Annotated in this window: 86 protein-coding genes, 1 tRNA gene and 1 other RNA gene; 26 read left to right on the top strand and 62 right to left on the bottom strand. The window is 70.8% G+C overall.

Annotated elements, in window-relative coordinates; genetic code table 11:
• Positions 1-221: 221 nt before the first annotated feature.
• Positions 222-1217: a glycine betaine ABC transporter substrate-binding protein gene (locus ACIREI_RS07110; RefSeq protein ID WP_403329423.1), complete on the top strand. Its 996-nt coding sequence runs from the start codon at positions 222-224 to the stop codon at positions 1215-1217.
• 72 nt (positions 1218-1289) lie between these two features.
• On the opposite strand, the gene ACIREI_RS07105 is transcribed toward ACIREI_RS07110, so the two are convergent.
• The 8 genes from ACIREI_RS07105 to ACIREI_RS07070 all read right to left on the bottom strand — a co-directional run bounded on the left by ACIREI_RS07105 (position 1290) and on the right by ACIREI_RS07070 (position 9269).
• Positions 1290-2075, bottom strand: a complete 786-nt coding sequence (locus ACIREI_RS07105; protein WP_403328258.1) for a PDZ domain-containing protein — start codon at positions 2073-2075, stop codon at positions 1290-1292.
• A 158-nt stretch (positions 2076-2233) separates the two neighbouring features.
• On the bottom strand, positions 2234-3343 hold the full coding sequence (menC, locus tag ACIREI_RS07100) for an o-succinylbenzoate synthase (RefSeq protein WP_403328255.1): 1110 nt from the start codon (positions 3341-3343) through the stop codon (positions 2234-2236).
• Positions 3340-4137, bottom strand: a complete 798-nt coding sequence (locus ACIREI_RS07095) for a chorismate synthase (RefSeq protein ID WP_403328252.1) — start codon at positions 4135-4137, stop codon at positions 3340-3342. The genes menC and ACIREI_RS07095 overlap by 4 nt, the downstream gene beginning before the upstream one ends.
• A 99-nt stretch (positions 4138-4236) precedes the next feature.
• Positions 4237-4878 (bottom strand): IclR family transcriptional regulator, encoded by a 642-nt coding sequence (locus tag ACIREI_RS07090; protein WP_062703418.1) that lies wholly within the window; start codon positions 4876-4878, stop codon positions 4237-4239.
• Between the two features lie 414 nt (positions 4879-5292).
• Positions 5293-7086, bottom strand: coding sequence for a DEAD/DEAH box helicase (locus tag ACIREI_RS07085; RefSeq protein WP_274239303.1), 1794 nt, complete (start codon positions 7084-7086; stop codon positions 5293-5295).
• Between the two features lie 124 nt (positions 7087-7210).
• Positions 7211-7579 carry a type II toxin-antitoxin system death-on-curing family toxin gene (locus tag ACIREI_RS07080; protein WP_403328247.1) on the bottom strand — a complete coding sequence of 123 codons (369 nt, stop codon included), beginning with the start codon at positions 7577-7579 and terminating at the stop codon, positions 7211-7213.
• Positions 7579-7776 carry a hypothetical protein gene (locus ACIREI_RS07075; RefSeq protein ID WP_048583275.1) on the bottom strand — a complete coding sequence of 66 codons (198 nt, stop codon included), beginning with the start codon at positions 7774-7776 and terminating at the stop codon, positions 7579-7581. The genes ACIREI_RS07080 and ACIREI_RS07075 overlap by 1 nt, the downstream gene beginning before the upstream one ends.
• 32 nt (positions 7777-7808) lie before the next feature.
• Positions 7809-9269: an MFS transporter gene (locus ACIREI_RS07070; RefSeq protein WP_403328244.1), complete on the bottom strand. Its 1461-nt coding sequence runs from the start codon at positions 9267-9269 to the stop codon at positions 7809-7811.
• Between the two features lie 210 nt (positions 9270-9479).
• On the opposite strand from ACIREI_RS07070, the gene ACIREI_RS07065 reads away from it, so the two are divergent.
• Together ACIREI_RS07065 and ACIREI_RS07060 are read left to right on the top strand one after the other, a co-directional pair.
• Positions 9480-9554: transfer RNA gene (locus tag ACIREI_RS07065), tRNA-Cys, on the top strand.
• Between the two features lie 143 nt (positions 9555-9697).
• On the top strand, positions 9698-10957 hold the full coding sequence (locus tag ACIREI_RS07060; RefSeq protein WP_403328241.1) for an LPXTG cell wall anchor domain-containing protein: 1260 nt from the start codon (positions 9698-9700) through the stop codon (positions 10955-10957).
• A gap of 47 nt (positions 10958-11004) precedes the next feature.
• Here ACIREI_RS07060 and ACIREI_RS07055 read toward each other — a convergent pair whose 3' ends face one another.
• The 13 genes from ACIREI_RS07055 to ACIREI_RS06995 form a co-directional block, all read right to left on the bottom strand.
• Positions 11005-11499 (bottom strand): GNAT family N-acetyltransferase, encoded by a 495-nt coding sequence (locus ACIREI_RS07055; RefSeq protein ID WP_403328238.1) that lies wholly within the window; start codon positions 11497-11499, stop codon positions 11005-11007.
• A gap of 47 nt (positions 11500-11546) precedes the next feature.
• A complete protein-coding gene (locus ACIREI_RS07050; protein ID WP_403328235.1) occupies positions 11547-12785 on the bottom strand; it encodes an SUKH-4 family immunity protein in 1239 nt (412 codons plus the stop codon).
• Positions 12786-12977: 192 nt separating this feature from the next.
• Positions 12978-13517 (bottom strand): AAA family ATPase, encoded by a 540-nt coding sequence (locus ACIREI_RS07045; RefSeq protein ID WP_403328232.1) that lies wholly within the window; start codon positions 13515-13517, stop codon positions 12978-12980.
• A complete protein-coding gene (locus ACIREI_RS07040; protein WP_279616769.1) occupies positions 13517-13639 on the bottom strand; it encodes a hypothetical protein in 123 nt (40 codons plus the stop codon). The genes ACIREI_RS07045 and ACIREI_RS07040 overlap by 1 nt, the downstream gene beginning before the upstream one ends.
• Positions 13636-15945 (bottom strand): xanthine dehydrogenase family protein molybdopterin-binding subunit, encoded by a 2310-nt coding sequence (locus ACIREI_RS07035; RefSeq protein ID WP_403328229.1) that lies wholly within the window; start codon positions 15943-15945, stop codon positions 13636-13638. Before ACIREI_RS07035 ends, ACIREI_RS07040 begins: the two co-directional genes overlap by 4 nt.
• A complete protein-coding gene (locus ACIREI_RS07030) occupies positions 15942-17579 on the bottom strand; it encodes a 2Fe-2S iron-sulfur cluster-binding protein (RefSeq protein ID WP_403328227.1) in 1638 nt (545 codons plus the stop codon). The genes ACIREI_RS07035 and ACIREI_RS07030 overlap by 4 nt, the downstream gene beginning before the upstream one ends.
• Positions 17576-18469 (bottom strand): FAD binding domain-containing protein, encoded by an 894-nt coding sequence (locus ACIREI_RS07025; RefSeq protein WP_403328224.1) that lies wholly within the window; start codon positions 18467-18469, stop codon positions 17576-17578. Before ACIREI_RS07025 ends, ACIREI_RS07030 begins: the two co-directional genes overlap by 4 nt.
• Positions 18470-18694: 225 nt before the next feature.
• Positions 18695-20335: a beta-N-acetylhexosaminidase gene (locus ACIREI_RS07020; RefSeq protein ID WP_403328221.1), complete on the bottom strand. Its 1641-nt coding sequence runs from the start codon at positions 20333-20335 to the stop codon at positions 18695-18697.
• 4 nt (positions 20336-20339) lie between these two features.
• Complete coding sequence (locus ACIREI_RS07015; RefSeq protein ID WP_403328218.1) at positions 20340-21173, bottom strand: carbohydrate ABC transporter permease; 834 nt, start codon at positions 21171-21173, stop codon at positions 20340-20342.
• A 5-nt stretch (positions 21174-21178) separates the two neighbouring features.
• A complete protein-coding gene (locus ACIREI_RS07010; RefSeq protein WP_403328215.1) occupies positions 21179-22147 on the bottom strand; it encodes a carbohydrate ABC transporter permease in 969 nt (322 codons plus the stop codon).
• An 8-nt stretch (positions 22148-22155) separates the two neighbouring features.
• Positions 22156-23448, bottom strand: a complete 1293-nt coding sequence (locus ACIREI_RS07005) for an extracellular solute-binding protein (RefSeq protein ID WP_403328212.1) — start codon at positions 23446-23448, stop codon at positions 22156-22158.
• 187 nt (positions 23449-23635) lie between these two features.
• Positions 23636-23923, bottom strand: a complete 288-nt coding sequence (locus ACIREI_RS07000; protein WP_031478284.1) for a DUF3039 domain-containing protein — start codon at positions 23921-23923, stop codon at positions 23636-23638.
• 29 nt (positions 23924-23952) lie between these two features.
• The gene (locus tag ACIREI_RS06995) at positions 23953-24525 is read right to left on the bottom strand and encodes a YqgE/AlgH family protein (protein ID WP_062156127.1); all 573 of its coding nucleotides are present in this window, start codon (positions 24523-24525) and stop codon (positions 23953-23955) included.
• 309 nt (positions 24526-24834) lie between these two features.
• Here ACIREI_RS06995 and murA point away from each other — a divergent pair, with 309 nt between their 5' ends.
• Positions 24835-26175, top strand: a complete 1341-nt coding sequence (gene murA, locus ACIREI_RS06990; RefSeq protein WP_403328208.1) for a UDP-N-acetylglucosamine 1-carboxyvinyltransferase — start codon at positions 24835-24837, stop codon at positions 26173-26175.
• A gap of 155 nt (positions 26176-26330) precedes the next feature.
• On the opposite strand, the gene ACIREI_RS06985 is transcribed toward murA, so the two are convergent.
• From ACIREI_RS06985 to ACIREI_RS06920, 14 genes are all read right to left on the bottom strand, one after another.
• Complete coding sequence (locus tag ACIREI_RS06985; protein WP_007498188.1) at positions 26331-26612, bottom strand: HU family DNA-binding protein; 282 nt, start codon at positions 26610-26612, stop codon at positions 26331-26333.
• Positions 26613-27006: 394 nt separating this feature from the next.
• Positions 27007-28431 carry an NAD-dependent malic enzyme gene (locus ACIREI_RS06980; RefSeq protein WP_403328205.1) on the bottom strand — a complete coding sequence of 475 codons (1425 nt, stop codon included), beginning with the start codon at positions 28429-28431 and terminating at the stop codon, positions 27007-27009.
• Positions 28432-28775: 344 nt separating this feature from the next.
• Positions 28776-31064 (bottom strand): HelD family protein, encoded by a 2289-nt coding sequence (locus ACIREI_RS06975; RefSeq protein WP_403328202.1) that lies wholly within the window; start codon positions 31062-31064, stop codon positions 28776-28778.
• Positions 31065-31133: 69 nt separating this feature from the next.
• A complete protein-coding gene (locus ACIREI_RS06970; protein ID WP_403328199.1) occupies positions 31134-31910 on the bottom strand; it encodes a zf-HC2 domain-containing protein in 777 nt (258 codons plus the stop codon).
• Positions 31911-31969: 59 nt separating this feature from the next.
• The gene (locus ACIREI_RS06965; RefSeq protein WP_010039908.1) at positions 31970-32491 is read right to left on the bottom strand and encodes a sigma-70 family RNA polymerase sigma factor; all 522 of its coding nucleotides are present in this window, start codon (positions 32489-32491) and stop codon (positions 31970-31972) included.
• Between the two features lie 319 nt (positions 32492-32810).
• Positions 32811-33407 (bottom strand): CGNR zinc finger domain-containing protein, encoded by a 597-nt coding sequence (locus ACIREI_RS06960; protein WP_403328196.1) that lies wholly within the window; start codon positions 33405-33407, stop codon positions 32811-32813.
• A gap of 383 nt (positions 33408-33790) precedes the next feature.
• Complete coding sequence (locus ACIREI_RS06955) at positions 33791-34942, bottom strand: uroporphyrinogen-III synthase (RefSeq protein WP_403328193.1); 1152 nt, start codon at positions 34940-34942, stop codon at positions 33791-33793.
• 164 nt (positions 34943-35106) lie between these two features.
• Positions 35107-36489: a nitrate/nitrite transporter gene (locus ACIREI_RS06950; RefSeq protein ID WP_403328190.1), complete on the bottom strand. Its 1383-nt coding sequence runs from the start codon at positions 36487-36489 to the stop codon at positions 35107-35109.
• 235 nt (positions 36490-36724) lie between these two features.
• Entirely contained in the window at positions 36725-37666 is a 942-nt protein-coding gene (locus tag ACIREI_RS06945; RefSeq protein WP_403328187.1) for a hypothetical protein, read from the bottom strand.
• Between the two features lie 197 nt (positions 37667-37863).
• Positions 37864-38586 carry a dienelactone hydrolase family protein gene (locus ACIREI_RS06940; RefSeq protein ID WP_403328184.1) on the bottom strand — a complete coding sequence of 241 codons (723 nt, stop codon included), beginning with the start codon at positions 38584-38586 and terminating at the stop codon, positions 37864-37866.
• 630 nt (positions 38587-39216) lie between these two features.
• Positions 39217-40428 carry an acyltransferase gene (locus tag ACIREI_RS06935; RefSeq protein WP_403328181.1) on the bottom strand — a complete coding sequence of 404 codons (1212 nt, stop codon included), beginning with the start codon at positions 40426-40428 and terminating at the stop codon, positions 39217-39219.
• Positions 40425-42623: a bifunctional polysaccharide deacetylase/glycosyltransferase family 2 protein gene (locus tag ACIREI_RS06930; protein WP_403328179.1), complete on the bottom strand. Its 2199-nt coding sequence runs from the start codon at positions 42621-42623 to the stop codon at positions 40425-40427. The genes ACIREI_RS06935 and ACIREI_RS06930 overlap by 4 nt, the downstream gene beginning before the upstream one ends.
• Complete coding sequence (locus tag ACIREI_RS06925) at positions 42623-43927, bottom strand: hypothetical protein (RefSeq protein WP_403328176.1); 1305 nt, start codon at positions 43925-43927, stop codon at positions 42623-42625. The genes ACIREI_RS06930 and ACIREI_RS06925 overlap by 1 nt, the downstream gene beginning before the upstream one ends.
• A 157-nt stretch (positions 43928-44084) precedes the next feature.
• Positions 44085-45068, bottom strand: coding sequence for a LysR family transcriptional regulator (locus ACIREI_RS06920; RefSeq protein WP_403328173.1), 984 nt, complete (start codon positions 45066-45068; stop codon positions 44085-44087).
• Positions 45069-45169: 101 nt separating this feature from the next.
• Here ACIREI_RS06920 and ACIREI_RS06915 point away from each other — a divergent pair, with 101 nt between their 5' ends.
• Positions 45170-46513, top strand: a complete 1344-nt coding sequence (locus tag ACIREI_RS06915; RefSeq protein ID WP_403328170.1) for an MFS transporter — start codon at positions 45170-45172, stop codon at positions 46511-46513.
• Positions 46514-46599: 86 nt separating this feature from the next.
• On the opposite strand, the gene ACIREI_RS06910 is transcribed toward ACIREI_RS06915, so the two are convergent.
• Positions 46600-47976 carry a cytochrome P450 gene (locus ACIREI_RS06910; protein WP_403328167.1) on the bottom strand — a complete coding sequence of 459 codons (1377 nt, stop codon included), beginning with the start codon at positions 47974-47976 and terminating at the stop codon, positions 46600-46602.
• A gap of 172 nt (positions 47977-48148) precedes the next feature.
• Here ACIREI_RS06910 and yicI point away from each other — a divergent pair, with 172 nt between their 5' ends.
• Positions 48149-50401 (top strand): alpha-xylosidase, encoded by a 2253-nt coding sequence (gene yicI / locus ACIREI_RS06905; protein ID WP_403328165.1) that lies wholly within the window; start codon positions 48149-48151, stop codon positions 50399-50401.
• Positions 50401-51411, top strand: coding sequence for a LacI family DNA-binding transcriptional regulator (locus tag ACIREI_RS06900; protein WP_403328162.1), 1011 nt, complete (start codon positions 50401-50403; stop codon positions 51409-51411). Before yicI ends, ACIREI_RS06900 begins: the two co-directional genes overlap by 1 nt.
• A 426-nt stretch (positions 51412-51837) precedes the next feature.
• Here the strand turns inward: ACIREI_RS06900 and dacB are convergent, their stop codons facing one another.
• The 10 genes from dacB to ftsE form a co-directional block, all read right to left on the bottom strand.
• The gene (gene dacB / locus ACIREI_RS06895; protein WP_403328159.1) at positions 51838-53430 is read right to left on the bottom strand and encodes a D-alanyl-D-alanine carboxypeptidase/D-alanyl-D-alanine-endopeptidase; all 1593 of its coding nucleotides are present in this window, start codon (positions 53428-53430) and stop codon (positions 51838-51840) included.
• Positions 53431-53477: 47 nt separating this feature from the next.
• The gene (locus ACIREI_RS06890) at positions 53478-54473 is read right to left on the bottom strand and encodes an alpha/beta hydrolase family esterase (RefSeq protein WP_403328157.1); all 996 of its coding nucleotides are present in this window, start codon (positions 54471-54473) and stop codon (positions 53478-53480) included.
• A 76-nt stretch (positions 54474-54549) separates the two neighbouring features.
• Complete coding sequence (locus ACIREI_RS06885) at positions 54550-55113, bottom strand: hypothetical protein (RefSeq protein WP_403328154.1); 564 nt, start codon at positions 55111-55113, stop codon at positions 54550-54552.
• Positions 55110-56132: a DUF4232 domain-containing protein gene (locus tag ACIREI_RS06880; protein ID WP_403328151.1), complete on the bottom strand. Its 1023-nt coding sequence runs from the start codon at positions 56130-56132 to the stop codon at positions 55110-55112. Before ACIREI_RS06880 ends, ACIREI_RS06885 begins: the two co-directional genes overlap by 4 nt.
• A gap of 67 nt (positions 56133-56199) precedes the next feature.
• Positions 56200-57492 (bottom strand): hypothetical protein, encoded by a 1293-nt coding sequence (locus ACIREI_RS06875; protein ID WP_403328148.1) that lies wholly within the window; start codon positions 57490-57492, stop codon positions 56200-56202.
• A 102-nt stretch (positions 57493-57594) separates the two neighbouring features.
• Positions 57595-57963: a transfer-messenger RNA gene (gene ssrA / locus ACIREI_RS06870) on the bottom strand.
• Between the two features lie 129 nt (positions 57964-58092).
• On the bottom strand, positions 58093-58635 hold the full coding sequence (smpB, locus tag ACIREI_RS06865; protein WP_403329420.1) for an SsrA-binding protein SmpB: 543 nt from the start codon (positions 58633-58635) through the stop codon (positions 58093-58095).
• Between the two features lie 71 nt (positions 58636-58706).
• Positions 58707-59873 (bottom strand): S41 family peptidase, encoded by a 1167-nt coding sequence (locus ACIREI_RS06860; RefSeq protein ID WP_403328145.1) that lies wholly within the window; start codon positions 59871-59873, stop codon positions 58707-58709.
• Positions 59874-59941: 68 nt separating this feature from the next.
• Positions 59942-60859 carry a permease-like cell division protein FtsX gene (gene ftsX, locus ACIREI_RS06855; protein ID WP_403328143.1) on the bottom strand — a complete coding sequence of 306 codons (918 nt, stop codon included), beginning with the start codon at positions 60857-60859 and terminating at the stop codon, positions 59942-59944.
• 36 nt (positions 60860-60895) lie between these two features.
• Positions 60896-61585 carry a cell division ATP-binding protein FtsE gene (gene ftsE / locus ACIREI_RS06850; RefSeq protein WP_062721007.1) on the bottom strand — a complete coding sequence of 230 codons (690 nt, stop codon included), beginning with the start codon at positions 61583-61585 and terminating at the stop codon, positions 60896-60898.
• A 322-nt stretch (positions 61586-61907) separates the two neighbouring features.
• Here ftsE and ACIREI_RS06845 point away from each other — a divergent pair, with 322 nt between their 5' ends.
• A complete protein-coding gene (locus ACIREI_RS06845) occupies positions 61908-62099 on the top strand; it encodes a hypothetical protein (RefSeq protein ID WP_030952754.1) in 192 nt (63 codons plus the stop codon).
• Positions 62100-62204: 105 nt separating this feature from the next.
• Here ACIREI_RS06845 and ACIREI_RS06840 read toward each other — a convergent pair whose 3' ends face one another.
• From ACIREI_RS06840 to ACIREI_RS06825, 4 genes are all read right to left on the bottom strand, one after another.
• Positions 62205-62834 carry an LPXTG cell wall anchor domain-containing protein gene (locus tag ACIREI_RS06840; protein WP_403328138.1) on the bottom strand — a complete coding sequence of 210 codons (630 nt, stop codon included), beginning with the start codon at positions 62832-62834 and terminating at the stop codon, positions 62205-62207.
• Between the two features lie 293 nt (positions 62835-63127).
• Positions 63128-64234: a peptide chain release factor 2 gene (prfB, locus tag ACIREI_RS06835; RefSeq protein WP_403328136.1), complete on the bottom strand. Its 1107-nt coding sequence runs from the start codon at positions 64232-64234 to the stop codon at positions 63128-63130.
• Positions 64235-64593: 359 nt separating this feature from the next.
• The gene (locus ACIREI_RS06830; protein ID WP_403328133.1) at positions 64594-65835 is read right to left on the bottom strand and encodes a serine/threonine-protein kinase; all 1242 of its coding nucleotides are present in this window, start codon (positions 65833-65835) and stop codon (positions 64594-64596) included.
• A gap of 236 nt (positions 65836-66071) precedes the next feature.
• Positions 66072-67778, bottom strand: a complete 1707-nt coding sequence (locus ACIREI_RS06825) for a protein kinase (protein WP_403328131.1) — start codon at positions 67776-67778, stop codon at positions 66072-66074.
• Between the two features lie 364 nt (positions 67779-68142).
• Here ACIREI_RS06825 and ACIREI_RS06820 point away from each other — a divergent pair, with 364 nt between their 5' ends.
• The 8 genes from ACIREI_RS06820 to ACIREI_RS06785 all read left to right on the top strand — a co-directional run bounded on the left by ACIREI_RS06820 (position 68143) and on the right by ACIREI_RS06785 (position 84343).
• Positions 68143-71694: an FHA domain-containing protein gene (locus ACIREI_RS06820; RefSeq protein WP_403329418.1), complete on the top strand. Its 3552-nt coding sequence runs from the start codon at positions 68143-68145 to the stop codon at positions 71692-71694.
• A 267-nt stretch (positions 71695-71961) separates the two neighbouring features.
• Positions 71962-73335: an ABC transporter substrate-binding protein gene (locus ACIREI_RS06815; protein WP_403328128.1), complete on the top strand. Its 1374-nt coding sequence runs from the start codon at positions 71962-71964 to the stop codon at positions 73333-73335.
• Positions 73336-73339: 4 nt separating this feature from the next.
• Positions 73340-74686, top strand: a complete 1347-nt coding sequence (locus ACIREI_RS06810; RefSeq protein WP_403328125.1) for a carbohydrate ABC transporter permease — start codon at positions 73340-73342, stop codon at positions 74684-74686.
• Complete coding sequence (locus ACIREI_RS06805) at positions 74683-75594, top strand: carbohydrate ABC transporter permease (RefSeq protein WP_403328122.1); 912 nt, start codon at positions 74683-74685, stop codon at positions 75592-75594. The genes ACIREI_RS06810 and ACIREI_RS06805 overlap by 4 nt, the downstream gene beginning before the upstream one ends.
• A 171-nt stretch (positions 75595-75765) precedes the next feature.
• Entirely contained in the window at positions 75766-78024 is a 2259-nt protein-coding gene (locus tag ACIREI_RS06800) for a CDP-glycerol glycerophosphotransferase family protein (RefSeq protein WP_403328119.1), read from the top strand.
• A gap of 189 nt (positions 78025-78213) precedes the next feature.
• Positions 78214-80415, top strand: a complete 2202-nt coding sequence (locus tag ACIREI_RS06795; protein ID WP_403328117.1) for a CDP-glycerol glycerophosphotransferase family protein — start codon at positions 78214-78216, stop codon at positions 80413-80415.
• 1 nt (position 80416) lies between these two features.
• A complete protein-coding gene (locus tag ACIREI_RS06790) occupies positions 80417-82654 on the top strand; it encodes a CDP-glycerol glycerophosphotransferase family protein (RefSeq protein WP_403328114.1) in 2238 nt (745 codons plus the stop codon).
• A gap of 87 nt (positions 82655-82741) precedes the next feature.
• A complete protein-coding gene (locus ACIREI_RS06785) occupies positions 82742-84343 on the top strand; it encodes a hypothetical protein (RefSeq protein ID WP_403328111.1) in 1602 nt (533 codons plus the stop codon).
• A 298-nt stretch (positions 84344-84641) separates the two neighbouring features.
• Here the strand turns inward: ACIREI_RS06785 and ACIREI_RS06780 are convergent, their stop codons facing one another.
• Positions 84642-85055 (bottom strand): organic hydroperoxide resistance protein, encoded by a 414-nt coding sequence (locus ACIREI_RS06780; protein ID WP_302000289.1) that lies wholly within the window; start codon positions 85053-85055, stop codon positions 84642-84644.
• Positions 85056-85180: 125 nt separating this feature from the next.
• On the opposite strand from ACIREI_RS06780, the gene ACIREI_RS06775 reads away from it, so the two are divergent.
• The 3 genes from ACIREI_RS06775 (at position 85181) to galE (ending at position 88719) form a co-directional block, all read left to right on the top strand.
• Positions 85181-85678 (top strand): MarR family winged helix-turn-helix transcriptional regulator, encoded by a 498-nt coding sequence (locus tag ACIREI_RS06775; protein WP_403328108.1) that lies wholly within the window; start codon positions 85181-85183, stop codon positions 85676-85678.
• Between the two features lie 314 nt (positions 85679-85992).
• Positions 85993-87690: a glycosyltransferase family 2 protein gene (locus ACIREI_RS06770; protein WP_403328105.1), complete on the top strand. Its 1698-nt coding sequence runs from the start codon at positions 85993-85995 to the stop codon at positions 87688-87690.
• A gap of 48 nt (positions 87691-87738) precedes the next feature.
• On the top strand, positions 87739-88719 hold the full coding sequence (gene galE, locus ACIREI_RS06765; RefSeq protein WP_403328103.1) for a UDP-glucose 4-epimerase GalE: 981 nt from the start codon (positions 87739-87741) through the stop codon (positions 88717-88719).
• Between the two features lie 110 nt (positions 88720-88829).
• On the opposite strand, the gene ACIREI_RS06760 is transcribed toward galE, so the two are convergent.
• The 6 genes from ACIREI_RS06760 to ACIREI_RS06735 form a co-directional block, all read right to left on the bottom strand.
• Positions 88830-89375 (bottom strand): hypothetical protein, encoded by a 546-nt coding sequence (locus ACIREI_RS06760; protein WP_403328101.1) that lies wholly within the window; start codon positions 89373-89375, stop codon positions 88830-88832.
• 94 nt (positions 89376-89469) lie between these two features.
• On the bottom strand, positions 89470-91701 hold the full coding sequence (locus ACIREI_RS06755) for an ABC transporter permease (protein WP_403328099.1): 2232 nt from the start codon (positions 91699-91701) through the stop codon (positions 89470-89472).
• Positions 91698-92399, bottom strand: a complete 702-nt coding sequence (locus tag ACIREI_RS06750; protein WP_403328098.1) for an ABC transporter ATP-binding protein — start codon at positions 92397-92399, stop codon at positions 91698-91700. The genes ACIREI_RS06755 and ACIREI_RS06750 overlap by 4 nt, the downstream gene beginning before the upstream one ends.
• A gap of 96 nt (positions 92400-92495) precedes the next feature.
• On the bottom strand, positions 92496-92909 hold the full coding sequence (locus tag ACIREI_RS06745; protein WP_403328096.1) for a hypothetical protein: 414 nt from the start codon (positions 92907-92909) through the stop codon (positions 92496-92498).
• Between the two features lie 88 nt (positions 92910-92997).
• Positions 92998-93312, bottom strand: coding sequence for a hypothetical protein (locus ACIREI_RS06740; RefSeq protein ID WP_403328094.1), 315 nt, complete (start codon positions 93310-93312; stop codon positions 92998-93000).
• A gap of 884 nt (positions 93313-94196) precedes the next feature.
• Positions 94197-94823, bottom strand: coding sequence for a TetR/AcrR family transcriptional regulator (locus ACIREI_RS06735; RefSeq protein ID WP_403328092.1), 627 nt, complete (start codon positions 94821-94823; stop codon positions 94197-94199).
• A gap of 264 nt (positions 94824-95087) precedes the next feature.
• Here ACIREI_RS06735 and ACIREI_RS06730 point away from each other — a divergent pair, with 264 nt between their 5' ends.
• The 4 genes from ACIREI_RS06730 (at position 95088) to ACIREI_RS06715 (ending at position 101042) form a co-directional block, all read left to right on the top strand.
• A complete protein-coding gene (locus tag ACIREI_RS06730; protein ID WP_403328091.1) occupies positions 95088-96008 on the top strand; it encodes an ABC transporter permease in 921 nt (306 codons plus the stop codon).
• Between the two features lie 52 nt (positions 96009-96060).
• Positions 96061-96915, top strand: coding sequence for an ABC transporter ATP-binding protein (locus tag ACIREI_RS06725; RefSeq protein ID WP_403329415.1), 855 nt, complete (start codon positions 96061-96063; stop codon positions 96913-96915).
• 219 nt (positions 96916-97134) lie between these two features.
• Positions 97135-99354 (top strand): CDP-glycerol glycerophosphotransferase family protein, encoded by a 2220-nt coding sequence (locus ACIREI_RS06720; RefSeq protein ID WP_403328089.1) that lies wholly within the window; start codon positions 97135-97137, stop codon positions 99352-99354.
• Positions 99351-101042, top strand: a complete 1692-nt coding sequence (locus ACIREI_RS06715; RefSeq protein WP_403328087.1) for a glycosyltransferase family 2 protein — start codon at positions 99351-99353, stop codon at positions 101040-101042. The genes ACIREI_RS06720 and ACIREI_RS06715 overlap by 4 nt, the downstream gene beginning before the upstream one ends.
• Here the strand turns inward: ACIREI_RS06715 and ACIREI_RS06710 are convergent.
• The gene (locus ACIREI_RS06710) at positions 100951-102276 is read right to left on the bottom strand and encodes a hypothetical protein (protein WP_403328085.1); all 1326 of its coding nucleotides are present in this window, start codon (positions 102274-102276) and stop codon (positions 100951-100953) included. The two genes, ACIREI_RS06715 and ACIREI_RS06710, sit on opposite strands and share 92 nt — an antisense overlap.
• Positions 102277-102359: 83 nt before the next feature.
• Entirely contained in the window at positions 102360-107294 is a 4935-nt protein-coding gene (locus tag ACIREI_RS06705) for an NAD-glutamate dehydrogenase (protein WP_403328083.1), read from the bottom strand.
• Between the two features lie 867 nt (positions 107295-108161).
• Between ACIREI_RS06705 and ACIREI_RS06700 the strand changes: the two genes are divergently transcribed.
• Positions 108162-108728 carry a DJ-1/PfpI family protein gene (locus ACIREI_RS06700; RefSeq protein WP_403328081.1) on the top strand — a complete coding sequence of 189 codons (567 nt, stop codon included), beginning with the start codon at positions 108162-108164 and terminating at the stop codon, positions 108726-108728.
• A 131-nt stretch (positions 108729-108859) separates the two neighbouring features.
• Here ACIREI_RS06700 and ACIREI_RS06695 read toward each other — a convergent pair whose 3' ends face one another.
• Together ACIREI_RS06695 and ACIREI_RS06690 are read right to left on the bottom strand one after the other, a co-directional pair.
• Positions 108860-109525, bottom strand: coding sequence for an HAD family hydrolase (locus tag ACIREI_RS06695; protein WP_403328080.1), 666 nt, complete (start codon positions 109523-109525; stop codon positions 108860-108862).
• A 94-nt stretch (positions 109526-109619) separates the two neighbouring features.
• On the bottom strand, positions 109620-110135 hold the full coding sequence (locus ACIREI_RS06690) for a DUF6912 family protein (protein WP_403328079.1): 516 nt from the start codon (positions 110133-110135) through the stop codon (positions 109620-109622).
• A 327-nt stretch (positions 110136-110462) separates the two neighbouring features.
• Between ACIREI_RS06690 and ACIREI_RS06685 the strand changes: the two genes are divergently transcribed.
• Positions 110463-111284 (top strand): Rv3235 family protein, encoded by an 822-nt coding sequence (locus ACIREI_RS06685; RefSeq protein ID WP_403328077.1) that lies wholly within the window; start codon positions 110463-110465, stop codon positions 111282-111284.
• A gap of 186 nt (positions 111285-111470) precedes the next feature.
• Here the strand turns inward: ACIREI_RS06685 and secA are convergent, their stop codons facing one another.
• Entirely contained in the window at positions 111471-114320 is a 2850-nt protein-coding gene (secA, locus tag ACIREI_RS06680; RefSeq protein WP_403328075.1) for a preprotein translocase subunit SecA, read from the bottom strand.
• 274 nt (positions 114321-114594) lie between these two features.
• Between secA and ACIREI_RS06675 the strand changes: the two genes are divergently transcribed.
• A complete protein-coding gene (locus tag ACIREI_RS06675) occupies positions 114595-115182 on the top strand; it encodes a GNAT family N-acetyltransferase (protein WP_403328073.1) in 588 nt (195 codons plus the stop codon).
• The last annotated feature ends 161 nt before the right edge of the window (positions 115183-115343 follow it).

The raw sequence follows: 115343 nt of genomic DNA, 5'->3' as shown, positions 1-115343 counted from the left end.
CGGCGCGGGGGGCGGGGGTGAGGCGGCTGGCAGCGGGATGGCCAAGGGCGGGGCGGCTGGAGGCGGCACTGCGGGCCGCGGGACGACCGGAGGCAAGGCGGCTGGCGGTGGGACGACCGGAGGCGGGGTCGCCGGAGGCGGGGTCGCCGGAGGCGGGGTCGCCGGAGGCGGCACCGCAGGCGGGGGCACCGACGGCCAGGTTGCTGGTGGCGGCTGTGCCGATGACCAGGCTACGGACGGCGAGGCGACCGGCAGGGAGATCGCTGACGGCGAGGATGCTGACGGCCGGGTTGCTGGTGGCGAGCTCCGGCTGCGGTCTGAGCAGCGGCTCCCCGCTGGTCGACGACGTACGGCCCGGCGTGATCGGACAGGGCGAGCCGCTGAAAGGCGCCGACCTGACGGTGACGTCGAAGTCCTTCACCGAGCAGCTCATCCTCGGCGCCATCATGGGCATCGCCTTCGAGGCGGCCGGCGCGGAGGTGCTCGACCGCACCGGGATCCAGGGCTCCATCGGCAGCCGCGAGGCGGTCAGGAAGGGGGACGCGGACGCCGGGTACGAGTACACGGGCACGGCCTGGATCACGTACCTGGGCCGCAGCGAGCCCATTCCCGACCCGCAGGCGCAGTGGGAGGCGGTGCGCGAGGCCGACGCGGAGAACGGGGTGAGCTGGCTGGCCCCCTCCGCGCTGAACAACACCTACGCCCTGGCGATGAACCAGGACAACCACAAGAAGTACGGCACGAACACACTCTCCGACGTCGCCGCGCTGTCGAAGTCCGACCCCGGCGCCGTGACCCTGTGCGTGGAGGTCGAGTTCGCCAACCGGGCGGACGGGCTGCCGGGCATGCAGCGGGAGTACGGGATGAGCGTGCCGACGAAGAACATCACGCAGATGGACACCGGGATCATCTACACCCAGGCCGCGAAGGGGAGTTGCACCTACGGAGAGGTCTTCACCACGGACGGCCGCATCACGTCGATGAACCTCGCGGTCATGGAGGACGACAGGAAGTTCTTCCCCAACTACAACGCCGCCCCCATGATCAACTCCAAGACCCTGAAGAAGTGGCCGGCGATCGCGGACGTACTCGACCCGATCACCAAGAAGCTGAACAACACGGTGGCACGGGAGCTGAACGCGAAGGTGGACGTGGACGGCGAGGATCCGCACCAGGTGGCGTTGGACTGGATGAAGGAGGAGGGGTTCGTGAAGTGAAGGGGCGCGGGCCCCCGCCTACCAGCTCGGACGAGCCCGAGGCGAGCACCGTTTCCTCCCTACCCCCCCCGACTAGCAGCCGGGCACCGACCCCTTCCCCGACTCCAACGCCTCCAGCGCCCCCACCGCCCCCTTCAGCGTGGTCACCGGAATCAGCCGCAGGCCCTTCGGGAGTTCCGCCTTCGCGTCGGAGCACTCGTCCTTCGGTACCAGGAAGACCGTCGCGCCGTCCCGCTTGGCCGCCTGGGTCTTCAGGGACACGCCGCCGACCGCCCCGACCTTGCCGGCGGCGTCGATCGTGCCCGTGCCGGCGATGGTGCGGCCGCCGGTGAGGTCGGCGCCGGTGCCGTTGAGCTTGTCGATGATGCCCAGCGTGAAGAGGAGACCGGCGCTGGGGCCGCCCACGTCCGCGAGCTTCAGGGTGACCTTGATGTTCTTGTCGCTGAGGTCCAGGTAGTTCAGCGCGGCCTCGGTCGCGGCGTCCTGGGACTCCTTCATCTGCTCGGTGTTGTACTTCTCGATCTCCCGGGTGCTCTTGCCGCTCGGATAGACCGAGTCGCGCGGCATGACCGCCCTGTCCGTGCGGAACCAGGCGTCGATCACATCCCCGAGCGTCACGTCGGTGTCGGGCGAGGTCGCCACGATCGTCGTCATGCGCAGCTCGCCGCTCGTGTCACGGGTCGGCGCACCGGAGATCGTGATCACCGGGTCGCCCTTGTCCTCGCCCAGTACGTCCGTGGTCTGGCCGGGCTGCGCCACCGAGAACGGCAGCGGCGCGAAGGCGGCCGTGGCGAGCAGGCCCGCAACCGGCAGGGCACAGACGGCGAGGGCCTGGGGGCGCGTGAGACGAGAGAACACGGGATCAATCTAACGTGGTGGCGGATTCGGGCCAGGCGCAGGTCGGAGCTGCCCAGCAAGGCCCAGGTCAGCCGCCCACCACGGCCCACGTCAGCTGCCCATTTCTGCCAGTTCAGCCTCCCGTCCCCGCCCAGGCCGGCTGCCCCCGGTCGGCGGTCTCACGGTCCGTACAGGTGCCGACGCTGCCTCGTGACGCGGCGGAGCGTCTCCGGCAACGGCTGCACCCCGATGCCCGGCGACCTCGGCACCGGAAGATGGCCGTCGACCAGCACGAACGGCTCCGTGATGTCCTCGGCGAAGTAGCGGCTGGAGGCGGAGGTGTCTCCGGGGAGCGTGCAGCCGGGCAGTGCCGCCAGCGCCAGGTTCGGTGCGCGGCCGACGCCCGTCTCCAGCATGCCGCCGCACCACACCGGCACCCCGTGCGCGTACGCCACGTCATGCACCCGCCGCGCCTCCAGGTACCCCCCGACCCGCGCGGGCTTGACGTTCACGACCCGGCACGCGTCCATCGCGATCGCGGACGCGGTGTCGCGGGCGTTGTGCAGGGACTCGTCGAGGCAGACCGGGGTCGCGATGCGCTGCTGGAGGCGGGCGTGGGCGTACAGGTTGTTCTCCGCGAGCGGCTCCTCGATCAGCAGCAGCCCGAACTCGTCGAGGCGCCGCAGATGCTCGGCGTCCGCGAGCGTGTACGCCGTGTTGGCGTCGACCTGGAGCGGCAGCTCCGCCCCGAAGCGCTCCCGCACCGCCCGTACGGGTTCCAGGTCCCAGCCGGGCTCGATCTTCAGCTTGATCCGGACGTAGCCCTCGGCGAGATACCCCTCGACGGCCTCCAGCAGTTCCCCGACGCTCTCCTTGATCCCGACCGACACCCCGGCCGGCACCCGCTCCCGCACCGCGCCCAGATACGTCGCCAGCGGCATCCCGTACGACCGCAGCTCCGCGTCGAGGACCGCCGTCTCCAGCGCCGCCTTCGCCAGCTCGTGCCCCTTGACCCTGTCCATCGCCGGGGCGAGGTGGGCCGTGCCGAGCACGGGAAGGGCGGCGGCGCGCGGCAGCAGGAAGTCGCGCAGCACGATCTCCGCGCCGGCCACGAACTCCGAGCAGTACAGCGGCTCGGGGTCGGCCGCGAACTCCGACCAGCCCTCGGCCGTGTCCGTGACGACGTGCAGCAGGAAGGTGTCCTTCGTCGTCATCGTGCCGAAGGAGGTACGGAAGGGGGTGACCAGCGGGATCGCCACGTGGACGATCTCGACGCGTTCGAGTTTCACGCGGCGGCCTCCGGGCGGGTCAGCGTGTACCAGCCGTCCCGGGACATTCCGGTCGCGGTGAACCCTTCGGCGAAGGCCTTCGTGAACACCTCGCGGACGGCCCGCCGCCAGCGCAGCGCCAGCTCCGGGTCGGCGGCCCGCAGCGCCACGATGTCGTCCGGTACGCGGCACCAGACGTACCGTTCGCCCAGGTCCCGGCGGGCGAGCGGTCCGCCGTCGGGGGCGGTGTGCGTGCCGGGCGCGGCCTCGCGCTCGACGGTGTGAGCGGGATCGCCGTCGGCGCCATCGGTGTCGTACGGCTGTCCCGGCCGCCCGGTCAGGTCCCAGACCACCGTCAGCCGGTCGCTCTCGTCGCCGTCGTTCACCCCGTCCGCCATGGGGCCGTAGAAGTCGACCAGGTACTCGGTGCCCACGGCGCCCAGCTTGACGAAGTTGAACCGGGCGTTGCGCCCGACCAGCGGGTCGAAGGTCCAGCGCATGGTGCGCGCCCCGAGCCCCACCGCCCACGCCCGCTGGGCCTGCTTGACCCGCACCCCGAGCCCCTGGTCGGCGGCGGCGACCAGCGAGTACGCCTCCCTGGAGGCAGGCTGCCCGAACACCGCGACGGACGCCCCGGCCAACCGCACGCCGTCGTACGCGGCATGCACGGCCCCGCCCGCGTGGACGAGGCTGTGCAGCACCTCGGCCGGGTACGGCGGGGTGCTGCGGGGCGTCTGCCATACGTCGCTGAAGTGGTCGGCGACGGCGGAGAGACCGGTGACGTCGTGGACGGTGCGGATACTGACAGGGGTCATGTACCGAGTGTCGGAGGCGGTGCCGAACCTGCCTAGAGGGCCTGACGCACACCGCCCGGCGCATGCCGGCGCGACACCCCGCCTCCGCCCCGGCGCACGTCAGCGCAGCGCCTCCGCCACCTCCCGCGCCGCGTCCATGACGCGCGGCCCCACTCGCTCCGGCACCGCGTCGGCCAGCATCACCACACCCACGCTGCCCTCGACGCCCGTGACCCCGAGCAACGGCGCGGCCGCCCCGCTCGCCCCGGCCTCCAACTCGCCGTGGGTGAGGGTGTATCCGGGTTCCTCCAGCGGCTGCTGCCGGGCGGCGAGTATGGCCCGGCCCGCGGCCCCCCGGTCCAGGGGGTGCCGGAAACCGGCCCGGTAGGCCACGTGATAGTCCGTCCACGTCGGCTCGACCACGGCGACGGCCAGTGCCTCCGTACCGTCCACCAGTGTCAGATGGGCCGTCGCCCCTATGTCCTCGGCCAGCGAGCGCAGCGCGGGCAGCGCGGCCTCCCGCACCAGCGGATGGACCTGCCGGCCCAGTCGCAGCACGCCCAGCCCGACCCGGGCGCGGCCGCCCAGGTCACGGCGTACGAGGGCGTGCTGTTCGAGCGTGGCGAGCAGCCGGTACACGACGGTCCGGTTCACGCCCAGTTTGTTGGAAAGCTCGGTGACGGTCAGCCCGTGGTCCGTATCGGCCAGCAGCTTGAGGACGCGCAGTCCTCGGTCGAGCGTCTGAGAGGTCTCCGCGGTCACGACGCCCACTCCTTAGTGGTGAGGTCGGCAGCCCCCTCGCTGCGGGTGCGTCACCGAGTCCCGTCAGTGACGCGCTTCAGAGGCCGCCGATCGGCCGGCGGCCCGGGCTGTCCCGAACCGCGTCGCTTCACGGCTGCGCTCCGCGGCGGCGCTGCCACGGGGCGTGTGCGTAGCGGGACATTAGCGAAGGCGGTTCGCTGAGCGGAAGGCTCCGTCCAGAATCCGGGCAGCGACGGGTACGGAGGACGCCCGTTCGCCCCGATATATACGGCGCGTAGGGCGCCCCGTCAGGGGCGCGGGGCTGTATCGATGTGCGGCTCCGCCGCGTGGCCGCGACAAGCCCCCACTCACCCGCGGCCGAAACACTACGAGCACCCCAAAAAACACCGGCTCAGGCACAGCGCCCAGCGTCCGTCACCGCATACGGGTGGCCCACTCCTGGACCTTGGCAATGCGCTGCCGCAGCTGCCCCGCCGTGGCCTCGGCGCTCGGCGGCCCCCCGCACACCCGCCGCAGCTCGGTGTGAATGACCCCATGCGGCTTGCCGCTCTGGTGGACGTACGCGCTGACCATGGTGTTGAGCTGCTTGCGGAGCTCCATCATCTCCTTGTGCGAGACGACGGGCCGTCGCTCGGCGGGCAGCTCCAGCAGGTCGGCCTCGGCGTCCGGCTTCTTACGGCTGTGCGCGATCTGCCGGGCCTGCCGCTTCTGGAGCAGCAGTTGGACCTGATCCGGCTCCAGCAGCCCGGGAATCCCGAGGTAGTCCTGCTCCTCCTCGCTCCCGGGGTGGGCCTGCATGCCGAACTCGGCGCCGTCGTAGAGGACCCGGTCGAAGACGGCCTCGGACTCCAGCGCCTCGAAGGAGAACTGCTCCTGCTCGCCGGTGTCCTCGTCCTGCTCCTTGTTCGCCTCCTCCATCTCCTTCTCGGATTCGGCGTACGGGTCCTCCTCGCCCTCCTTCTTCGGCTTGTCGAGGGCGTGGTCGCGCTCGACCTCCATCTCGTTGGCGAAGGTGAGGAGGTCGGGGACGGTCGGCAGGAAGACGGAGGCGGTCTCGCCGCGCCGCCGGGAACGCACGAAGCGTCCGACGGCCTGCGCGAAGAAGAGCGGGGTGGAGATGGTGGTGGCGTACACCCCCACCGCCAGCCGAGGTACGTCGACCCCCTCGGACACCATCCGCACCGCGACCATCCACCGGTCGTTGTTGCCGCTGAAGTCGTCGATGCGCTTGGACGCGCCGGCGTCGTCGGAGAGGACGAGGGTCGCCTTGGTGCCGGTGATCTCGCGGATGAGCTTGGCGTAGGCGCGGGCGGAGTCCTGGTCGGAGGCGATGACGAGGGCGCCGGCGTCCGGGATGGCCTTCCTGACCTCCGTCAGCCGCTGGTCGGCGGCGCGCAGCACGCTCGGCATCCACTCACCGCGCGGATCCAGCGCCGTACGCCAGGCCTGGCTGATGGCGTCCTTGGTCATGGGCTCGCCGAGCCGAGCGGCGATTTCATCCCCCGCCTTGGTGCGCCAGCGCATGTTGCCGCTGTAGGAGAGGAAGATGACGGGCCGCACGACGTGGTCGGCGAGCGCGTTGCCGTAGCCGTAGGTGTAGTCGGCGGCGGACCGCCGGATCCCGTCGTTCCCCTCCTCGTACGTGACGAAGGGGATGGGGTTGGTGTCGGACCGGAAGGGCGTGCCGGTGAGCGCGAGGCGGCGCGTGGCGGGCTCGAAGGCCTCCAGGCAGGCCTCTCCCCAGGACTTGGAGTCACCGGCGTGGTGGATCTCGTCGAGGATGACCAGGGTCTTGCGCTGCTCGACGCGGTTGCGGTGCAGCATCGGCCGGACACCGACACCGGCGTACGTCACGGCGACGCCCTGGTAGTCCTTGCCGAGCGGGCCCGCGCTGTACTCGGGGTCCAGCTTGATGCCTATCCGCGCGGCCGCCTCCGCCCACTGCTTCTTCAGATGCTCGGTCGGCGCGACCACGGTGACCTGCTGCACGACATGGTGGTGCAACAGCCAGGAGGCGAGCGTCAGGGCGAAGGTCGTCTTGCCGGCGCCGGGCGTGGCGACCGCGAGGAAGTCACGCGGCTGCTCCTGGATGTACTTCTCCATCGCCCCCTGCTGCCAGGCACGCAGCTTGCTGGCGGTGCCCCAGGGGGCGCGGCCAGGGAAGGCGGGGGAAAGGTGGTGCGAGGAGGAGGCGGCGGTGGTAGTCACGGTCTCCGTAAGGGGTCGGGCGGCTCGGCTGGTGTGTATGACGACCGGGTCACCCTACCGGCGGGGTGGTCGGGTCAAGGCGCGGACTGGGGCGGGTCGCCCGCGGGTGGGATCGAGGTCACACTCAGCGCGCGAAGCGCGGCAACTGGGCCGCGATCTTGGGCACGTCCAGCGCGCCCTGGCAGACATCCAGCACGAACCGCTCGGCCTCGTCCACGTCGAAGTCCGAGTCCAGGGGGTGCCCATTCATGTGCAGAAAGACCCAGGTCGCGTACCAGGCGATGCGCTTGTTTCCGTCGACGAGGGCGTGGTTGCGGGCAAGGGACTCCATCAGCGCGGCAGCCTTCTGCCATACGTCTGGATAGGCGTCCTGCCCGAACACGCTCGACTGGGGACGAGCCGACGCGGAATCCAGCAGCCCGTAGTCGCGTACCTCGTCCGCCCCGAGCCGCTGCGCCAGGTTCAGCAGCTCAGGCAGAGTGAGGTAGTGCATCAGGCGAGCCTCCGGTTCAGCTCCGCGCTGGCCTTCAGCACGTGCTCGGCAGCCTCGTTGAACAGCCGCGAGTGCTCGTTTATGGCGGCGATCACCGCGTCGTGCGCGAAGGCCTGCATGCTGCGCCCTTCCGCCGCCGCGCGCTCACGCAGGGCGTCGAGCTCTTCGTCCGAGAACCGCAGGTTCAGTCCAGCCATACTCTGACGGTACTACGCGGTACCACTCAGTGTCACCGGGGTTCCGTGCGCAGCCGCGTGGTCACCCAAGCCCCCACCAACGCCACCCCCGCCATCGGCAGGAACACCGCCACGAACGCCGCCGGATGCGCCCCGGCACCGGCCGCCCCCGTCGCCGCATGACTCACCGCGCCGCCACCCAGGGCCGCGAAGGCGGCACCCCCCGCGGACAGCAGCACCACGTTGGACAGCCCGTCGGAGATCTGCAGCGCGGCGGAGTTGGTGCCGGCCTCCTCGGGAGCGGAGAGACGGAGCAGCAGCACACTGCTGGAGGAGATGACCAGCCCCATCCCGAAGCAGCCGAAACTCCACGCCACGGCAACGGTCCACGCCGGCACGGAGTCGATCAGCACACTCGGCGCGGCGGCGATGGAGGCCGCCACCAGCACCATCCCCAACGTCATCAGCCGTTCCTGATACGGCTCCACCCGCGCCCGCGACTGCACCCACGACCCCAGCGCCCACGTCACCCCGCCCGCCGCGAGCGAGAACCCGGCGAGCGTCGGCGACAACCCCCTCTGGGTGACCAGCATCAACGGCACGAAGGACTCGGCCGCGATGAACGACCCCGCGGCGACCCCGCGCAACAGCACCACGGACGGCAGCCCGCGCGCCGCCCGGTACGTGCCGCGCGGGAGCAGCCCGAGCACGGCCGGCACGAGCAGCGCGGCGCCGACGACGCCGGGGACGAGGGAGAACCACCGCAGATCCTGGGCGGCGTACTGCAACAGCCCCGCGCCGAGGGAGATGCCGAGGGCGAGCCGGATACGGCGCCGGTCGAAGGAGGCGCCGCCCGCCGAGCCGCCGACCGGCCCCGCCGCCCGCCTGCGTATCTGCGGCAGCGCGAGCGCGAGCGGAAAGACGACCAGCACCGGAATCCCGACGAACACCCAGCGCCACCCCAGATGCTCGGTCACCGCCCCGGAAGCCAGCGGCCCCACGATCGACGGCACGACCCAACTCGCCGAGAACGCCGCCATGATCGCGGGCCGCAACCGTTCGGGGTAGGCCCGCCCGACGACGACGTACAAGGCGACGATCACCAGCCCGCCCCCGAGCCCCTGCACGGCCCGCCCGAGAATGAACAGCCACATGGCCCCGGCGGTCCCGGCCAGCAGCAGCCCCGCCCCGAAGGAGGCGATCCCGGCCGTCAGCGGCCCCAACGGCCCCCGCCGGTCCGACCACTGCCCCGCCAGCACCATCCCGAACAGGCTGGTGGTGAAGTACGCCGAGAACGCGAAGGCGTACGACGACACCCCGTCCAGCTCCCGCGCGGCCACCGGCATGGCCGTCCCCACCGCGGTGGCCTCGAAGGCGATGAGCAGCACGACGGAGACGATCCCGACACTGAGCGCCCGATAGGCCCGGCTCAGCACGGTGTCCTCAGGCTCGGAAACCAAGGAAGCATCGGATGTCTTCGCGACACCGGCGTCGCGCGGCTCGAGGGCAGTCATGTCCGCCAGCGTAAGGGCCACAACCAACTTTGACCCCTGTCGAGAGACGGCCCCATCCTGAGACCTTGGTCGTACGACCGCCGGTGTTTCATGACCGCCGGTGCCCACGGCCGCCGGTGTTCATGAACGGCGTGTGGCAGTCCCATTGCAGGGCCGAGGGTTCCCTTGAGCGCTCGCCGGACCTGCGCCTACGGTCGAATCACCGAACACGGCCGTGTGCCCGAGTGGTTCAGGGACTCGCCTGCAAAGCGAGTTACGCGGGTTCGATTCCCGCCACGGCCTCCATCTCCCTCCCCCCTCCCCCCATCCCTCCCCTCCATCTCCTCAAACGGCAGCACAACCCTGGGCCCTCTCCGGATGTCCAGGACATGACTGGACGGCAAACCTCCGGTCGTCCGTGCTTCCTGTCCCGACGAGGAGACCCACCCGTGCGCCAGCGCATCCGCCCCTCGCACATCCGCCACTCGGCGGCCTTCGTGGCCGCTGCCGCGATCGCCGCGGCCGTTCCCGCGGTCGTCGCTCCCGCGGCGCATGCCGAGGAGGCCGAGCCCTCCCTGGTGATCTCGAATCTGCCGAAGGCGTCTCCCAAGCCCGGTGAGGTGTACGACGAGTCCGTCGTCATCACGAACAAGGGCACCGCGGCCGTGGACGGCGTCACCTTCCGGATCCGGCTGACCCGGGGACTCGACTTCCCGGAGTCCGTCAAGGGCTGCACCTACTCGACCATCGAGGACCAGGTCCGACAGGCGCTCTGCGAGCTCGACACGGTCATCGAACCGGGCGCCTCGGTCGAAACCCCCGTGCGGTTCAAGGCGCTGCCCAAGGCGCTGATGGAGGCCGTCGAGTACGGCACCGGTCCCACCGGCGAGACCCCGGGCGAGGGCTTCGGCGACAGCTACCGGCGCCTGGCCCTCACCGCCGACAGCACCGCCGACCTCGTCGCCGTCGGTGACGACACGGAGGCACTGGCCGGCGACAAGCAGTCCGTCACGGCGATGCTGCGCAACGACGGCCCCGGCTGGATCCAGAACCAGGAGAGCGACGACCAGACGGCGCTCATGGTGCAGATCCCGCCGGGCACGGTCGCCGCCGAAGTGCCCAAGAAGTGCGCACCGTTCGGGATCGACGGTCCGTCCGGGCCCGCGGGGACGCCGGGCAAGTCCAAGTACGTCTGCTGGCCCGCCGACCACACCATCGACGTCGGCGAGTCGCTCTCCTTCACCTTCATGCTGAAGATCAAGGCCGATGCGAAGACCACCACGGGCGAGGTGAAGGCGACGTCCGTGTACGACATCCACCCGGCCTTCGACAAGAACCCCGCCAACGACAAGGCCCAGATCCGCATCGCCATCCCCACCGACTACGAACCCGGCCCCGCCACCTCCGGCGGCTCCTCCACCGGCGGCTCGGCGAACGGCGGCTCCACCACGGGCGGCGACGGCAACGACCCCGACGGCCAGTCCACCGGCGGCACGGGCAGCACCGGCAGCACGGGCGCCACGTCGGCCGGCACCTCCACGGGCACCTCGACCGGCGGCTCCACCAGCGGATCCGTCGACGGCAACCTGGCGAGCACCGGCTCCGACGGCACCCCGCTCATCGCCGGTGCCGCGGCCACCGCGGCAGCCCTGGGCGGCGCCCTGGTCCTGGCCGTACGCCGCCGTCGCGCCGCCGCCAAGTCCTCCTGACGTGACCTGTCCCTGAGGCCGACGGCCGTACGGCACCGGCCTCAGGGCTACGGCACCGGCCGTGCGACGTGGGCCTGGAGGAGGCGCGGCGAGTTCTCGAAGCCCTGACGGGCGTACGCGGGGACAGCCCGGGGTGAGGAATGCACAGTGACCCGCTGGAGCCCGAGCTCCCTCGACCTGGCCAGGGTCTCGGTGATCAGCCGGCCGCCCAGCCCCGCGTCGCGCGCCCGCGGAACCACGTACACGCACTGGAGATCACCGGACGCCCGGTGCAGCGCGTGCGGCGTCGGTACGCGGTGGACCACCGCCAGCCACGCCATGCCGATGATTCCGAGGCCACCACTGAGGTCCTCGTCGACGAGGACCATGCAGCGGTGCGAGGAGGCGTTCTCCTCGGCCCAGGTGACGAAGTGACGGACGAAGGTGTCCCGGTCGACGGCCGCCGGTGCGGCGCCCTCGTGCTCGAGGATCCACTGCCACCGCAGTCCCGCGACAGCTTCCAACTCGCCCGGTCCGGCCGGGCGGACGATGACGTTCTCCATACGGGCATTGTCGATCTCCCGCACCACGGCCCGCCCGTCACTTCACCTCACCGCACCCCGCCCACAGACTCCAGCACGCCGCTCGCCTCGTCCTGGAACGCCTCCGTCCAGTAATGCCGCCCATCCCCGCCGGCGGCCCTGGTGCCGGTCGGGTCGACCGTCGACAGGACCTGGAGCATCGTCATGGCCAGTTGGTCGTAGGTGTCGGTCGTCAGCTCGTGGCCCGACTCCTCGTCGATCGCCTGCTCGCGGTGCAGCAGCCAGAGGGTGAAGGCGAGGGTCGAGACGTCCGTGTTCAGGGGGAACAGCGTCGCCTCGGGCTCGCTCCAGTTCAGGACCGCGCCCGTCTCGCCGTCGACGACCAGGCTGTCGTCCTCGACGAGATGACCGAGGCGTATCAAGTGGTCGGCCCGGGCGGGCAGTTCGGCGACCGGATCCTCGTCGGCGTAGTACTCGGCCAGCGTCTGCAGCGGCACATCCGTTTCCAGCGAGAACAGGAAGCCGTCCTCCGGCAGGCCCACCTCGCGCAGGAAGCGGCGGGTCGGCTCGTGCGTGAGCGTGCCGGGGAAGTCGACCTCCTCGAAGCGCACCACCTTGCCCTGGCCGAATTCCTGGTCCAGCAGGCGCGGCGGCAGGTCCAGGGCCAGCCCCGACGCTCCGGCCCGGCCCGCGACGAGCGCCAGGGGGCGGATCAGGGCCGCCATCTTCCAGTACGGCGCCGGCTCGCCGTCCGTGCCGTCCTCGAACACCGCCAGCAGGTGTTGCGAGGCCTGCGCCACCGCCTTGGGGCCGTAACGGCCTACGTAAGAAGCGAACTGGCCACGCAGGCCCGCCAGTTCGTCCGTCGCCTCGGCGAAGCGGACCAGCGTCCGCAGGGACGGTGCCAGCGGGCGGCGGTCCATCAGGTCGGGGCGGTCGTGCAGGAAGTGCGTCGTCGAGATCTCGCCCGTCGCGCCGTCCAGCAGGACCGACTCCGTCTCCAGGCCGCCGGGGCCCAGCAGCCCGCCTATCACCAGCTGGTCCCGCAGCTCCGCGGCCAGCCGGTCGCCCGGATCACCCGTCGAGTCCGCCACCGTCCGCAGGCCCTCCCGACCCTCACGGCACAGCTCGGCGAAGCTCAACACGCCGTTGTCGCACGGCAGTCCGGGCCCGGTGAGCCAGCGCCGCGTCGACGCGTGCGTGACATAGGGAGCCAGCTCGGCGTCGGTCAGGATGATCGCCGTGTCGCTGACGCAGGTCGTACCGGCGTGGGCCGTACTCGCGTAAGTCGTAATCGTCGTGCTCATGGCTCCCCCGCATGCGCTTGCTCACCGCTCCGGGCAGGGCACGGCCGACCGACCGGCCCGCCGGCTCCGGCTGCCGTCCCCACTGCTCAGAACACTACGCGCCGCCACTGACAACGCCCCGGATCAGCACGACCGCCGAACAACGCCCCGGCCCGGCACGACCACTGACAGCGCTTCACACCAGTAAGACGCTCAGTCCACCCTCGCGCGTTCCCGCCCCGCCAGAATCGCCTCGACGGTCTCCCCCACGGTCAGCTCCGACGAGTCCACCCACAGCCCGAGACGCGGCGTCCGAGCCCGCAGCACCCCGTCCAGTCGCTCGACCGTCCAAGCCCCGGCGCCCGTCCCGTACCCCGTCTTCGCCCGCCCGGCCTCCCGCGCCGCCACGGCCTCGGCGCTCGGCGCCAGGACGACCACGTACAGCGGACGCGTGCGCACCAGCCGTACGTACGCCGCCAGCTCGGCACCCAGCACGACGTCCTGCACGACCGCCGTGAACCCGGCCTCCGCGTACGTGTCCGCCGTCGCCGCCGACAGCCGGTACCGCAGCCGCAGTTGGGCCGCGCCCTCGCCGCCCGCGCCGGGGTCGTACTCCTCGCGTCCGGAGACGATCATGCGCCGGAAGACGTCCCCGCGCACATGAGCCGCCCGCGGCAGCCTCTCCGCCAGCGCCTGCGCGACGGTCGACTTCCCGGCCGCCATGGCGCCGGTGATCAGCACGACCCCGCGCATCACGTGAGGTACACGCCGCCCAGCACGACGGCGATCGCGGCGAGCAGGAACAGCAGGATCCACAGCGCCAGCCTGCCCACACCGGGGGCGGGTTCGTAGCGCGGCGGATCCGGCTCGGTCACTGCCCCGTCACCACCGCGGCCTGCGGCCGGATCGGCAGGCGGTTCACCGGGCGGCCCGTCGCGGCCCGTACGGCCGAGGCGATGGCCGCCGGCGACGTCACCACCGGCACCGCGCTCACCGCCTTGGCGCCGAAGGGCGCGACCACGTCGCGTTCCTCGACCAGCTTCACGATCCGGATGTCCGGTGCGTCCAGGGCCGTCGGCAGCGCATAGCCCGTCAGGTCGGGGTGGCGGATCACGCCGCGTGCCGAGCGCAGGTTCTCCGTGAGCGCGATGCCCACGCCCTGCGTCACGCCCGCCTCGATCCGCGCCTCCAGCTGGGCCGGGTTCAGCACATGGCCGACGTCCTGGGCGAGCGCCAGCTCGACGACCCGTACCGAGCCGAGTTCGATGTCGACGTCGACCACCGCGCGGATCGCGCAGAAGGACATGCCCACGAAGGCGTCGCCCTGGCCGGATTCGTTCAGCGGCTCGGTCGGATGCGGGCGGCACTGGGCGGTCGCCCACAGTTCCTTGCCGTCCATCGCCTCGGTGACGGTGGTCGACAGGACGCCGTCGTACGAGGTGATCTTGCCGTCGGTGATCTGGAGCAGCTCGGTGGACATGCCGAACTTGTGCGCCAGGGGCTGGAGCAGCTGCGTGCGGACCATCTTCGCCGCCCGCTCCACCGCGCCGCCCGACACCCAGGTGTGGCGGCCGCGGCAGCCCGCGCCCGCCGGGGGCTGGTCGGTGTCCACGGGCGCCACGTGCACCTCGTCGATGCCGAGCGTCTCCTGGACGATCTGCCGGGCCAGTGTGGTGAAGCCCTGGCCGGTCTCGACCGCCGCGCACAGCACGGTCGCGACGCCGTCGTGCACCTTCACGGTCGCCGTGGAGACCTCGTCCGCGCCCTCGGCGCCGAGCATGTGCACCATGCCCAGGCCGTAGCCCACTCCGCGGCGCACCGCGCCCGGCTCGCCCGCGCCCTCGGGGCCGCCGGGCAGCAGCCACTCGTCCTCGGGCGTGTCCTTGGGGAGGGCGGGCAGCGGGTAGTCCCGGACGGCCTGGAGCAGTTCCGCGACCGGGGCCGGGCAGGTCACCGTCTGGCCCGTCGGGAGTACGTCACCCGTCGCCATCACGTTGCGCAGGCGCAGCTCGGCCGGGTCCACGCCCAGCTTCTTGGCCAGCTTGTCCATCTGCGCCTCGTAGGCGGCGCACACCTGCATGGCGCCCTCGCCGCGCACATGGCCCGAGGGCGGGTTGTTGGTGCGTACGGCCCAGCCCTCGATGAAGGCGTTCGGGACGACGTACGGGCCGCAGGCGAAGGCGACCGCGGCGGCGAGGGCCTCGGAGGAGGTGTCGGCGTAGGCGCCCGCGTCCAGCAGGATCTGCGCCTCGACCTTCACCAGCCTGCCCTCGACGTCCGCGTGGTGGCGGTAGCGCAGGAGGGTGGGGTGCCGGTGGGTGTGGCCGAGGAAGGACTCCTCGCGCGTGGCCGTGAGTTTGACCGGGCAGCCCGTCTTCAACGCCAGCAGGCCGAGCGGGAGCTGGAAGCCCTGGTCCTCGCGGTCGGCGGTGGCGCCGGGGACGCCGGTGACGACGACCTTCACGCGCTCGGGCTCCAGGCCGTAGCAGGCGGCGGCACGGTCGCGGTCGGTGTGCGGGTCGGTGGAGGCCAGGTAGAGCTCCACGCCGCCGTCGGGGCGCGGAACCGCGAGTCCCGCCTCGGCGCCGATGGGGGCCGGGTCCTGGCGGCCGATGCGGTACAGGCCCTCGACGACGACGTCGCCGACCGCGTCGGCGTCGCCGTGGCGCAGCGGGATGTGGCGGATCAGGTTGCCGGCGGGGTGCAGCGGCTCGGCCTCGAAGGCCTGCTCGGGGTCGGTCACCGGGTCGAGTACTTCGTACTCGACGATGACGGCTGCGGCGGCCAGGCGTGCGGTGTCCGGGTGGTCGGCGGCGACGGCGGCGATGGGCTCGCCGTGGTGGCGTACGACCTCGGAGGCGAAGACCGGGCGGTCGGCCGTGCCGCGGCCGAGCAGCGGGCTGCCCGGCACGTCCTCGTGGGTGACGACGGCCCGTACGCCGGGCATCTCGCGCGCGTGGGAGGTGTCGATGGACATGATGCGCGCGTGCGGGTGCGGCGAGCGCAGGACGGCCGCCCACAGCAGGCCCTCGGCCCACAGGTCGGCCGCGTACGGGAAGGTGCCCTCGGTCTTGGCGCGGGCGTCGGCGGCGGGCAGGGAGGCGCCGATGCCGTGCGGGATCGGCTCGGGGGCGGGTGCTGCCTCCGCGGCTGTGGTCGCGGTGGCGGCTTCGTTGCTCACGCCTGGCCTCCGTCCTGTCCGTACGGCTGGTCATGCGGTCCCGTGGACCCGGGCCCCGGGTTCATCGCTCCGGGTGCCTCGAACGCCGACGGGTTGACCCCGCCGGCCCCCGGGCCCGCCTGGTGAGGGATACGCGGCTCGTCGCCGTCCTGTTCGCCGTCGGCCGCCGCGTGTGCCTCGCGCTCGGCGACGACCTCCTTGACGGCCTCCAGGACGCCCCGGTAGCCGGAGCAGCGGCACAGGTTGCCGCACAGCGCCTGGCGGGCCTCCAGCTCGGTCGGCGCCGGGTTGCCCTCCAGCAGGTCGTGCACGGTCATCGCCATGCCCGGCACGCAGAAGCCGCACTGCACGGCGCCGCAGCGCGCGAGCGCCCGCTGCACGTCCGAGGGGCGGCCGTCGGCGGCCAGGCCCTCGACCGTACGGACCTCGCTGCCGGCGGCGGTCACGGCGGGCACCAGGCAGGACGCGACGAGCCGCCCGTCGACCTGCACGTTGCACGCCCCGCACTCGCCCTGCGAACAGCCGTCCTTGGCACCGGCGAGCCCGAGCCGCTCACGCAGCACGTAGAGCAGCGACTCGCCGATCCAGGCGTCGGAGACGGGCCGGTCGACGCCGTTGACGCGCAGGACGTAGGAGGCGAGGGGGTGTTCCTCGCCGGGCGGTGCCGGTACGTCGTCGGAGGCGGCGGCCTGCTCGGGGTCCTCGGCGGCCTGCGGGTCGGGCTCGCCGCCCTCGGCCGCTACGGGCTCGGCGGAGGCCTCTGCGGGGCCCTCGGCGGCCTCTGGGACGCCTGGGGTGTCCGTGGCGGCCTCGTCGGGCTCAGGAGCGCCCTGTGAGCCTTCCGAGGCGGTCTCGGCCGACGGCTCGGGCTCGGCCGACTCCACGCGCGCGTGCGGCTCCGGGCCGGGGTGGTCGGTGGTGTGTACGGCGTGCTGGTCGCCGGCGTGCGCCCCGGGCTGTCCCGGGTGCCCGGGCGCGTGCCCGGCTCCCGCCGGCTCCCCCGTTGCCGGAGCGGCTCCGAGCGCCTCGTCGGTCGCCGCCGCGGCCTCGGCCTGCTGCCCCCACGGCTGCCCGGTCGCCTGGGTCGCCCAGGGTGCGGGCGCGCCGCCCGGCAGTGTGGCCGGCGGCGTTCCGCCCCACTGCTCGACGAGCGACGACGTGGTGAACTCGCCCGACTCGTCCGGGAGGTCACCGCCGGCGACGGGGATCGACCACTGCCCGGTGACGTCCTGACCAGGTGCGGGAGCCGCCTCCTGGCCTGCCGCGGTCTCCGAGAAGTTCCACTGCTGGGTGGCCCCGGGGTTGTACGTGAACTGGCCGGTGCCCGCGTCCTGCGGGGCGGCGTTCGGGTCGGGCCACTGGGCGCCCTCGACGGGCGCTCCCGCGACCGGCCAGGCACCGGTGCCCGCGGGGTCGGTGCCCGCGGTCGATCCCGGCGCGACCGTTATCTGCGGCGGCACGTACCCGTGGCCGGGCGCGGCGAGCGGGCTGTCGGAAGAGGCCAGGAGGGCGTCGATGCCGCCTTCGGGGAGCTTGACGAAGGCGGTGGCGCCGTCGTCGTAGTCACCCTGGGGCAACGGGTCCCAGCGGCTCCCGCCCTGGGGCGTGCCCTCTCCGTGCTGGTCGTCGGTCATGACAGTGCCCTCCCCAGTGCTCGTCGGGCCAGCGCGGCGACGGTGCGCCGCAGGTGCAGTACGGCGGGCGGATGCGGGGTGACCGAGCCGTCCTCGGCCGGGACCGGGTCGGGGATGCAGGCCGCCGCGACGTACTCCCCGAAGGCGTTCAGCGCCTCGGGGACGATCGCGCGGTTGTTGTCCCAGTCGATCAGCTGGGCGACCCACTGCTCGGCCTCCAGCGGCCTGAGCGCCATCGGCGCTATGGCGCCCACGGCGCACCTGACTCCGCGCCGGGCGGGGTCGAGGACGACCGCCACGGACGCCATCGCGCGCCCCGGTCCGGTGCGGCCGGTGGCCTTGAGGAAGACCTGGGGGGCGTGCAGCAGCGGCACGCGCACGTAGCCGATGAGTTCGCCGGCGCGCAGCATCTCCATGCCCGCCAGCAGATGCGACACCGGGATCTCCCGGCGGGCTCCGCCCGGGCCCGCGATGATCAGGGTCGCTTCGAGGGCGGCGAGGACCGGCAGCGCGTCACCGGTCGGGGATGCCGAGGCGATGTTGCCGCCGAGGGTGCCCGCGTTGCGGATCTGCGGCGGGCCGGCGGCGCGCGCGGCGGCCGCGAGCGCCGGGATCAGGGCGGCGAAGTCGGGGCGGCCCATCCGCGCGTGGGTGAGTCCGGCGCCCAGCAGGGCGTGGCCGTCCTGGTACTGCCAGCCACGGATCTCGCTGATCCGGCCGAGGCCGACGAGGGCGGCGGGCCTGAGCTGTCCGGAGTTGACCGCGGCCATGAGGTCGGTGCCACCCGCGACGGGCACGGCTGCGGGCGTGTCGGCGAGTGCCGCCACGGCCTCGTCCAGCGTTGTGGGCAGCGTGACGGCCTGCGCCGCCTGCGGTGCGTGCGTGGTCAAACCGGCTGCCCCTTCCCGCTGCCCCACCTGGTCCCACCTGTGCTGCCGTACGGTACGTGCTGACAGGGCGGACGTGGCAACTCTGGCACATCTTCGCAGGACCCGAAGACAGGGGTCCGCTAGGAGGCATTCGCCCACCTCACCGGGCAGATGGTCCGTTTTCGCACGGCATCACCTGTGCATACCGATTGACACTCTTCGGTGACACTGTGCCGGTTTTTTCCATTACCTGTTCGGGGGCGGGCCGTCGATCGGACGGCCGAGCACACCGGGGCGCCGCTGCCACGGCCGCGGTCCCGTCGGCGGCCGGTACGCGACTCCCAGGGCGTCAAGTCGCCGGTAATGGGCGGCCATCCGCCCCTCGAAGTCGGCGAAGTCCCGTTCCGCCGGGGCCGGCAGGCGGCTCCAGGCCACCTCGGCGAAGGCGGCCAGGCGTGGGAAGGTCTGGTAGTCCACGCGCGCGTGGTCCTCCATCACCTCGGTCCACACGTTGGCCTGCGCCCCCAGCACGTGCCTGGCCTCGTCCGGCGTCAACTCCGCGGGAACGGGCTCGAACCGATAGACGTCCTCCAGGGTGCGGACGTAGCCGATGGGGACCGGCTCGTCCGCGCCCCCGTCCTGACGGTGGTCCAGATACACCTGCTGCTCGGGGCACATGACGACGTCGTGGCCGGCGCGGGCCGCCGCGATGCCGCCCGCGTACCCCCGCCAGGAGGACACCGCCGCGCCCGGGGCGAGCCCGCCCTCCAGGATCTCGTCCCAGCCGATCAGCCGGCGCCCGCGCGCGGCGAGCCAGGTGTCGAAGTGGCCGATGAACCACGCCTGGAGCTCGTCCTCGTCCTTCAGCCCGAGTTCCCTGATGCGCTCCTGTGCGGTGGCCGACTGCCGCCACTGGTCCTTGAGGCATTCGTCGCCCCCGACATGAATGAACTCCGAGGGGAACAGCTCCAGGACTTCCTCGAACACCCCCTCGTAGAAGCGCAGGGTGTTGTCAGTGGGGGCGAGTACGTTCGGACTGATCCCCCAGGTGTCCCAGACGGAGAGTGCGGAGCCCCCCTCAATGGATGCGGTGATGGCGTCGGTGTTGCCGAGTTCCGGGTACGCGGCGATGGCTGCCTGCGAGTGGCCGGGTACGTCGATTTCGGGGACGACGGTGATATGCCGCTCGGCGGCGTAGGCGACGATCTCGCGGATGTCGTCCTGCGTGTAGTGGCCACCGTGCGGCTTCTCGTCCCACAGCGGGGAGGCACGATGGCCGAATTTCGTGCGCGCCCGCCAGGAGCCGACCTCGGTGAGCCGGGGGTACTTCCTGATCTCGATGCGCCAGCCCTGGTCGTCCGTCAGATGGAAGTGGAAGACGTTGAGTTTGTGGGCGGCCATCAGGTCCAGGTAACGCAGGACGCCGTCCTTGGGCAGGAAGTGCCGGGCGACGTCGAGCATGAGGCCGCGCCAGCGGAAACGGGGGGAGTCCTGGACGTGGGCCAACGGCAGCCGCCACTGCCGGCCGGGCAGCGGGGCGCGGCGGTAGGCGTCGGGGCCGAGCAGTTGCCGTAGCGTCTGGGCGCCCCAGAAGAGACCGGCGGGGCCGCCGCCCACGACGTGCACGCCGTTCGGCATGACGGCGACGCGGTAGCCCTCCTCGCCGAGGTCCTTGGTGGCCAGGGGGTGGAGGTAGAGGCGGATGGCGTCGGGTCCGCTCGGGTCTCCCGGGGGCAGGGGCAGGCCCGTGGCCGCCGTCAGCGTGGAGCGCAGCCAGCGTTCCGTGCGCTCCGCGCCGGGTTCGGCGGTCAGCTTCGTCTCCGGGCCCAGTGTGAAGAACGCGCTGCCGTCGCGGTGCACATGTCCGGGCCGGGGAATCAGGTCCATCACGTCAGTCCTTTACCGCTCCGCCCAGCCCCGACACCAGCCGTCGCTGCACGAGCACGAAGAAGATCAGCACCGGAATCGTCATCACCGTGGACGCCGCCATCACCCCGCCCCAGTCCGGCTCGTCCGGCTTGTAGAAGACGAGCAGGGCCATCGGCAGGGTCGACTGCGAAGTGTCGCTGATGATGAAGGACTTGGCGAAGAGGAAGTCGTTCCAGGCGGAGATGAAGGAAAACACGCTCGTCGCCACGAGCCCCGGGAAGACGAGCGGGAAAAGGATCTGCCACAGGAATCGCGACCGGCTCGCCCCGTCCATGTACGCGGCCTCCTCCAGGGCCTGAGGAACCGCCTTCACAAACCCCCGCAGCATCCAGATCGCGAACGGCAGCGAGAAGGCGATGTGCGGCAGGATCAGCGAGCCCAGCGTGTTCAGTTGGCCGAAGTCCCGCATGAGGAAGAACAGGGGGATCGTCAGGGCCTCCACGGGCACCATCTGGGCCACCAGAAACATGATCAGCAAGGTGGTCCGGAAGCGGAAGCGGAATCGTGTCACCGCGGTCGCCGCGAGAAACGCGATCAAGGCCGAGACGATCACGACACTGCACGCGACGACAAGGCTGTTGAGGAAGTAACGGCCGAATTCGTTCTGCTCGAAGACCCGCCGGAAGGAATCCAGGGAAGGCGCGAGCGTCCAGGGCCGCGGCTCGCTCGACTCGATCTCCCCGGCCGGTTTGAAGGCGCTGAGCACCATCCAGTACAGCGGAAAGGCCACCACTACGGCGATCAGCAGCGCGGACGCCTCGGCGAGCAGCCGCCACGGCCGTCGTACGAATCTCACGGACCTCACAGTTCCTCCCCCTGCCTGCGCAGCAGCCGCAGGTACACCAGCGTCACCGCCAGCAGGATCAGCAGCATCACCACGCCGATCGCCGAGCCCAGGCTGTACTGCGAGGACGCGAAGGCCTTTTGGTAGGCGTACACGTTCAGCACGAGGTTCTGGCCCGCGATGCCGCCGCCGTTCGTCATGACGTAGATCTGCGTGAACACCTTGAAGTCCCAGATGACGGACTGGATGGTGACGACCACCAGGATCGGCCGCAGCATCGGCGCCAGCACCGACCGCCAGATCCGCCACTGCGAGGCACCGTCCAGCGCGGCGGCCTCCAGCACCTCCGCCGGTACGGCACGGATGCCGGCGTACACCGTCACCATCACGAACGGGAAGGAGCACCAGACGACTTCGAGCAGCACGAGGAAGAAGGCGCTGAAGCGCCCGTACGTCCAGGAGTGATCGCCGAGCCCGAGGATGCGGTTCACCGGCCCGAAGTCCGGGTCGAAGAGGAACAGCCACACCGTCGACCCGGTGATGGCGGGGGTCGCCCAGGCCCCCAGCGCCGCCAGCATCAGCGCGAGCCGCGGCACGGCACGCACGCGCGTGAGCAGCACGGCGAGCGCACAGCCGACGGCCAGCGTCGATACGACGCACGCCGCCGCGAAGACGACCGTGGCGAGCAGCACCTGCCAGAACTGCGCGTCCGAGAAAAGCTCCGTGTAGTTCCCGAACCCCTGAAAAGTGGTGGGCTCCCCACCACTGACCTGAGCCTGCGTGTACTCGAAGAACGAGATCAGCCCGAGCTGATAGATGGGATAGACGAGCAGCCCACCGAGCACGACAAGGGCAGGGGCGAGATAGAGCCAGGGTGCCTTCTGACCCCGCCCACGGGAACGCCGACGGGGGCGCGGGGAACTGCGCGACAAGCCACGATCTCCCCGCACCCGCCGACGCTCCAGAACCCCCGAGCCATCAGGCATCACCGGCGTCACCCGGCGGAGCCGAACGCGTCGTCCATCTTCTTCGCCGCATCCCCCGAAGCCCCGGCGACATCCTTCTTGCCGCTGATGACCTCCTGGAACATCGTCGGCAGCACGAGGGACGAGTCGATCTCGGACCACGCAGGCGTGGCGGGGACGAACTTCGTCCCCGACGCCAGCGTCTCGACGAACGGCTTCACGAACGGCTCCTCCCGCGCCGCCTGCTGCCGCACGTCCCCGAACGTCGGCAGGAAGCCCATCGCCTCGAACATGGCGGCCTGGGTCTTCTTGGACGTCAGCTGCTCCATGAGCTCGACGGCCAGCGTCCGATGCGACGTGCTCTTCAGGACCCCGATGTTGTTGCCACCGGCGAACGCCGGCGCGACGGACCCGGCCTTGACGCCAGGCAACGGCACGACCGCGTACTTCCCCTTCACCTTCCCGGCCTCCGCGGCGGCGTGGCTGAAGTCACCGCCGATCGCCATGCCCGCCTTGCCGGCGGCGAACGCGGTGACCGTGTCGTTGCCGCCCATGCCCGCGCACTTGGCGGCGGGACAGTTGTCGTCGGTGAAGAGCGAGGTGTAGGCCTCGATGCCCTTCCGGGCGGCCGCGCTGTCGATCGCCGAGGTGTACGAGCCACCCTCGCCGACCGCGATCTCACCGCCGTGGGCCCACACGAACGGCATCGCGCCGTACGTGTACGCCCCTCCGACCACGAGCCCGTACAACCCGGGCTTCGCGGCGCGGATCTTGCGGGCGGTGGTCGCCAACTCGGCCATGGTGTCCGGGACTTCGAGGCCGAGTTCCTCGAAGACGTCCGTGCGGTAGTACAGGGCGCGCACGCCGACGTAGAAGGGCGCGCCGTAGACCTTGCCGTCGACGGTGACGGACGTCCTGGCCGTGGGGTCGGTGTCCTTGGCCTCGCTCCGGTCGCCGAACTCCTCGGCGACGTCGAGGAGTCCGCCGTCCTTCACATAGCCGGCGGTGTCGGTGTTGCCGTACTCCATGACGTCGGGGGCGGAGTCCGGATCGTTGAAGGCGGCCTTCACGCGCTGGGCGCGGGTCTCGACGGGGATGTACTCGACGTCGACCTCGGTGCCCTCGTGGGCCTTCTCGAAGGCGGTGACGACGGAGTCGACCACCTTCTCCTTCGGCTTGTTGCCGACTTCCTGGAAGAGCCAGACCCGCAGGGTGCCGATCTTCTCGTCCTTGTCGGAGGAGGAGTTGGCGGAGGTCTGCGGGGCGCAGGCGGTGACGGCCAGGGCGGTGAGCAGTACGGCGAGTCTGGGGGCGAGCTTCATGGAGCGGTCCTCCGAGCGTGCGTTGCAACATATGCAATGACGGTTTCGCTCTGCACAACGCATCGGAGCCTAAGGACACGTGAACATGCCCACAAGAGGTCTCAACCACTTCGTGACAACGCGAAGGCCCCCGGAGCGCGCCGAAACGCGCTCCGGGGGCCTTGCGAACCTCAGGCCGAGGGGAGGGTTACTTCTTGTCGCCGCCCTTGCCCTTGTCGTCGCCGCCGGCGCCCATGGACTCGTAGATCTCCTTGCACATGGGACACACCGGGTACTTCTTCGGGTCGCGGCCGGGCACCCAGACCTTGCCGCAGAGCGCCACGACGGGGGTGCCGTCGAGGGCGCTCGCCATGATCTTGTCCTTCTGGACGTAGTGGGCGAAGCGCTCGTGGTCGCCGTCGCCGTGGGACACCTGTGGCGTCGGCTCTACGAGGGTCCCCGTACCAGTCCCGCGCTCGGGCTCGAGAGTGCTCATACCGCCAAGAGTACTGAAGCTCACACGCATCAGTTGAGCGAAGGGTCGTCGGGGTACGTGGCCACCATCGCGAGCTCGTTGCGCTGACGGCGCAGGACCTCGCGCCAGAGTCTTTCCGGCGACGGCGAGGAGACGTCTCCGGGCTCGGACTCGACGACGTACCAGGCTCCCTCCACCAGCTCGTCCTCCAGCTGGCCGGGGCCCCAACCGGCATACCCGGCGAAGATTCTCAGGGACCCGACGGCCGAGGCGAGCAGTTCCGGCGGCGCCTCCAGATCGACGAGCCCGATCGCGCCGTGCACCCGGCGCCAGCCCAGCGGGGCGCTCTCGCCGGACGCGTCTCCGGGGATGACGGCGACGCCGAGCGCCGAGTCTAGGGACACCGGGCCGCCCTGGAAGACGACGCCGGGTTCGCCGGCGAGGTCCGCCCAGCCCTCCAGGATGTCGCCCACGTCCACGGGGGTCGGACGGTTGAGGACGACACCGAGGGAACCCTCCTCGTCGTGGTCGAGAAGGAGCACCACCGCGCGGTCGAAGTTCGGGTCCGCCAGGGCGGGCGTTGCCACGAGCAGCCGCCCTGTGAGCGAGGACACCTCGGTCATGCCAGACATGATCCCGCATCTTCCCTTCGTGTGGGGAGGCAATGCCGGTTCGGGAGTGAATGCAGCTATGAATTGGAGGAGCGGCCTGGTAAGGCCCCGTTTGAGGGTGGGGGTGGGAGACGGGAGGGCGGAAAGGAGCGTCCCCGGGCGCACGACCGCAATGGTGACCGCTTGTGCCCGAAGGAGAACGGTTCGTGTTGTGACAGAGCTATGACGTTCCTGAGCCCTCCTCGGGCTTACAGAAGGGGGGTCGGCGGCGATTACCCTTTCCCTCCTGGCCCCTGCCCAACTCATCGGAACGCGAGATACATGACCGTCAACGACGATGTCCTGCTTGTCCACGGCGGAACCCCGCTGGAGGGCGAGATCCGTGTCCGCGGTGCGAAGAACCTCGTACCGAAGGCGATGGTCGCCGCTCTGCTGGGCGGCGAGCCAAGTCGACTGCGCAACGTGCCGGACATCCGTGACGTGCGCGTCGTACGCGGACTGCTGCAGCTGCACGGGGTGACGGTCCGTCCGGGTGAGGAACCGGGCGAGCTGGTGATGGACCCCTCGCACGTGGAGAGCGCGAACGTCGCTGACATCGATGCCCACGCGGGTTCCAGCCGTATCCCGATCCTCCTGTGCGGTCCGCTGCTGCACCGCCTCGGCCACGCGTTCATCCCCGGCCTCGGCGGCTGCGACATCGGCGGCCGGCCCATCGACTTCCACTTCGAGGTGCTCCGGCAGTTCGGCGCGACGATCGAGAAGCGGGCCGACGGGCAGTACCTGGAGGCCCCGCAGCGGCTGCGCGGCACGAAGATCCGGCTGCCGTACCCGTCGGTGGGCGCGACCGAGCAGGTGCTGCTGACGGCCGTCCTCGCCGAAGGCGTCACCGAGCTCTCGAACGCGGCCGTGGAGCCGGAGATCGAGGACCTCATCTGCGTCCTGCAGAAGATGGGCGCCATCATCGCGATGGACACCGACCGCACGATCCGCATCACCGGTGTGGACAAGCTCGGCGGCTACAACCACAAGGCCCTCCCGGACCGCCTGGAGGCCGCCTCGTGGGCGTCCGCGGCGCTGGCGACCGAGGGCAACATCTACGTCCGTGGCGCCCAGCAGCGCTCGATGATGACGTTCCTGAACACCTACCGGAAGGTGGGCGGTGCCTTCCGGATCGACGACGAGGGCATCCGTTTCTGGCACCCCGGCGGCCAGTTGAAGTCCATCGCGCTGGAGACGGACGTGCACCCCGGCTTCCAGACGGACTGGCAGCAGCCGCTGGTGGTCGCCCTCACCCAGGCGACGGGCCTGTCCATCATCCACGAGACGGTCTACGAGTCCCGCCTCGGCTTCACCTCCGCCCTGAACCAGATGGGCGCCCACATCCAGCTCTACCGCGAGTGCCTGGGCGGCTCCGACTGCCGCTTCGGCCAGCGCAACTTCCTGCACTCCGCGGTCGTCTCGGGCCCCACCAAGCTCCAGGGCGCCGACCTGGTCATCCCCGACCTGCGCGGCGGCTTCTCGTACCTCATCGCGGCCCTGGCGGCCCAGGGCACGTCCCGGGTCCACGGCATCGACCTCATCAACCGCGGCTACGAGAACTTCATGGAGAAGCTCGTGGAACTGGGCGCGAAGGTCGAGTTGCCTGGTAAGGCGCTCGGCTGACGCACGTACGCCGATGGGGCGGTCACCCGGACTCGGGTGACCGCCCCATCGGCGTTAACTGCGGCGCCCCTCAAGGGGCGCGGGGAACTGCGCGACCAGCCACAGCAGGCCCGCAGTCGCCCACAAAGTCAAGCCACAAAGGCGATTAGGCGCCCTTACTTACCCTTGGCCGCTTCCTTGAGCTTGGAGCCCGCGGAGACCTTCACGCTGTAGCCGGCCGGGATCTGGATCGGGTCGCCGGTCTGCGGGTTGCGCGCGGTGCGAGCGGCACGGTGGGTGCGCTCGAACGTCAGGAAGCCAGGGATGGTGACCTTCTCGTCGCCCTTGGCGACAACCTCGCCGACGGTCTCGGCGAACGCGGCCAGCACGGCGTCGGCGTCCTTGCGGGTCACCTCGGCGCGGTCGGCCAGCGCGGCCACCAGCTCACTGCGGTTCATGTTGTTACTCCCGTGTTCTTCTTGCTGTTGAGGCGTGCCACGCGGCGGAGCCGCATAGTGGGCACAGCGAAGCCGATGCTGCCAGGGTCCTCGGACACTCCCCGGACCCGGGTCTGTCGTCAGACCCACGCGCCCAGGGACGCATCCTGCCCCTACCTGCAGCGGGAAAGCCAATCCGGCACCCGGAGGAGTCGTGAGAACACCCTTGGGAGTCACACGAAGAGCGGGCCTGAGCTTTCGCGTCACGATAAACGGCGGCTGGAGGCCCTTGGTTCCGCGACGCGCCGTTACAAGGGCTTGCCGTGGCGATCCTCACAGCCGCCACACACTTTCCGGGCACGGCGGAGGCCGGGAGCGACAGCCCCCGGCAAACGCCCGCCCCGGCGCCGGGTGACTACTCGGCCGACACCACGGCGCTGACGGCCTTCGCCGCCTCCCGCACCGCGCCGGCGACCGCGCCCGCGACCTTGTCGTTGAAGACGCTCGGGATGATGTAGTTCGGGTTCAGCTCGTCCTCGGTCACCACATCCGCCAGCGCCTTCGCGGCCGCGAGCATCATCTCGGTGTTGACCGTGCGGGACTGCGCGTCCAGCAGACCGCGGAAGACGCCCGGGAAGACCAGCACGTTGTTGATCTGGTTCGGGAAGTCGGAGCGGCCCGTGGCCACAACTGCCGCCGTCTGACGGGCGATTGCCGGGTCCACCTCGGGGTCCGGGTTCGCGAGCGCGAACACGATCGCGTCGTCGGCCATGGCGGCCACGTCGTCGCCGTCAAGGACGTTCGGGGCCGAGACGCCGATGAAGACGTCGGCGCCGCGCACGGCCTCCTTCAGCGTGCCGGTCAGGCCTTCGGGGTTGGTGTTGTCGGCGATCCAGCGCAGCGGCGAGTCCGCGGGAGCGTCCCGCAGGTCCTCGCGGCCGGCGTGCACGACGCCGTGGATGTCGGCGACGACGGCGTTCTTCACACCCGCCGCGAGCAGCAGCTTGAGGATGGCCGTACCGGCCGCTCCGGCGCCCGACATGACGACGCGGATGTTCTCAATTGCCTTGCTCGCGACGCGAAGTGCGTTGGTGAGGGCGGCGAGGACGACGATCGCCGTGCCGTGCTGGTCGTCGTGGAAGACGGGGATGTCGAGGGCCTCACGCAGCCGCGCCTCGATCTCGAAGCAGCGCGGGGCGGAGATGTCCTCGAGATTGATGCCGGCGAACCCGGGGGCGATGGCCTTGACGATCTCGACGATCGCGTCGGTGTCCTGGGTGTCGAGGCAGATCGGCCAGGCGTCGATGCCGGCGAACCGCTTGAAGAGGGCCGCCTTGCCCTCCATGACGGGCAGCGCGGCCTTCGGGCCGATGTTGCCGAGGCCCAGCACCGCCGAGCCGTCCGTCACAACCGCAACGGAGTTGCGCTTGATGGTGAGGCGGCGCGCGTCCTCGGGGTTCTCCGCGATCGCCATGCAGACGCGGGCCACACCCGGCGTGTAGACCATGGACAGGTCGTCACGGTTGCGGATGGGGTGCTTCGACGCCATCTCGATCTTGCCGCCGAGGTGCATGAGGAACGTACGGTCCGAGACCTTGCCCAGCGTGACGCCCTCGATGCCGCGCAGCTGTTCGACGATCTCGTCGGCGTGCGCGGTGGAGGTGGCCGCGATGGTGACGTCGATCCGGAGCTTCTCGTGACCGGACGCGGTGACGTCGAGGCCGGTGACCGAGCCTCCGTGGGACTCGACGGCCGTGGTGAGCTGGGAGACCGCGGTTCCGCTCGCGGGCACCTCCAGCCGGACCGTCATCGAGTAGGAGACGCTGGGCGCCGTTGCCATGGCCGACTTCCTCTGCTTTCACCGTGTGACGCTGGATGCCGTCCGATCGTCGCACCTACCGCTGAGTAGGAGTTAGCCGGGCTTGAATTGCGAACGTATTGTTCGCCACGTCTTCCCATAAAAAGAGGCCCACATCACATCGTGACGTGGGCCTCTTCAACGTTCATGACACCGACCCGCCATGCTCGCCTCGCGGCAAGTGGTCGCTCGTAGCGACGAAGGTTGGGCCCGGGGGCTTGGATCGAGCCGGTGCCACACCCAGGCTAACAAACAGATCCCGTAAGGCCATTCCCGCACCGCGAGTTCGTTTTCCTGCCGTCGGTGAAGCCCCCGTTCGGCCCCGGTCAGTCCCTGAGCAGGTCGGGCACCCCGGTCGCGTCCGGTTCGTCCCGCTCCCCCGACACCACCGTCAGCTGCTGGGTGGCCCGGGTCAGCGCGACGTACAGCACGCGCAGGCCGGCCGGCGACTCGTCCGCGATCTCCGCCGGGGAGACGACGACCGTCGCGTCGTACTCCAGCCCCTTCGCCTCCAGGCTGCCGAGCGCCACGACCCGGTCGCCGAGCCCGGCGAGCCACTTGGCCGCCTCCTCGCGCCGCTGCATGGCGACGACGACGCCGACCGTGCCGTCGACACGGTCGAGCAGCCGGGCGGCCTCCTCGCGGACCGTCTGCGCGAGTGAGTCCCGTACGACCGTGAAGCGTGGCTCGACACCGGTGGAGCGCACCGCCGACGGGGACTGCGAGCCGGGCATGGCCAGCGCCAGCACCTTGGCCGCCAGTTCGGCGATCTCGGCGGGGTTGCGGTAGTTCACGGTGAGCTGGAAGCGGCGGCGCGGGCGGGTGCCGAGCGCCTCGTCGCGGGCCTGGGCCGCCTCGTCGACGTCGGACCAGGAGGACTGGGCCGGGTCGCCGACGATCGTCCAGGTGGCGTGCCGGCCGCGGCGGCCGAGCATGCGCCACTGCATCGGCGTGACGTCCTGGGCCTCGTCGACGATGACGTGGGCGTACTCGACGCGCTCGGCCGCCAGCCGCTCCGCGCGCTCGCGCTGCGACTCCTCGCGGACCGGCATCAGCTCCTCCAGCCCGGTGAGCTGGTCGAGCGGGTCAAGCTCGCGCTTCCTCTTCGGGCGGGCCGGGCTGCCGAGGATCGCCTGGAGCTCGTCGAGCATGGCGATGTCGTGCACGGAGTGGCCGTCCCGCTTGAGCGAGCGGGCCACCTTGCGGACCTCGCCGGGGTTGAGGATCCGGCGGGCCCAGCGGCCGAGCCGCCGCTCGTCGGCCATCGCCTCCAGCACGGTTCTCGCGGTCAGCTCCGGCCACCAGGCGTCGAGGAAGGCGATGAAGCTGTCCTCCGAGGTGACGTCCTCGTCGAAGGAGGAGCGCAGCTCGGCGGCGAGTTCCGGGTCGGAGTGGCGGGTGGCGCCGCCCGACTGCGCCCACAGGGCGTCGAGCAGCAGCTTGCGGGCGCGCGGGCGCAGCAGGTTCACGGGCGCCGTACCGCCGAGGGCGTTGCGGCGGATGCGCTCCAGCTCGTCGGCCTCCAGTTCGAGCCGGCGCCCGAAGGCGACGACCCTGAGCCGGGCCGGCGAATCGTTCAGCTCCAGGGCGCCCCGGGCGGCCTTCCGCAGCACCTTGAGCATGCGGTAGGACCCCTTGGCGCGGGCCGTGGCCGGGGAGTCGTACAGCGTGGCCTCGGCACCGTCGACGAGCGAGCCGATCGCCCGGATGGCGACCTGGCCCTCCTCGCCCAGCGACGGGAGCACGCCCTCGGTGTACGCCACCAGCAGCGGGGTCGGCGAGACGATCAGGATGCCGCCCGCGTACCGGCGCCGGTCCTGATAGAGGAGGTAGGCGGCGCGGTGCAGCGCCACGGCCGTCTTCCCCGTCCCCGGCCCGCCCTCGACGTACGTCACGGAGGCGGCGGGGGCGCGGATGACCAGGTCCTGCTCGGCCTGGATGGACGCCACGATGTCCCGCATGGTGTGGCTGCGGGCCTGGCCGAGGGCGGCCATGAGGGCGCCGTCGCCGATCACGGGCAGCTCGTCGCCGCCGAGGAAGGCCTTGAGCTCGGGGCGCATCAGGTCGTCCTCGACGCTCAGCACCCGGCGTCCCTTGGAGCGGATGACCCGGCGCCGTACGACCCGTCCGGGATCCACCGGAGTGGAGCGGTAGAACGGGGCCGCGGCCGGGGCCCGCCAGTCGATGACCAGCGGGGCGTAGTCCTGGTCGAGCACGCCGATGCGGCCGATGTGCAGGGTCTCGGCGATGTCGGCGGTGTTGTCGTCGCGGACCGCGCCCTCGGCGGGCTCGACGGCGGTGTAGGCGCCGTCGGGTCCCTTCTTGCCGTCCTTGCCGAGGAGCAGGTCGATCCGGCCGAAGAGGAAGTCCTCGAACTCGTTGTTGAGCCGGTTGAGGTGCACTCCGGCCCGGAAGACCTGTGCGTCCCGCTCGGCGAGTGCGCCGGGCGTGCCGACCTGGCCGCGCTTGGCCGCGTCGTTCATGAGGAACTCGGCCTCGTGGATCTTCTCCTCGAGCCGCTGGTACACCCGGTTCAGGTGTTCCTGTTCGACGCCGATCTCTCGGTCTCTCAGGGAGTCTTCGAGCGCGGTTTCCTGTTGAGCCTGAGCGGCCACCGGGCCCCCTTCTGACGTGCTGGGCAGCCGTCAACCGTACGCGAAGGGGACCCGGAAAAGCTACGGAGACTACGCGTCGACCTCGACCAGCTTCTTTCCGTCGAAGTCCATGACCTCGATGTGATCGACGTCGTCGGGGGACATGGAGACGCCGCCGCTGACGTAGAGAGGGTTCCTGGCCTGCTCGGTCTTGGCGTCTGGGATGCCGTAGCCCCACTTCGGGACGGACCAGGAGGCCGCCGTCTCGCGCTCGCCGTCCTTACTGACGAAGATCAGGGAACACTTGAGCGGACCCTTGACGCCCCCGAGCTCAAGGGCCGTCTCGGTGCCCCACGCCTTCTCCTGCATGGCGACGGTCGCGGTGACCTTGCTCGCCGAGTCGGTGCCCGTGACCTTGTTCTCGATGCTGTTGAACAGGTCCCTGGCGGGGTTCGCCGCGAGGGTCTGGTTGGTGCCGCCGCCCTCCGAGTCGCCGCCGGTCGTCGCGATCGCGGCGAACGGGCCGCCGACGATCAGCGCGGCGGCCGCGGCCACCATGTAGAAGCTGCGCCGGCGCTTCTGGGCGCGGCGCTCGGCGACCTCGTCGACGAGCTTGTTCACCAGACGCGGGCTGGGCTTCGCCGACAGGGACTCGCCGATCGCGGGCGAACCGGAGCCGGGCAGGTCCGCGAGCGCCGCGAGCATCGGCTCCATTCCGGCGAGTTCGTCCAGCTGCTGGGCGCACCATTCGCAGGTCGCGAGGTGGGCCTCGAAAGCGGTTGCCTCGGCGTCATCGAGAATCCCGAGGGCGTAGGCACCGACGGTTTCGTGCTCGCTCGGGCCCGGATGTCCCTGCATGGGGCTCATGGATCCAGACATACCCGAACCGCCCATCCCGAATCCCTGGTTTCCCCCGTAAACACTCATCACGCCGTCACCCCCCGCTCCTCCAGAGCCAGCTTCATCGACCGCAGGGCATAGAAGACCCTTGAGCGAACGGTGCCACTGGGTATGCCCAGCGTCTCGGCCGCCTCGTTGACCGTACGCCCCTTGAAGTACGTCTCGACCAGGACCTCCCGGTGGGCGGGGGTCAGGTCGTCGAGTGCGTCCGACAGCGTCATCAGCCACAGCGCCTTGTCGATCTCGTCCTCCGCGGGGATGACCTCCAGCGGCGACGGATCGACCTCCTGCGGCCGGGCCTGCCGGCTGCGGTGGCCGTCGATGACGATGCGCCGGGCGACCGTCACCAGCCAGGGGCGTACCGATCCGGTCGCTCGATTGAGCTGTCCGGCGTTCTTCCAGGCACGGATGAGCGTCTCCTGCACGACGTCCTCTGCTCGTTGCCGATCACCGGCGACCAGTCGAAGGACATACGCGAGGAGGGGTCCGGCGTGCTCTCTGTACAGCGCACGCATCAGCTCCTCATCAGGTTCCGAGGGCTGGGACATGCGATGTCGGGCCCTCGATCCACGTTCATTGGCCACGACGGAATCCTTGCGCACGCCCACCTCCGATGTCCGGGGGTTCCCCCAGTCGGTCGCTCGTCTACCCGTACGGAAGCGGTGTGTTGAGTGTTCAAAGCGAGGCGACAGTTTTCTTCGGAGTGACGTGACGAGCGGGACATGGCAGCACATTCCCACCGTGCGATCTTTACATTTCCACCACATCGACAAGATCGAGGGGTCGCTTCCCTACGGGTGCGTAGGTAAACGACATGTAATCGAAATCACTTCGACAGTCGCTCCACAGAAGCCGCATAACGGACCGTCAGGCGCGGGCGAGGGCGGCTCGACGACGGTGCCGGGCGACCCTTTCCCGGTTCCCGCAGACCTCACTGGAGCACCAGCGCCTTCTGCGCCCCCGGGACGAATCGACATAAACGATCGGGCAGTTGTCACCCTCGCACTCCCGCAGCCCGGCCCGCGCCACCGGATCGGTGAGCAGTTCCACGGCGTCCCGCGCGATGGCGCCGAGCAGCGCGGCGCACTCGGGCGGATGATCCAACTCCCTCACGAGGGTGCCGTCTTCACCCCGTACGGCGCGGGGGGCCGGGGGCGCGGTGCGGGCGATGTCGTTCACGTGCGCGAGCGCGATGTCGTACGACGGCCAGGGCTCGGGGGCGATTCCGCCGCGCACCAACTGTCCGATACGTCCCCGCAGTTCGCGGAACCGGACCAGCCAGGAGGCGTCGGCGTGGGCCAGCGTGGTGCCCGGCGGGACGAGCCCGGCGCCGGTGATCCAGGCGCACAACACCTCGACGGAGTCGAGGTGTTCCTCGGGGTGCGTGGTCGCGAGGAGATCCAGACAGATCCGCCCGGCATCGAACCGCAGCTCGTACGCGTCCGTGACCGTACCCAGTGCCATGTGCCTGTCACCGCCTAGGGGTCACCCCGGGAGAACTGGAAGAAGCGTTCCCTCTAACAGTGCCTGCCCGATGACGACTCCCGGAACCCCTCGTACCGGACGGCCGGAGGCTGAGCCTCTCGGCGCCGGTCCGTGTCTTTCAGCCCGCCCGGCGTTCGAGGACGAGACCGCGACGTCCCGAGCCCCACCTATCCGTAGGGGTGCGACACCCGTAGGGGCGCGACCTCTCGACGCCGGCCCAGGCATCCCAGCCCGTCCGGCGTTTGAGGACAAGGCCCGTTCAGGGCCGGAGCGGGGGTCTGGGGGCCGCAGGCCCCCAGGGGCCGGGGTCGAAGGGGCAGCACCCCTTCAAGGATGGGACGGGTAGGGGCGGCGGGGGCGAATCACGCGTCCGCGTACTTGGCGTCCGCCGCCGGATCCAACGCCAGCCGGTACCCCCGCTTCACCACCGTCTGGATCAACTTCGGCGCCCCCAGAGCCGTACGAAGCCGCGCCATCGCCGTCTCCACCGCATGCTCGTCCCGCCCCGCCCCCGGCAACGCGCGCAGCAGCTCCGCACGGGGCACCACCCAGCCCGGCCGCCGGGACAGGGCCCGCAGCAGGGACATACCCGCGGGCGGCACGGGCCGCAGGACGCCGTCGACCAGGACGGCGTGCCCGCGGATCTCCACCTGGTGCCCGGCGATCGGCAGGGACCGGGCCCGGCCGGGCAGCTCCTGGCACAGCAGCTGGACCAGCGGACCGAGCCGGAACCGCTCGGGCTGGACGGTGTCGACGCCGAGCGCCTGCAGGGGCAGCGCGGTGACCGGCCCGACGCAGGCCGGAAGGATGTCGTGGTTGAGGGCGGTGAGCACTTCGGGAAGCAGCCCGCGCTCCTCGGCCCGCGACAGCAGCGACGCCGCGGCCGGGGCGCTGGTGAAGGTGAGGGCGTCCAGACCACGGGAGACCGTCGCGTCCAGCAGACGGTCGACCGGGCCGATGTCCTCCGGCGGCAGCCACCGGTAGACGGGCACCCCGAGCACCTCCGCTCCCGCGGCCCGCAACGACTCCACGAACCCGGGCAGCGGCTCACCGTGCAGCTGGACGGCGACCCGGCGCCCGTCGACCCCCTCCTCCAGCAGCCGGTCCAGCACCTCGGCCATGGACTCGCTGGACGGCGACCATTCCTCGTTCAGCCCGGCGGCCCGTACCGCGCCCTTGACCTTCGGCCCACGCGCGAGCAGTTCGACCCCGCGCAGCCGTTCCAGCAGGTCCTCGCCCAGCCCCCATCCGTCGGCGGCCTCGATCCAGCCCCGGAAGCCGATCGCGGTCGTGGCGACCACGACGTCCGGCGTGCGCTGGATGATCTCCTTGGTGGCGGCGAGCAGCTCGCTGTCATCGGCGAGCGGCACGATGCGCAAGGCAGGAGCGTGCAGCACTGCGGCGCCACGCCGCTGGAGCAACGCCCCGAGCTCGTCGGCCCGGCGTGCGGCGGTCACGCCCACGGTGAACCCGGCGAGGGGCCCGTGTTCGGATTGCTGCTGTGTGTCGTACATAACTCTCGTCCCGCACTCGAGTTGTGGTGCCTGCGCCAGGTGGTCCACCGGGGGTGACCGGGAGCGGCTCCTGATCGCACCCTTGGTGGGTACACCTGCATGCCGATCGAGCCTGTCAACGGTGCGTGACAGGCTCGGTTCGGCTTGATGTCAGCGGTGTTACGTCACACCTCCGCGTAGCTGAGCTGCGGCTTTGCCTCCGTGGACGATGTGGCGTGCGTCTCCGAGGCGGCCGGGCGGCGAAGGTATACGGCCCAGGTGACCACGAAGCAGGCGGCGTAGAAGGCGAGGAAGGCGACGAAGGCGCCGGTGCCGGAGCCCACGGTGAGGAAGGACTGGCGGAAGGCGAGGTTGATGCCGAGGCCGCCGACCGCGCCCACCGCGCCGATGAGGCCCATGGAGGCACCGGAGAGCCGGCGGCCGTAGGCGGCGGCGTCCTCACCGGTGAGCCCCTTGGCGAGGGCCTTGTTGTGGAAGATGCCGGGGATCATCTTGAACGTCGAGCCGTTGCCGAGCCCGCTGAGAACGAACAGGGCGATGAAGGCGCAGGTGAACAGCGGCAGCGACTTCTGCATCGAGGCCACGATGATGACCGAGGTCGCGGCGGCCATGGCGACGTAGTTCCACAGCGTGATCTTCGCACCGCCGAACCGGTCGGCGAGCGAGCCGCCCACGGGCCGGATCAGCGATCCCAGCAGCGGGCCGATGAAGGTGACGTAGGCGGCCTGCAGCGGCGTACGCCCGAACTGGGTCTGGAGCACCAGCCCGAAGGCGAAGCTGTACCCGATGAAGGAGCCGAAGGTACCGATGTAGAGGAAGGACATGATCCAGGTGTGGGCGTCCTTCGCGGCGTCCTTGGCGGCGCCGGTGTCGTTCTTGACGGACGAGATGCTGTCCATCTTGAGCCACGCGAGGACGGCGGCGATCACGATGAACGGGATGTAGATCCCGAGCAGCAGGCGCGGGCCGCCACTGGCACCGATGACCGCGAGGCCGATCAGCTGCACGACGGGCACGCCGATGTTGCCGCCGCCGGCGTTCAGACCGAGCGCCCACCCCTTCTTACGCAGGGGGAAGAAGGCGTTGATGTTGGTCATGCTGGAGGCGAAGTTTCCGCCACCGACACCGGCCAGCATCGCGCACAGCAGGAACGTGGTGAACGACGTCCCCGGCTCCATCACCGTGAACGCGGCGACCGTCGGCACGAGCAGCAGGCTCGCCGAGATGACCGTCCACATCCGGCCGCCGAAGATGGCGACGGCGAAGGTGTAGGGCACGCGGACGACGGCGCCGACCAGCGTGGCCATCGAGACGATGGTGAACTTGTCGGCGGGGGTGAGCCCGTACTCCGGCCCCATGAAGAGCACCATCACCGACCACAGGGTCCAGATCGAGAACCCGATGTGCTCGGAGAGGACCGAGAAGAAGAGATTCCGCTTGGCGGTCTTCTCTCCCGTCTCGTTCCAGAAGGTCTCGTCCTCGGGGTCCCAGTGATCGATCCAGCGGCCTCCCCTGCTTGCAGCGGGGGCTGTGCTAGGGGCTGTCATGACGCCTCCACGGTACTTCGGGGCTCGGTCGCACTTCGAGTGGCTGATCCCGAAGGTAGGGAGGGCTCGTTTCCGGGCTGTGGCATCTAATGACCGGAAAGGAACTTTGCTCTCACCCGGCGGGGAGGGTGGATGAGAGGTTGCGTGTGGGGCGTCCCTATATGCGGGCCCCTAGGCAGCGGCACCCTAGGTAGCGGCGTCCCTTATATAGAGGCGCGATGCAGGGACGGCGGTGTCAGCGCTGCGGGGGCTGCCAGTGGGGGTTGGGGTTCTGCTGGGGGTGGGGCTGAGGCTGGCCGTACGGCTGGTGCGGCGGCTGGGGCGGCTGAGGCTGCGGTGTGACGTACGGCCCCGGGGGCTGGGGCGCACCGTAGGGGCCGGCGGCGGGGGCAGGGACGGGCTGGTTGCCGTACGGCCCGGGGGCGGGGCCTGTGGGCTGAGCGGGATAGGAACCCGGGGCGGCGGGCCGGCCGGCGTACGGACCGGCGGTCTGCTGACCGTAACCAGCGGGGGCACCCGGGATGGGCGCGCCGGGCGGGGGCTGGTTGCCGTACGGCCCGGCGGCGAAGGGCTGCCCGGGCAGCTGGGTGCCCGGCGGCAGGTAGCGCACCCGCCCGGACTCCTCGGTGAACGGCATGAACCCGGCGGACTGCAGCCGGGCGGCGAACTTCGCGTTGCGCTTGCGGTTGACGACGAAGACCACGCCGAGGATCGCCAGGAAGAACACCCATGTGAGCAGCGCCGCGATCCACGCGGCGGCGTCCGCCCCGAGCCGCACCCCGAGGATCCCGGCGCCGACAGTGACGCCCACGGCGGCGTAGCCCGCCCGCTTCTCGGCGTTCTTGCCGGTGAGGTCGAAGTTGATGCGGGCCTTGAGGAGCTCGAAGGCGTCCGGCACGAGGGGAGGTACGGAGACCCCGTCGTGGGCGTTCGGATACTGCGCCCAGTTCTGCGCGGCGCGGGCGCGGGCCTGGGGGCTGGGGTCGGGCGCGATCATCATGACGAGCGCGCCGTTGCGCCCGGTGCTCTGCCGTACGTCCAGGTACTCGTAGCCGAACTGCTGGGCGATGAAGGCGAGCCTGGCGAGCTTCTTCACGGAGGCCATGGGGCTGGTGAGCTCGACGGGCCCTCCGCGCGCCATCAGCTGCAGCATCTTCTGCGCTTGCCGCTTGCTCATCGCCGTCCGCTCCCCACCGACCACCTGGGCCACTCGGCCCAGGTGGTCACCCCGTTCACTTGCGCAACAGCGTCAGTCTTCCACGCGGGTCTGACAGTCGGGACCTGGGTGGGCGCGCTTCACGGACGTCAATCCGGAGACGCGCCGCCCCGACCGGCCGGTGCACCTGCCGTCTGCTGCCCGCCGGAGGCCCGGCCTCATTTCAGGTGTCGGTCCAAGAACCGGCACCCGTCCTCCAGCTCGAACCCTGGAGTGCCGGTGTGTCCTCCCACATTGGCGTGCAGCGTCTTCTCCTCGCTGCCGAAGGCGTCGAACAGGTCCAGTGCCCGTTGCCGGGGGTTCCCTTCGTCGTCCCACTGCAGCAGGAACAGCAGCGGAATGCTGACCTGCCGGGCCTCCTCGCGCTGGGCACGGGGCACGTACCCCCCGGCGAAGAAGCCCGCGGCCGCGATGCGCGGCTCGACCACCGCCAGCCGAATACCGAGGGCGGTCCACCCCCCGGAGTACCCGACCGGGCCGCCGATCCCGGGCAGCTCAAGGAGGGCGTCCAGGGTGGTCCGCCATTCCGGGACCGCGTTCTCGACCAGCGGGCCGATGAAGGACTCCAGGATCTCGTCGACCGGCTCGCCGGCCTGCATCGTCCGCCGGAGGTCGGCGCGGGCCTGCTCGTCGGCGGCGGAACGGGGCCGGTCACCGCACCCGACGGCGTCGATGGTGGCCACCGCGTAGCCGCGCCCCGCGGTGTACCGGGCCCGTGCCACCAGCCGCGGGTCCGCCTTGGGCAGGCCGTTGTTGTGGGCCATCAGGACCAGCGGGGCCGGTGCGGATCCGGGCGTCCACAGGGTGCCGGGGATCTCGCCGAGGGTGAATTCGCGCTCGAGGACGCCGTCGTCGAGGCGCTGTTCGGAAGTGAATTGCACGGTCGTGCCTTTCGGGAGTGCTCTTGAACGGCGCTCCCGGACGGCCTACCGCCCGACCGTGACCCCGGAGGGAAGCACCCATGTCGATACTGCGTTCACGGATACCACCTCCTCGTTTTTCGCACGGCCGCCGGAAAAGTAGCAGTGGTCGCCGTGGTCCGCCAACAAGTTTTCACGGAGGCTCCGGGGTCACGGTCGGGCGGCACGATCCAACGGATTCACAGCCGCTCAGGTCGGTTACGTACTCGGTGACAAGGCCGGAGCCATCGAAGCCATGCAACAGGCGGACCGGCTCCGCCCTAGCGTGTACCAGCGCACACGAGTACACCGTTGTGGTCTATTGGTCGAGCGACAGCTGGTACTCGCACACCTGGAAACGGCCTGCGCCATCTGGACCAGGCCCTCGACGCGCACCTGGCGCGATAGCGGAACTCGATCACCCGCTCCCCAGCGGCAGCATCTTCGAAGTCGAGCACTTCGATCTCCGACTCGCCGAACTTCAGTGTGCGCACCTGGGGCTCCTCAACTCGGTCCAGGAACCGGAGAAGCTCCCACTGAGGAAACCGGCGGCCGGGCGCCACGCGCAAAGAAGGGGAGAGCGGCTCTCCGGCCGGGCGGGCGCCGTGTCCCTTACCTGGCGTGCGTACGCCTCTTCCGAGCCCCGTCCGGCCACAGCTGCGGCTTCCGCTTCGCCGCCAGGTCCTCCGCCCAGCCGAACCACACGATGCAGCTGCCGATGAGCACCCAGGTGAAGGCCAGTACCGGCCACGGGCTCTCCAGCAGCCAGGAGAAGTGCTTCCACATCACGTCGATGTTCCACAGCTGGTCCCACATCGTCGCGGCGATGAGGATGCAGGTGTTGTGCCAGAGGTAGATCGTCACCGCGCGGGAGTTGAGCAGGGTGATCAGGCGGTCCCAGCGGCGCAGGCGGCGGGGCCACTCGGCCCAGGACGGGCTGATGTGCAGCAGGAGCAGGACCGTGCCGAAGGACCACAGGGCCTGGGCCAGGGGCATGCTGTCCAGGTCGTTGCCTTCGCCGAAGTCGTGGTTCAGGGCGTACCAGAGCCCGACCGCGGCGAAGATCGGCGCGAGGGACGGCACGACGTAGCGCGGCAGTCGGCGCAGGATGCCCTCCTGGTGCGCCATGCCGAGGATCCAGCAGGCGCCGAAGGTGCTGAAGTCGGTGAGCGCGGACGGGATGCGTTCGCCGGGGAGCGTGATCCAGCCCTGTTCGAAGGCCAGCGCCAGGGCGAGCGGCGCGAGGAGCGTCACCGCCGGCATCGCGCGCAGGGCCTTCAGCAGGAACGGCGAGAGCAGGACGTACCAGAGGTAGGCGCGGATGTACCAGAGCGGTCCCGCGAGGTCCACGGCCCAGTTCTCGCCGAGGAAGCCGTGGAGGCCGGGGAGGCCCTCGGCGTACGGCGGATCGCTGAGCGGGACGATCCAGTACGCCAGGTGGATCCACCACCAGCCGGGGTGGCCGTCCGCGTCCGGGCCCCAGCCCTGGATGACCATGCCGGTGACGCCGACCACGCCCAGCAGCCACAGCGGAGGCAGGAGGCGGCGTATGCGGCCTCGGATGACCTGCGCGGGCGGGCGCTTGAGGGAGCGGGCCATGAGGTTGCCGGCGAGGGCGAACATCACGCCCATGGAGGGGAAGACGAGGGGCAGCCAGGCCCAGCCCGTCAGGTGGTACAGGACCACGCGGAAAAGGGCGAGGGCGCGGAGCAGGTCGAAGTAGCGGTCGCGAACCGGGCCTTTGCGGGTCTGCTCGGGCGTCTCCGGCCGGACCGGGGCCGGCGCGTCGGACGGCGGAGCGGAGGTCGGGGAGGGAGGGTTCATCGGACCGGCCTCTCGTCCATGACCGGCCGGCCCTGCGCCGGCACGGTCGGCGGTGCGGACACCCCGCCCTTGCGCCGCAGCTTCTGCCAGCGCAGACGGCCGCCGGTGAGAGCCGTGATCCAAGACTGGAGCAGGACGACGTACATGAGCTGGCGGTAGAGGATCTGCTGGAGCGGGAGCGAGATGAGCGGGGTGAGCGGCTCGCGGTCCAGGACGAAGGCGTAGGCCGCGCAGACCACCTGGATGGCGAGGACGCCGAACCAGGCCAGGATCGTCTTCTCCGTGGGGCCGAAGACCAGGCCGTAGATGAGGAAGACGTCGATCAGGGGTGCGAGGAGGGGGGCCAGGACCATGAACAACGACACCAGCGGCAGGCCCACCCGGCCGAAGCGGCCCGACGGGCCCCGGTCCACCAGGGCGCGGCGGTGCTTCCAGATCGCCTGCATGGTGCCGTACGACCACCGGTAGCGCTGGGACCACAGCTGCTGGACCGACTCGGGGGCCTCGGTCCAGGCCCGGGCCTTCTCGGCGTACACCACGCGCCAGCCGTCGCGGTGGATCGCCATGGTGATGTCGGTGTCCTCGGCGAGGGTGTCGTCGCTCATGCCGCCGACCCGTTCCAGGGCCGAGCGGCGGAAGGCGCCGACCGCGCCGGGGATCGTCGGCATGCACTGCAGGACGTCGTACATACGGCGGTCCAGGTTGAAGCCCATCACGTACTCGATGTGCTGCCAGGCGCCGATGAGGGTGTCCTTGTTGCCGACCTTGGCGTTGCCGGCGACCGCGCCGACGCGCGGGTCCGCGAAGGGCTGGACGAGTTCGCGGACGGTGGACGGCTCGAAGACCGTGTCGCCGTCCATCATCACGATCAGGTCGTAGCTGGCGTTGGCGAGGCCGCGGTTGAGCGCCGCGGGCTTGCCCGCGTTGAGCTGTCTGATCACCCGTACGTTCGGCAGCCCCAGGCCCTCCACGAGCCGGGCCGTGCCGTCGCTGGAGCCGTCGTCGATGACGATGATCTCGACGGGGTGTTCGCTGCGCATCAGGGACCGCACGGTGTTCTCGATGCACTTGGCCTCGTTGTACGCCGGGACCAGCACCGACACCGGTTCGGTGACCGGTGCGTTCGGGCCCCAGCTGAAGTCCCGGCGGCGGGTGCGGCGGGCGTGGAGGCCGGAGAGCAGCAGCATCAGGCCGAAGCGGCCGATGACGAGGGAGCCGATGGCGGCGAGGCCGACGACCAGGATCGCGGTGATGTTGTCGGAGGCGTCGACGAGGAAGACCCATGCCTTGCCCTTCCACAGGTCGAGGCCGGTGACCTGGGTGTGGGCGCTCGGGGCGTCCAGGGCCTCGGTGAGGTTCTGGAACTCGTAGCCCTTCTCCTGGAGTTGGGGGATGAGCTTGTCCAGTGCCTGGACCGTCTGGTGCCGGTCGCCGCCGGAGTCGTGCATCAGGACGATCGCACCGTCGCCGGGCTTGGGGGTGGAGTTGCGGATGATCTGCTCGACGCCCGGCTTGCGCCAGTCCTCGCTGTCGGTGTCGTTGACGATCGTGATGTAGCCGCGGCTGCCGATGTACTCCGTCACCGGCCAGGAGTTGTTGTCCATGTTCTCGGACTTGGACGAGTACGGCGGCCGGAACAGCGAGCTGCGGATGCCGACCGCGCCGGCGAGCGCGAGCTGGTTCTGGGAGAGCTCCCAGTCGATGCGCTTCTTGGACTGGTAGGACAGGTCGGGGTGGTTGAAGGTGTGCAGGCCGATCTCGTGCCCCTCGTCCACCATCCGCTCGACGAGGTCCGGATAGCGGGAGGCCATCGTGCCGGTGATGAAGAAGACGGCGTGCGCGTCGTTCCGCTTCAGGGCGTCCAGCACCTTCGGCGTCCACTCGGGGTCCGGGCCGTCGTCGAAGGTGAGGACGACGCTGTTGTCCGGCACGCCCAGTGTGGTGGCTTCGCCGCCGCGGGTGTCGATGACCGGGCCGCCCTTGAGGATCTCCTGCGGCACCTTGTCGTTGGCGGCGGCGGGCCGCACACGGTAGTCGGCGAGGATCTCGCTGTGGACGTAACCGCGCAGCATCAGCATCGCCATCAGCGCGACGAGGACGAGCGAGGGCAACAGCAGGCGCATGGGCACACGGCGGCGCCGGGAGCCGTCGGGGGCTCCCTTCGCGGGCCCGGGACGGCGGGTACGGGATGCCATCAGAGGGTGTACTCCGGGGACGGGGCGGCGTGCACGGAGGCGGAGGCATCCGGCTCCTGCGCGATGGGCGTGGGGTCGCTCGGGCCGTTCGCGACGGTCCCGCCCGCGGGTTCGTCGATGGTCGGAGGGTCGGTCGGCTCCTCGGCGGGGCCGTCGATGTCCGTCGGGCTCGGGTCGGGGTCGGGGGTGGTGGGCTCGACGGTGGGGTCGGGGTCCGGGGTGGGGTCGGTGTCCGGGTTCGCGGTCGGCTTGGTGGCGCTCGGCTTGGGGGCGGCGGACGCGCCGGGCTCCTCGGCGTCGGGCGACGCGTCGGGGGCGGTGGCGCCGACGCCGGGGGACACGGTCGTATCGGCGGTGGCCGTCGGGGAGATGTCCGGCGAGACACTGCCGGTGCCGGAGGGCTGCGGTGCCGACTCCGCGGGCAGCGGCGGGGTGTCGACCTGGCCGGCCGGCTGCTCCTTGGGCCGCTCCACGGGCAGCCAGGGCGCGTCGGAGTTGCCGGACAGCAGCGTGGCGACGATGACCACGGCGTAGACCGCGCAGGCGAGGCCCACGGCCATGCCGATACGGCGGAAACGGCGGCTGCGGCGGCCCGACTCGTCGACGAACACGGGCCCGTCGGAGCCCTCGCCGCCACCCGGGGCGTCCTTGGCCGCGCGCAGCATGTTGTCGAGCTGCAGGCCTATGCCGTCGAGTTGGACGGTGACCTCGTGCGGATCGTGGGTGGCGCCGGGCACGTCGGGCTCCGCGGACTCCGCGGACTCCGCCCACGGGTCACGGACAGCGGCGGCGCGTGTCTCGCCGGTCGCCAGGAACGCGTCGTTCCGCGGTGCCGGGGGCGTGGCGTTCCTGCGCGCCGACGGCCGGTCGAAGGCCGACCAGCCGTCCGGCTTCCCGATGGGCCGGCCTGCGTCCTGCGACTTCCCGATGGGCCGGCCTGCGTCCTGCGCCTTGCCGATGGGCCGGCCTGCGTCCTGCGCCTTGCCTTCGGTCCGGCGCGGGTCCGCGGCCCTCCCGACCGCCGGAAGCACCGCGGTCTCCTCGGCGTCGGATGCGGCGGCCCTCGGCCCGCCGCGCAGGATCTCCGTCTTGTCGGCGCCCGAAGAGGCACGCCCGCCACCGTGGAGTATCTCCGTCTCCCTTGCCTCGGATCGGGAGCGCAGGCCCTGACCGGGGACCTCGGTCTCCCCGGTCGCCGGGAAGGCCTGGGTGTCACCCCTGGAACCCGCCGGGGAGGAATCGCCCCCGGGCTCCGATACCGCTTCGGGCCACTCCGGTTGGGCGTCTTCTCGCCACTTCTTCACGCGCACGCACATCCCCCCACGGGACCGTTCCGGGTGCGCGCACGACACTGAGCACCCGTCGCCGTACCGAGCCCCCACCCGGCCGAGCGCCCCCCATTACCACACTGTGCTCAGGACATGAATGTAGCGCACGCGGAGGTTTAGTGGTTGCCACGTGTTAATTGTGAACGCTCCCAGTGGCCAAATCGATGGCCGGAACCCATCCCTCGACGGGCCTCACCAGCCAGCCCTCCTCGGCCGTGAGCTCGGCCGCAGCGCGCCGAAGGGCGTCCAATGCGGGGTGCACCAGGCCCTTTCGCCACACCAGTGACACCGGCGACAGGGGCACGGGATCGGTCAAGGGCCGCAGCACGGTCCCGGGCATGGCCGGAAAGTCGATGACGGCGAGAACGGGGTTCCGCGTCTTGGCCATGATCCGCTGGAACTCCTCGTCACCGACAGCGAGCGGGGCGGGCGGAGCCACCCTGATGCCCCGCCCGTCGAACAGCCGGCGCGCGAGGTCGGTCCACTCCGGGGTACGGGGGTTTCCGGCGCCGGCGTACACGGTCTCGCCGGCGAGCTCGGCCAGGGGTACGGCGTCCCGTTCCGCCAGCCGGTGGTCCTCGGGCAGCACGATCGCCATGGGCTCGTAGCGGACGGGCTGGTGGTCGAGACCCGCCCGCAGCGCCGGGTCCAGTCCCGCGAACCGGCCGAAGGACGCGTCCAGCCGACCCGCGACGATCTCGCCGACCGCTCCCGTCAGACCGCTCTCGTAGCGAGCCATCAGCTCGTGCTCGGGGGCGAGTTCACGGGCCCGGTGCAGGACGCGGCGCGGGGTGGTCAGGCCCGGGGAGTTGAGGTCCACCAGCAGGGGGCGGGCCTGACCGAAGGCGGCGAGCAGGTCGTCCTGGGCCTGGAGGGCGCGGCGCGCGTACGGCACCAGCCGCTCGCCGTCGCCCGTCAGCGTGACCTGCCGTGTCGTCCGCACGAACAGCTCGGCGCCCAACTCCCGCTCCAGCCGCCGTACGTCCCGGCTGAGCGCCTGCTGGGCGACGTACAGACGGGCCGCGGCGCGTGTGAAGTGCAGTTCCTCGGCCACGGCGAGGAAGGCGCGCAGGAGGCGGGGGTCGAGGTGAGCGGGAGCGGGACCGGGAGCGGGCATGCGGGGAACCTACAGCCCGCACGCGACTTACAACACGGGTGCGTGAATCCGCGCCGAGCAGGTGTTGGACCCCGTGATCCCCCGCGGGCCACGGTGGATCCATGCCGCAGCCGCCCTACAGGAAAGCCCCGAACACCGGGAAAACTCCGAATGTTGGAGAAGCCCCAGCACGTCCCCTGCTCACGATCACCGCCGACGCCCTCGTCGCCGTCGACTTCGGACCCCGGACGCGGCACCGCCCGCCCGGGCCGTACCGCCGCCTCTTCACCCACCCCGGCGCCCGCGCCTTCACCCTGGGGAACCTCATCGCCCGCCTGCCCATGGGCATGTTCAGCGTGAGCGCGGTCGTGATGATCGCCGGTTCCCGGGGTTCGTACGCCCTCGCCGGCGCCGTCACCGCGACCGGCCTCGCGGCGACCGCGCTGGTCGCCCCCTGGACCGCGCGGCTCGTCGACCGGTACGGCCAGGCCCGCATCGCCGTACCCGCCACGCTCTTCGCGGCGCTGGGCAGCCTCGCGCTGCTGCTGTGCGTGCACTACGACGCCCCCGCCTGGACCCTCTTCGCCGCGTACGCGGCCACGGCGACCACTCCCAACACCGGCGGCATGTCCCGCGCCCGCTGGACCCATCTGCTGAAGGGCGACACCGAGTCCCTGCACACCGCGAACTCCTTCGAACAGGCCGCCGACGAGCTGTGCTTCATGCTGGGCCCCGTCCTCGCGGCCTTCCTGTGCGGGACGTTCTTCCCGGAGGCGGGGACGCTGGTCGCCGTGGTGCTCCTGGTGACGGGCGTGCTGGTCTTCGCGGCCCAGCGGTCGACGGAGCCACCGCCTCGGGGCCGTACGGCCGACGCATCCGGTACGACCGCCGCGTCGCCCCTTCGCGCCCCGGGAATGCCCGCGCTGCTGGCCGTCTGCCTCGCCATGGGCGCGGTGTTCGGCTCGACGGAGGTCGTCACGATCGCGTTCGCGGACGCGGAGGGTCACCGCACGGCGGCGGGTGCGGTGCTCGCCCTCCAGGCGGCCGGGTCCTGCGCCGCGGGCCTGTGGTTCGGCCGCCTCCGGCTGTCCGGTCCCGCCGAGGACCGCTACCCCTGGTGCATAGCCGCGATGACCGCCCTCCTGACCCTCCCCCTGCTCGCCGCATCCCTCACGGGCTCGCTGATGCTGCTGGCCCCCACCCTGCTGATCTCCGGCATAGCCACGGCCCCGACCATGATCACCAACATGGCCCTGGTCCAGCAGCGCACCCCGGACGGCCGCCTCAACGAGGGCATGACCCTGGCGGTGACGGCACTGCTCGGGGGGATCGCGGCCGGCAGCGCGATCGGCGGCTGGGCGGCGGAGCACCTGTCCCCGACGGCGGGCTACGGAGTCCCGGTCACTGCGGCGGCTACGGCACTACTCATCGCGCTCGCGGCAACGCCCCGAGGGGCGCGGGGCTGAATCAATATGCGGCTCCGCCGCGCGGTCGCGACCAGCCACGACGGAGCCGCGCCCGCACACCCACCCATCGCGGCACCATCATCCGCTCAGCCCCGCGGAGCGACCCGCACGCGCGCGGGCCCCTTCGCCATCAACGTGATCCCCGCCCCCAACGGCACCTCTCCCGCCTCCGCGTCCTCGAACACGAACTCCCGCACCAGCACCGCCAGTCCGAGCACCGACTCCAGCATCGAAAGGTGCTGCCCTATACAGGCCCGCGGCCCACCACCGAACGGGAACCAGGCGTACCGCGGGCGCCCCGCCTCGGCCTCCGGCGTGAAACGGGAGGGGTCGAAGCGCTCGGGTTCCGGCCAATAGTCGGGATGCCGCTGGGTCACCCAGGGGCTCACCAGGACGTCGGCGCCGGCCGGTATCCGTACGCCGTCCACCTCCGCGTCTGCGACCGAGCGGCGGCCGATCACGGGCGCGGAGGGATACAGCCGCATGGCCTCCTTCAGCACCATCGTCAGATACGGCAACGCTTCCATGTCCTCGGCGGTGGGCGCCCGGCCGCCACCGGGACCGCCCAGCACCCGGTCCACTTCCTCCCGCACGCGCCGCTGCTCCTCGGGGTGCCGGGCGAGGAGGTGCAGGCCGAAGGCGAGTGCGGTCGCGGTCGTCTCATGGCCGGCCAGCAGGAAGATCAGCACCTGCTCGCGGAGTTCGTCGGCGTCCAGGCTGCCGTCGTCGGCGTTCTCGGCGTGGACGAGGAGGGTGACCAAATCGGCCCGGTCCCCCCGGTCCCGGCGGCTGTCGATGATCCCGTCGCACAGCGCGTACAGCTCCGCCTGCAGGCGCCCGGCACGGCGGTTGGCGGGGGTGGGCCAGGTGCGCGGGGCCTTGAGCGGCGAGAAGCCCCGTTTGAGGGAGTACTCCTGGAGCGGGGGCAGGGTGCGCTCGATCACCTCGAACGCCTCCTTCACGTCGGTCCCGAACAGGATGCGGCCGACGACACGCAGTGCGAACCGGTGCATCTCACCGACCAGTTCGACGGTTCCACCCGACACCGAACGCCACCGGTCCGCCAAGGCCGCCGCCTCCTCGGCGACCTGCCGGGCACAGCCGTTCACCCGGCGCCGGGTGAACAGCGGCTGCACCAGCCGCCGTTGGCGCAGATAGGCGTCGTCCTGGCTGGTCAGCAGTCCGTTGCCGACCGACTGACGCAGTTCCTCGTAGAAGACGTTGTCCTTGCGGAAGTCGGCGGCCCGCGTCGCCAGCACCTGCTGTGCGCCCTCGGCCGAGAACACGGCGTAGATGTCCGACCGCAGCCCCGGCGGCCCGGCCCGGAAGCGCACCACGTCGCCGTGGTCGCGGCGCGCCCGTAAGTACGTGGCGAGGGGATCGTTCAGGAGGTCGCTCATCGAGCCGAGGAACGGACTTCCCGTCACGATCGGCGCGGGGGCGGCCGTCGTCGTCAGCGTCATGGTCCCCCCATTCCCGCCCCAGTCCCACGCAAGCCATTGACGCACCCTCAGGCCACACATACCTTCGACTGTCGAAGCGCTTCGACACATACCGTCGAAACGATTCGACGAACGGAGCCGGGAATCACCGCAGACGCAGTCGAGTCGAGTCGAGTCGAGTAAGGGACCCCCCATGAAGTTCACGGACGGCTACTGGCTCCTGCGCGAGGGAGTCACCGCGGACCACCCCGCCGAAGTCCTCGACGTCACCGAGTCGGACGGCGCCCTGGAGATCCACGCGCCGACCCGGCCCATCCGCACCCGCGGCGACCTGATGACGGGACCGGTCATGACGATCAACGCCCACACCCCGATGCCCGACGTCATCGGCCTCACCCTCACCCACTTCAGCGGTGAGCGGCCCCGCGGCCCCGAGTTCGAGCTCGCCGAGTCGGAGGGGACCACCCCGCAGATCTCCTACGACGACGAGCACGCGACCCTCACCTCCGGCGCCCTGTCGGTCCGCGTCGCCCGCACCGGCCCCTGGCAGGTCGAGTTCCTGGCCGACGGCCGCACCCTCACCTCCAGCGGCGCCAAGAGCATGGGCATCATGCGGGACGCGACCGGGGCGCACTATCTGCGCGAGCAGCTGCGCCTCGGCGTCGGCACGTCCGTCTACGGCCTCGGCGAGCGCTTCGGCCCGCTGGTGAAGAACGGGCAGGTCGTCGACATCTGGCAGGCCGACGGCGGCACGTGCAGCGAGCAGGCGTACAAGAACGTCCCGTTCTTCCTCACCGACGCGGGCTACGGCGTCTTCGTCGACCACCCCGGCAAGGTCTCCTTCGAGGTGGCCTCGGAGGTGGTGTCCCGGGTGCAGTTCAGCGCGGAGACGCAGGAACTGACGTACTACGTCATCCACGGCCCGACCCCGAAGGACATCCTCCGCAAGTACACGGCCTTGACGGGCCGCCCCGCGCTCCCGCCCCCGTGGTCCTTCGGCCTGTGGCTGTCGACGTCCTTCACCACGTCGTACGACGAGGAGACGGTGACGTCCTTCGTGGACGGCATGCGCGAGCGCGAACTGCCGCTCTCCGTCTTCCACTTCGACTGCTTCTGGATGCGCGAGTTCAACTGGTGCGACTTCCAGTGGGACCCGCGCGTCTTCCCCGACCCGGAGGGCATGCTGGCCCGGTTGAAGGCGAAGGACCTGCGGGTCTGCGTCTGGATCAACCCCTACATAGCCCAGCGCTCCCCGCTCTTCGCGGAGGGCAAGGCGCTCGGCCACCTGCTGAGGCGGCCGGACGGCAGCGTCTGGCAGTGGGACCTGTGGCAGCCGGGCATGGCCCTGGTCGACTTCACCTCCCCCGCCGCCCGCGACTGGTACGCCGCCAAGCTGGAGGCGCTGCTCGCGCAGGGCGTCGACTGCTTCAAGACCGACTTCGGCGAGCGGGTGCCGGTCGACGTGGTGTGGTCCGACGGCTCCGACCCGGAGCGGATGCACAACTACTACACGTACCTCTACAACCGCACCGTCTTCGACGTACTGCGCAAGCACCGCGGCGAGGAGGAGGCGGTGCTCTTCGCGCGCTCGGCGACGGCGGGCAGCCAGCAGTTCCCCGTGCACTGGGGCGGCGACTGCGAGGCGACCTACGAGTCGATGGCGGAGTCGCTGCGCGGAGGTCTCTCGCTCGGCCTGTCCGGCTTCGGGTACTGGAGCCACGACATCGGCGGCTTCGAGGGCACGCCGTCGCCCGCGCTGTTCAAGCGGTGGCTGGCGTTCGGCCTGCTGTCCTCGCACAGCCGCCTGCACGGCTCGTCGTCGTACCGGGTCCCCTGGCTGTTCGACGAGGAGTCGGTGGACGTGGCCCGCCACTTCATCCGTCTGAAGCTGCGCCTCATGCCCTACCTCTACGAGGCCGCCCGCACCGCCCACACCGAGGGCGTGCCGATGATGCGGGCGATGGTGCTGGAGTTCCCGGACGACCCCGGGTGTGCGCATCTGGAGCGGCAGTACATGCTCGGCTCGGACCTGCTGGTGGCGCCCGTCTTCAGCGACGAGGGGGACGTCTCGTACTACGTCCCCGAGGGCGCCTGGACCCACTTCCTGAGCGGACGGACGGTGACCGGCCCGCGCTGGGTGCGCGAACAGCACGGCTTCCAGAGCGTGCCGCTGCTGGTGCGGCCGGGTGCGGTGATCCCGGTGGGCGCGGTGGACGACCGGCCCGACTACGACCATGCCGACGGGGTCACGCTGCGGGCGTTCGGGCTGGAGCAGGGCGCGCAGGTGACGGTGCGGGTCGGGGAGGTGGCCTTCACGGTCGTACGGGAGGGGGACACGCTCAGGGCCTCGTGCAGTGACCCGGCCGCGCCCTGGGGGCTGGCGGTGGGCGAGCGCGAGGTGCGGGCACCGGCGGGGACCGGGTTTCTCTCCCTGGAGCTGGGCTGATGGTGAAGATCACGGACGTGGCGCGGCACGCGGGGGTCTCCCCCAGCACGGTCTCCTACGTCCTCAGCGGCAAGCGCCCCATCTCCGACGAGACCCGGCGCCGCGTCGAGGACTCCATCCGCCTGCTCGGCTACCGCCCGCACGCCGGCGCCCGCGCACTGGCCGGCCGCAGATCGAACGTGCTGGCGCTGGTGGTGCCGCTGCGGGCCGGGATCGATGTGCCGGTGGTGATGCGGTTCGCGGTGTCGGTGGTGACCACGGCGCGTCAGTACGGCCATGACGTGCTGCTGCTGACCCAGGAGGAGGGCGAGGCGGGCCTGCGGCACGTCGTGGACACGGCGTTGGTGGACGGGCTGATCGTCATGGACGTGCAGCTGAACGATCCACGGCTGCCGCTGCTGCGCGGCCTGGACCGGCCGTCGGTGATGATCGGCTTCCCTGCCGCGTCCGAGGGGCTGACCTGCATCGACCTCGACTTCATGGCGGCCGGCGAGGCGTGCGTGGAGCATCTGGCGCGGCTCGGGCACCGGGTGGTGGCGCTGGTGGGGTCGCCGCCGGAGGTGTATGTGCGGGGGACGGCGTTCGCACAGCGGGTGGTGCAGGGGTTCACGGCCGCCGCCGACCGGGGGCGACTCTCTTCCGCCGTACATCCGTGCGAGGCGTCGCCCGCGGCGGCACGCGCGGTCGCCGAGCAACTGCTGCGGGAGCAGCCCGCGTTGACGGGGGTCGTCGTCCACAACGAGGCGGTTCTGGAGCCGCTGATCGACGCCTTTGAGGGGCTGGGGCTGCGGGTGCCGGGGGATCTTTCGGTCACCGCGATCTGTCCGGACGAGCTCGCGGAATCGCTGCGGGTGCCGGTGACGTCGATCGCGTTGCCTGCGGCCGAGGTGGGGGCGCGGGCGGTGGAGCTGCTGATGAAGAAGCTGGACGGGAAGGCCGTGTCGGAGGCGACTTTGCTGGCGCCGAGGATGACGGAGAGGGGGAGTACGGGGCGGCGGGCGGTGGCGTGAACTGTGGGTGATCGTGCTGCTGGGTGGGGGGCTCGTGTGCTGTACTTGGATGCGGAGGGCGCCGTCTGGGCGGGTGATGCTTCACTCAGGCGGAGGCCCCGGCTCAACCGGTGTTTGTCGGATGTCCCCAGGACCTTTGGGGATATCCGACTACCGGGTGAGCCACCAGAGCAGCCACCTCCTCGCGTGCCTTGCCGCTCGCTCCGGCAGAAGCCGGATCAGCCGCATGACGAGAGTCGGTTTCTGCTCCTCGTGACGGCACATGCTGGGGCGTCCTCCCTTCGACGTGAGGCGGCCTTGCTCGGCCCCGGTACCGCTCTCGTCGGGCCGGGCCCCGACGAGGTGGGGCCCGGAGTGAAGGGAGGACGCACCCAAAGGGCGCGTCACGGCGTCAGATTACCGTATTCATGCAGTTACTGCGCGCAATCAGCAGATATCCGGCTTACGCCAACTGCACTCGATGTCGGTGTTCGTCCCGCCCCCACGCACCGACGCCGAACCCGCCGCCCCCGCAGTCGACTTGGCCAACGTCACCACGATCGCGTCCTCCAACGGCTTCACCGACGAGGCCAGATAGTTGTTGAGGACGATGCCGTAGACGAGTTCACGTCCCCCGGCGTCCGTGACGTACCCGGACAGGGCCGACGCCCCCGTCAACGACCCGGTCTTCGCACGGGCGTTGAGCGCGGCGGCCGTACCGCACATCCGCGTCCGCAGCGTGCCCCCGACGAACCGGTCCGGGGCGCAGGCGACGGGCAGTGAGCGGTACCAGTCGGCGTACCAGGGCTCGGCGCGCACGGCGAGGAGGAGCTCGACGAGCTGTCCGGCCGGGAAGTTGTTCATCCGCGAGAGCCCTGAGCCGTCGACCTGCCGCACCTTGCCGGAGTCGACGCCGATGCCCTTGAGGTACCCGCTGACGGCACGCAGCCCGGCGCTCCAACTCCCCTGCTTCGACGCCTCGTAGCCCATGGCCTTGGTGAGGATCTCGGCGTGCATGTTGTTGGAGAGCTTCATGAACGGGACGAGCAGATCCTTGAGGGGCATGGAGTCGTGTGAGGCCAACTCCCTTGCGGTGGCGGGGGTTTGACGGCCCAGGCGGGTCGGCCCGGCGACCTTGACGCCGTGCTCCGCGAGCGCGTCCCGGAAGACTGCGGCGGCGTATCCGGTGGGCTCCCAGACGGTGACCCACTCCTTCGCGCCGGACCCGCCGACGGGTGTCGTACCGCTGACGACGATGGTGTTCGTCCCGTGCTCCCGCTCCACGGCGAGGTCGTTCGCCCCACCGGCGGCGACGGTCGTGGCCCGCACGTCGAGGTCGACGTAGTCGGTGTCGGGCGTGACGGTGACGACCGGTTCGTCACCGGCCTCCTCCCCCGGCGCGACCGTGACGATCACGGTCCCGGTGTCGTAGTCGGTGTCCGGGGCCACGCTGAGGGCGCTGATCTGCGCCGAGTAGTAGGAGGACTCGTCGTCGGCGGCCCAGGAACGGCCGAGACGCCGGTCGTCGAAGCGGGTGTCGTCGGCGACGAGCCGCCCGGCGACGCGCGTGACGCCGGACGCGGCGACCTCGGCGGCGAGCCGGTCGTAGTCCTCGGCGAGCAGGGTCGGATCGCCGGTGCCGCGCAGATAGAGGTCGCCGTAAAGCACCGTGCCCTGCCGTCGGCCGGTCGACAGCGCATCCGTCGTGAACCGGTACCCGGGGCCGAGCACCTCCATCGCGGCGGCCGACGTGGCGAGCTTGGTGTTGGAGGCGGGCATGAGGCGGGTGGTGGGCAGGTGCTGGTAGAGGAGCTCGCCGGTGCGGGCGTCCGCGACCACGACGCTCGCCACGCCGCCCTCCATCCGCGCGTCGCCCAGCACGGTGTCGATGGCCTCCGGCAGGCCACTTCGGTCGGCATCCGCACCGGCCTGCGCGCCGGGACCGAGGACGGCGGCGACGAGCGCCACAGCGGCGGGCCAAATCCACTGTCTTCTACGGGAGTCGAGGCGTCTCCCGGAATCGCTCACGGGTCTGCTCATGCTTCAGCATCCCGGACAACCGCCCCCGGCGACAGAGCACTTCTGGCTCAGCCCAGCCCCCAGGCCCGCCCCATCCGGTCAGCGGCACACAGGTTCACGTCGAGGACGTACGCCCCGGCGCTCCCGCACTGCTCACTCCCGCTCCCCGGATCGACGGGCTGCCCGTGCCCCATCCCGGTGACGCTGTACGTCTCCACGACGGCCCGCCCGCCCGCGTCCCGGAAGACCTGATGCGGATACCCGGCGACGGTGTCGCTCACGTCGGCCGACTGATCGGCCCCGTGCATATCGGTCCACTGCCGCATCAGGTCGGTCATGTTGACGGGCTTCACGGTGTAGTCGGCCGTGCCCTGGAAGGCGATCAGCGTGGGCCAGGGGCCGGTGTACCCCGGCCGGGCGGCGCGCACCCGGTCGCCCCACTGCCGCGGGGTCTGCGTGGCACCGACGTACATGCACACGTACGGCGACCCGGCGGCCTGCGCGCACCCGTACGGCAGCCCCGCGACGATCCCGCCCGCCGCGAACCTCTCCGGATACGCCGCCATCAGCACGGCGCTCATCCCGCCCCCGGCGGACAGCCCCGTGACATACACGCGCGACGCGTCACCGGAGACGTCCGCGAGCTGCCGGTCCACCATCTGCGCGACGGACGCGGCCTCGCCCTGGCCGCGGACGATGTCGCCGCTCTGGAACCAGTTGAAGCAGGCCGAGGCGTTGTTGGCGGTCTGCTGCTGCGGCAGGACCACGGAGAAGCCCCAGCGGTCGGCGAGTTGGAGCCATCCGCTGCCGGTGCCGTAGCCGGCGGCGTTCTGTGTGCAGCCGTGCAGCGCGACGACCACCGGCCGGCCGGCGGGCAGCCCGTCGGGGACGTACTGGAACATGCGCAGGGCACCGGGGTTCGACCCGAAGCCGGTGACTTCCTGGAGGGCGGCGGCCTCGGCCCGACCGGGTGTGAGGACGGCGGTGATCAGGGCGACGAGAAGGGTCACCAGGACGGGGATACGGCGGCTCGTGGCTCGGCTTGCGGCTCTGGTCTGTGTCATGGGGAGGGACCGTAGAAGCGTGAACGAGCCGTCGATATGGGGCGGGACAACACAACGGGCGCGTCCGCCATGGTGATCACCGAGTGAGTGACCTGGTGGTGCGGAACTGCCGCACGAGCGCCCTCGGGTCTCGCACGACCTCCCACAGACCGACCGCGAGCAGCAGCAGGCTGCTGACGAAGCAGACCCAGAACACGAACTGGGCGCCCGTCGCGAGATCGTGGGTGCTGCCGTCGTCGTAGAGGCAGTACGCCTGCGGGGGAAACGCCCTGGAGACGCCGACACCGCCGTAGCGCATGGAGCACGGGTCCTCGCCGGGGTCCTTGATCGTGTCGTCCGCGGTGACGACCAGCAGCCAGGCCACCGCGGTCACCGGGACCGTGACGAAGACGGTCATCTTCGTCCACGCCGGGAGCCGGGGGTGGGCGAGGAGGCCGTTCAGCGCGATCAGGACGACCGCGAACACCGCGCTGACGGCGACGGCGCCGGCAGGCTCTTCGAGCACCACGTACAGCAGCCAGACCACTCCGGCCACCGGAGGTGCGGTGAGGACGAGGACCTTGATCCCGGGTGCGATGCGCGGATGGGCGAGCAGGTAGAGGGCGAGCGCGCACGTGAGGAGGACGAGGAGTGCCGTCACGGGCGCGGGGCGGCGGGGGCGGTCGCGGCGGGGTCCTGGTGCGCCTCGTCCTTCTTCCACGGTCCGACGCCGAGCTTCCCCGTCGTCCCGAGGTCGAGTTCCGGCACCACCATCACGGGGTCGGCCCCCGGCTTCGGCCACACGCGGAGGTACGGCGCGTTCACCGGATCGCCGACGCCGGCCTCGGTGGTGTTGCGCCACGCCAGCCCGGCCGTCGCGGCCTCACCCGGACGCAGGACGACAGGTTGCGGGCTGCCACCCCCGCCGGTGGCGGTGCTGATCCGGTCGGTCCCGTGGAGGATCCGTACGTCGTCCACGGTGGCGTGGTCCTCGTCGTGGAGTTCGAGCTTCGGGTAGCCGTTGAGCTGGTAGGGCCGGGTACCGCAGTTGATCAGGCGCAGGCCGGCGACGCGCAGCCCCATCGCGGCGTCCCCGTCGTCGGCGTAGAGGTGGACGCCGGACTCGGGGCAGGGCCCCGAGGCGGACGACGCCTCGGCGGCGGGAACGCTGCGTACCTCGACCACCTTCACGCCCGACACCTCGGGTGCGTGCCCGACCGTCTGTGCCATGACGACACTGCCCTTGACGGTACGGCCCGGTCCGACCGCCTCGACGATCCGTTCCCCGTCGTCGGCCACACCTCCCGACGCCGAGAGGAAGCCGAGGGTCACGGTGTAAGTGGCGGTCTCCGTCTGCCGGTTGGTGACCTCGAACTCCGCGCTGTACTCGACCCCGGCGCAGCCGCTCTCCGGCCCCCAGGCGTACAGGCCGGTGACCTTCACGCCGTCTTCGGCCGGACCGGCGACGGAGGGCAGAGGCAGCGGAGTCGGCGTACCGGAGGGGCCGGCGGACGATTCGGCGGACGGCGAAGCGCCGTACTGCGAGAAGTCCGAGGGACACAGCTTCTCGGCCCGGACCCGGCCGTCGTCACCGCCCGGCGAGGCACTCTCGGAACCACACGCGGCGAGCAGCAGGACACCGGCGAGAGCGGCGGGGACGGCACGTAAGGCGGTAGGCATCCGCCCACCTCACCAAGGTCCCGTCGCCCTGGCTGTGGTGGAACCCACACCTCCGGTCACAGGGGTGTCACAGATCACTCTGGATGTACCCATCGACCAGGGAGACATGGAACTCGCCATAGCCGAACCGTTCCCCGAGCGCCTCGTAGCGGGCGTACCGCTCCTCGGTGAGGGGCATCCCCAGCGCGAGCAGGACCCGCAGGAACAGCCGGAAGCCGAGGTCGGGATCGACCTGGGAGACGACCTGCTCCAGCGCCCGCGCCGCGTCGGCACCCGGTATGCCCTGCCAGTGGGGCTGGATGGTCCTGGACACCAACTCGGGTTCCAGGTCCCGTAGTTCGCGCAGCACGTCATCCGCGAGGTCCGCCCGAACCGGGCCCGGTTCGGGACGGTAGGCGGGCGCGGTCTCCCGCAGCCGCTCCTGGCACACTTCGGCGGTCTGCTCCAGCCACTGCCGTACGTCGAGGTCGAAACGGTCGGGCCGAAAGCCGCATTCGCTCGCGGCCAGCCACAGGGTGGTGAGCGAGTCGGTGGACAGGGGCGAGGCGAGCAACCGCGTCACGTCCTCCAGCAGTACGGCGGCGGCGCTGCCCGGCGACTGCCGGACGTCGTCGGCAGCGGCCACCTGGCGCAGGACCCCGGGAACCGTGCCGTCGTACCAGTGCGCGAACCGCCCGGCGAGCTCCGAGAACCCGAAGTCCCAGTCACTGTCCCGCCGGGCCGGGTCGAGGGGCGGCCAGTCGACCTCCAGTCCTCCGTGGACGACTACGAAGTGGTACTCGAAGGGCTCGCTGAGCTCGATGAACCGGTCGTAGCGCACCTTGTCGACCCGCACGGAGTGCGCCTTCAGAATCCGCAGCAGCAGCCGGAAGCCGAGATCCGGGCCGGCCTCGACGACGGCCCGCCGCAGCACCGGGACGATCTCCGGCAACGGCACCGCCCGTGCCAGATCCGCCCCCACCGCCGCGATCTCGCCGAGCACGGCGTCCCGCATCTCCTCCTCCACCAGCACGGGCCGACGAGGTCCGACGAACATGGTGCTGCGGTACTTCACGAAGCTCTTCGGAGGCTTCGGCGGCCGCGCCGGATACGCCTCCGACCAGCCGACCAGCCACGACCGCACGGTCGTGCCCCGAGCGGCCGGATCGAACCGCGCGCCATCGGCTGCCAGCCACAGCGTGCGGATCATGTCCTCCGACAAGGACGACAGCAGCAGGCTCCGGGCGTCCTCCCCGGCCTGCTCGTCCCCCGCCATCTCGCCCCCGGCCAGAGGCAGGGCATCTCCGGACCTCCCGGCGAGCCCGCTGAGCCCGAAGTCGTCGTCGTACATCGTGTAGTACGGCTCATCCGGCTGCGTCATCGTCCCCCCGTCTTTCGCGATACGGCATGACAAAGGCCCCGCTGCCCGGAGGCGGCGGGGCCCTTGCCCACATGGGGTCGAGGAGGTTCGGAAACCTCCCGATCGTGGAGATGGCGGGAATCGAACCCGCGTCCAACGGTGCAGAATCAGGGCTTCTCCGTGTGCAGTTCGCTGTGATTTTCTCGGCCCCGGCGATCACGCGAACAAGTCGCCGACGGGCCCAGTCACTGTTAGATTTCCCTCTTCACCCCGTGACCGGGATCAAGGTTTAGTTCCCTAGCTGATGCCAGGATCCGGGTCGGGAACAGCCCCGGGCTGACACTTCGCAAGTCGCTACTTAGGCAGCGAGGGCGAAGGAATCGCGCTTGGTGTTGGCGATTATTTTTTGCGACATATGGTTTACGAGATCATTGCCGCTTCCTCGACACGCTTCCCCTGCTTCAACAGCCGCTGTCGAAACCGATCATCCCCATGTTGTTTTTTCAATCCTCCCCGGCGGACCGGAGAGGGGCGCGCACCCTCTGTGAGGTGCGATGCCATCGTACGTGACCAACGCACGACGATGCCAGCGTATTCCCGGCGGCCCGGCAGCCGGTCCGCCTACTGGGCCCGCTGCCGCCGCTTCGCCGCCGCGATCGCCCGGTCCGACTCCCGCCGGTCCTGCTTCTCCCGCAGGGTCTGGCGCTTGTCGTACTCCTTCTTGCCTCGCGCGAGAGCGACCTCGGCCTTCGCCCTGCCGTCCTTGAAGTAGATGGCGAGGGGCACGATCGTGTGACCCGTCTCCTGGGACTTGGCCTCCAGCTTGTCGATCTCCTCGCGGTGCAGGAGGAGCTTGCGCTTGCGGCGCGCGGAGTGGTTGGTCCAGCTGCCCTGGTGATACTCGGGGATGTGGGCGTTGTGCAGCCACGCCTCGCCCCGGTCGATCTGGACGAAGCCGTCGGTCAGCGACGTCCGTCCCTCACGCAGCGACTTGACCTCGGTGCCCATGAGCACCAGGCCGGCCTCATAGGTGTCGATGATCGCGTAGTCGTGCCGGGCCTTCTTGTTCTGGGCGACGATCTTGCGCTTGCCGCCCTTCTCGCCGTCCCTGGCCTTCGCGGCCGCCCCGCCCTGCTTGGGCTGGGACTCCTTCGGTACGTACATTCCCTTGCTCATAGTGCCGTCCATTTTCGCACTACGGACGGGGTGCGCGGAAAGCCGATTTACGAGTCGACTTACGACTCGCCGAGTCCGCTGAGGACCGTCTCGGCCCGCTCCAGGACCTGCTGGTCGGCGTCCAGGTCAGGGGTGATCCCCCTGCCGTCGACGGCTCGGCCGGAGGGGGTGCGGTAGTGCCCGACGGTGAGTTCGGCGACGGAGCCGTCGGGGAGACGGCTCGGCATCTGGACCGAGCCCTTGCCGAAGGTGCGGGTGCCGACGACGACCGCGCGGCCGCGGTCCTGCAGGGCGCCGGTGAGCAGCTCGGCCGCGCTCATCGTGCCGCCGTCGACGAGGGCGACCAGGGGCCTGCGGGTCTCGCCGCCGGGTTCGGCGTGCAGGGCGCGCTGCTCGCCGTCGACGTCGTACGTGGCGACGAGGCCGCCGTCGAGGAAGACGGAGGCGGCGGTGACGGCCTCGGTGACCAGGCCGCCGGAGTTGCCCCGCAGGTCGAGGATGACGCCGACGCCGGCCGGGGCCTGCCGCAGGGCGTCGCGGACGGCGTCGCCTGAGCCCTTGGTGAAGGAGGCGATCTTGACGACGGTGATGCCGCCGGCGAGTTTTCGAACGGTGACCGAGTCGGTGGACAGGGTGGCCCGGCGCAGCGTGAGGTCCCACGCACGCGTGCCGCGCTCCAGCCCCACCTTCACCGGCGTACCGGCGGGCGCGTCCGTCGCGTCACCGCGCAGTAAGGAGACGACCTCGGTGACCGGACGTCCGGCGACCTTCTCGCCGTCGACGCTGCGCAGCCGGTCGCCCGCGCGGATCCCGGCGGCCGCCGCGGGCGACCCCGCCCGCACCCGGGTCACTTCGATACGGCCGTCGCGCTCGCGCCGCGCCCACAGTCCGACGCCGGTGTACTCGCCGTCGAGGGCCTCTTCGAACTCCTCGTACTCGCCCTCGGAGTAGACGGCGCCCCAGCGGTCCCCGCTGCGGCTGACCGCGCGCTCGGCGGCCTCCATGGGGGACTCGCCGGCGGCCATGGCTTCGGCGGCCGCCTCGGCGACGTCGACGTGTCGGCCCGCGGGTGCGGCCGAACCGGCGGCGTCGGCCGAGGTCTTCCGGTCGGGGCCGGGCAGGGAGCCGGTCGCGGCGCCCGCGACGAGCACGCTCGTGAAGAGCAATGTCAGGGCGGCCCCGCGGCGAATGCGGCGGGGCTGACAGAACAGGTCACGACCTGACATGCCGGTGAGTCTAGGACAACGCAAAGGGGCCGTACGGCCCGTTGCCCGTACGGCCGCCTTGGCGTTGGTCACACCTTCAGATACTTGCGCAGCGCGAAGAAAGCGGCCAACGCGGGCATCAGCAGGCTCGTCGCGAGGATGAGCGGCAGCTTCGTCAACACCGCGTCCCAGCCGATGAAGTTGATCAGTGTCAGCTTCTCCGACAGGGCCAGGCCGTGGTCGATGATGAAGTACCGCGCCATCACCAGGAAGGCGCAGGCGACCGTCCCTCCGATGAGCCCGGCGACCGCGGCCTCCATGATGAACGGCGCCTGGATGTAGAAGCCCGAGGCGCCGACCAGGCGCATGATCCCGGTCTCACGCCGACGGCTGAACGCGGACACTCGCACGGTGTTGACGATCAGCATCAGCGCCACGACCAGCATGAGCGCCATGATCGCCCGCGCGGCCCAGTTCATGCCGTTCAGCAGCCCGAAGAGGTTGTCCAGGATCCCCTTCTGGTCCTGCACCGACTGCACACCGTCCCGCCCGTCGAAGGCGGTCGCGATGACCTGGTACTTCTCCGGGTCCTTGAGCTTGATCCGGTACGACTCCTGCATCTGGTCCGGCGTGAGCGAGGCGGCCAGCGGGGAGTCGCCGAACTGCTCCTTGTAGTGCTTGTACGCCTGGTCCTGCGACTCGTACGTCACCTTCTCGACGACCGTCATCTTGTCCAGGTCGGCGAGGATCTCCTTCTTCTGGTCGTCGGTGACCGCGCCCTTGGCGCAGTTCGGGTCGGACGCGGCGTCACTCTTGTTGCAGAGGAAGACCGAGACGTTGACCTTGTCGTACCAGTAGCCCTTCATGGTGTTGACCTGGTCGCTCATCAGGAGCGACCCGCCGAACAGGGCGAGCGACAGGGCGACGGAGACGATGACGGCGAAGGTCATCGTCAGATTGCGGCGGAGACCGACACCGATCTCGGACAGTACGAACTGGGCGCGCATGGCGTCTTCTTCAGGCCTTTCCGTGGACGGTCGCGGTCAGTGCTGGTAGCCGTAGACGCCGCGTGCCTGGTCGCGGACGAGGCGGCCCTTCTCCAGCTCGATGACGCGCTTGCGCATCTGGTCCACGATGTTCTGGTCGTGCGTCGCCATCACCACGGTGGTGCCCGTCCGGTTGATCCGGTCGAGCAGCTTCATGATGCCGACGGAGGTCTGCGGGTCGAGGTTGCCGGTGGGCTCGTCGGCGATGAGCAGCTTGGGCCGGTTGACGAAGGCCCGGGCGATCGCCACACGCTGCTGTTCACCACCGGAGAGCTCACCGGGCATCCGGTCCTCTTTCCCGCCCAGCCCGACGAGGTCGAGCACCTGCGGGACGGACTTGCGGATCTCGCCGCGGGACTTGCCGATGACCTCCTGTGCGAAGGCCACGTTCTCGGCGACGGTCTTGTTCGGCAGCAGCCGGAAGTCCTGGAACACCGTGCCCAGCTGGCGCCGCATCTGCGGCACCTTCCAGTTGGACAGGCGTGCGAGGTCCTTGCCCAGAACGTGCACCTGACCGTGGCTGCACCGCTCCTCGCGGAGGATCAGCCGCAGGAAGGTGGACTTTCCGGAGCCGGAGGACCCGACCAGGAACACGAACTCGCCCTTCTCCACTTCCAGGGACACATCCCTGAGTGCGGGGCGGGTCTGCTTGGGGTAGACCTTGGAGACGTTGTCGAGTCGGATCACGGGTGCACCATGGGTCGCCGGGGGTAGATGAGGGGGACCATACGCGAACCGGGGGTGGGGGCGCAGTCGCCGGAAGGTGTTGTGCCGGGGTTGTGCATTTTTGTGACGGACGGTGTCTCTTGATGGGCGGTGGCGCAGTGCCCTAAGGGGCGCGGGGAACTGCGCGACCAGCCCCCCACAACCCGCAGCCGCGAGATAATGGCAACCACCCCTCCAAGAGCGCCCGAGCCCTTTCCGAAGGAACCTGGCATTGTGGAAGGGGGAACGTTCCCGGGGCCGAACCCGTTGAACCCCCGGAGGGAACTCGCAAGGAGGGTGGCGCATGACGTACGACCGGCTGGTGTGCGCGAACTGTGCCGCGCCCGTGAGTGAGGGTCGCTGCCCCGTCTGCCGGGCGAACCGCGAGCGGCTGCAGCAGGAGAACCCGCTCGCGGGCCTGAACCCGATGACGCTGATCGCCCTGCTGGCGATACTGATCGCGGCGGTGGCACTACTGGCGCACCAGACCGCCTAGGGCGACGCCCACACCGTAAGCGGACGTGGCGAGGGGCCCGGAGCGAAGCGCTCCGGGCCCCTCGGCCGTACAGCGTTGATCACGCAGCGTAAGCGATGGCTACCGTCAGGCAGCCGCACCGCCGCGGCCACCCGCGAGGCGCGGGAGGATGCGGAAGCCGATGCCGCCGGCGATCATCGTGGCGGCGCCGACCAGCAGGAAGGTGGTCTGAGCGGCACCCGTCTCGGCGAGCTCGTCACCGCCGCCCTGAGCGGAGGTGCTGGTGCCCGTGCCCGTGCCGGTACCGGTGGTCTCCGTGCCGGTGTCGGTGAGCGAGGAGGAGCCCTCCTCCTGGGTGGAGGTGCCACCGTCGGGGTCGGTGTTGTTGTTACCGCCGCCGTTGTTGCCGTTCCCGTTGCCGTTGCCGTTGCCGTTCCCGTTACCCGGGTCGGTCGGGGCGGTGGTCGGGTCCTCGGTGGGGTCCGACGGCTCGGTCGGCTCCAGCGTCGGGTCCGTCGGGACCGTGGGGTCCTCGGTCGGGAGGCCCGGGTCGGTCGGGAGGTCCGTGGGAATGTCGGTCGGCGGGTCGGTGGGAACCGGCGGGTCGGTCGGGTCCTCGGGACCGCAGAAGAGACCGAGCACGCAGTCGTCCGCCTCGGCGGCAGATGCGGCACCCGCAGCGGTCAGCGAGGCACCGGCCGCGATCACGGCACCGGCCGCGAGGCGCGCGATGCGGATCCGCGTCTTCTTTGTCATGTGGTTGCTACCCCCAGTAGCTGAATCGTCAGTGAGGCGGCGCTCGGGGGCCGTGATCGACGGGGGTAGTGCTGAACTCAAGCCCCCCGGTTCACATGCGCCCCAGAGATACGCATGCCACGCTTTACCCTTCCCATTTTTCAAAGACACGTCAAGGCCGATTAGACACGCCATGTCCAAAACGGGAGGTTATGCAGGGAGTTGGAGCCTGTGAGTGTGATGTAAAACCCAGACATGCGGGCACAGAAAAGACAACTGCCGCCGAGGTGGCGGCAGTTGTCTTGTCGACAAACTTACTTCTCCTGCTGCTTGCGCCAGCGAATTCCGGCCTCGAGGAATCCCTCGATCTCACCGTTGAACACGGCCTCGGGGTTGCCGACTTCGAACTCGGTCCGCAGGTCCTTGACCATCTGGTACGGGTGCAGCACGTAGGAACGCATCTGGTTGCCCCACGAGTTGCCGCCGTCGCCCTTCAGCGCGTCCATCTTGGCCTGCTCCTCCTGACGGCGCCGCTCGAGCAGCTTGGCCTGGAGGACGTTCATCGCGGTGGCCTTGTTCTGGATCTGCGACCGCTCGTTCTGGCAGGAGACGACGATGCCGGTGGGGAGGTGGGTGAGCCGCACCGCGGAGTCGGTGGTGTTCACGCCCTGGCCGCCGGGGCCCGAGGACCGGTACACGTCCACGCGCAGCTCGGACTCGTCGATCTCGATGTGGTCGGTCTGCTCGACCACGGGGAGCACCTCGACACCGGCGAAGGAGGTCTGCCGCCGCCCCTGGTTGTCGAACGGCGAGATACGCACGAGCCGGTGGGTGCCCTGTTCGACGGAGAGCGTGCCGTAGGCGTACGGCGCCTGCACGGAGAAGGTGGTCGACTTGATGCCGGCCTCTTCCGCGTACGACGTCTCGATGAGCTCGGTCTTGTAGCCCTTCTGCTCCGCCCAGCGCAGGTACATCCGCTGCAGCTTCTCGGCGAAGTCGGCGGCGTCGACGCCACCGGCTTCCGCGCGGATGTTCACGAGCGCCTCACGGGCGTCGTACTCGCCGCTGAGCAGCGTCCGCACTTCCATCTCGTCCAGCGCCTTCTTGACGGCGGTGAGCTCGGACTCGGCCTCGGCACGGGTGTCCGGGTCGTCCTCCTCCTCGGCCATCTCGAACAGCACGGCGAGATCGTCGATCCGCGAGCGCAGGGCCTCGGCCTTCCTCACCTCCGCCTGGAGGTGGGACAGCTTGCTGGTGATCTTCTGCGCCTCGTCCGGGTTGTCCCACAGGGACGGCGCTGCCGCCTGCTCCTCGAGCACGGCGACATCTGCCCTCAGCTTGTCGAGGTCCAGAACGGCCTCGATCGACTCCATGGTCGAGGAGAGGGACTTGAGCTCTTCGGATACATCGACGACTGCCACGCCTCCAGCGTAACGGCTCCGCCAAGCGCCGGGGCCCGGGTGCCCTCGGCCGAGACGCCCCCGGCGTCACCACTGCCCTACCAGGGGGCTCCCGGCCCCTGGACCCCCGGCACTTCGCCCACCCACCACCCGACTCGGTCGGCCAGGAGGTCGGCCTCGAAAAGCCTTGGGGTTCTGCTGCTCAACGTCGGCCCAAGCCTCCCAGCCCATCCAGCGCCCGAGAACGAGCCCACACCATCCCAAACCCCCACCCACCCACAGAGGGCCTCGGCATCCCAGCCCGTCCGGCGTTTGAGGACGAGGCGTTCAGGGCCAGGCCCCCAGGGATGGGACGGGTAGGGGCGGCGGGGGCGAGGAAACTACGGGGTCGCCGGGGCCGAGTTGTTGGTGTCCTGGGGCGTCGCCCCGGAATCGTCCTCCGCCGTCGCCAGCCACGTACCCACCCCGGCCGCAGCCACCAGCGCCACCGCCGCCGCCCCCAACACCACCCGCCGCCGCCGAGCCACGGCCCGATGCCGTGCGGAGCCCGGCCGCGGCGCACCCGTCGCCCGCGGCACCCGAGCCGTCCCGCGCGCACCACCCGCCAGCTCGTCGGGCCCCGGCACCCTCATCGACGTATGCGTGTCCCGGTTGGAGTCGGCCGGCTTCGCGCCCGGCACCAGCGGCACCGCCCCCCGCCGCCGCACCCGCTCCCCCACCGGCGCCGCCGCCTCAGCGGCCGGAGCCTCTTCCTCCGCCGGCTCCACGTCCGGCTCGTCCACGTCCAGCGGCGGCATCCCGGCCACCAGCGGCAGCAGCTCCCGCAGCCGCGCCCCCAGCTCCGAGGCCCGCAACCGCGAGGCCGGCGCCTTCGCGAGGCACTGCACGACCAGCTGCCACAGCTCGTCGGGGATCCCGGGCAGCGGCGCCACCGACTCCGTGACGTGGCGGCGCAGCACCGCGCCCGGGTGGCCCCCGCCGAACGGCGTGAAACCCGCCAGCAGCTCGTACAGCACCGTGGCGAGGGCATAGATGTCGACCGCCGCCCGGGGCGGCAGGCCCTCCACGATCTCCGGCGCCAGGTAGTCGGGCGTTCCGATGATCTTCGTCGCGCGCGTGCGGCGCGGTGAGTCGATGAGTTTCGCCACACCGAAGTCCGTCAGCAGCGCCGGGTGGGAGCCGCCCGGCCCCAGCGGACCCTGCATGTCGAGCAGCACGTTCTCCGGCTTCACGTCCCGGTGCACGACCCCGGCCGCGTGCGCCGCCGCCAGCCCGTCCGCGATGTCCGCCACGATCGCCACCGCCGCCTCGGGCGAGAGCCGCCGGTCGCGGTCGAGCCGGGTGCGCAGGTCCGTGCCGCGGACGAGGTCCATGACCAGCGCGAGGTCGTTGCCGTCGACCACCAGGTCGCGTACGGAGACCACGTTCGGGTGTTCGAGGCCGAGCAGCGCCGTGCGCTCCTGCACGAAGCGTCCGACGAGTTCCTGGTCGGACGCGAGATCCTCGCGCAGCAGCTTGATGGCGACGGGCCCCTCGGGCCCCTCACCCAGCCACACCGTGCCGGCGCTGCCCCGCCCCAGGATCTGGTTGGCGGTGTACCGGCTACCGATCTTCCGTGCCAAGACTGCTCCTACCGACGCGTGTTGTCGCGCTGCGTCATTCCGGGGGCCGACCCCCCGGACCCCCAGCCGACAAAACCGGGACCCCCGGTCGACAAAACTACGCGCCCAGCGAGCCAACCTTCACCACGGAGGCGGAAATCACCCGCCAGATGTCGACAAATCCCCAAACTCGTCGACGCCGCGCCGCCTGCGGTCAGTTGCCGCCCGTTGCCGCCCGCGTCAGTGGCCGCCCGCGGTCAGTTGGTGCCCGAACCTCCGCCGGAGCCCCCGCCCAGGTCCCCGATCCACCCGCTCACGGTGCTGACCCAGTCGCTCAGCTGCTCCCAGTAGCTCTTGCCCGTGCCGATCCACTCCTGCAACGGGCTCAGCTCCCAGATCAGCCAGCCCGCGACGAAGAGGATGACGATCGTGAACAGGCACCCCTTGAGGCAGCCGAGCCCGGGGATCCGCATCGGGTTGGCGCTGCGCTGCCGGGGCTGACGCGGCTCGCGCTGCGGCCGCTGCGGCTCCGGCGCGGGCGGCGGGGCATACCGCTGCGGCTGCTGCTGCGGCCGGCGCGGCGGGGCGTACGGCTGCGGCTGGTGCTGCTGGGGATTGCCGTACCCCTGCTGCCGGCCCTGCGGGGGCCGCTGCTGCGGCTGCTGCTGCGGGCGGGCCACCTGCCGCTGGGGGCGGCGGCGCAGCGGGTCCTGGTTCGGGTCGAGGTACTGGACCTGCGTCTGCTCGTTGCGGTCCCGGGCGGCACGCAGCTGGTTCTGCCAGGGGTGCGGCTCCTCGGGGCCGGGCTGCCCCGGCTGCTGGCCGGGCCGGCCCTGCGGCATCGGCGGCATGACGGCTGTCGGATCGGCTCCGCCGGGACCGCCCTGGCCGCCCGTGTTCGGCAGTACGGCCGTGGGGTCGGCGGCGCCCGCCGGGCCGGGGGCGCCGGTGTGCGGCAGGACGCTGGTCGCGCCGTTCGGGTCGTACGTCCCCGGGGCCGCCCCGTGCGGCAGCACCTGCGTGGGGTCGGCGGAGCCCGGCACGGTGGCCGGCGCGGGGTCGGGGGCGAGCAACGCGCCGACGCCCTCGGCCGCCGCGATCTGCGCGGAGTTCGCGTGCACGCCGATGCCCTCGGCGACGACGCGCAGGCCGCGGGCGAGGTTCTCGGCGCTGGGGCGTTCGTCGGGGTTCTTGCTCAGGCAGCGTTCTATGACCGTCCACAGGGGGTCGGGGACCGTGGACGGGCGGCGCGGCTCGGCGCTCAGGTGCTGGTGGAGGACCTCCAGGGCGGAGCCGCCGCCGAACGGCGGACGGCCGGTGACCAGCTCGTACAGCAGGATCCCGGCGCCGTAGATGTCGACGGCGGAGGTCTGCGGGCGGCCCTCGGCCGACTCGGGCGCGACATACGCGGGCGTGCCGACGAACTCGTGGGTGCGGGTCAGGCCCGGGGAGTCGGCGAGGCGGGCGATGCCGAAGTCGGTCAGCATCGGGTGCATCTGCCCGCCGTTCTGCTGGAGCAGGACGTTGGCGGGCTTCAGGTCGCGGTGGACGACGCCGTCGGCGTGGCTGGCGGCGAGGGCGTCGGCGATCTGCGCGGTCAGCAGGGCTGCGGCGACCGGTGTGAAGGGGCCGTTCTCGCGCAGGTGGCGGTGCAGGTCGGGGCCCTCGATGAGGTCCATGACCAGGGCGAGCAGATCGCCCTCGACGACCAGGTCACGGACCCGGACGATGTTCGGGTGTGTCAGGCGCAGCAGGACGGAGCGCTCCCGCAGGAACCGCATGACGATGTCCGCGTCGCTGGCGAGTTCCTCCTTGAGGACCTTGATCGCGACGGTCTCGCCGGGCTGCCCCTGCACGGCCGCCTCGGCGCCTGCGGTCTCCCGCTGGCGGGCTCGCCAGACGGTCCCCGTGGCGCCGCGACCGAGCGGCTCCTCGAGGAAGTACTTGCTGCCTACCGGCCGCACGTCGCGCTCCCTGCTGCTTGCCTACGTTCCGAACCACTGTAGTGCCGTGCCCCCGGGCGCCGGCCTGTCGTCATTCTGTGCGTCTTACGTACGGCTTCCCGTACATGTTCGAAGGAAAGACGCTCGGCTCTGTCTCGTGGTTGCCGGGAAGCGGACGTGACCGATCTCAAGCGGTCGCCGGTAGGTCACTTGTCAGGCACTTTTGCGGGCAGAGCCGACCAATCAAGATCACTTGCCTTCGGGCGGGGGGCGCGTTGTCAGTGGCAGGTGCGAGGATGCGTGAAGTACGTGGAGTACTGGCCGATGTGCTCGTGTGGGGTGGGGGAAGTCCGCCGCGCCCTCGCAGAAGGGACCGCTGACGCCGATGCAGATCCGGCTGACCGTCGTAGACCCGCTGACCCCGCCTGCCCCGGCGCGAGGTCGCGCCGCGAGCTGCGATGTGCTGGTCACGGCGCCCGCGGGCACCGCCCTGGCCGCGGTGGCGTCTGCGCTCGCCTCGGCGGTGTCGGGGGGCGACGGCCCGGTCGTGCTGTACGCGGGCGCGGAGCGGCTCGACGACCGGCGCAGCACACTGGGCGAGCCCCCGCTGATAGACGGTGCGGTGCTGTCCCTGGGCGCCCCGGCGGCGCCCGAGCCCCATCCCGAGCTGGACGACGCCCCGACCCAGCTCCATGTCGTGGCCGGTCCGGACGCGGGCGGGGTCCATCTGCTGCACGGCGGCGAGATCCGCATCGGCCGCTCCGCCGACGCCGACGTCCCGCTCGACGACCCGGACGTCTCCCGGCTGCACTGCGCGGTCACGGTCGCCGCCGACGGCCATGTCTCCGTCACCGACCTGGACTCCACGAACGGCACCACACTGGACGGCGCCCGCGTGACCACCCGCGCGGTGCGGTTCGCGCCGGGGGCGCTGCTGCGGATCGGCGAGTCGGCCCTGCGGCTGGCTCCGGCCGGGGGGCCGGGGGCGCGGGTACCGACGGAGCCGGACGGCGAGGGGCATGTGCGGGTCCCCGCCGGGGACGATCCGGGACGGGACGGTGACGTCGGGGCGCGCGGCGACGGGCGGACCGCGCCGGGCCCCGGTGCGGACAGGTCCCCGAGGGCCGGCGCGGCGGTGTCTCACGCGCGCGCGGCGGACGGTGGCGACGCGGCCGCGCCCGCGGGAGGCCGGTCGGCCGCTCAAGGACACGGTTCGGTCGAGCCGCCCGTCGTGCCGGGACAGGGCGGGGCACCACGGATCGAGAGCCACGGCGGGCCCCGGAGGACGGTTCCGGGACCGCGCGGAGCCGACACGCACGGCGCGGGCTTCGAGGTGGGCGCGCTCGCCGGAGGCGACGAGGGTCACGCGGGTGCGAGCGCCGACCGCGACGGCACTCCGGCGAACGGCGGCAGCAGCCGTAAGGGCACCCCGCTGAGGGGCACCGACGTCCCGCAGGGCGTGCGCAGGCGCGGCGGGCTCACGGCGTGGGCGCGGCGGCTGGCCGGCGGGCGCGGGGAGCAGGAGGCCACGGCCCCACGTGGGACGTACGACGATGACGAGCTGCCCGAGGCGACCGAGCCCCCCTCGGCGGCGCACGGCCCCCGGCAGCCGGAGACCTGGCCGGACCCGGCGTCCCTGCTGCTGACGGCCCTGGGCCCCGGACCCCGGCTGTGGGAGCGCGCGCCGGGTCACCCGGAGGCGCTCACCGTGCGGCTCGGCACCGCCGACCGGGCGGCGCCCGACGGTTCGGGGCTGCTGCCCGCGGTGCCGGTGACCGCCGGTCTGCGTGAGGTCGGGGCGCTGGGGCTGGCCGGTCCGCGCGAGCGGCTGGCCGGGCTGGCCCGCGCGGTGCTCGCCCAGCTCGCCGCGCTGCACTCGCCCGACGCCCTGGAGCTGGTGCTGATCAGTGCGGACCGCTCCCGCCCCCTGGAGGAGCGCACCGGCGAATGGGCCTGGCTGGGCTGGCTCCCGCATGTCCGCCCCGGGCACGCCCAGGACTGCCGCCTGCTGCTGGCCTACGACCGCGAACAGGCCACGGCCCGCACGGAGGAGCTGCTGCGGCGCCTGGAGGACTTGTCGCCGCAGCCGCGGAAGGTAGGCGGCGGGGGGAACTCCGCCGAGGGCAGGACCACCGGCACCGCCTCCGCCGTCCCGGACGGGCGTGCCGTCCGGCGGCCCTCCTGGGCGCGGGACGACGACCCGGCCCACGGGGCGGACGGATTCGCGGGGCCGTACACCGTGGTCGTCGTGGACGGCGATCCCGGGGGCGCCGACGTGCGGGAGGCGGTGGCGCGGCTGGCGCTGGAGGGGCCGCGGGCCGGGATTTACGTGGTGTGCCTCGCCGAGACGGCCTCGGCGTCGCCCGCGTCGCCGGTGACGGAGACCTACGAGGCGGCGTGCACAGTGTCGCCGGCGTTCCGGGAGTGCGGTGCGGTCGCGCTGCTGAGCGGTGACGTGGCGACGGCGCTGCGGCTGATGCGGGTGGCCCGCGCCGGGACCGCCGGGAGCGGAGCGGAGACCAAGGAGACCGATCCGCGCGCGGCGGACGCCTCCCGGACCAGCGCCGCCGGTCACGAGACCGGCAACCGCCACTCGGCGGATCACGACACGGCCGGCCACGGCTCGGGGCCACACGGCCCCGTGGGCCACGGCACCGTAGCCGTCGTGGACGCCGTTTCTCTCGCCTGGGCGGAGCGGTTCGCGCGGGCCTTGGCGCCGTTGCGTCCGCAGGAGGGCGCCGGGGAGCGGCACGCGCGTGTGTCCGTGCCGTTGCCCCAAGCGGCGCGGCTGCTGGACGAGCTGGGCCTGGCCCGGGCCACCCCGGCGTCGCTGATGACCCGTTGGGCCGACGCGGCCGATGACGCGCAGGCCCTCGGCGGGCGGGTGTGTGCCGTGCTCGGGGCCGGGCCGCGCGGGCCGGTCTGCGCGGACCTCGGCGCCGAAGGGCCGCACCTGCTGATCGAGGGGCCGCCCGGCAGCGGGCGTACGGAGCTGCTGCGGGCCGTCGTCGCGTCGCTCGCGGCGGCCGAGCGGCCGGACCGGCTTGGCGTCGTACTGATCGACGGCCGGGACAGCGTCGGCGCCGGCGGCGGGCACGGCGAGGGGCTGCGGGTCTGCACGGACGTACCCCATGTGACCACCCACCTCACCGCCAACGACCCCGTCCGCATGCGGGAGTTCGCCCAGTCGCTGAGCGCCGAGCTGAAGCGGCGCGCGGAGCTGCTCGGCCGGTCCGACTTCGCGGAGTGGCACACCGGGCGTGAGCTGTCGGGCCGGATGGTCGCGCAGCGCGCGGCGGGGACCGGCCCCGGGGCAGCCGCCGGGGCCGGTGACCTTTCGGGGGATCTCGACTCGCCGTCCAGCTCCACGATCCGGCTGCGGCCGGGGGCGGCCCGTCGGCAGGCCGAGGCCAAAGCCGTGCCGCCGCTGCCGCGGCTCGTCGTGGTCGTCGACGACCTGGACGCGCTGGTCTCTCCCGCGCTGGGGTCGCCGGGCAGGCCCGCGGCGGGCTCGGTGATACGCGCGCTGGAGGCCGTGGCGCGGGAGGGCGAGCGGCTCGGGGTGCACCTCGTGGCCGCCGCTGGGCTCGGGGGCCGTACGGCGGAGTCGGAGCCGGCGCGGCTGGCGACCTTGCGGGTGACGCTGGACGCCGTGGCGGCGGGACCGGACGAACCGGCGCCGGGGCGCGGTCGGCTGGCCTGGGCGGACGGGCGAGTGGTGCCGTTCCAGGGCGGGCGGGTCACCGGGCGCATCCCGCGGACGGCGACGCTGCGGCCCACGGTCGTGCCGCTGGAGTGGCACCGCATGGGCGACCCGCCGACCCGGCGTCCCGTCCGTGAACTCGGGAACGGCCCGACGGACCTGGCGTTGCTGGCCAGCGCGCTGGAGAGAGCGGCTCGGGAGGTGTCGGCAGCCGAAGTGCCCTCACTCCTGTGACGCCGTTCAGCGACATTCAGCCCGTCCGGCGATTGAGGACGAGGCCGTTCAGGCCGATAGGGGGGTCTGGGGGCGCAGCCCCCACGGACGCGAGCCACCGCGCAGCCGCACGATCTTCGGCCCCACCGTCGGAGACGCTGGTCACGAGGCGGTCACGATCCCCCGCTTGACAGCGGACGCGGTCTTGCCGCCCCCAAACCCAAGGCGTAGACCAGATCCACGGGACAGCGCTCGAACGTTCGACGAGGCACGAAGAACGGGGCAGTGATGCGCAGCACGAGCAGCAAGAACCGGACAGGCAGGGCCGCGGCAGCCGTACTCGCGGGCGCCCTCGCACTCTCGCTCACCGCATGCGGAGGCGATGACAAGGACAGCAGCGGCAACGAACAGAGCGGAACCGGTCAGGAGACCGGAAGCACCGTCACCCTCCCCAAGCTGAACGGCGAATCCCTCGAGGTCGCCGCCGTCTGGACCGGAGCCGAGCAGGAGAACTTCAAGAAGGTCCTCGCGGAGTTCGAGAAGCGCACGGGCGCCAAGGTGACCTTCGTGCCCGCCCAGGACCCGATCATCAACTTCCTCGGCTCGAAGGTCGCGGGCGGCCAGCCGCCGGACATCGCGATGCTTCCGCAGCCCGGCGCCATCAAGCAGGCCGTCGACAAGAAGTGGGCGAAGCCTCTCGGTGCCGACGCGGTCAAGGAGTTGCAGGCGAACTACTCGCAGGGCTGGCAGGACATCGGCAAGGTCGACAACAAGCAGTACGGCGTCTACTACAAGGCCGCCAACAAGTCCCTGATCTGGTACAACAACCAGGTCTTCGAGAACGCGGGGGCCACCGAACCCAAGACGTGGGACGAGCTGCTCACCACGGCCCAGACCGTCTACGACTCCGGCGTCACACCGTTCTCGGTCGGCGGCGCCGAGGGCTGGACCCTGACCGACTGGTTCGAGAACATCTACCTCTCCCAGGCGGGTCCCGAGAAGTACGACCAGTTGGCGAAGCACGAGATCAAGTGGACCGACGCGTCGGTGAAGAACGCGCTCACCACGCTCGCCCAGGTCTGGGGCAAGAAGGACTATGTGGCGGGCGGCGCGACCGGCGCGTTGCAGACCGACTTCCCGGCGTCGGTCACCCAGACGTTCACCGGCGGTGACCAGCCGAAGGCCGCCATGGTCTACGAGGGCGACTTCGCGCAGGTCAACATCGTCCAGGCCAAGGCGGAGGTCGGCACGGACGCGAAGGTCTTCCCGTTCCCGGCCGTCGGTGACACCGCGCCGGTGGTCTCGGGCGGCGACGCGGCCGTGATCCTGCAGGACTCCAAGGCGGCGCAGGCCCTGGCCACCTGGCTCGCCTCCCCGGACGCGGCGACCATCCAGGCGAAGCTGGGCGGTTACCTCTCGCCGAACAAGAACGTGGACAACTCGGCGTACCCGAACGACGTCCAGCGGAAGATCGCCAAGGCCCTCATCGACTCCGGGGACGACTTCCGCTTCGACATGTCCGACCAGGCCCCGCAGGCCTTCGGCGGCACGCCCGGCAAGGGCGAGTGGAAGGCCCTGCAGGACTTCCTGAAGAACCCGTCGGACATCGCGGGCACGCAGCGCAAGCTGGAAGCCGACGCGGCCGCGGCGTACGGAAACTGACGCCATGGCGTCCGCGGAAGCGGCAGGGGGCACCGCGCCCCCTGCCGCACCCAAGTCGCGCAAGAGCGTGACCGGCACCCGCAGGATGGTGGCAGTGCTGTTCCTGCTGCCCGCCCTGGTGCTGCTCGGCGCGCTCGTGGTCTACCCGATCGGGTACTCGGTCATCCGCAGCTTCTACGACCAGTCCGGCGACGGCTTCGCCGGATTCGACAACTACGAGGCGCTCTTCACCGACGACGGCATCCGCACCGCCCTCAAGAACAACGTCATCTGGGTGGTGTTCGCCCCGACGGTCGCCACCGCGCTCGGTCTGATCTTCGCGGTGCTGACCGAACGGGTGCGCTGGGGTACGGCGTTCAAGCTGGTCGTCTTCATGCCGATGGCGATCTCGATGCTGGCGGCGGGCATCATCTTCCGGCTCGTCTACGACCAGGACCCGGACAAGGGCGTCGCGAACGCGGTGTGGGTGGGCGTCCACGACACCTTCGCGCAGGCGTCGGCGTTCCCGAAGGCGCACCCGGGGCGGGAGTCGCCCCTCGAAGCGGCACCGGGCGGCGGCTTCATCACCAAGGCGACCGTCAGCGCGGGCACCCCGGTCACGCTTCCCCTCGTGGGCGTCGCCCCCGACCTGATGCCGGACGACGCCGCGAAGGCCGTACAGCCGAAGGCCGAGCCGGGGAAGGTCACCGGCACCACCTGGCAGGACTTCACGCGCGGCAAGGGCGTCGGCACGCTCGGCGGGGTCGACGCGGCCGAGCTGGGCTATGCCGGGATGGAGATCGAGGCCGTCAAGGACGGCAAGGTCGTGGCCTCCACGAAGGCCGCCGACGACGGCACGTTCACGCTGCCGGCCGCCGCCGACGGGGCCCAACTGCGGCTGCCGCCGGACAACTTCAAGGAGCCGTACAACGGCGTGGACTGGCTCGGCCCGTCCCTGGTCACTCCGGCCATCATCGGGTCGTACATCTGGATGTGGGCCGGTTTCGCGATGGTGCTGATCGCGGCCGGACTCGCGGGCATCCCCCGGGATCTGCTGGAGGCGGCCCGGGTGGACGGTGCCAACGAGTGGCAGGTGTTCCGCAGGGTCACGGTGCCGCTGCTGGCGCCGGTGCTCGCGGTCGTCACCGTCACCCTGATGATCAACGTCCTGAAGGTCTTCGACCTGGTCTTCATCATCGCCCCCGGCTCCTCCCAGGACGACGCGAACGTCCTCGCCCTGGAGCTGTACCGCAAGGGCTTCTCCGAGGACCAGCCCGGCATCGCCAGCGCGATCGCGGTGTTCCTGCTGCTGCTCGTGATCCCGGTGATGTGGTTCAACGTGCGCCGGCTCAGGCGGGAGGTGCGGCGATGAGTACGGACGTCGGCATCGGCAAGGCGGCGCCCGAGCCGCTCCCGACCGTCAAGGGCGAGCAGTCCCTCGGGGCCCGGCTCGCCTCCTTCGTCAGCGGTGGGCTGGTGCGGGTGTTCCTGATCGTCGTCGGCCTGTTCTGGCTGGTTCCGACGATCGGGCTGCTGCTGTCCTCCCTGCGGCCGCCGGAGGAGATGACCGCGAGCGGCTGGTGGGAGGTCTTCAGCAAGCCGTCCCAGCTGACCTTCGACAGCTACGACAAGCTCCTCAGCAACAGCGACATCACCGACTCGATCCTCAACACGGTGCTGATCACGGTCCCGGCGACGGTCCTGGTCGTCGTCATCGGCTCGCTCGCGGGATACGCCTTCGCGTGGATGGAGTTCCCGGGCCGTGACTGGTGGTTTTTGGGCGTGGTGGGCCTGTTGGTCGTGCCGGTGCAGGTGGCGCTGATCCCGATCGCCGAACTCTTCGGCAACATCGGCATCTTCGGTTCCCTGACCGGTGTGATCCTCTTCCACGTCGGCTTCGGGCTGCCGTTCGCGGTGTTCCTGCTCAGGAACTTCTTCGCCGAGATCCCGAGGGAGCTGCTGGAGGCGGCACGCCTGGACGGCGCCGGTGAACTGCGCCTGTTCTTCCGCGTCGTGATGCCGCTCGGCGGTCCGGCGATCGCCGCGCTCGGCATCTTCCAGTTCCTGTGGGTGTGGAACGACATGCTGGTCGCGCTGATCTTCACGGACTCCGGGAGCCAGCCGATCACGGTCGCCCTGCAGACGCAGGTCCGCCAGTTCGGCAACAACATCGACGTCCTGGCACCCGGCGCGTTCATCTCCATGGTGATCCCGCTGGTCGTGTTCTTCGCGTTCCAGCGGCAGTTCGTGTCCGGTGTGATGGCGGGCGCGGTCAAGTAGCGGCAGACGCACCACGCTTGAAGGGGCGGACCGTCATCGGTCCGCCCCTTTCGTCCGCTCACGGTCCCTCGTATGCCTTAGGTCCCGTAACCAAGTCACCCCATTGGCCGTTCCCGGGCAAGGCGCTACGGCGACAGCGCCCACCGTCCCGGCCGACCCAGTGGATGTCCCTTGCCCAGGTTCAGTGTCATTGTCCCCGCCTACAAGGTTCAGGCGTACCTGCACGAGTGCCTGGAATCGGTGCTCTCACAGTCGTACCCGGATCTCGAACTGATCGCCGTCGACGACTGTTCGCCGGACGCGTCCGGCGCGATCATCGACGAGTTCGCGGCACGCGACGCACGCGTGCGCCCCGTGCACCTCGCCGAGAACCGGGGCCTGGGGCCCGCCCGCAACGCCGGTATGGCCGAGGCCACCGGCGACTACCTGATCTTCCTCGACAGCGACGACAGCCTCACGCCCGACGCCCTGCAGGCGATCGCCGACCGGCTGAAGGAGACCGGCGACCCGGACGTCCTGGTCTACGACTACGCGCGCACCTACTGGACCGGCGAGACGGTCCGCAACCAGGCCTCGGCCCAGCTCACCGAGGACGGCCCGGCGCCCTTCCGGCTGGCGGACCGGCCGGGGCTGCTGCGGCTGCTGATGGTCGCCTGGAACAAGGCGTACCGGCGGGAGTTCGTCGAGCAGGAGGGCTTCGCCTTCCCGTCCGGCTACTACGAGGACACGCCCTGGACGTACCCGGTCCTGATGGCGGCGGAGTCGCTCGCGACCCTGGACCGGGTGTGCGTGCACTACCGGCAGCGGCGCCGGGGCGGCATCCTCGGCACGGTCAGCCCACGGCACTTCGACATCTTCGATCAGTACGACCGCGTCTTCGCGTACGTCGACCGGAACCCCGAACTCGACCGGTGGCGGCCCCTGTTGTTCCGCCGGATGGTCGACCATTTCGTCGTCGTGTTCGCCCGCCCGGACCGCCTCCCGCGCCGCAGCCGCGCCGAGTTCCTGCGCAAGGCCCGCACGCACTACCGCCGTCACCGCGCGCCCGGCGTCCCCGTCGCCCTGCGCAGCCGGCTCCACCACACCCTGGTCCGCCTGGGCCTGCACCGCACCTACCGCGTCCTGCGGCTGACGGCGGCCCTGATCCGGCGTATCGCCAAGGTCACCGACCGGCTGCTGAAGGGCGTCCGTTCCGCCGCCCTGCGCCTGCACTACCGCGTCCAGCGCTGTCTCCCGGTGCGCGCCGACCGCGCCGTCTTCGCCGCCGACGGCGTGCGCGGCCACGGCTGCCATCCGGGCGCCCTGGAGCAGGCGTTCCGTACGCACGCCCCGCGCGTCCGCACGGCCTGGATCGCCGCCGGGCAGCACGACTCCGTCCCCGCCGGCACCCGCCGTCTGCGCCCCGGCACGGCCGCCTACTGGACGGCCCTCGCCCGCTCCAAGTACCTCGTCCACAACGCCGGCTTCGACCGCCGCCTGGTCAAGCGCCGCGGCCAGGTGCTGGTGCAGACACAGCGGGGCACCCCGCTCAAGCACATGGGCCTGGACCTGCGCGAACGCCCGGCGGCCGCAGGGGACACGGACTTCGACGAGCTGCTCGACAACGTCGACAAGTGGGACTACGTCCTGTCCGCCAACCGCCACTCCACCCTGGTCTGGGAGCGCGTCTACCCGGGCGGCTACACGACCCTCGAGTACGGCAGCCCGCGCGCCGACGTCTTCCAGCAGGCGACCTCGGCCGACGTGGCCCGGATCCGGGAGTCGCTGGGCATCCCCGAGGGCGCGGTCGCGATCCTCTACGCCCCCACCCACCGCGACTACCGCCGCACCCAGCCCACCAGCCTCGACCTGCACCACGTCCTGCGCCGCCTGGGCCCCCGCTTCGTCGTCCTGGCCCGCGCGCACCACCGGCACGGCGGCCCCCTCGCCCCCACCTGCGGCCAGGTCATCGACGTCACCGACCACCCGAGCGTCGAGTCGCTGTGCCTCGCCTCGGACGCCCTGGTCACCGACTACTCGTCGATCATGTTCGACTACGCCGACCTGGACCGGCCGATCGTGATCCACGCCGACGACCGGGAGGCGTACGAGGCGGCCCGCGGCACCTACTTCGACCTGCGTTCCTTCCCGCCGGGAGCGGTGTCGCGCAGCGAGGACGAGCTGATCGACATCTTCGCCACCGGCCACTGGCGCGGCTCGCGCTCCGCCCAGCTGCGGTCGGCGTTCCGCGAGCGTTTCTGCCCGTACGGCGACGGACGCGCCGCCGAGCGGGTCGTACGCCATGTGGTGCTGGGCGAGACCGTCCGGCCCTCCGTCGTGCCGCTCGACAAGCGCCACCCCGTACCGTCGCCGGCCGCGTCGCTCGCGCACTCCCCGCTCGCCACCGTGCCGCAGCCGACGGGCGCCCGGACCGTCACCGAGAGCCTCTGAACGCCGTTCTCACGGAAACGGAAGAGGAGTCAGAAGGGGAGTCGCATGCCCTCCAGCCCGTCGCGGCCCACGCCGAGCCGGCCGCACACCTGGCGTCCGGCCGGGCGGCCCGGCCGTCGTCGTCGCACCGCGTGAGGCCGACCCCGGCCTCCTGAACCCGGCCGCCAGCACATCGACAGAAAGAGCAGTATGCCCCGCTTCAGCATCATCGTTCCGTCCCATGGGGTCGCGGGCCGGCTGTCCCAGGCGCTGGACTCGGTCCTCGGCCAGTCCTTCGGCGACTTCGAGCTGATCCCGGTCTGCGACGCCCCCGGCTCCCCGGCGGCGCGGGTCGTCACCGGGTACGTCGAACGGGACTGCCGGGTGGCACCCGTGCACGCGCCACCGACGGCCGGGCTGGCCGGGGCGCGCAATGCCGGGCTGCGGGCGGCGATCGGTGACTGGGTGCTGTTCCTGGACGGCGACGACACGCTGGTGCCGGGCGCTCTGGCGGCGCTGGACGCCCGCCTGGACGAGACCGGTGACGCGGACGTCCTGCACTTCGAGCACGAGCGGACCCCGTGGTGGGTGGGTGAGCCGAGCAACCCGGCCGCCCTCGTGCTGGCGCGGACGCCGGACGGGGTGTTCGCGCCGGAGGAGGCCGCCGAGTTGACGGGGGTCCTGCTCCCGGCGTGGAGCGCGGCATACCGGCGAGCCTTCCTCGCCGAGCGCCAACTCGCCTTCCCCGACGGCCACTTCACCGACGTCGGCTTCGGCGGCCTGGTCGTGATGGCCGCCACGCGCATGGCGGTGCTGCGCCAGGTCGTCGTACGGCATCTGCTGCGCCGGCAGGGCAACCGGCTGGGCCTGCCGGGCGAGCACCACTTCGAGCTGCTGGACCAGGCCGAGCTGGTGCTGACGCGGGCGGCCGAGCAAGGGCTGTCCGAGGAGCGGCGCGCGGCGCTGTTCGAGCAGCTCTTCGCCGCGGTGCTGAAGACGGCCGCCCATCCGCGACGGCTGCCGCGCGGGCGCCGTGCCTTCTTCCGGCGGGCGAGCGGGCTCTACCGGCGGCACCGCCCCGCCGGGTTCCGGACGCCGGGCGGCAGTCTCGGGGTGCAGCACCGGCTGCTGGCGAGCGGGGCGTACGCGGCGTTCCACGCGCTGCGCCGGGCCAACCAGGCGGTGGCGCGGGCGGCTTCGGTGGTGCCGCGTCCGCGCGGGCTGCGCACTCGGCTGCGGTACCGGCTGCAGCTGCGGCTCCCGCTGGACCAGAACCTCGCCGTGTACTGCGCGTACTGGGGGCGCGGCTATGTCTGCAATCCGGCGGCGATCCACGCCAAGGCGCGCGCACTCGCACCGCACATCCGCTCGGTGTTCCTGGTCGAGGCGGACCAGGCGCACACCGTGCCGAAGGACGTGGAGTACGCGGTCATCGGCAGCCGCGAGTACTGGGACGTGCTCGCCCGTGCCAAGTACCTGATCAACAACGCCAACTTCGCGGACGCGGTCGTCAAGCGCAGGGGCAGCCTGCATCTGTCGACCCAGCACGGCACCCCGCTGAAGAAGATGGGCGCCGACCAGGCGACGTACCCCGTGGTGGCGGCCGCGACCGGTAGCTTCGCCAAGCTGCTGGCCCGCGTCGACCGCTGGGACTACAACCTCACCTCCAACCGGCACTCCACTCAGATGTGGGAGAGCGCGTACCCGTCGGCGCACGAGCCCCTGGAGTACGGCTATCCGCGCAACGACGTGTACTACACGGCGACCGCCGCCGACGTCGCCCGCGTCCGCCGCGAACTCGGTGTCCCCGAGGGCAAGAAGGCCCTCCTGTACGCGCCCACGCACCGCGACTACGCCACCGGCTTCGAGACGAGCCTCGACCTTCGGGCGCTGTGCGAGGAGATCGGCGACGAGTACGTCGTGCTGCTGCGCGCCCACTACTTCTACGACCAGGGCGCCGCGCGCGGCAGCGGCCGGATCATCGACGTCACCGGGCACCGCTCCTCCGAGGACGTCTGTCTGGCCGCCGACGCGCTGATCACCGACTACTCGTCGATCATGTTCGACTACGCCAACCTGGACCGGCCGATCGTCGTGTACGCCGACGACTGGGACGTCTACCGGGAGCTGCGGGGCGTCTACTTCGACCTGATGGAGGCGCCGCCGGGCCGGGTGACGCGGACGCCGGGGGAGCTGGCGGCCGTCTTCCGTGACGGCTCGTACGCGGACGCGGAGGCCAGATCCCTGCGCGCCACGTTCCGCAAGCGCTTCTGCCAGTTCGATGACGGACGCGCCGCCGAACGCGTCGTACGCCGGGTGCTGCTGGGCGAGCCGCCCGAGGCGATCCCCGCGGTGATCCCGCTGGCCGAGCGCATCCCCGCCCCCGCCGCGACGACCCTCGTGAGGAACTGACGTGCCCCGCTTCAGCATCATCGTCCCCGTCTTCAAGGTGCAGGGCTTCCTGCGGGAGTGCCTGGACTCGGTGCTCGGGCAGTCGTACCGGGACTTCGAGGTGATCGCCGTCGACGACCGCTCCCCCGACGGCTGCCCCGCCATCCTGGACGCCTACGCCGAACGCGACTCACGCGTGCGCGTGCTGCACCTGCCGGAGAACGTGGGCCTGGGCCGGGCCCGCAACGCCGGTCTGGAGCAGGCGGGCGGCGACTACGTCCTGTTCCTCGACAGCGACGACGCCTACACGCCCGGCCTGCTGGCGGCCGTCGCCGCGCACCTGGAGGCGACCGAGGAGCCGGACATCCTGGTCTTCGACCATGTGCGCACCCACTGGTGGGGCCGCGGCGGCCGGAGCACGGCGGCGGACCTGCTGGCCGCGGCCGGCACGGGCACCTTCAGCGTCCGGGAGAGCCCGGAGTACCTGCATCTGTTCCTGGTCGCCTGGAACAAGGCGTACCGGCGGGACTTCTTCCTCAAGCACGAGCTGCGCTACGCGCCCGGCCTCTACGAGGACGCGCCCGTCACCTACCGCTCGATGGTGCTGGCCGACCGCATCGCCTGTCTGGAGCGGATCGGGGTCGAGTACCGGCAGCGCCGGCAGGGCGCGATCACGAAGACGCCGGGGCGGCGGCACTTCGACATCTTTCCGCAGTACGAGGGCCTGTTCGCGTTCCTGGAAGGGCGCCCGGACCTCACCTGGGCGCGCCCGCTGCTGTTCGAACGGGCCCTGGACCACATGCTGTTCGTCCTCGCCCGCGAGGACCGGGTGAGGCCCGCGGACCGGCCGGACTTCTACCGCGAGATCCGCTCATTCCACGCCCGCCACCTCCCCGAGGACTTCACGCCGCCCGACGGCCGGCGCGGCAAGGAGATGCGGCTGCTGGCGACGGCGCCCTACGCGTCGTACGCCGTGGCGCGCGGCCTGCACGAGGTGCGCGCGATGGCGGGGGCCGGCAAGCGGCGCGTGACGGGGGCGGTCTCGCAGCGGGCCCGACGGGCCTGGTACGCGACCCAGTCGAAGCTTCCGCTCGATCCGCACCTGGCCGTCTACTCGGCGTTCTCGCATCGCGGGGTGCTGGGCGATCCGGCCGCGATCCATGCCAAGGCCGGTGAGATCGCCCCGCACATCAGGGGCGTGTGGGTGGTGCAGGAGGACGCGGTGGACGCGCTGCCGCCCGGCATCGACTTCGTGACGCCCGGCTCGCGGCGCTACCACGAGGTCATGGCGCGGGCCACGTACTGGGTGAACAACGTCAACTGGCCCGGCACCCTGGCCAAGCGATCCGGCAGCGTCCACATCCAGACCCACCAGGGCACCCCGCTCAAGTACATGGCGGCCGACCTGCTGACCAAGCCCGGCGCCCGGCACGGGTTCGACGTGCCGAAGATGCTGTGGCGGGCCGACCGCTGGGACTACAGCCTGGTGGCCAACCGGCACTCGGAGCTGGTGTGGGAGCGGGCCTATCCGTGTCACTTCACGTCGCTCAGGACGGGGAGCCCGCGCAACGACGTGCTGGTCGACGCCGGTCCCGAGGCCGGTGAGGCGGCCCGTGCCCGGCTCGGTGTCCCCGCCGGGAACACCGTCGTGCTGTACGCGCCGACCCGCCGCGAGTACCGCCGGGGCGGCCATGTCGACCGGATCGACCTCGCCCGGTTCGCCGCGGACCTCGGCGCGGGCCACACGCTCGTCGTACGCCTGCATCCGTCGCTGGCGCAGGGCACGGCGCGCGGGATGGGCCTGGCCGATCTGCACCGGCGGGGCGTGCTGATCGACGCGACGGACGAACCGCAGGTCGAGGACGTGCTGCTCGCCGCCGATGTGCTGGTCACCGACTACTCGGCCCTGATGTTCGACTACGCCAACCTGGACCGGCCGATCGTGATCCACGCCGACGACTGGGGGGCGTACGCGGCGAGCCGGGGCGCCTACTTCGACATCACGGCGGACGCGCCCGGTCATGTGTCGCGCTCCTACCGGGAGTTGGCGTGGCTGTTCGCGTCCGGGACGTGGCGGGACGGGGAGTCGGCACGGTTGCGGGCGGGGTTCCGGGAGCGGTTCTGCGAGTTCGACGACGGGCTGGCCGCGGAGCGGGTCGTACGGACGTTGCTGCTAGGTGAGTCGATGCCGGGGAGTTCGGCCGGGTCGGAGAGAGTGCCCGCGCCGGCGGCCGAGAGGTCGCTCACGGACGCCCGCTGAAGGGCTCCCGCGATTCCCCCGACGATGGGCTCACCCGATGAGGTGAAGTGAGTTAAAGCCGTTGACCCCACCGGGAACATACGGCAAATGCCTCAAACCCCCACAACCTCCACTACTAGAGCCGCGGGCGCCGCTGTCGGTGTCCTCGTGCGGAGGACCGTGCGCGGCGCGAGTGCCCTGCGCGGCGGCCGCGGCCCACGTCCGACGCCGTACCAGGTCTGCGGCCTTCTGTTCTGGCTGGTGATGACGCTGGCGTACTGGCGCGTGCCGCTGTGCTGCGACGCGGGCCAGCACGCGGCGGTCGTCGAACGCCTCAAGGCGAGCCTGCTGCACCCACGCCATCCGATGGCGGACCTGCCGGGCGCGGGCAGCCCGTACTACTCGCCGTACGCGGTCGCGCAGGGCGCGTTGGCCCGGCTGACCGGACTGGGCGGCTGGGATGTGGTGCGGCTGGCCGGTCCGCTGAACCTGCTGGTGCTGCTGACCGGCATCGGCCGCTTCGTGCGGGTGCTGACGTCTCGGCCGTGGGCGCCGGTGCTGGCGCTGGGGGCGATGACGCTGCTGTGGGGGACCGAGCGGGCCTGGTGGAGCGGCTATCTGAGCCTGATGTCGATGACGGGGAACCTCGGGTACCCGTCGGCCTTCGCCATCGGGCTCACGTTCTGGGCGTGGGCGCTCACGGGGGCGCGGGCGCGCGGAGAGGGGCTCGTGAGGTACGTCGGGCCGAGCGGGCTGCCGGGGTTCGCCGGGTACGCGGGGATCGGCGCGCTGTACGGGCTGGTCCTGCTGATCCATCCGATCACCGCTACGGCGGCGGTGCTGGGGGCGGTGGCGTTCGTCGCGGGGTGGCAGCGGGGATGGCGGGCCGCCGTGGCCGGGCGGTGGGGGGTGATGGCGGGGGCGGCGGTGCTGGTCGCCGGCTGCTGGCCGTACTTCGACGTGTTCGCGCTGGCCGGGGACCGCAGCGTGGACGGAATTCACCGGCAGCTGTACGAGCACCTCGGCGGGCAGTTCTGGCTCGCGCTGCTCGGGCTGCCGGCGCTGTGGCTGCGGTGGCGGCGAGGTTCCTGGCGGGATCCGCTGGTGCTGCTGTTCTCGCTCGACTGTCTGCTCGTGGCGTACGGCTGGGTCAGCGGCCACTACACCTACGGCCGGATCCTCGGGCTCACCCTTGTGCCGCTGCAGTTCGCGCTGGCTGTGGAGCTGGCGGCGCCCCGGCCGTGGGGCAGGGTGCGCCAGGTGCTGGGCGGGGCGGCGGCCGTGGGGGCCTGCGTCGGGTTCCTCACCGTGCAGGGCGGGGCGGTGGTGCCGCGTTCGCTGGATCCGATCGGCCTGGAGCAGCCGTCGCGCTGGCCGTCGTACGCCTGGGTGGGGCGGCACGTCGGGAAGGGCGAGGTCATGATCTCCGACGGGCACTTCGCCCCTCGCGCCGTCCCCGGATACGGGCCGAACCTCGCCGCGCCGATCTGGCCCGACCCCGCCCTGGACGAGCGGGAACGGGAGCGCCGGCTCGCCGACGTGCGCGCCTACCTCTCCGACACGTCGACCCGCGCCGAGCGCACGGCCATCGCCCGGCGCTACCACGCGCGCTGGCTGCTGCTGACGCGGTGGAAGAAGGTGCCGGAGGAAGCGGTGGTGGTGGCGTGGAGCCGGCGGACCGGGGAGGTGCTGGCGCGGATCGAGGGGTGAGGGGAGATCGAGGGGTGAGGGGAGCCGGCCTCAAGCGCCACGGGGGGCGTCGGCGAGAGGGGGCGTCGGTGAGAGGTGGACGGCAGCGCGACAACGCCTTCGGCATTGCGCTGTCGACTGGACTTCACGCGTCGGACCGTGCCGGAGCTCGCGGCCGAGAGCGGCGCCCGCCGCATGAGCGGCTGGGCCCGGCGGCCGCGAGCTCCTGTGAGACGGTTTGCTCGTGAGACGGCTGCTCGAATGACTCGGCTTACTCGAGCTGCTCGAATTACTCGAATTCCTCGATGCCGAGGTCGACTTACTCGATGACGAGGTCGACGTCGATGTTGCCGCGGGTGGCGTTGGAGTAGGGGCAGACCTGGTGGGCCTGCTCGACGAGCTTGCGGCCGGTCGCCTCGTCCAGGGTGTCGGGGAGCTCCACGCGCAGCGTCACCTTCAGAGCGAAGCCCTCGCCCTGCTTGCCTATGCCGACCTCGGCGGTGACGGCGGCGTCGGAGACGTCGACCTTGGCCGCGCGGCCGACGAGGCCGAGGGCGCTGCCGAAGCAGGCGGCGTACCCGGCGGCGAACAGCTGCTCCGGGTTCGTGCCCTGGCCGTTGCCGCCCAGCTCAACCGGCATGGCCAGCGCGAGGTCGATCTTGCCGTCGTTGGTGACGGCGCGACCCTCGCGGCCGTGGGTGGCGGTGGCGACAGCGGTGTAGAGCGCGTCCATGGAAAACCATCCCTCTCGAGTCAGTCACGTTCGGCGGCTCCGTTGGCGGCCGCCGGACGACCACAAGTAGAGCACACAATTCAATTGCGCACAACTAAATGACGGACCCGAGCTACCCTGGAGGCATGACGACCACGCCCACGGCCGACTGGCTCCGCCTCGACCAGCAGATCTGCTTCTCCCTGAACGCCGCGTCCCGCGCCTTCGGCGGCGTATACCGCGTGGTCCTGAAGGACCTCGGGCTCACCTACCCGCAGTACCTGGTGATGCTGGTGCTGTGGGAGCACGGCGACCTGCCGGTGAAGAAGCTCGGCGAGCACCTGCGCCTCGACTCCGGCACCCTGTCGCCGCTGCTCAAGCGGCTGGAGGCGGCCGGCCTGGTACGCCGGGAGCGCAGCGCTCGCGACGAGCGGTCGGTGCAGGTGCGGCTGACGGAGGAGGGCGCGGCACTGCGGGATCGAGCCCTCCAGGTGCCGCGCCGGATCGCCGCGGCGACGGGCTTCGACGTGGACGAGATCCGCGCACTGCGGGCGCGGCTGGATCAGCTCACCGAGGCGCTGGATGCGGCGGCGGAGGCAGAGGCGGCGGTGGCGGAGGCGGAGGCTCCGGGGCGGGGGGCGTAGACGGGGCGGGGTGCGCAGGAGGGGCGGGTTCGTCAGCAGGGCGGGTGTGCGCCTCCGGGCAGGTCGCGCGGCGGACGTCGAGCTGCAGCAGACACCAGGGTGCCGGTTTGTGCTATTAGCTGACACTTACGGATCATTCACGGCGTATCACCACCGATATGGCATTCACCCGGCATACGATCAGCCAGCGCACCCCCGAAACGCCGCTGCCCGTGAGTGAACCGGTCCCATGCGTCGGCCGTCTTCCGGAACGGGCCCAAGTCCCGCTCAACGAGTGACCGCCCCTCATTCCTGCGATTCCGGATCGTGGCCCCATGCACCCTCACGCTCCTCGCGCCACGCGCACCACCGGCACCACCCGCGCCCCGCAGGTCGGCGTCGTCGTCATCGGCTACAACGACGCCGCGCATGTGACGACCGCCGTCCGCTCGGCACTGGCCCAGGGACCCGCCGTCCGTGAGGTGGTCGCCGTCGACGACTGCTCGACGGACGACAGCGTGGAGCTGCTCACCCGCCTCGCCGCGACCGAACCGCGCGTGCGGCTGGTCCGGCGCCGGGTCAACAGCGGCGGCTGCGGCAGCCCCCGCAACACCGGGCTCGACCGAGTGACCTCGCCGTACGTGATGTTCCTGGACAGCGACGACGTGCTCCCGCCGGGCGCGGTGGACGCGCTGCTCGCGGCGGCGACGGGAGCGGGCGCGGACGTGGCGAGCGGGCTGTGTGTGCGGCGGGAACTGCCCGACGGGCGCGAAGTGCCATGGCAGGCGTCTCTCTACGCCGCGCACGCCGTGTTCGAGCGCCCCGCGCAGCGCCCGCGCCTGGTCCACGACACGCTCTGCGTCAACAAGCTCTACCGCACGGACTTCCTGCGCACCCACGGCATCCGCTTCCCCGAAGGCCGCTTCCTCTACGAGGACTTCGTCTTCTCCGCGCGCGTGCTCGCCGCCGGACCACGCCTCGCGCTCGTCCCGGGCCGGGTCTACGACTGGCACGTGCGCCGCTCCGCCGACCGGCTGTCGATCTCCCTGGACCGCGCCGACATCACCAACTGGCGGGCGCGCACGGAAGCGTGCCGGCTGGCGTACGAGATCCTTCTGGGCGCCGAGCAGAAGGAGCTGGCACGGGCGGCGCGCGCCAAGTTCCTCGAACACGAGCTGCGTATGTACGTGTGTGAGCTCGGATCGCACGACGCGCACTATCAGCGCGCGTGGTGGGCGCACACGCGGGTGCACCTCGCGGACTACGAAGCGTCCGACTGGGCACACAACCCCACGGCACCCGGCCGCCTCATCGGCCGAGTCATCCTGGCCTCCGCCGAGCCCCGCGACCTGCTCCGGCTCAGAGACCTCGCCGCCCGCCCCGCCCGCCTCCTCCCGCCTTACGCGCAGTCCACCGACGGCACCCCTGTCTGGTCGGCCGACCTCCCCCAGGTCACCCTGGAGCCGCTGCTCACCGTCCCCGCCCGCCTCCTCCCCCTCGCCGTCGATGCCGAACTGCGCCCACGCGCGCGTGGCGCCCTCCTCCGGCTACGCCTGCACGAGCTGTACGGCCGGGTGGCGCAAGCGGGACCCGAGAAGGTGGAGGTGGAGTGGCGCCACCGGACGCACGGGCACGCGAGGGACTGCCACACAGCCCCACTCGTCCCTGCCCTCGACGGCACCTGGTCGGCGGAGACGGTCGTCGACCTGGCAGCGCTCTGCGCGGGCAGTACGGGCAGTACGGGCAGTACGGGCGGCACAAGCACTAGAGACCGTAGAAGCGGTATCAGCACCTGGGATCTGCGCCTGCGCGTACGTTTCCGCGACGGCGCGTACCGCGAGGTCACGGCGCACACACTCACGGGCGCCGGTCTCCTGCGTCGCCGCATCATGGTGAGCATCCGGTACGCCGTCGTACTCGTGCAGCCGTACGCCGCACCGTCGGGAGCGTTGGCACTACGTATGGCCCCGGGTTTGCGGGGGGTCATGTCAGTGGTGCGTGGCAGACTCCGCCGCCTGCTTCACTGTCTCTGACCACTGACCACTGACCACCACGGACCACGGACGAGGGGACGGCCGCACATGACCTGGCTGATCACCGGCGGCGCCGGTTACATCGGGGCACACGTCGTACGGGCGATGACCGCGGCGGGCGAGAAGGCAGTGGTCTACGACGACCTGTCCACCGGACTCGCCGACCGCGTCCCCGACGGCGTACCGCTGGTCGTCGGCTCGACCCTGGACGGCGACCGCGTCGCCCGCTGCCTCACGGACCACGCGGTCACCGGCGTGGTCCACCTCGCGGCGAAGAAGCAGGTGGGCGAGTCGGTTGCCCGCCCCCTCCACTACTACCGCGAGAACATCGAGGGCCTGCGCGTCCTCCTGGACGCGGTGACGGCGACCGAGGTCCGCTCTTTCGTCTTCTCCTCCTCAGCAGCCGTGTACGGCGTGCCGGACGTGGATCTGGTGACGGAGGAGACGCCCTGTGTGCCGTTGTCTCCGTACGGCGAGACGAAGCTGGCCGGTGAGTGGATGGTGCGGGCGACGGGCCGGACCGCGGGTCTGGCGACGGCGTCCCTGCGCTACTTCAACGTAGCGGGCGCCGCGAGCCCCGAACTCGGTGACGTCGGCGTCTTCAATCTCATCCCCATGGTCTTCGAGAAGCTGACGGAGAACGCGGCCCCGCGCATCTTCGGCGACGACTACCCGACCCCCGACGGCACCTGCATCCGCGACTACATCCACGTGGTCGACCTGGCCGAGGCCCACGTGGCCATGGCCCGCGCCCTCCAGTCCACGCCCGGCCTCGACCTGACGCTGAACATCGGCCGCGGGGAGGGCGTCTCGGTCCGCGAAATGATCGACATGATCAACGCCATCACCGGCTACAACCGCCCCCCGACCGTCACCCCCCGCCGCCCCGGCGACCCGGCCCGCGTCGTCGCCTCCGCCGACCGCATCGCCACTGAGCTGGGCTGGAAGGCCAAGCATGATGTGCGGGACATGATCGCTTCGGCTTGGGAGGGGTGGGTGCGGATGCATCCGGAGGCGGCGCGGCGCTGAGGTCCGGGGGGCGGCGGCTGGGACCCGGGCGAGGCGACCGACGACATGCAGATGGCCGTACCCGTCGGCGAGTCACTGCTGGAGTGCGGGGGGCTCTCAGCAGGCGTACCTCAACAGGCGTACCTGCTGAGGACTTCGCGGGTGTGGCTGTCGGCCGGCGTCAGCCCGTCCTTCGTGCCGTCGAAGAGCAGCGGTTCGTTTGCTCCGGCCCCTTGGGGCGTCACCTTCATCCGGTCACCGGAAACCGAGGGGCTCTCAGAGAGTTGGGCCCGTTCGCTGGCATACGGGGTTCCGGAAAGGCACGCTCCCGCGCCACCGTAGTTCCGCGCGTATTGACCGTGAGGGTCCGTGTGCGCCCATGCGAAGAGGGTGGTCGCCGCCACCGCTACGGCAACGCCGGTGCTCGCAAGGGTGGCCAGCGAGCGCGCCGCTGTGGTTCGTACGCGACGCTTCACGGACCATGCGGCCCAGGCGGCCCCGCCGACGGCTATTCCGGTCACGGTGATGGCGATCGCGATGAAATCGATCACCGCGCTCGATTCGAGTCGGGCCGCCTGCCAGACGACAGCGGCGGAGGCGATCATCGCTGCTGCCGCGACGGCACTCGTCAGTCGCATCGTGGGGAACTCGCGCGGGCGGGCGTCGGTCGTGTTCATAGCAATACCTTCAGGGTGCTTACGTCTTTGCATGGTGCGGATCGCCGCTCACTCGCGAGGACCCGGCGCGTCGGCGTGACGAGACACGCATCGCTCACGGCTGCCAGTTGCGTGCCTGTTTACTTGCGATCCCGGCAGCCCACCACCACATCAGGACGGACACAGCGAGCACCACGCCGACAGCCGCTGCCATCAAACCCATGGGTACGAAGTACGTGATCCCAGGTCGGGACACGGGTCGTGCGAGCCAGGCGGCGATGACGCTACCGGCCACACCGGCTGCGCCCAGGGGGGCGATGATCGCCCACGCGGCGCTGCTGCGGAAGACCCGGTGGCCGCCGGTCAGTACGGTCAGCGGCCCCAACGCCCGTCCCTGCCGCAGGAACTCCGCCTTGCCGCTGAGTCCCAGGGCCAGTACGAGGAGTCCCATGCCCAGCACCCCGAAGAAGCGGATCCACCGGCCCTGATCCCGGTCGGGCATGCTGTCCGCCACCCATTCCTCACCGGGAAAACGGACCTGGGCACCGCGGGGATAGGCGGCGTAGGAAGCCTCTTTGAGGGCCGGCACGGCAGGGCGCCCGCCATCGGCCTTCACCACGGCCAGGGTGGAACCGCTGGTCACGGCTTGCTTGGCCACCTCAGCCCGGTCAGCCCGGACCACCTCCAGATAGGTGCCGCCCTTCGTGTTCCATTGGAGCAGCGTCTGCAGCCGGTGGTCGAGAACGAGGTCCACACGAGTCCTGGTTCGCGGGCAGGGCAGGCGCAGGCTCTCGAGGGCAGGGCAGTCTCCACGGATGCCGACGGGCTCACTGGCCTTCTCCGCGCTGGTGAGGAGGACCGGCACGTTGCCTGCGGGCAGTAGCCTCAGGAAGGCAGCGGTGTCTTCGGCGGTGACCGTTTCCCTGGGGCCGATCTCGGCGACCTGCCTGCTGGTGGTGCTCAGCGATCGCTCCACCTGCGCGTTGTAGGTCGCGAAGATGCCTTGCCAGGCGAGGACCTGAGCGAAAACGATCAGACCCACGACCACACCCGTCACCAACCGAGCCGTGGCAGCCGGATGGCGAATCATCCTGCGACCCGCGATGAGGGTGCCGGCCCACCCTCGCTCCCGGCCCGTCCGTTCCAGGACTGCTCCGAGCCTGGCCACCACGACGGCCACGGCAGAGGGAAGCGTGAGCACGACAGCAGCGATACCGAGCCCGCTGATCCATGTCCGGAGCTCCGTGTTCTCACCGGTGAGTTGCGGTCCCCGGGTGGCCAACAGGATCGCGAAGGGGCATGCCATCGCGATGCGGAGCTGCCGGCGTGACCCGTGGATCCTGCGGGGCCTGGTTCCCGTGGCGGGGCTGAGTACACGGTCACTGACGACGGCCAGAGCCAGCGCCACGACGATGCTGCCGACCGGAGCCAGCAGAGCGGTCCAGCCATGCTGACGCACATCGGCCGAGGACAGCAGGTATCCGACGTAGGGCACCTTGATGTCTTGGGCCATGGCCACCGCGAAGACCGGAATCGAGGCGAAAGCGCCCCACGTCACCGGACGTATGACCTCCCCGATGGCGATCAGGGCTCGATCTCGCCGTCGGCCTCCCAAGGCGTCGACCAAGGCGCTCCGACGATCACGGCTGTGCGCCCCGGTTCGAAGCGCGATGAACAGCAACACGAGGCTGGGCAGGAGCAGCAGTCCTACGACGACGGCCCGGAACATGCCCTCGGACTTGTCGTCGTCGCGTGCCATTCCCGGCGCCAGTCCCTCGGCCTGCTCAGTACCGGGCTGCGGCCCGAACCCCACGACCGACTCGACCGGGGCCTGCGGCTTGAGGCCGGCTGCGGGGCGGACGTACGCGAGCCATTCGCCCGGATCGTCCAACCCCTCCTGCCCGATCGTGCCCGCAAGCTTCCCGTAGCGGCCGGCGATCCGTTCAGCGGCCCCCGCCTTCAGCAGGCCGGGAGAGAGCACCGCTTCACCCGGGCCCGGCCACCGCTTCACACCGGGGGGAAGGGGGGCATCCGTCGAACGCGGCGCCAGGAAAACGACGCTGAAACGCCGCTGATCCTTCAACGCGTCCGTACCGACCAGCCACATGGTGGCCGGCTTGCCGTTCAGCTGCCCGCTCTGCCACGCGGGGGTCCTGGCCTCGCGCCGTTCCTCCTTGCCGGTGTAGGCGGCGTGCACCATGACCAAGACGCCGAGGCACAACGCGACGGCGAAAGCCGAGAAGGCCAGGGCTGCGTATCGGATGCGCGCAGCCTCCGAGCGGCGCCCCGAGTCGCGGCCCACGCGCAGCAGCCGTCGTGCCAGACCGCCCGCCATCGGTCCGCTCATGCTGCGATCGCTTCCTGCTGAGCCGGAACCAGCGCGCCGCCCTGGAGGCTCAGGACCCTGTCGGCGCGCGCGGCCACCCGCGCATCGTGCGTGACGAGCAGCAGTCCGCAACGGCGTCGGTGGGGAAGGTCGAAGAGGAGATCCGCCGTACGCTCAGCCGTGTCGGGGTCGAGCGCGCCCGTGGGCTCGTCCGCCAGGACCAGCGAGGGCGAGTTGATCAACGCGCGAGCCACGGCGGTGCGCTGATGTTCCCCACCAGAGAGCTCGTCCGTCGTCTCGGCGTGGGGAACTCCCAGTTCATCGAGCAGTTCCTGAGCCCGACGGTAGCTCCCGGCGCGATGGGAACGAGACAGGAGGGCGGCCAGGGCCACATTGTCGACAGGGCTGAGTTCTGGGAGCAGTTCGCCGAACTGGAAGACCGTGCCGATGGTCTCGCTGCGCATACGGGAGAGTTCTGAGCGGCGCAGCCTGGTCACCTCTGCATCGCCCACCCGGATGCTTCCGCTGTCGGGCTTGATCAGGCCGAGGATCGATGACAGCAGCGTGCTCTTGCCTGAACCGCTCGGACCCGTGATCGCTACGGCCTCGCCGATGCCGACACTGAGCTTCAGGTTGGCGAAGAGAGGTCGATTCCGGACCGCGTAGTGCAGGTTGTCGATTTTCAGTACGGGCGCAGGCCCGGCGTCAGACTGGCTCACTTGACTGCCCTCAGGTTGGTCTTTCTGCAATGCGCCGAGGTAATTAGCGGGCCCGCGGGGGCAAAGTTTGTGGGCTTTGCCCCCGCAGGAGTTGAATCAGCGGCCGTCGCCGGGGCGGTCGTCCGGACCGCACGTGTCGGGCGCGTTGTTCACCTGTTCGCAGGCAGTGACCTTGACGACGTAGTTGGTCGCGGAAGAGTCGCTGTACGTCTTGCTGTTGTAGATGTCCTTCGTGTTCCAGAGGCGAAGGCCCTTGGTGTTCTTCCGGTCGAATTCCGAGTAGACGGCGGCGCCGTTCTCGAACTTGTCCTGGACGGCCACATTCTTGTTGCCGTTGCTCTTCAGGCTGTAGGCGTACGCCCACGGGGCGCCATCCGAGGCACCTCCGGCCCTCAGCGTCGACGTCACGTCTTCGCCCGCATCGGCAAAAGCAGTCGAGGAGGCCCCTACGAGCGCGCCGCCGATGGCGATGACAGCCACGGCCTTTCCGAATCCACGAACCATCTTCACGATGTCTCCCGTTTGTTGTGCAGAAACTACGAAGTGCCTGACGGCGTTTTTCGGAGCGCGGCTTGCACAGCCGCGCCCCTGGCCGGGGTCAGCGGCCGTCGCCGGGCCGGTCGTCCGGTCCGCAGTCGTCCACGTTGCCCGCGATGTCCCAGCAGGCGGTGACCTTCTGGACGTAGTTGCTGGTGGACGAGCCGCTGTACTTGGTCGTCCCCTTGTTGTCGTTGTCCAGGCGCAGGCCGTGGTTGTTCACACGGTCGTACTCCGTGTATGCGGAGTGCGTGCCGGACACCCACTTGATCGCGACGTTCTTGTTGCCGGCGGACTTCCAGCTGTAAGCATCGATCGCGATGCTGCCATCGATGTTCGTTCCGATGGACCTGAGGTCTTCACCGGCACCGGCCACGGCCGGCGATGCGCCTGCGAACGCACTCAGAATTGCGGCAGCCGCCACGAACTTCCCAGCCCTTTTGGCAATCAACACAGTACTTCTTCCTCCCGTTTGCGCGAGCCTTCGGCTACACGAATGCGGCCGTGGTCGTCGCGGAGAACGGCCCCCGGATACGAGCACGAGCGAGGGAAGAAAACGCAGGCAAAGCCCCGTCCAGATATTCCCCCGTGTACGCAAGGTGGGTCAGTTCCTCGCGAGCCATTCAGACCCTAGATCACATGGATGGCTCGGTAAATAGAACTCCGGGGGAAGGCGGGCCATCCGCTCACGGACAGTAATAAGGATGAGACGGACCAACACCGGACAAATGTTTCCGATGCATTCACGCCAGTCCATGAGATTTGAGGAGCAGTTGAGCATGCGAACACGGTGTGCACATGCAATTGCTTGTGTGACTTAAGGCACACATAATTTTGGCGCCTTGTCCCCATAAATCGGGCGATTGGCGCCCGTCTGCATTCATTGACTCCGCCACGCGGAAGGCAGCGGCCTCTTTCGCTCCGGCCACGCAGTCCGATTCTCAACCGCCCGCACTTGACGCCGAGTTGGAGCCGTTCGAGGAGCGGCTCGCTTTCCATCGTCACTGTTGGTGCACGGCGGGCTCGAACTCCCGGACGTCTTCCGGCGGTTACGGAACGTCGACACCAGGGTTCGGTGAACGCGGGGGCGACGGCCGCGACCTCGTGTTCCGGCTGACGCCGGCAGGAGGACCGGCCTTTCGGCTACAGGGCGTTGTCCTCGGCGGTCAGCACTCTCACGGCGGTTCCGCCGCTACTCCGGCCCCGCACACTCGCAGCGACGCCGCCTCGCTCAACCGGCGGGCGCCGCGCGCAGCCCACTCACAGCGCCTTGAGCGCCTCGGTGGTGGACCGGGCCAGGGCATCCAGATAGCCCTTGGGCAGCTTCGGGCTGCGGGCCACGACCATGCGCCAGTACAGCGGGCCCGAGATCAGGTCGAGGGCCAGTTCGTCGTCGTGGCCCACGCGTACCTCACCCCGCTGCTCCGCCCCGACGAGGATCTTGCTGGCGACCCCCTCCTGCCCCTGCTCCAACGCCTTCTGCAGCGCCTCGGCGATCTCGGGGTTGCGGGCCGCCTCGGCCTGGAGGTCGGGGATGATCTGCGAGACCACGGGGTGCCGCAGGGCGCGCGAGGTCACCTCGTACAGCATCCGCAGGTCACCCTCCAGGGAGCCCGTGTTCGGCGTCGGCAGGCCCATGACCGCGACCGCGGACACCACGTCCAGCACCAGGTGCAGCTTGGAACGCCAGCGCCGGTACACCGCGGTCTTGCCTACGCCCGCGCGGCGCGCGATGCCCTCTATCGACATCCGCGCGTAGCCGACCGCCGCCAGTTCCTCGAAGACGGCCGCCCGGATGGCCTCCGTCACGTCCTCCCGGAGTACGGCTGCGCCGGCGGGGGTGCGGCGGCGCGGACGCGTGGGGGGCTGGTCGGCGTTCGTCGTCATGCGGGCAAGCATAGGGCGTTGCGACGATACGGTGCCGTCCCCACGATGCCGTCACAACGATCCCGTTCCCACGCTCCCGTCCCCACGCCGCCGTTGCGTCGATCACGTCACGACGAAACGGTTGCGTCCCGACGCTCCTTGGATCTACGCTCACGTTGCGACGATACGGTCCCGTCCCGACGTAAGAAGACGTGAAGAGTCACGTAAGAGAACGTCTCCGCACGGCGCCACCCCCCTCCCCCCCCCCGAACGAAAGCAGCGGATGTGAGCCAGGTCCTCCACACACCGCCCCGGACGACACCCGCCCCACCCGAAACCGACCTCGCGGCCCTCGCCGCCCGGCACGGCCTCTCGGTCAGCGGTGCCCGCCCCTCCCTGCCCGAGTACGTCCGTCAGCTGTGGGCGCGCCGCCACTTCATCACCGCGTTCGCCACGGCCAAGCTCACCGCCCAGTACAGCCAGGCGAAGCTCGGCCAGGTCTGGCAGGTGCTGACGCCGTTGCTGAACGCGGCGGTGTACTACCTGATCTTCGGCAAACTGATGGGCACCAGCCGCGGCGTACCGGACTTCGTCCCGTTCCTGGTGACCGGGGTGTTCGTCTGGACGTTCACGCAGAGCTCGATCATGGCGGGCACCCGAGCGATCTCCGGCAACCTCGGCCTCGTGCGGGCCCTGCACTTCCCGCGGGCCGCGCTGCCGATCTCCTTCGCGTTGCAGCAGCTCCAGCAGTTGCTGTTCTCGATGGCGGCCCTGGTCGTGATCCTGCTCTGCTTCGGCATTCCGGTCGCCACGTCCTGGGTGCTGGCGATCCCGGCGCTGGTGCTGCAGTTCGTCTTCAGCGCGGGCGTCGCGATGATCATGGCCAGGATGGGCGCGAGGACGCCGGACATCGCGCAGCTGATGCCGTTCGTGTTGCGTACCTGGATGTACACGTCGGGCGTGATGTTCAGCATCAGCCACATGATGGCCAAGCACACCGACACGCCGTCCTGGGTTACCTCGGCCCTGCAGGCCAACCCGGCCGCCGTCTACATCGACCTGATGCGCTTCGCACTCATCGACAGCTTCCACCGGGACCAGCTCCCGACGCACGTGTGGCCGATCGCGACGGGCTGGGCGCTGCTCGCCGGCGTCGGCGGCTTCATCTACTTCTGGAAGGCTGAGGAGACGTACGGCCGTGGCTGACAACGCAGAGATCACACGACACCCGCTCCCGCACGGGCCGGTCCCGCACGACATCCGCCCGCACGAGCCCCTCCTCCACGGCCCCGCCCCCACCGTCATCGCCGACGGCGTCGACATCGTCTACCGCGTCAACGGCACCGGCGCCGGCCGAGGCTCCGCCACCGCCGCCCTCAACCGCATCCTGCGCCGCAAGCAGACCGAGAAGGCGGCCGGCGTGCGCAAGGTGCACGCGGTCAAGAAGGTCTCCTTCGTCGCGTACAAGGGCGAGGCCATCGGCCTCATCGGCACCAACGGCTCGGGCAAGTCGACGCTGCTCAAGGCGGTCGCGGGCCTGCTCCCGGTCGAGAACGGCCATATCTACACCGACGGCCAGCCCTCCCTGCTCGGCGTGAACGCGGCCCTGATGAACGACCTCACCGGCGAGCGCAACATCCACCTCGGCGGCCTCGCGATGGGCATGTCGCGCGAGCAGATCAAGGAGCGCTACCAGGAGATCGTCGACTTCTCCGGCATCAACGAGAAGGGCGACTTCATCACCCTCCCCATGCGCACGTACTCCTCCGGCATGGCCGCCCGCCTGCGCTTCTCCATCGCCGCCGCCAAGGACCACGACGTGCTGCTGATCGACGAGGCGCTCGCGACGGGTGACCGTTCGTTCCAGAAGCGCTCCGAGGCCCGGATCCGCGAGCTGCGCAAGCATGCGGGCACGGTGTTCCTGGTCAGCCACAACAACAAGTCGATCCGCGACACCTGTGACCGCGTCCTGTGGCTGGAGCGCGGGGAGCTGCGCATGGACGGCCCGACGGACGAGGTGCTGAAGGAGTACGAGGCCTTCACGGGTGACAAGCCGGCCAAGCCGAGCCCGAAGCCCAAGGCGAAGCCCGCCCCCGCCGCTTCTCCATCGTGAGCGAAGCGCGCCCACTGGCGCGGCCCTGCCGCGCGGCACCGCCGACCGCGCCGCCCACCCCTCTGCCCTCCTGAGCCCTTTCCCGGAAGGCTTTTCCCTCGTGAGGAGCAACTGCGGGTCACCCTTTCACCCCATTAGTGACACTATTTCCTAGGCCGGACAGGGTACGCCCGGCGCGATGGAACGGTGAAACGGTGAAACGGTGAAGGAGCCCCCGCGATGCCCGAGCTCAGCGTCATCGTCCACGGCCCCAACACCCAGGACCGCCTGACCGGCGTCCTCGCCTCGCTGGCCGCGCACCCCCACCCCGACGTCGAGGTGATCGTGGCCGCGGTCGGCGCCTGGGCTCAGGAGACGGCACAGGCGTACGCCCCGGAGATGCTGGTGCTGCCCCTGCCGGACGGCACGGACGACGCCACGGCCCGGTCGGCGGGGGCGGCCCGGGCCCACGGCCGCTGGCTGCACTTCGTGCACGCCAAGGACGGCCTGCCCGTCGGCGCCCCGCGCACCATCGCCGAGCGCGCCGCGGAACTGCCGGACGACGTGGACGTCCTGCTCTTCGACCACGTCCGCTCCACCTGGGAGACCTCCGGTCTGCCCTCCGCGGACGGCCCCCTCCTGGCCCGGTCGGGCCGCGCCACCCGCCCCCTCGGCGACATCGCCCGCACCGCGCTCCGCGTCACCCCCCTGCTGGGCAACCGCGCGCTGCGCACCCCCTTCTGGCAGGCGCACGAAGACCGACTCACCACCCCCGACGAGCCGTTCGCCGCCTACGCCACCCTCCTCCTCGCCGACCACATCGCCGCCCTGAACCAAGTGGCGTACGAACACCACGAGTTGCGCCCCGAGAGCCTCCCCCCGGTCACCGCCGAGGAGTACTACGCCCTGGTCGACCGCTACGACACGCTGCTCACCCTCGCCCGGAACCGCCCCGCCGCCCTGCCCACGGCCGGCCCCGCCCCCGAGGCCGTCCTGTACGACGTCATGGTCCAGGACTGTCTGCGCACCTTCGCCCGCACCGCCATGCCGGACCCTGTGGCCAGGGAGTTCTTCCGCCGCGCCGGCGAAGCGGCCGTCCGGCACCGGCCGCCCGGGCACCGTCCCCCCAACGGCCCCGAGGCCATCCGCCGCGCCCTCCTCGAAGAGAACGCGTACACCAGGTACCGCGCCTTCCAGGCCGCGAACCGCGCCCGCCGCGCCGCGAAGTCGGCCGTACGAACCCGCGGACGCCAGGTCGCCGCCGCCCTCGGCGACCACCACTACCGCATGTCCTTCTCCCGCCCGGTCGACCCCAACCTGGCCGTGTTCGCGGCGTACTGGTACCGCGGGGTGGCCTGCAACCCGGCGGCCATCGCCGCCAAACTCACCGAACTGGCGCCGCAGATCCACCCGGTGTGGGTGGTGACCCCCGACAACGCGCCCCTCCTCCCGCCCCACACCGACCACGTACTCCCCGGCACCCGCCGCTACCGCGAGGTGCTGGCCACGGCGAAGTACCTGGTCAACAACGTCAACTACCCCAACTCGACCGTGAAACGCCCGGACGCGGTCCACCTCCAGACCCACCACGGCACCCCGCTCAAGCGCATGGGCGTGGACCAGATGGAGTTCCCGGCCGCCGCCAAGGGCCTCGACTTCCAGGCCCTGCTGGCCCGTATCGACAAGTGGGACTACAGCGTCTCCGCGAACAGCCACTCCACCCGCATGTGGGAGCGCGCGTACCCGTCCCGCTTCGTCTCCCTCGACCACGGCTATCCGCGCAACGACGTCTTCTACACGGCCACCGCCGCTGACATCCGCGCCGTCCGCGACCGCCTGGGCATCCCCCCGGCCCACCGCGCGATCCTCTACGCACCCACCCACCGCGACTACGAGGCCGGCTGGACCCCCCGCCTCGACCTCGCCACCCTCGCCGACCAACTCGGCGAGGACACGGTCCTGCTGATCCGCGGCCACTACTTCTACGACGGCAGGCCGTCCCCGATGACCGCCCTGCGCCGCACGGGCCGGATCATCGACGTCTCCGCCTACGACCCGGTCGAGGACCTGTGCCTGGCCGCGGACGCGCTGGTCACGGACTACTCGTCCATCATGTTCGACTACGCCAACCTCGACCGCCCGATCGTCATCTACGCCGACGACTGGGAGACCTACCGCTCCACCCGCGGCGTCTACTTCGACCTGCCGGCCGAGCCCCCGGGCCAAGTGGCCCGCACCCAGCGGGAACTGGCGGAGATCCTCGCCACCGAGGCATGGCACGACGAGGGCGCGACGAAGGCCCGGGCGGCCTTCAGGCGCCGCTTCTGCGAGTACGACGACGGACGCGCCGCCGAACGGGTCGTACGCCGTGTGTTCCTGGGCGAGAGCGAGGACGCCCTGCCGCCGGTGATCCCGCTGGAGGAACGCACGCCGGCGCCGAGCCCCCGGGAGGCGGGATGAAACCCGATGTCACACCCCAGGACATAACCGTCCCCGACGTCACGGTCACGGTGATCGTCCACAACGACGCGGCACGCCTCCCGCGAGCCGTGGAGTCGGTCCGCCGTCAGACCCACGCCGCTATCGAGATCGTCATCAGCGACGACCACTCGACGGACGAAACCCCGGACGTGGCAAGGGAGTTGGCGTCCCGGGATCCCCGGATCCACTACCTCCGCCTCCCGCACAACAGCGGCGGCTGCAGCGCCCCGCGCAACCGTGCCCTGGAGATCGCCCGGGCGCCGTACGTGATGTTCCTGGACAGCGACGACGAACTCCCCGACAGCGCGGTGGAGTTGCTCCTCGCCGCCCACCGGGAGCGGGAGATCGACTTCGCGATGGGCGCCGTGGTGCGGGTCCGGGAGGACAGCGGACGGCGTACGAAGTGGATGCCGCACCTGGTCGCCGAGCGCCGCACCGTGGTCGGCATCGAGTCCGAGCCCCGGCTTCTCTTCGAGCACCTGTCGACGAGCAAGATGTACGCCCGCGCGTTCCTGGACCGGCACGACCTGCGCTTCCCGGAGGGCATCCACTACGAGGACCAACTGTTCACGACGCAGGCGTACTGTCTGGCCAAGGAGTTCACGATCATCCCGGAGCCGGTGTACCGCTGGTACGTGGCGCCGCACGCGGCCACGGACGCGGCGTCGATCTCCAACCAGCGCCACCGGCTCGACAACGTCCGCGACCGCGTCCAGGTCCAGCGCCTCATCGACGATTTCCTCGCCGAGAGCGGGCACGGCGGTCTGCGTGAGGACAAGGACTACAAGTTCCTCAAGCACGACTTCCGGATGTACGCGGGGGACCTGCCGTACCGCGACGACGAGTGGCTGGCCGGCTTCGCGGACATCATGACCCCTTACCTGGACACCGTGTCCCCCACGGCCTATGCCCGTCTTCCCCGCGCGGAACGCGTGGTCCTGCAGCTGATCCGCGAACGCCGTTTCCCCGAGGCCCGGCTGGCGGCGCGCGGACTGGGCCACGGGGTGGCGCCGAGGCAGGTGACACCGGATGCCGAAGGCCACACGTACTGGGGCGACAGCCTCCCGGCCACGGACGCGGGCCGTCGCGAACTGGACGTCACCGACCTGGAGCTGGACACCCGCCCGTTCCGCAGCGCGCAGTTCCGCCACGAGATCACGGAGCTCACGCGTGGCCCCGGCGCCTCGGTCGACCTCACGATCCGCACCTACGACCCCGGTCTGCGCCTCCCGGTGGGGCCCCATCGCGCAAGCCTCCTCATCCGCCCCGGCCGGCACCGCCTCAGGACGCCGTTCCGCCTCTCCCCCGTCAGCCCCGGCGTCTTCGAGGGCCACGTCCACCTGGACCTGTCGTCGGCGCCCGTCCCCCTGCACGGCTTCGCCGGCGTCCGCCACCCGCTCCTGCGCATCGAACACCAGGGCCTGGCCCATACGGCCGTACTCCTGGCCCCCCTGTCCTTCCCGCCCATGACGGCCCGCATCGACTACCGCACCGGCGCGGCCCCGCACCGCGTCACGATCGAACCGGAGGGCCGCGGTCCGGGCCGCCTCCAGGTGCGATGGCAGCCGGTGGGCGTCACGGCCCGGGTGGTGCGGCCGGTGGTGCGACGGATCGCGCGGCCGAAGGTGAGACGGGCGGCACGACTGGTGCGAAGCGCCCTGCGCTGAACCGCGTCACCGCCAGCGGCACACCGATCACCGCGATCAGCCACACCGGGACGTACAGCCGGTCCAGCTCGACCGCGAGCGGATGCGCCACCGTCGCCGCGAACCCGGTCGCCCCCACCGCGAGCACGCACAGCGCCACCGGCACCGAGCGCTGCCACACGCCCCACGCCCCCACCGCGAGCAGGAAGAGCAGCAGGGGCGCCAGGGCCTCGTTCTGGAGCCACTGCACCCAGTAGTGGCGATTGAGGCGGACGAGGGCGGCCCACGGGTCGGCGATCTCGGGCCGGGTCCAGTGCAGGGTGAAGGTGTCCTGGAGCGAGTCGCTCATGCCGGGCAGATCCAGTGCCCTGCCCAGCCCCAGCGCGACCGACGTGCCACCCGCCGACAGGCCGGCCAGCCACCACGTGCCGCGGTGCCGGGTACCCGGGACGAACAACAGCGCGGCGCAGGCAGCGGCCGCGAGGGCCGGTGCCGCCATCAGAAAACTCGAGTACCTGACGGCGAGCCCGAACCCGAAGGCCCCCGTGAACAGCAGCACCCCGGCCGGCACACGACGCCGGAGCAGCCACACCGAGGCCAGCAGCAGCGCGCTCAGCCCCGCGAGGGTCGGGCCTTCGGTGAGCGGTCGGCCACCCCAGGAAGCGAGCGGTGTCACATACGACAGGACCTGGCCGAGTACGGCGGTGGGAGGCGGCGCCCGCAGCGCGCGGAGCAGCAGGTACACGAGGTATCCGGTCAGCGTGGTGAAGGCGACGGCGACCAGCGTGAGTCCGGCCTTCGCGCCGAGCAGCGCCACGAAGGGAGCGGCGATCAGGGGGTATCCGGGCCTGGTGTGGAAGATCCTCTCGTAGCGCGGGTCGGTGGGCTCCAGCCCGTTCGCGTACCTCTGCTCGCACCGCCGCGCGTACGCGGCCTCCCGGCCCGGGTCGCGGAACGCGAGCTGGTCGAGCCTGCGGTTGCGGTGGACCAGCCTGGCCGTGTCCGCGCAGTAGGCGGCCACCGCCTTCCGGGTGGCCTCGCCCGGTGTGTCGCCGAGGAACTCGTACGCCTCGCGGGTGTAGCGGTACGAGTCGTTGGAGAAGCGGGTCGCCGGGTAGCCGAAGAGGTGCAGCAGCACGAAGGCGGCGGCGACGAGTGCGGGAAGCGCACGTCGCAGCCGGCCGTACTTCCTGGCCCCCGCCCCCGGCCCCGGCTCCGGCTCCGGCTCCGGCTCCGCGGAGAGGTTGGCAGTCACCTCTCCAGCCATAGCCGGAGGCGCCCCGGGCCATCACGACCCGGGGCGCCCTGAAACTCGTACGGCCTAGATACCCGTACGGCCTACGAGTGCGTCCGCAGCAGCGTTCGCATGGTCCGCATGGCCACCGAGAGGTTGGCCAGATCGAAGGCCTCCGAGCCCTGGATCTCCTCCAGGGTCGTGCGGGCCCGGCCCAGGATCGCCGTGTTCTTGTGCTCCCACGCCTTGAAGCGCTGCTCGGGTGTTGCGGTGCCGTCGCCGGCCGCCAGGACGTCCGAGGTCAGGGCCGCGTGGGCGGCGTAGAGGTCCTCGCGGATGGAGGCGCGGGCCATGGACTGCCAGCGGTCGGCACGGGGCAGCTCGATGATGCGGTCCATGAGCTGGGTGATGTGCAGGCGGTCGGCGAGGTCGTAATAGACCTCGGCGACATCCATCGGGTCCCGGCTCATGCGGTCGGCCACCGACACGATGTCCAGCGTGGGGAAGGCGGAGGAGAACCCGGCCACCCGGGTGGCGAGTTCGTCCGGGACACCGGCGCCGGACAGCTCGTCGTAGATCTGCTGGTACCAGTCGAGGTCCGCGCCGCGCAGCAGCTTCGGCAGCTGCGACCACACCTGCTCGACCCGCTCGGCGAAGAAGTCGACGGTGTCGACGAGCTCCAGCGGCTGCGGCCGGTTGTTCAGCAGCCAGCGCGTGCCGCGCTCGACGAGTCGGCGCGAGTGCAGCCTGATCCGGGTCTGGACGTCGGCCTGCACCTTGTTGTCGAGCGCCTCGACCGCGTCCCAGACGGCCGCCGAGCGGAAGATCGCGCGGGCCACGGTCTGCGCCCGGACGATCTCCTCCAGCGAGGCACCGGTCTCCTCGCGCAGCCGGTGCAGATACGTCGTACCGCCCGTGTTGACCGTGTCGTTGACCAGCACGGTCGTGGTGATCTCACGGCGCAGCGGGTGGCTGACGAGGTGCCCGGGGAACTGCTCGCGCAGCGCGCTCGGGAAGTACGCGTGCAGCAGCGTGCTCAGGTACGGGTCGTCGGGCAGCGAGGTGTGCAGCAGCTCGTCGGCGACCGTGATCTTCGTGTACGCCAGCAGGACGGCCGTCTCCGGGCCGGTCAGGCCGTGGCCGGTGGCGAGGCGTTCGCGGATCTGGCGGTCGGTGGGCAGGAACTCCAGCGCCCGGTCCAGGTGCCCCTCCCTGGCCAGGTGCTTCATGAAGCGCTGCTGGGCGTGGAGCATGTCCTTGGACTGGGCGAGGGCGTTGGCGATCGCCGTGTTCTGCGCGTAATTGTTGCGCAGGACCAGGCGGCCGACCTCGTCGGTCATCTCGGCGAGCAGCTTGTTGCGCTGCTTGACGGTCATGTCGCCGTCCGCGACCAGGCCGTTGAGCAGGATCTTGATGTTCACCTCGTGGTCGGAGGTGTCCACGCCCGCGCTGTTGTCGATGGCGTCGGTGTTGATCCGGCCGCCGTGCAGCGCGAACTCGATCCGGCCGAGCTGGGTCAGGCCCAGGTTGCCGCCCTCGCCGACGACCTTGACGCGCAGGTCGGCGCCGTCGACGCGGATCGGGTCGTTGGCCTTGTCGCCGACGTCCGCGTGGGTCTCGGTGGACGCCTTGACGTACGTGCCGATGCCGCCGTTCCACAGCAGGTCCACCGGCGCCTTGAGGATGGCCTTCATCAGCTCGGCCGGCGTCATCTTGGAGACCTTGCCCTCGATGCCGAGGGCCTCGCGGATGTGGGCGTTGACCTGGATCGCCTTGGCGCTGCGGGGGAAGACGCCGCCACCGGACGAGATGAGGTCGGTGTCGTAGTCCTCCCAGCTGGAGCGCGGCAGCTCGAAGATGCGGCGGCGCTCGGCATAGGAGGTGGCCGCGTCGGGCTTCGGGTCGATGAAGATGTGCCGGTGGTCGAAGGCGGCCACCAGGCGGATGTGCTCGCTGAGCAGCATGCCGTTGCCGAACACGTCACCGGACATGTCGCCGATGCCGACGACCGTGAAGTCCTCGCTCTGCGTGTCCACGCCCAGTTCGCGGAAGTGCCGCTTGACGGACTCCCAGGCGCCGCGGGCGGTGATGCCCATGCCCTTGTGGTCGTAGCCGGCCGAGCCGCCGGAGGCGAAGGCGTCCCCGAGCCAGAAGTTGTACTGCTCGGCGACCCCGTTGGCGATGTCGGAGAAGGTCGCGGTGCCCTTGTCGGCGGCGACGACGAGGTAGGTGTCGTCCTCGTCGTGCCGGACGACGTCGGCGGGCGGCACGACTTCCCCGGCCACCATGTTGTCGGTGATGTCGAGCAGTGCCGAGATGAACGTCTTGTAGCTGGCGATGCCCTCCGCCAGCCACGCGTCCCGGTCCACGGACGGGTCCGGCAGCTGCTTGGCGACGAAGCCGCCCTTGGCGCCGACCGGCACGATGACGGTGTTCTTCACCATCTGCGCCTTGACCAGGCCGAGGATCTCGGTCCGGAAGTCCTCACGCCGGTCGGACCAGCGCAGACCTCCTCGCGCGACCTTGCCGAAGCGCAGGTGCACACCCTCGACGCGCGGCGAGTAGACCCAGATCTCGTACGCCGGGCGCGGCGCGGGCAGGTCGGGGATGGCCTGCGGGTCGAACTTCATGGAGACGTAGTCGTGCGGCTGGCCGCCCGCCGCCTCCTGGAAGAAGTTCGTCCGCAGCGTCGCCTTGATGACGGTGAGGAAGGATCGCAGGATCCGGTCCTCGTCGAGGCTCGCCACCTGGTCGAGCGCCGCGTCGACCTCTTCGAGCAGCGCGTCCACGATCTCGCGGCCCGCGCTCTGGCGGTCCGGCGACATCCGCGCCTCGAACAGGGAGACGAGGAGGCGGGTGGTGTGGACGTTGTTGCGGAGGGTGTCCTCCATGTAGTCCTGCGAGAAGGTGGAGCCCGCCTGCCGCAGGTACTTGGCGTACGCCCGCAGCACCATGGCCTGCCGCCAGGTCAGCCCGGCGCTCAGCACAAGGGCGTTGAAGCCGTCGTTCTCCGCCTTGCCGGTCCAGGTCGCGGCGAAGGCCTCCGAGAACCGCTCGCGCGCGTCGTCGCCGAGATAGTCGCCGGCGCCCTTCGACTTGGGCATGCGCAGGCCGAAGTCGTAGATCCAGGCGACGCTGCGGTCGGAGCAGCGCAGTTCGTACGGCCGCTCGTCGACGACCTCGACGCCGAGCCGGCTGAGGACCGGCAGGACCGCGGACAGCGAGACGGCCGCGCCCTTGCGGTAGATCTTGAACCGGCGTTCCTCGGGGGCGGCGCCGACCGGCTCGTACAGGCTCAGCGAGAAGTTGTTCTCCTCGGTGAGCTGTTCGAGGTGGACGAGGTCGGAGACCGCGGAGCGCGGGCCGTGGTCGGCCTTGTAGCCCTCGGGGAAGGCGCCCGAGTAGCGGCGCAGCAGCTCGGCGGCGCGCTCCTCGCCGAGTTCCGCGTTGAGCGCGTCGGCGAACCCGTCGGCCCAGGAGCGGGCTGCCTCGACGAGACGCGCCTCGATGCGTTCCTTGTCGCTGTCGCTGAGCTGCGGCAGCTCGGTGCCCTGCGGGACACGCACGACGAAGTGCAGCCGGGAGAGGATCGACTCGGTGTTCCAGGCGGTGAAGTCGACGCTGGTGCCGCCGAGTTCCTCCTTCAGGATGTCGATGATCCGCAGCCGCACGCCGGTGGTGTAGCGGTCGCGGGGCAGGTAGACGAGGGCGGAGTAGTAACGCCCGTACTCGTCCTGGCGGAGGTAGAGGCGCAGCCGCCTGCGCTCCTGGAGGTAGAGCACGGAGGTGGCGATGCGCTGGAGCTCGGGGACCGGGGTCTGGAAGAGCTCGTCGCGCGGGTACGTCTCCAGGATCTGCAGCAGGTCGCGCCCGTCGTGGCTGTGCGGCGAGAACCCGGCGACCTGCAGCACGTCGTCGACCTTGCGCCGGACGACGGGCACGCGCCGGACCGACTCGGTGTAGGCGGCGGAGGAGAACAGACCCAGGAAGCGCCGCTCGCCGACGACCTCCCCGTTCTCGTCGAACTTCTTCACGCCGACGTAGTCGAGGTACGACGGCCGGTGCACGGTCGCCCGGCTGTTGGCCTTGGTGAGGATGAGGAGCTTGTGCTCGCGGGCCTTGGCGCGGGCGTCGGCGGGCAGCCGCTCGAAGGACGGGCTGACCGGGTGGCTGTCGGTCTCGGAGTGGTGCGGGTCGGAGCGCAGGATGCCGAGGCCGGTGCCGGGCACGGCGGCCAGCGAGTCGTCCTCGCGCAGCTCGTACTCGCGGTAGCCGAGGAAGGTGAAGTGGTCGTCGGCCAGCCAGCGCAGCAGCTCGCGGGCCTCCTCGATCTCCTGTTCACGCAGGTCGGACGTCGGCTCCCGGGGCAGTTCGTCGGCCATGCGCAGGGCCGCGTCGCGCATCTTGCTCCAGTCCTCGACGGCCTCGCGGACGTCGGACAGGACGCGCAGCAGGTCGGCGGTGATCTGCTTCAGATCGGCGCGGTCGGTCTCACGGTCGATCTCGACGTGGATCCAGGACTCGGTGTGCGTGTCGTGCGGCAGCTCGCCTGCGGGCGTCTCGGGCAGCACCTCGATGAGCTTGCCGGTGACGTCGCGGCGGACGCAGACCTGCGGGTGGATGACCACATGGATCCCGCGTCCCTGCCGGGTCAGCTCGTTGGTCACCGAATCGACCAGGAAGGGCATGTCGTCGGTGACGACTTCGACGACGGAGTGGCTGCAGGTCCACCCGTTCTCTTCCACGGTGGGTGTGTGCACCCGCACGTTGGCCGTGCCCTGGGGGCGGTTCTCGGCCAGCCGGTAGTGCGAGAAGGCGGCTCCGAAGATGTCGACCGGGTCGCGGTCGCTGAGGTCCTCCGGGGCGGTGTGCAGGTAGTAGCGCTGGAGGAACGCGAGCACCGTGTCGTGGTCCGGGGTGCCGGCGGTGCTCTCGTCCGTCGTCCCGGTCGGTAGATACCCCCCGACCGGGCTGTTCTCAGCTACCCGGGCGGCCCTCTCGAGCAGCTCGGCCTTGGCTTCGTCCAGCTTGGTCTGCATTGTCCTCTGGCTCCTGTCGCGCGCCGTTGCGTGACGTTGAAGGAAGTACGGTCTCTTCCCCTCCGGCGTAACGCCGCGACGCGGGGTGTCCGGTCTGCTTCGACGCTATGCCGCGAGGTGAGATGAGCGGGGATATATGAGCCAATCTTGAGCTGCTCACGGGGTGTGACGCTGCTCTCTGCGACGTCCGGGCCCAGGGTGTGCATGACGTCCCGGGAGCCCTTACGCCCCCCTCCCGCCCGCGAAGACCAGCGACCGCCGCCCGGCCACGGATGTCGTCCGTGCTGCCCGGGCGCAGGGCAGGGGCAACACTGCCCCCGCGAGCTATCGCGCTGATCACGCCACTAAGGCTATCGCTCCTTACAGGGGGCCCGTCATGAGCCGTATGTGTACAAAACCGGGGGTGGAACTTTGACGTTCTGCACAGGGGCGAAGGGGGTGGGTAGGGCGTAACTGGCGGGGCGGGGTGGCGAGAGGGAGGCTGGTTGTGCGGCCGAGGCGGAGCACAGGCGGAAAACCGGGGCGCAAGCACGCCCTCGGGAGGCAGCCCGTGTCCGAAAACAGCGGTACCCGCAGCCACAGGGCAACACCTACGAAGGAAGCGGCGGGGCGCGCACAACTGCGGGCAGTCGTGCCGCTGGGCCGGCACGGATGGGCACGGACGGCACCCCGCAAACGCCGGTCCGCGCGACGCACTCCGCCTCAGCCGCAACGCCGGTCCACCCGCCGAACACCGGCAACCGAAACCCACCGAACCCGGCCCCCTCAAGCCGCCCACCCCCTTGGCAAGCCCCCCTCCCCGAGGCACGTTGCCCGTAAGGCCCTACGGAGACGCAGACCACGGCCCACAAGAGGAGCGCACCCGACATGACAGCGAAAATCCTCATCGTCACCGGCGACGCCGCAGAGTCACTGGAGGTCCTCTACCCCTACCAGCGCCTCCGCGAAGAGGGCTACGACGTCCACATCGCGGCCCCGGCCCGCAAGCAGCTCCGGTTCGTCGTCCACGACTTCGAACCCGGCTTCGACACCTACACCGAGAAACCCGGCTACACCTGGCCCGCGGACCTCGCCTTCTCCGAGGTCGACCCCGGTGACTACGTCGCCGTCGTCATCCCCGGCGGCCGAGCCCCCGAGTACCTCCGCAACGACCCCGAACTCCGCAAGATCCTCAAGTCGTTCTTCGACGCCGACAAACCGGTCGCCCAGATCTGCCACGGCCCCCTGCTCACCGCCTCGATCGACAGCCTCCGCGGCCGCCGCGTCACGGCGTACCCCGCCCTGGAACTGGACATGCAGGCGGCCGGCGCCACCTTCCAGGACGCCGAGGCGGTGGTCGACGGCACCCTGGTCTCCTCCCGCGCCTGGCCGGACCACCCCGGCTGGATGCGCGAGTTCCTGACGGTACTGCGAGCGAAGGCACCGGTGACGTAACCGACCGGCGGTGCCGCCGGGGCGGCACGTGTCCCCAAGAGAGCGGCACCCCGTAACGCCGGGCCGCGCACCCACTCCCGCCCAGACCCCACCGCATGGCACCTGCCCGCCGGGCCCAGGCTGACCGCCCCCTACGCCGCCAGCCGCTCCGCCTCCGCAACCGCCTCCCCCAGGGAGTCCACCACCGGCACCCCAACCTCCTCCAGACTGGCCCGGCTGTGCGACCCGCCGGTGTACAGCACGGCCCGCGCCCCCACATGCAGCGCCGCCACGGCATCGTCGGCCGCGTCCCCGATCACCACCGTGCGAGCCGGATCCACGCTCACGAGCGCCTCGATGTGCCGCACCATGTGCTCGGCCTTGCTGCCCCCGGAAGGCCCGGTCCGCCCGTCGACGCGTATGAAGTGCTCCTCGATCCCGAACCCCCGTACCAGCGGAACGAGTTCCTCATGCCCGTACATGCTGAGGATCGACTGGCTGCGCCCCGCCGACCGCCACTCCACGAGCAGCTCCGCCACACCCTCGGTGAGCCCGCATCTCACCCGGTGCTCGGTGTAGTACCGGTGGAAGGTCTCGTCCATGACCTCCCACTCGACGTCGGTCGGCAGCCGCCCGAGCAACCGCTCGTAGAACTTCGGCACCGGCACGCAGTACAACGCCCGGTACTGCTCCATCGTGATCGGATCCAGCCCCAGCTCGGCGAACGCCGCGTTCGTCGCCCCGATGATCGCGTCATTGTCGTGGAACAGCGTCCCGTTCCAGTCCCAGACGATGTGCGCTCCTACCTGCTTCCCCATGCCCAAAACCGTACCCGCCACCACTGACAATCAAGAGAACAGCAGGTCGACGAGGCATCCGGGCGTATAGCCGGGTCGAGGGACGCCGCCGCGCTCAGTCCCCCAGCCCCACCAGGTTCGGAATCTCCTGGGTCGCGTACCACAGCAGCTCGTGGTCCTCGGCCCCGTCCACGACGAACTGCGCGTCGTCGTCCCCGCCGTCCGCCGCCGCCAGCGCCTCGGCGGCCGCCGCCACGTCCGCCTCCGCGTCACCCGAGTCGACATGCACGGCGGCCGCCTTGGCCAACGCCACGCCCCCGGCGATCCGCACCTCACCCAGCGTCGACGGATCCAGCCCCCGGTCGGGATCGGCGACCGCCGCCCCGTCGGGCACGTCGACGGCGACCACGACCCGGCGCCGCGCCGCCCCGGCGTCCGCCGCCAGCAGCCGCAGCGAGGCCAGCGCGGCCCGGTTCAGCGCCGCGTACTCCAACTCCTCGATGTCGTCGGAGAGATACCACTCGCGCAACGCGGGCGTGACGCCGTACGCGACGAGCGGCCCGGTCCCCAGCTCACCCGTCTTGTGGGCCTCGGCGAGACCGGGGAGGGTCAGGGGGACGTAGACGCGCATGGCCGACCGCTTTCGTGTTCGTGGGCTCCGCAAGGACTCGGGAGGGCGTGTCCCGCACCTCCCGGACGGCCTTCAGGATACGTCCGGGCGTCCCCTTTCGAGTCCCCACCACCACCTCGCCCGGCGTCCACTCCGGTCCGGGAACTCACCCGGTGCGGGCCCGCCATCACGGCCTTCCGCGGGCGTTGGTCACCCAGATAAGTGAACATTCCGGCCGCCCCGTCCGGGCCCCGCCTTCCTTGCTCTCGACGCCCGGAACCCCGTACAAGATCACCGACCGCGAAGTTACTGCCCGGTATCACTCCGGGTTCACCGAACGGGGACTCCATGAACAAGGTCATGACCAGGGCACAGCACCGCCCCGGCACCCGCCCGCCCGGCCGCCGCGACACCCGCCGCCCCGGCGGCACCCCGCCCCGCACGCCGAGCCACGGCGCATCCCGTACGACGTCGCCCGACGGCCGCCCACCGAACTCACCGGGCACGACGCAAGCCCTCACCCGCACGCGGCCCACGGACAACCGCCCGCCCACCATCGCGGGGATCACCGTCGTGCCCACCCACGCCCATCCGCGGGCAGCGGCGCCCGCAGCGCCCGCCGACAGTCAGACCACCGGACCGGCCCCCGTCCCAGAGCTGGTCGGCACCCCGTCGGCGTCGATCCACGCGGACCACTCGACCGCCCCAGCCCCGACGTGGGACGCCCCGCAGGCCCCCGCGAGGCAAGGGGCGCGAGGGGCCCAAGGGGCTCACCCACCCCACCTCGTCCCGGCGCAGGCCTCCCCGAGCCCGATCGCCCAGATCCCCCAACTCCGCCCCACCGACGTCTTCGCCGACCGCCTGCTTCTGGTCCTGAGCGGCCAGCGCCCCGTCCACTCGATGCTCCGCCACACCGCCGGCCGCGCCTACGACGAACTCGCCTGGCTCGCGGAACGCGGTCCCCTGCGCGCCCGCGGCACCCGTCCCGTCGTCCGCGACATCGGATACTTCGAGCCCCGCCCGGGAGCCATCGAGGCCTTCGCCCGCATCGGCGCCGGCGACCAACTGCGCGCCATGGCCTTCCGCCTGGAGCAGGGCGGGGACCTCCGCTGGCGCTGCACGGCGGTGGAACTGGGCGGCCCTCGCAGGCCACGCCCCGACGACGACTGACCGAAGCGGCGGGCCCCCTGGAGGGGTCGCCAGCGGGCCACGCACACCGAAGGGCCGGGCCCCCACAGGAGACCCGGCCCTTTCCAGTCGTTACGACGCCACGGGTACCGGCACCGGCGCCGTCACCGTCATCCCGACGGCGCCGCACCCGTGCGACGCTCGCACCCCGGCGTTACTTCTCGCGCGTTACTTCTTGCGGCGGCGACCACCACGCGACTGCTTGCGCCGCTCCGCGCGCGTGAGGCCGTCGGCCTCGGAGCGCACCGGCTCGTCGTCGTTGGTGAAGTCGCCCTCGACGATGTCACCCTCGCCGTCCACCTTGGGCGCGGTGTAGTGCAGCCGGTCCGGGCGGCGCGGGGCTTCGAGGCCCTTGGCGCGGATCTCGGGACGCGCGCCCGCCTGCGCCGGCACGGCGTCCTTCTTCTCGAGGTCGGCCACCGGCTTGGTGTCCTCGACCGGGACCTCCTCGACCTGCTGCTCGACCTGGACCTCCAGGTTGAACAGGTAGCCGACGGACTCCTCCTTGATGCCCTCCATCATCGCGGTGAACATGTCGAAGCCCTCGCGCTGGTACTCGACCAGCGGGTCCTTCTGCGCCATCGCGCGCAGGCCGATGCCCTCCTGGAGGTAGTCCATCTCGTAGAGGTGCTCGCGCCACTTGCGGTCCAGGACCGACAGGACGACCCGGCGCTCCAGCTCACGCATGATCTCGGAGCCGAGCTGCGCCTCACGCGCCGCGTACTGGTCGTGGATGTCGTCCTTGATGGACTCGGCGATGAACTCGGCGGTCAGCCCGGCCCGGTCGCCGGCCGCCTCCTCCAGCTCCTCGATGGTGACCTTCACCGGATAGAGCTGCTTGAAGGCGCCCCACAGCCGGTCCAGGTCCCACTCCTCGGCGAAGCCCTCGGCGGTCTCCGCGCCGACGTACGCGTCGATCGTGTCGTCCATGAAGTGCTGCACCTGCTCGTGCAGGTCCTCGCCCTCCAGGACGCGGCGCCGCTCGCCGTAGATGACCTCACGCTGGCGGTTGAGGACCTCGTCGTACTTCAGGACGTTCTTACGGGTCTCGAAGTTCTGCTGCTCGACCTGCGACTGGGCGGACGCGATCGCGCGCGTGACCATCTTGTTCTCGATCGGCACGTCGTCCGGGACGTTCGCCATCGACATGACGCGCTCGACCATCTGGGCCTTGAACAGGCGCATCAGGTCGTCGCCGAGCGACAGGTAGAAGCGCGACTCACCGGGGTCGCCCTGACGGCCGGAACGACCGCGCAGCTGGTTGTCGATACGACGCGACTCGTGCCGCTCGGTGCCGAGGACGTAGAGCCCGCCGAGGTCCTTGACCTCCTCGAACTCCGCCTTGACCGCCTGCTCGGCCTTCTCCAGGGCGGCGGGCAGGGCCGCGGCCCACTCCTCGATGTGCTCCTCGGGGTCGAGGCCGCGCTGGCGCAGCTCCGCCTCGGCGAGGTCCTCGGGGTTGCCGCCGAGCTTGATGTCGGTGCCACGGCCGGCCATGTTGGTGGCCACGGTCACGGCACCCTTGCGGCCGGCCTGGGCGACGATGATCGCCTCACGGTCGTGCTGCTTGGCGTTCAGCACCTCGTGCTGGACACCGCGCTTGGACAGCTGCTGCGAGAGGTATTCGGACTTCTCGACCGACGTCGTACCGACGAGGATCGGCTGGCCCTTCTCGTGCTTCTCGACGATGTCGTCGACGACCGCCTCGAACTTCGCGACCTCGGTGCGGTAGATCAGGTCCGACTGGTCCTTGCGGACCATCGGCTTGTTCGTCGGGATCGGGACCACACCGAGCTTGTAGATCTGGTGGAACTCGGCGGCCTCGGTCATCGCCGTACCGGTCATGCCGCACAGACCGGGCTGTTCCTTGCCGTCGTGGTCATGGCGCTTGTAGAGGCGGAAGAAGTTCTGGAGGGTGATCGTGGCGAGGGTCTGGTTCTCGTCCTTGATGTCCACCCCTTCCTTCGCCTCGATCGCCTGGTGCATGCCCTCGTTGTACCGGCGGCCGGCGAGGATACGGCCGGTGTGCTCATCGACGATCATGACTTCGCCGTTCATGACGACGTAGTCCTTGTCCTTCTTGAAGAGCTCCTTCGCCTTGATGGCGTTGTTCAGGTAGCCCACCAGAGGCGTGTTCACCGACTCGTAGAGGTTGTCGATGCCCAGCCAGTCCTCGACCTTGGCGACACCGGACTCGTGGATGGCGACCGTGCGCTTCTTCTCGTCGACCTCGTAGTCGCCGGTCTCCTCGATGCCCTTGAGCGGGTTGCCTGCCTCGCCCTTCTTCAGGCGGGTGACCAGCTTGGCGAAGTCGCCGTACCACTTGGTGGCCTGGTCGGCCGGGCCGGAGATGATCAGCGGCGTACGGGCCTCGTCGACGAGGATGGAGTCGACCTCATCGACGATGGCGAAGTTGTGGCCGCGCTGGACGAGTTCGTCCTTGGACCACGCCATGTTGTCGCGCAGGTAGTCGAAGCCGAACTCGTTGTTCGTGCCGTAGGTGATGTCGCACGCGTACTGCTCGCGGCGCTGGGCCGGTGTCATGTTGGCGAGGATGCAACCGACGCTCAGGCCCAGGAACTTGTGGACGCGGCCCATCATCTCCGAGTCGCGCTCGGCCAGGTAGTCGTTGACCGTGATCAGGTGGACGCCCTTGCCGGACAGCGCGTTCAGATACGCGGGCAGCGTGCCGACGAGCGTCTTGCCCTCACCGGTCTTCATCTCGGCCACATAGCCGAGGTGGAGGGCGGCGCCGCCCATGATCTGCACGTCGTAGTGACGCTGGCCGAGCGCACGCTTGGCGGCCTCGCGCACGGTGGCGAAGGCCTCCGGGAGCAGATCATCCAGGCTCTCACCATCGGCGTACCGCTGCTTGTACTCATCGGTGAGGGCCCGCAGCTCGGCGTCGGAGAGGTCGACGAAGTCCTCTTCGATGGAGTTGACCTGGTCCGCGATGCGGTGCAGCTTGCGCAGGATCTTGCCTTCGCCTGCACGCATGATCTTCGAGAGGACGGACACGGGGGTTGGTCTCCTTGCCGGTCGGGCCTGGGACGGTCGGTTTCCATTTGACTTGACTGAGCAACGGCCATCGTATGCGAGGACCCCGCCACGCCGGGAGCCTGCCGGTGACGCCGACCGTCCGATGCTTCAAATCTCCGTCAAAGGGGACAACGGCCGGGGGTCGCAGATGGTGCCGCGTTCCGCCCACGAATTGCGCGAAATGCGATCACACGCTCACACACCGCTCCGTAAAAGATGGCGCTCGCCACGGCCCCCGAAGCAGAATCGGCCGATGGAACCCGTCACGCTCACCACCGGCCGCCTCCTGATGCGCACGGTCGGCCCGAAGGACACCGATGCCGTGTACGAGGCCGTCCAGGACCCCGACATCCTGCGCTGGACCACGCTCCCCTCGCCCTACCTGTACGAGCACGCCCACAGCTTCACGGAACAACTGGTCCCCGAGGGCTGGACGAACGGTTCGATGTTCACCTGGGGGCTCTTCCTCCCCGAAGGGGAGGACCTGGTCGGCATGCTCGGTCTCACGATGCGTTCCATGAGCGGGGCCGAAATCGGTTTCTGGGGCACGAAGAAGCACCGCGGCAACGGCTACATCACCGAGGCCGTCCTCACCGCGTCCCGCTGGGCCTTCACCCGCCTCTCCATCGACCGCCTGGAATGGCGCGCGGAAGTCGGCAACCACCCCTCCCGCGCAGTCGCGGAACGCGCCGGCTTCACCCTTGAGGGCACCCTCCGCGCCGCCCTCGTCCACCAGGGCGTACACCGAGACTGCTGGGTCGGCTCCTTGCTCCCGTCGGACCTGGGCCTACCGTCGACGGCCCCGTACCTCCCCGCCCCCACCGACACCGCCCTCACCTGAGGCCGGCCCCGTCCCCAACCCCCACCGTGCAGCGTGCTCAACCTCTCGACGCCGGCCCACGCATCTCAGCCCGTCCGGCGTTTGAGGACGAGGCCCGTTCAGGGCCGAAGCGGGGGTCTGGGGGCCGCAGGCCCCCAGGGAGGCGGGGTCGAAGGGGCAGC

The sequence above is a fragment of the Streptomyces sp. NPDC093591 genome, from assembly GCF_044764885.1.
Taxonomy (GTDB): domain Bacteria; phylum Actinomycetota; class Actinomycetes; order Streptomycetales; family Streptomycetaceae; genus Streptomyces.
This window is presented reverse-complemented; position numbering and strand designations above follow the sequence as displayed.

What these genes read in the sequence shown, in the direction of transcription:
- ACIREI_RS07110 (WP_403329423.1), top strand. Translation starts at nt 222, where the DNA reads ATGACCAGGCTACGGACGGCGAGGCGACCGGCAGGGAGATCGCTGACG.
- ACIREI_RS07095 (WP_403328252.1), bottom strand. Translation starts at nt 4,137, where the DNA reads ATGACCCCTGTCAGTATCCGCACCGTCCACGACGTCACCGGTCTCTCC.
- ACIREI_RS07080 (WP_403328247.1), bottom strand. Translation starts at nt 7,579, where the DNA reads ATGCACTACCTCACTCTGCCTGAGCTGCTGAACCTGGCGCAGCGGCTC.
- ACIREI_RS07075 (WP_048583275.1), bottom strand. Translation starts at nt 7,776, where the DNA reads ATGGCTGGACTGAACCTGCGGTTCTCGGACGAAGAGCTCGACGCCCTG.
- ACIREI_RS07070 (WP_403328244.1), bottom strand. Translation starts at nt 9,269, where the DNA reads ATGACTGCCCTCGAGCCGCGCGACGCCGGTGTCGCGAAGACATCCGAT.
- ACIREI_RS07055 (WP_403328238.1), bottom strand. Translation starts at nt 11,499, where the DNA reads ATGGAGAACGTCATCGTCCGCCCGGCCGGACCGGGCGAGTTGGAAGCT.
- ACIREI_RS07050 (WP_403328235.1), bottom strand. Translation starts at nt 12,785, where the DNA reads ATGAGCACGACGATTACGACTTACGCGAGTACGGCCCACGCCGGTACG.
- ACIREI_RS07045 (WP_403328232.1), bottom strand. Translation starts at nt 13,517, where the DNA reads ATGCGCGGGGTCGTGCTGATCACCGGCGCCATGGCGGCCGGGAAGTCG.
- ACIREI_RS07030 (WP_403328227.1), bottom strand. Translation starts at nt 17,579, where the DNA reads ATGACCGACGACCAGCACGGAGAGGGCACGCCCCAGGGCGGGAGCCGC.
- ACIREI_RS07020 (WP_403328221.1), bottom strand. Translation starts at nt 20,335, where the DNA reads ATGGACCTGATTCCCCGGCCCGGACATGTGCACCGCGACGGCAGCGCG.
- ACIREI_RS07010 (WP_403328215.1), bottom strand. Translation starts at nt 22,147, where the DNA reads ATGCCTGATGGCTCGGGGGTTCTGGAGCGTCGGCGGGTGCGGGGAGAT.
- ACIREI_RS07005 (WP_403328212.1), bottom strand. Translation starts at nt 23,448, where the DNA reads ATGAAGCTCGCCCCCAGACTCGCCGTACTGCTCACCGCCCTGGCCGTC.
- ACIREI_RS07000 (WP_031478284.1), bottom strand. Translation starts at nt 23,923, where the DNA reads ATGAGCACTCTCGAGCCCGAGCGCGGGACTGGTACGGGGACCCTCGTA.
- ACIREI_RS06995 (WP_062156127.1), bottom strand. Translation starts at nt 24,525, where the DNA reads ATGACCGAGGTGTCCTCGCTCACAGGGCGGCTGCTCGTGGCAACGCCC.
- murA (WP_403328208.1), top strand. Translation starts at nt 24,835, where the DNA reads ATGACCGTCAACGACGATGTCCTGCTTGTCCACGGCGGAACCCCGCTG.
- ACIREI_RS06985 (WP_007498188.1), bottom strand. Translation starts at nt 26,612, where the DNA reads ATGAACCGCAGTGAGCTGGTGGCCGCGCTGGCCGACCGCGCCGAGGTG.
- ACIREI_RS06980 (WP_403328205.1), bottom strand. Translation starts at nt 28,431, where the DNA reads ATGGCAACGGCGCCCAGCGTCTCCTACTCGATGACGGTCCGGCTGGAG.
- ACIREI_RS06970 (WP_403328199.1), bottom strand. Translation starts at nt 31,910, where the DNA reads ATGAGCCCCATGCAGGGACATCCGGGCCCGAGCGAGCACGAAACCGTC.
- ACIREI_RS06965 (WP_010039908.1), bottom strand. Translation starts at nt 32,491, where the DNA reads ATGTCCCAGCCCTCGGAACCTGATGAGGAGCTGATGCGTGCGCTGTAC.
- ACIREI_RS06960 (WP_403328196.1), bottom strand. Translation starts at nt 33,407, where the DNA reads ATGGCACTGGGTACGGTCACGGACGCGTACGAGCTGCGGTTCGATGCC.
- ACIREI_RS06955 (WP_403328193.1), bottom strand. Translation starts at nt 34,942, where the DNA reads ATGTACGACACACAGCAGCAATCCGAACACGGGCCCCTCGCCGGGTTC.
- ACIREI_RS06950 (WP_403328190.1), bottom strand. Translation starts at nt 36,489, where the DNA reads ATGACAGCCCCTAGCACAGCCCCCGCTGCAAGCAGGGGAGGCCGCTGG.
- ACIREI_RS06945 (WP_403328187.1), bottom strand. Translation starts at nt 37,666, where the DNA reads ATGAGCAAGCGGCAAGCGCAGAAGATGCTGCAGCTGATGGCGCGCGGA.
- ACIREI_RS06935 (WP_403328181.1), bottom strand. Translation starts at nt 40,428, where the DNA reads ATGAACCCTCCCTCCCCGACCTCCGCTCCGCCGTCCGACGCGCCGGCC.
- ACIREI_RS06930 (WP_403328179.1), bottom strand. Translation starts at nt 42,623, where the DNA reads ATGGCATCCCGTACCCGCCGTCCCGGGCCCGCGAAGGGAGCCCCCGAC.
- ACIREI_RS06920 (WP_403328173.1), bottom strand. Translation starts at nt 45,068, where the DNA reads ATGCCCGCTCCCGGTCCCGCTCCCGCTCACCTCGACCCCCGCCTCCTG.
- ACIREI_RS06915 (WP_403328170.1), top strand. Translation starts at nt 45,170, where the DNA reads ATGCCGCAGCCGCCCTACAGGAAAGCCCCGAACACCGGGAAAACTCCG.
- ACIREI_RS06910 (WP_403328167.1), bottom strand. Translation starts at nt 47,976, where the DNA reads ATGACGCTGACGACGACGGCCGCCCCCGCGCCGATCGTGACGGGAAGT.
- yicI (WP_403328165.1), top strand. Translation starts at nt 48,149, where the DNA reads ATGAAGTTCACGGACGGCTACTGGCTCCTGCGCGAGGGAGTCACCGCG.
- ACIREI_RS06900 (WP_403328162.1), top strand. Translation starts at nt 50,401, where the DNA reads ATGGTGAAGATCACGGACGTGGCGCGGCACGCGGGGGTCTCCCCCAGC.
- dacB (WP_403328159.1), bottom strand. Translation starts at nt 53,430, where the DNA reads ATGAGCAGACCCGTGAGCGATTCCGGGAGACGCCTCGACTCCCGTAGA.
- ACIREI_RS06890 (WP_403328157.1), bottom strand. Translation starts at nt 54,473, where the DNA reads ATGACACAGACCAGAGCCGCAAGCCGAGCCACGAGCCGCCGTATCCCC.
- ACIREI_RS06880 (WP_403328151.1), bottom strand. Translation starts at nt 56,132, where the DNA reads ATGCCTACCGCCTTACGTGCCGTCCCCGCCGCTCTCGCCGGTGTCCTG.
- ACIREI_RS06875 (WP_403328148.1), bottom strand. Translation starts at nt 57,492, where the DNA reads ATGACGCAGCCGGATGAGCCGTACTACACGATGTACGACGACGACTTC.
- smpB (WP_403329420.1), bottom strand. Translation starts at nt 58,635, where the DNA reads ATGTACGTACCGAAGGAGTCCCAGCCCAAGCAGGGCGGGGCGGCCGCG.
- ACIREI_RS06860 (WP_403328145.1), bottom strand. Translation starts at nt 59,873, where the DNA reads ATGTCAGGTCGTGACCTGTTCTGTCAGCCCCGCCGCATTCGCCGCGGG.
- ftsX (WP_403328143.1), bottom strand. Translation starts at nt 60,859, where the DNA reads ATGCGCGCCCAGTTCGTACTGTCCGAGATCGGTGTCGGTCTCCGCCGC.
- ACIREI_RS06845 (WP_030952754.1), top strand. Translation starts at nt 61,908, where the DNA reads ATGACGTACGACCGGCTGGTGTGCGCGAACTGTGCCGCGCCCGTGAGT.
- ACIREI_RS06840 (WP_403328138.1), bottom strand. Translation starts at nt 62,834, where the DNA reads ATGACAAAGAAGACGCGGATCCGCATCGCGCGCCTCGCGGCCGGTGCC.
- ACIREI_RS06820 (WP_403329418.1), top strand. Translation starts at nt 68,143, where the DNA reads ATGCAGATCCGGCTGACCGTCGTAGACCCGCTGACCCCGCCTGCCCCG.
- ACIREI_RS06815 (WP_403328128.1), top strand. Translation starts at nt 71,962, where the DNA reads ATGCGCAGCACGAGCAGCAAGAACCGGACAGGCAGGGCCGCGGCAGCC.
- ACIREI_RS06810 (WP_403328125.1), top strand. Translation starts at nt 73,340, where the DNA reads ATGGCGTCCGCGGAAGCGGCAGGGGGCACCGCGCCCCCTGCCGCACCC.
- ACIREI_RS06805 (WP_403328122.1), top strand. Translation starts at nt 74,683, where the DNA reads ATGAGTACGGACGTCGGCATCGGCAAGGCGGCGCCCGAGCCGCTCCCG.
- ACIREI_RS06795 (WP_403328117.1), top strand. Translation starts at nt 78,214, where the DNA reads ATGCCCCGCTTCAGCATCATCGTTCCGTCCCATGGGGTCGCGGGCCGG.
- ACIREI_RS06785 (WP_403328111.1), top strand. Translation starts at nt 82,742, where the DNA reads ATGCCTCAAACCCCCACAACCTCCACTACTAGAGCCGCGGGCGCCGCT.
- ACIREI_RS06780 (WP_302000289.1), bottom strand. Translation starts at nt 85,055, where the DNA reads ATGGACGCGCTCTACACCGCTGTCGCCACCGCCACCCACGGCCGCGAG.
- ACIREI_RS06775 (WP_403328108.1), top strand. Translation starts at nt 85,181, where the DNA reads ATGACGACCACGCCCACGGCCGACTGGCTCCGCCTCGACCAGCAGATC.
- ACIREI_RS06770 (WP_403328105.1), top strand. Translation starts at nt 85,993, where the DNA reads ATGCACCCTCACGCTCCTCGCGCCACGCGCACCACCGGCACCACCCGC.
- galE (WP_403328103.1), top strand. Translation starts at nt 87,739, where the DNA reads ATGACCTGGCTGATCACCGGCGGCGCCGGTTACATCGGGGCACACGTC.
- ACIREI_RS06760 (WP_403328101.1), bottom strand. Translation starts at nt 89,375, where the DNA reads ATGAACACGACCGACGCCCGCCCGCGCGAGTTCCCCACGATGCGACTG.
- ACIREI_RS06755 (WP_403328099.1), bottom strand. Translation starts at nt 91,701, where the DNA reads ATGAGCGGACCGATGGCGGGCGGTCTGGCACGACGGCTGCTGCGCGTG.
- ACIREI_RS06735 (WP_403328092.1), bottom strand. Translation starts at nt 94,823, where the DNA reads ATGACGACGAACGCCGACCAGCCCCCCACGCGTCCGCGCCGCCGCACC.
- ACIREI_RS06720 (WP_403328089.1), top strand. Translation starts at nt 97,135, where the DNA reads ATGCCCGAGCTCAGCGTCATCGTCCACGGCCCCAACACCCAGGACCGC.
- ACIREI_RS06715 (WP_403328087.1), top strand. Translation starts at nt 99,351, where the DNA reads ATGAAACCCGATGTCACACCCCAGGACATAACCGTCCCCGACGTCACG.
- ACIREI_RS06705 (WP_403328083.1), bottom strand. Translation starts at nt 107,294, where the DNA reads ATGCAGACCAAGCTGGACGAAGCCAAGGCCGAGCTGCTCGAGAGGGCC.
- ACIREI_RS06700 (WP_403328081.1), top strand. Translation starts at nt 108,162, where the DNA reads ATGACAGCGAAAATCCTCATCGTCACCGGCGACGCCGCAGAGTCACTG.
- ACIREI_RS06695 (WP_403328080.1), bottom strand. Translation starts at nt 109,525, where the DNA reads ATGGGGAAGCAGGTAGGAGCGCACATCGTCTGGGACTGGAACGGGACG.
- ACIREI_RS06690 (WP_403328079.1), bottom strand. Translation starts at nt 110,135, where the DNA reads ATGCGCGTCTACGTCCCCCTGACCCTCCCCGGTCTCGCCGAGGCCCAC.
- ACIREI_RS06685 (WP_403328077.1), top strand. Translation starts at nt 110,463, where the DNA reads ATGAACAAGGTCATGACCAGGGCACAGCACCGCCCCGGCACCCGCCCG.
- ACIREI_RS06675 (WP_403328073.1), top strand. Translation starts at nt 114,595, where the DNA reads ATGGAACCCGTCACGCTCACCACCGGCCGCCTCCTGATGCGCACGGTC.